The sequence below is a fragment of the Anaerosporomusa subterranea genome (assembly GCF_001611555.1).
Classification (GTDB): Bacteria; Bacillota; Negativicutes; order Sporomusales; family Acetonemataceae; genus Anaerosporomusa; species Anaerosporomusa subterranea.
The window spans coordinates 1-115,343 of record NZ_LSGP01000026.1; the positions used below are offsets into that span (position 1 = coordinate 1).

The 115,343-nt window shown below is 46.8% G+C and carries 115 protein-coding genes, 3 pseudogenes, 3 riboswitches and 1 other annotated feature (1 of these 122 running past the window's edge); of the genes and pseudogenes, 99 read left to right on the plus strand and 19 right to left on the minus strand.

Annotated elements, in window-relative coordinates:
• Positions 1 to 951: 951 nt before the first annotated feature.
• Positions 952 to 1,170, plus strand: a binding site (T-box leader).
• 125 nt (positions 1,171 to 1,295) lie between these two features.
• Positions 1,296 to 4,397, plus strand: a complete 3,102-nt coding sequence (gene ileS, locus AXX12_RS16785; protein WP_066245258.1) for an isoleucine--tRNA ligase — start codon at positions 1,296 to 1,298, stop codon at positions 4,395 to 4,397.
• 628 nt (positions 4,398 to 5,025) lie between these two features.
• Here ileS and AXX12_RS16795 read toward each other — a convergent pair.
• The 6 genes from AXX12_RS16795 to AXX12_RS16820 are packed head-to-tail and all read right to left on the minus strand — an operon-like array spanning position 5,026 to position 10,819.
• Complete coding sequence (locus AXX12_RS16795) at positions 5,026 to 6,318, minus strand: TolC family protein (protein WP_066245263.1); 1,293 nt, start codon at positions 6,316 to 6,318, stop codon at positions 5,026 to 5,028.
• A gap of 13 nt (positions 6,319 to 6,331) precedes the next feature.
• Positions 6,332 to 7,456, minus strand: a complete 1,125-nt coding sequence (locus AXX12_RS16800) for an ABC transporter permease (RefSeq protein WP_066245264.1) — start codon at positions 7,454 to 7,456, stop codon at positions 6,332 to 6,334.
• A complete protein-coding gene (locus AXX12_RS16805) occupies positions 7,453 to 8,358 on the minus strand; it encodes an ABC transporter ATP-binding protein (protein ID WP_066245265.1) in 906 nt (301 codons plus the stop codon). Before AXX12_RS16805 ends, AXX12_RS16800 begins: the two co-directional genes overlap by 4 nt.
• A gap of 1 nt (position 8,359) precedes the next feature.
• Positions 8,360 to 9,259, minus strand: a complete 900-nt coding sequence (locus tag AXX12_RS16810; protein ID WP_066245267.1) for an ABC transporter ATP-binding protein — start codon at positions 9,257 to 9,259, stop codon at positions 8,360 to 8,362.
• Entirely contained in the window at positions 9,256 to 10,233 is a 978-nt protein-coding gene (locus AXX12_RS16815) for an HlyD family secretion protein (RefSeq protein ID WP_231881938.1), read from the minus strand. The genes AXX12_RS16810 and AXX12_RS16815 overlap by 4 nt, the downstream gene beginning before the upstream one ends.
• Entirely contained in the window at positions 10,223 to 10,819 is a 597-nt protein-coding gene (locus tag AXX12_RS16820) for a TetR/AcrR family transcriptional regulator (RefSeq protein ID WP_066245269.1), read from the minus strand. The genes AXX12_RS16815 and AXX12_RS16820 overlap by 11 nt, the downstream gene beginning before the upstream one ends.
• Positions 10,820 to 11,197: 378 nt before the next feature.
• On the opposite strand from AXX12_RS16820, the gene AXX12_RS16825 reads away from it, so the two are divergent.
• The 41 genes and pseudogenes from AXX12_RS16825 (at position 11,198) to AXX12_RS17030 (ending at position 47,766) form a co-directional block, all read left to right on the plus strand.
• Entirely contained in the window at positions 11,198 to 11,818 is a 621-nt protein-coding gene (locus AXX12_RS16825) for a hypothetical protein (RefSeq protein WP_066245271.1), read from the plus strand.
• Between the two features lie 76 nt (positions 11,819 to 11,894).
• Positions 11,895 to 12,164 carry a metal-sensitive transcriptional regulator gene (locus tag AXX12_RS16830; RefSeq protein ID WP_066245273.1) on the plus strand — a complete coding sequence of 90 codons (270 nt, stop codon included), beginning with the start codon at positions 11,895 to 11,897 and terminating at the stop codon, positions 12,162 to 12,164.
• A gap of 94 nt (positions 12,165 to 12,258) precedes the next feature.
• Positions 12,259 to 12,462: a CopZ family metallochaperone gene (locus tag AXX12_RS16835; RefSeq protein WP_066245275.1), complete on the plus strand. Its 204-nt coding sequence runs from the start codon at positions 12,259 to 12,261 to the stop codon at positions 12,460 to 12,462.
• A 422-nt stretch (positions 12,463 to 12,884) separates the two neighbouring features.
• Entirely contained in the window at positions 12,885 to 13,304 is a 420-nt protein-coding gene (locus AXX12_RS16840; protein WP_231881939.1) for an EamA family transporter, read from the plus strand.
• Positions 13,305 to 13,471: 167 nt separating this feature from the next.
• On the plus strand, positions 13,472 to 13,714 hold the full coding sequence (locus AXX12_RS16845) for a heavy-metal-associated domain-containing protein (RefSeq protein WP_082816948.1): 243 nt from the start codon (positions 13,472 to 13,474) through the stop codon (positions 13,712 to 13,714).
• A 39-nt stretch (positions 13,715 to 13,753) separates the two neighbouring features.
• Positions 13,754 to 16,192, plus strand: a complete 2,439-nt coding sequence (locus AXX12_RS16850) for a heavy metal translocating P-type ATPase (RefSeq protein WP_461781737.1) — start codon at positions 13,754 to 13,756, stop codon at positions 16,190 to 16,192.
• A 218-nt stretch (positions 16,193 to 16,410) separates the two neighbouring features.
• Positions 16,411 to 17,565: a ParB/RepB/Spo0J family partition protein gene (locus tag AXX12_RS16855; RefSeq protein ID WP_074431395.1), complete on the plus strand. Its 1,155-nt coding sequence runs from the start codon at positions 16,411 to 16,413 to the stop codon at positions 17,563 to 17,565.
• A gap of 316 nt (positions 17,566 to 17,881) precedes the next feature.
• Positions 17,882 to 18,961, plus strand: a complete 1,080-nt coding sequence (rsgA, locus tag AXX12_RS16860) for a ribosome small subunit-dependent GTPase A (protein WP_066245277.1) — start codon at positions 17,882 to 17,884, stop codon at positions 18,959 to 18,961.
• Positions 18,962 to 19,100: 139 nt separating this feature from the next.
• Positions 19,101 to 19,376, plus strand: coding sequence for a CD3324 family protein (locus tag AXX12_RS16865; RefSeq protein ID WP_066245278.1), 276 nt, complete (start codon positions 19,101 to 19,103; stop codon positions 19,374 to 19,376).
• A gap of 133 nt (positions 19,377 to 19,509) precedes the next feature.
• Positions 19,510 to 20,235 carry an SAM-dependent methyltransferase gene (locus tag AXX12_RS16870; protein WP_066245280.1) on the plus strand — a complete coding sequence of 242 codons (726 nt, stop codon included), beginning with the start codon at positions 19,510 to 19,512 and terminating at the stop codon, positions 20,233 to 20,235.
• Positions 20,236 to 20,459: 224 nt separating this feature from the next.
• Positions 20,460 to 21,094, plus strand: a pseudogene (locus AXX12_RS16875) (recombinase family protein); the annotation flags it as partial.
• A gap of 388 nt (positions 21,095 to 21,482) precedes the next feature.
• Positions 21,483 to 22,652 carry an ABC transporter substrate-binding protein gene (locus AXX12_RS16880; RefSeq protein WP_197470776.1) on the plus strand — a complete coding sequence of 390 codons (1,170 nt, stop codon included), beginning with the start codon at positions 21,483 to 21,485 and terminating at the stop codon, positions 22,650 to 22,652.
• A gap of 11 nt (positions 22,653 to 22,663) precedes the next feature.
• Complete coding sequence (locus tag AXX12_RS16885) at positions 22,664 to 23,536, plus strand: branched-chain amino acid ABC transporter permease (RefSeq protein WP_066245286.1); 873 nt, start codon at positions 22,664 to 22,666, stop codon at positions 23,534 to 23,536.
• Between the two features lies 1 nt (position 23,537).
• Positions 23,538 to 24,551: a branched-chain amino acid ABC transporter permease gene (locus tag AXX12_RS16890; protein WP_066245288.1), complete on the plus strand. Its 1,014-nt coding sequence runs from the start codon at positions 23,538 to 23,540 to the stop codon at positions 24,549 to 24,551.
• Positions 24,529 to 25,299 (plus strand): ABC transporter ATP-binding protein, encoded by a 771-nt coding sequence (locus AXX12_RS16895; protein WP_066245290.1) that lies wholly within the window; start codon positions 24,529 to 24,531, stop codon positions 25,297 to 25,299. Before AXX12_RS16890 ends, AXX12_RS16895 begins: the two co-directional genes overlap by 23 nt.
• Complete coding sequence (locus tag AXX12_RS16900; protein WP_066245292.1) at positions 25,293 to 25,997, plus strand: ABC transporter ATP-binding protein; 705 nt, start codon at positions 25,293 to 25,295, stop codon at positions 25,995 to 25,997. The genes AXX12_RS16895 and AXX12_RS16900 overlap by 7 nt, the downstream gene beginning before the upstream one ends.
• Entirely contained in the window at positions 25,997 to 26,824 is an 828-nt protein-coding gene (locus AXX12_RS16905; protein ID WP_066245294.1) for a 4Fe-4S binding protein, read from the plus strand. The genes AXX12_RS16900 and AXX12_RS16905 overlap by 1 nt, the downstream gene beginning before the upstream one ends.
• Positions 26,817 to 27,626 carry a creatininase family protein gene (locus AXX12_RS16910; RefSeq protein ID WP_066245296.1) on the plus strand — a complete coding sequence of 270 codons (810 nt, stop codon included), beginning with the start codon at positions 26,817 to 26,819 and terminating at the stop codon, positions 27,624 to 27,626. The genes AXX12_RS16905 and AXX12_RS16910 overlap by 8 nt, the downstream gene beginning before the upstream one ends.
• Complete coding sequence (locus tag AXX12_RS16915) at positions 27,601 to 29,322, plus strand: FAD-binding protein (protein WP_066245298.1); 1,722 nt, start codon at positions 27,601 to 27,603, stop codon at positions 29,320 to 29,322. The genes AXX12_RS16910 and AXX12_RS16915 overlap by 26 nt, the downstream gene beginning before the upstream one ends.
• Positions 29,300 to 29,974, plus strand: coding sequence for a succinate dehydrogenase/fumarate reductase iron-sulfur subunit (locus AXX12_RS16920; RefSeq protein WP_197470777.1), 675 nt, complete (start codon positions 29,300 to 29,302; stop codon positions 29,972 to 29,974). The genes AXX12_RS16915 and AXX12_RS16920 overlap by 23 nt, the downstream gene beginning before the upstream one ends.
• A gap of 174 nt (positions 29,975 to 30,148) precedes the next feature.
• Positions 30,149 to 30,383: pseudogene (locus AXX12_RS16925) on the plus strand (hypothetical protein); the annotation flags it as partial.
• Positions 30,384 to 30,512: 129 nt separating this feature from the next.
• Positions 30,513 to 30,704: a hypothetical protein gene (locus AXX12_RS16930; RefSeq protein ID WP_066245305.1), complete on the plus strand. Its 192-nt coding sequence runs from the start codon at positions 30,513 to 30,515 to the stop codon at positions 30,702 to 30,704.
• 94 nt (positions 30,705 to 30,798) lie between these two features.
• The gene (locus AXX12_RS16935) at positions 30,799 to 31,077 is read left to right on the plus strand and encodes a hypothetical protein (protein ID WP_066245307.1); all 279 of its coding nucleotides are present in this window, start codon (positions 30,799 to 30,801) and stop codon (positions 31,075 to 31,077) included.
• 1 nt (position 31,078) lies between these two features.
• The gene (locus AXX12_RS16940; RefSeq protein ID WP_066245310.1) at positions 31,079 to 31,522 is read left to right on the plus strand and encodes a hypothetical protein; all 444 of its coding nucleotides are present in this window, start codon (positions 31,079 to 31,081) and stop codon (positions 31,520 to 31,522) included.
• 418 nt (positions 31,523 to 31,940) lie between these two features.
• Positions 31,941 to 32,177: an SHOCT domain-containing protein gene (locus AXX12_RS16945; RefSeq protein ID WP_066245312.1), complete on the plus strand. Its 237-nt coding sequence runs from the start codon at positions 31,941 to 31,943 to the stop codon at positions 32,175 to 32,177.
• A 53-nt stretch (positions 32,178 to 32,230) separates the two neighbouring features.
• Positions 32,231 to 32,929: a TVP38/TMEM64 family protein gene (locus AXX12_RS16950; protein ID WP_066245314.1), complete on the plus strand. Its 699-nt coding sequence runs from the start codon at positions 32,231 to 32,233 to the stop codon at positions 32,927 to 32,929.
• Between the two features lie 36 nt (positions 32,930 to 32,965).
• Positions 32,966 to 33,661 (plus strand): response regulator transcription factor, encoded by a 696-nt coding sequence (locus AXX12_RS16955; RefSeq protein WP_066245317.1) that lies wholly within the window; start codon positions 32,966 to 32,968, stop codon positions 33,659 to 33,661.
• Positions 33,658 to 34,776, plus strand: a complete 1,119-nt coding sequence (locus AXX12_RS16960; RefSeq protein WP_066245319.1) for a sensor histidine kinase — start codon at positions 33,658 to 33,660, stop codon at positions 34,774 to 34,776. Before AXX12_RS16955 ends, AXX12_RS16960 begins: the two co-directional genes overlap by 4 nt.
• A gap of 22 nt (positions 34,777 to 34,798) precedes the next feature.
• Positions 34,799 to 35,404: a class I SAM-dependent methyltransferase gene (locus AXX12_RS16965; protein WP_066245321.1), complete on the plus strand. Its 606-nt coding sequence runs from the start codon at positions 34,799 to 34,801 to the stop codon at positions 35,402 to 35,404.
• Between the two features lie 738 nt (positions 35,405 to 36,142).
• Positions 36,143 to 36,349, plus strand: a complete 207-nt coding sequence (locus AXX12_RS16975; RefSeq protein WP_066245325.1) for a hypothetical protein — start codon at positions 36,143 to 36,145, stop codon at positions 36,347 to 36,349.
• A 287-nt stretch (positions 36,350 to 36,636) separates the two neighbouring features.
• Positions 36,637 to 37,944, plus strand: a complete 1,308-nt coding sequence (locus AXX12_RS16980) for a dicarboxylate/amino acid:cation symporter (RefSeq protein ID WP_066245327.1) — start codon at positions 36,637 to 36,639, stop codon at positions 37,942 to 37,944.
• A 393-nt stretch (positions 37,945 to 38,337) separates the two neighbouring features.
• Complete coding sequence (locus AXX12_RS16985) at positions 38,338 to 38,958, plus strand: methyltransferase family protein (protein WP_066245329.1); 621 nt, start codon at positions 38,338 to 38,340, stop codon at positions 38,956 to 38,958.
• Positions 38,959 to 38,969: 11 nt separating this feature from the next.
• Positions 38,970 to 39,094: riboswitch (cyclic di-AMP (ydaO/yuaA leader) on the plus strand.
• Between the two features lie 2 nt (positions 39,095 to 39,096).
• Positions 39,097 to 39,783, plus strand: coding sequence for a C40 family peptidase (locus tag AXX12_RS16990; RefSeq protein ID WP_231881940.1), 687 nt, complete (start codon positions 39,097 to 39,099; stop codon positions 39,781 to 39,783).
• Positions 39,784 to 39,889: 106 nt separating this feature from the next.
• Positions 39,890 to 40,081 (plus strand): hypothetical protein, encoded by a 192-nt coding sequence (locus AXX12_RS16995; RefSeq protein ID WP_066245331.1) that lies wholly within the window; start codon positions 39,890 to 39,892, stop codon positions 40,079 to 40,081.
• 48 nt (positions 40,082 to 40,129) lie between these two features.
• Positions 40,130 to 40,312, plus strand: a complete 183-nt coding sequence (locus AXX12_RS17000) for a hypothetical protein (RefSeq protein ID WP_066245333.1) — start codon at positions 40,130 to 40,132, stop codon at positions 40,310 to 40,312.
• A gap of 381 nt (positions 40,313 to 40,693) precedes the next feature.
• Positions 40,694 to 42,037, plus strand: a complete 1,344-nt coding sequence (locus tag AXX12_RS17005; RefSeq protein WP_156478711.1) for a TolC family protein — start codon at positions 40,694 to 40,696, stop codon at positions 42,035 to 42,037.
• A 5-nt stretch (positions 42,038 to 42,042) separates the two neighbouring features.
• Positions 42,043 to 43,314 (plus strand): efflux RND transporter periplasmic adaptor subunit, encoded by a 1,272-nt coding sequence (locus tag AXX12_RS17010; protein ID WP_066245337.1) that lies wholly within the window; start codon positions 42,043 to 42,045, stop codon positions 43,312 to 43,314.
• A 12-nt stretch (positions 43,315 to 43,326) separates the two neighbouring features.
• On the plus strand, positions 43,327 to 46,509 hold the full coding sequence (locus AXX12_RS17015) for an efflux RND transporter permease subunit (RefSeq protein WP_066245339.1): 3,183 nt from the start codon (positions 43,327 to 43,329) through the stop codon (positions 46,507 to 46,509).
• Between the two features lie 60 nt (positions 46,510 to 46,569).
• Positions 46,570 to 47,013 carry a hypothetical protein gene (locus tag AXX12_RS17020; RefSeq protein ID WP_066245341.1) on the plus strand — a complete coding sequence of 148 codons (444 nt, stop codon included), beginning with the start codon at positions 46,570 to 46,572 and terminating at the stop codon, positions 47,011 to 47,013.
• Between the two features lie 241 nt (positions 47,014 to 47,254).
• Positions 47,255 to 47,440 (plus strand): DUF2933 domain-containing protein, encoded by a 186-nt coding sequence (locus tag AXX12_RS17025; protein WP_066245710.1) that lies wholly within the window; start codon positions 47,255 to 47,257, stop codon positions 47,438 to 47,440.
• Between the two features lie 89 nt (positions 47,441 to 47,529).
• Positions 47,530 to 47,766, plus strand: a complete 237-nt coding sequence (locus AXX12_RS17030) for a hypothetical protein (RefSeq protein ID WP_066245343.1) — start codon at positions 47,530 to 47,532, stop codon at positions 47,764 to 47,766.
• A 223-nt stretch (positions 47,767 to 47,989) separates the two neighbouring features.
• On the opposite strand, the gene AXX12_RS17035 is transcribed toward AXX12_RS17030, so the two are convergent.
• Positions 47,990 to 48,319: a small basic family protein gene (locus AXX12_RS17035; protein WP_066245345.1), complete on the minus strand. Its 330-nt coding sequence runs from the start codon at positions 48,317 to 48,319 to the stop codon at positions 47,990 to 47,992.
• On the minus strand, positions 48,319 to 48,996 hold the full coding sequence (locus AXX12_RS17040) for a DUF881 domain-containing protein (protein WP_231881941.1): 678 nt from the start codon (positions 48,994 to 48,996) through the stop codon (positions 48,319 to 48,321). Before AXX12_RS17040 ends, AXX12_RS17035 begins: the two co-directional genes overlap by 1 nt.
• A gap of 345 nt (positions 48,997 to 49,341) precedes the next feature.
• Between AXX12_RS17040 and AXX12_RS17045 the strand changes: the two genes are divergently transcribed.
• Positions 49,342 to 50,028 carry a TMEM165/GDT1 family protein gene (locus tag AXX12_RS17045; protein WP_066245349.1) on the plus strand — a complete coding sequence of 229 codons (687 nt, stop codon included), beginning with the start codon at positions 49,342 to 49,344 and terminating at the stop codon, positions 50,026 to 50,028.
• 544 nt (positions 50,029 to 50,572) lie between these two features.
• Here AXX12_RS17045 and AXX12_RS17050 read toward each other — a convergent pair.
• The gene (locus AXX12_RS17050) at positions 50,573 to 51,052 is read right to left on the minus strand and encodes a hypothetical protein (RefSeq protein ID WP_066245351.1); all 480 of its coding nucleotides are present in this window, start codon (positions 51,050 to 51,052) and stop codon (positions 50,573 to 50,575) included.
• 320 nt (positions 51,053 to 51,372) lie between these two features.
• Between AXX12_RS17050 and AXX12_RS17055 the strand changes: the two genes are divergently transcribed.
• The 3 genes from AXX12_RS17055 to AXX12_RS17070 all read left to right on the plus strand — a co-directional run bounded on the left by AXX12_RS17055 (position 51,373) and on the right by AXX12_RS17070 (position 54,442).
• Positions 51,373 to 53,055, plus strand: coding sequence for an ABC1 kinase family protein (locus tag AXX12_RS17055; RefSeq protein WP_066245353.1), 1,683 nt, complete (start codon positions 51,373 to 51,375; stop codon positions 53,053 to 53,055).
• A gap of 291 nt (positions 53,056 to 53,346) precedes the next feature.
• On the plus strand, positions 53,347 to 53,652 hold the full coding sequence (locus tag AXX12_RS17065) for a DUF2680 domain-containing protein (RefSeq protein WP_066245358.1): 306 nt from the start codon (positions 53,347 to 53,349) through the stop codon (positions 53,650 to 53,652).
• Positions 53,653 to 53,806: 154 nt separating this feature from the next.
• On the plus strand, positions 53,807 to 54,442 hold the full coding sequence (locus AXX12_RS17070) for a methyl-accepting chemotaxis protein (RefSeq protein WP_066245360.1): 636 nt from the start codon (positions 53,807 to 53,809) through the stop codon (positions 54,440 to 54,442).
• Between the two features lie 312 nt (positions 54,443 to 54,754).
• On the opposite strand, the gene AXX12_RS17075 is transcribed toward AXX12_RS17070, so the two are convergent.
• The 3 genes and pseudogenes from AXX12_RS17075 to AXX12_RS20255 all read right to left on the minus strand — a co-directional run bounded on the left by AXX12_RS17075 (position 54,755) and on the right by AXX12_RS20255 (position 55,951).
• Positions 54,755 to 55,321: a multicopper oxidase family protein gene (locus AXX12_RS17075; RefSeq protein WP_066245362.1), complete on the minus strand. Its 567-nt coding sequence runs from the start codon at positions 55,319 to 55,321 to the stop codon at positions 54,755 to 54,757.
• A gap of 53 nt (positions 55,322 to 55,374) precedes the next feature.
• Positions 55,375 to 55,575 (minus strand): annotated as a pseudogene (locus AXX12_RS17080) (cupredoxin domain-containing protein); the annotation flags it as partial.
• Between the two features lie 112 nt (positions 55,576 to 55,687).
• A complete protein-coding gene (locus AXX12_RS20255; protein ID WP_082816953.1) occupies positions 55,688 to 55,951 on the minus strand; it encodes a multicopper oxidase domain-containing protein in 264 nt (87 codons plus the stop codon).
• Positions 55,952 to 56,043: 92 nt separating this feature from the next.
• On the opposite strand from AXX12_RS20255, the gene lgt reads away from it, so the two are divergent.
• The 5 genes from lgt (at position 56,044) to AXX12_RS17105 (ending at position 59,778) form a co-directional block, all read left to right on the plus strand.
• A complete protein-coding gene (gene lgt / locus AXX12_RS17085; protein ID WP_066245366.1) occupies positions 56,044 to 56,832 on the plus strand; it encodes a prolipoprotein diacylglyceryl transferase in 789 nt (262 codons plus the stop codon).
• Between the two features lie 175 nt (positions 56,833 to 57,007).
• Complete coding sequence (locus tag AXX12_RS17090; protein ID WP_066245367.1) at positions 57,008 to 57,379, plus strand: hypothetical protein; 372 nt, start codon at positions 57,008 to 57,010, stop codon at positions 57,377 to 57,379.
• Positions 57,380 to 57,616: 237 nt separating this feature from the next.
• Positions 57,617 to 58,201, plus strand: coding sequence for a TetR/AcrR family transcriptional regulator (locus AXX12_RS17095; protein ID WP_074431397.1), 585 nt, complete (start codon positions 57,617 to 57,619; stop codon positions 58,199 to 58,201).
• 94 nt (positions 58,202 to 58,295) lie between these two features.
• Complete coding sequence (locus AXX12_RS17100) at positions 58,296 to 59,435, plus strand: acyl-CoA dehydrogenase (protein WP_066245369.1); 1,140 nt, start codon at positions 58,296 to 58,298, stop codon at positions 59,433 to 59,435.
• A 133-nt stretch (positions 59,436 to 59,568) separates the two neighbouring features.
• Complete coding sequence (locus AXX12_RS17105; RefSeq protein WP_066245371.1) at positions 59,569 to 59,778, plus strand: DUF1657 domain-containing protein; 210 nt, start codon at positions 59,569 to 59,571, stop codon at positions 59,776 to 59,778.
• Between the two features lie 137 nt (positions 59,779 to 59,915).
• Here the strand turns inward: AXX12_RS17105 and AXX12_RS17110 are convergent, their stop codons facing one another.
• On the minus strand, positions 59,916 to 61,916 hold the full coding sequence (locus tag AXX12_RS17110) for an alpha/beta hydrolase family protein (protein ID WP_066245372.1): 2,001 nt from the start codon (positions 61,914 to 61,916) through the stop codon (positions 59,916 to 59,918).
• Between the two features lie 335 nt (positions 61,917 to 62,251).
• Between AXX12_RS17110 and pdxK the strand changes: the two genes are divergently transcribed.
• From pdxK to AXX12_RS17215, 21 genes are all read left to right on the plus strand, one after another.
• Entirely contained in the window at positions 62,252 to 63,061 is an 810-nt protein-coding gene (gene pdxK, locus AXX12_RS17115) for a pyridoxine/pyridoxal/pyridoxamine kinase (protein WP_066245374.1), read from the plus strand.
• Between the two features lie 224 nt (positions 63,062 to 63,285).
• Complete coding sequence (locus AXX12_RS17120; RefSeq protein WP_066245376.1) at positions 63,286 to 65,205, plus strand: sigma 54-interacting transcriptional regulator; 1,920 nt, start codon at positions 63,286 to 63,288, stop codon at positions 65,203 to 65,205.
• Between the two features lie 274 nt (positions 65,206 to 65,479).
• Complete coding sequence (locus tag AXX12_RS17125; RefSeq protein ID WP_066245378.1) at positions 65,480 to 66,223, plus strand: 4Fe-4S binding protein; 744 nt, start codon at positions 65,480 to 65,482, stop codon at positions 66,221 to 66,223.
• On the plus strand, positions 66,220 to 66,861 hold the full coding sequence (locus AXX12_RS17130) for a hypothetical protein (protein WP_066245380.1): 642 nt from the start codon (positions 66,220 to 66,222) through the stop codon (positions 66,859 to 66,861). Before AXX12_RS17125 ends, AXX12_RS17130 begins: the two co-directional genes overlap by 4 nt.
• Before the next feature lie 34 nt (positions 66,862 to 66,895).
• Positions 66,896 to 67,447 (plus strand): 4Fe-4S dicluster domain-containing protein, encoded by a 552-nt coding sequence (locus tag AXX12_RS17135; RefSeq protein WP_066245382.1) that lies wholly within the window; start codon positions 66,896 to 66,898, stop codon positions 67,445 to 67,447.
• Position 67,448: 1 nt separating this feature from the next.
• The gene (locus AXX12_RS17140; RefSeq protein ID WP_066245385.1) at positions 67,449 to 68,885 is read left to right on the plus strand and encodes an anaerobic carbon-monoxide dehydrogenase catalytic subunit; all 1,437 of its coding nucleotides are present in this window, start codon (positions 67,449 to 67,451) and stop codon (positions 68,883 to 68,885) included.
• A gap of 16 nt (positions 68,886 to 68,901) precedes the next feature.
• Positions 68,902 to 70,119 carry an NAD(P)/FAD-dependent oxidoreductase gene (locus AXX12_RS17145; protein ID WP_066245387.1) on the plus strand — a complete coding sequence of 406 codons (1,218 nt, stop codon included), beginning with the start codon at positions 68,902 to 68,904 and terminating at the stop codon, positions 70,117 to 70,119.
• Positions 70,120 to 70,265: 146 nt separating this feature from the next.
• Positions 70,266 to 70,484: a hypothetical protein gene (locus AXX12_RS19490; protein WP_066245390.1), complete on the plus strand. Its 219-nt coding sequence runs from the start codon at positions 70,266 to 70,268 to the stop codon at positions 70,482 to 70,484.
• A 523-nt stretch (positions 70,485 to 71,007) separates the two neighbouring features.
• Positions 71,008 to 71,673 (plus strand): amino acid ABC transporter permease, encoded by a 666-nt coding sequence (locus AXX12_RS17155; protein ID WP_066245391.1) that lies wholly within the window; start codon positions 71,008 to 71,010, stop codon positions 71,671 to 71,673.
• Entirely contained in the window at positions 71,654 to 72,331 is a 678-nt protein-coding gene (locus AXX12_RS17160; RefSeq protein WP_066245394.1) for an amino acid ABC transporter permease, read from the plus strand. The genes AXX12_RS17155 and AXX12_RS17160 overlap by 20 nt, the downstream gene beginning before the upstream one ends.
• A 198-nt stretch (positions 72,332 to 72,529) precedes the next feature.
• Positions 72,530 to 73,216: an amino acid ABC transporter ATP-binding protein gene (locus AXX12_RS17165; protein ID WP_269448417.1), complete on the plus strand. Its 687-nt coding sequence runs from the start codon at positions 72,530 to 72,532 to the stop codon at positions 73,214 to 73,216.
• 20 nt (positions 73,217 to 73,236) lie between these two features.
• Entirely contained in the window at positions 73,237 to 74,109 is an 873-nt protein-coding gene (locus AXX12_RS17170; protein WP_066245396.1) for a cysteine ABC transporter substrate-binding protein, read from the plus strand.
• A gap of 75 nt (positions 74,110 to 74,184) precedes the next feature.
• Positions 74,185 to 75,078 (plus strand): cysteine ABC transporter substrate-binding protein, encoded by an 894-nt coding sequence (locus AXX12_RS17175; protein ID WP_066245399.1) that lies wholly within the window; start codon positions 74,185 to 74,187, stop codon positions 75,076 to 75,078.
• Positions 75,079 to 75,321: 243 nt separating this feature from the next.
• Positions 75,322 to 76,149 carry a transporter substrate-binding domain-containing protein gene (locus tag AXX12_RS17180; RefSeq protein ID WP_066245401.1) on the plus strand — a complete coding sequence of 276 codons (828 nt, stop codon included), beginning with the start codon at positions 75,322 to 75,324 and terminating at the stop codon, positions 76,147 to 76,149.
• An 18-nt stretch (positions 76,150 to 76,167) separates the two neighbouring features.
• Positions 76,168 to 76,857, plus strand: coding sequence for an amino acid ABC transporter permease (locus tag AXX12_RS17185; RefSeq protein WP_066245403.1), 690 nt, complete (start codon positions 76,168 to 76,170; stop codon positions 76,855 to 76,857).
• Between the two features lie 27 nt (positions 76,858 to 76,884).
• Entirely contained in the window at positions 76,885 to 78,093 is a 1,209-nt protein-coding gene (locus AXX12_RS17190) for a M20 metallopeptidase family protein (protein ID WP_066245404.1), read from the plus strand.
• A complete protein-coding gene (locus tag AXX12_RS17195) occupies positions 78,090 to 78,806 on the plus strand; it encodes an amino acid ABC transporter permease (RefSeq protein WP_066245408.1) in 717 nt (238 codons plus the stop codon). The genes AXX12_RS17190 and AXX12_RS17195 overlap by 4 nt, the downstream gene beginning before the upstream one ends.
• Entirely contained in the window at positions 78,803 to 79,558 is a 756-nt protein-coding gene (locus AXX12_RS17200) for an amino acid ABC transporter ATP-binding protein (protein ID WP_066245410.1), read from the plus strand. The genes AXX12_RS17195 and AXX12_RS17200 overlap by 4 nt, the downstream gene beginning before the upstream one ends.
• A 110-nt stretch (positions 79,559 to 79,668) precedes the next feature.
• Positions 79,669 to 80,346: a DUF1847 domain-containing protein gene (locus AXX12_RS17205; protein WP_082816958.1), complete on the plus strand. Its 678-nt coding sequence runs from the start codon at positions 79,669 to 79,671 to the stop codon at positions 80,344 to 80,346.
• Between the two features lie 12 nt (positions 80,347 to 80,358).
• The gene (locus tag AXX12_RS17210) at positions 80,359 to 81,561 is read left to right on the plus strand and encodes a MalY/PatB family protein (RefSeq protein WP_066245412.1); all 1,203 of its coding nucleotides are present in this window, start codon (positions 80,359 to 80,361) and stop codon (positions 81,559 to 81,561) included.
• A gap of 143 nt (positions 81,562 to 81,704) precedes the next feature.
• The gene (locus AXX12_RS17215; RefSeq protein ID WP_066245414.1) at positions 81,705 to 81,998 is read left to right on the plus strand and encodes a DUF2325 domain-containing protein; all 294 of its coding nucleotides are present in this window, start codon (positions 81,705 to 81,707) and stop codon (positions 81,996 to 81,998) included.
• Positions 81,999 to 82,089: 91 nt separating this feature from the next.
• Here the strand turns inward: AXX12_RS17215 and AXX12_RS17220 are convergent, their stop codons facing one another.
• Both AXX12_RS17220 and metA read right to left on the minus strand, forming a co-directional pair.
• Positions 82,090 to 82,557: an ACT domain-containing protein gene (locus tag AXX12_RS17220; protein WP_066245416.1), complete on the minus strand. Its 468-nt coding sequence runs from the start codon at positions 82,555 to 82,557 to the stop codon at positions 82,090 to 82,092.
• A 15-nt stretch (positions 82,558 to 82,572) separates the two neighbouring features.
• Positions 82,573 to 83,490, minus strand: coding sequence for a homoserine O-acetyltransferase MetA (metA, locus tag AXX12_RS17225; protein ID WP_066245418.1), 918 nt, complete (start codon positions 83,488 to 83,490; stop codon positions 82,573 to 82,575).
• A gap of 70 nt (positions 83,491 to 83,560) precedes the next feature.
• Positions 83,561 to 83,662, minus strand: a riboswitch (SAM riboswitch).
• Positions 83,663 to 83,897: 235 nt separating this feature from the next.
• Between metA and AXX12_RS17230 the strand changes: the two genes are divergently transcribed.
• Together AXX12_RS17230 and AXX12_RS17235 are read left to right on the plus strand one after the other, a co-directional pair.
• A complete protein-coding gene (locus AXX12_RS17230; protein ID WP_066245420.1) occupies positions 83,898 to 85,103 on the plus strand; it encodes a threonine synthase in 1,206 nt (401 codons plus the stop codon).
• A gap of 20 nt (positions 85,104 to 85,123) precedes the next feature.
• The gene (locus AXX12_RS17235) at positions 85,124 to 86,722 is read left to right on the plus strand and encodes a nitrite/sulfite reductase (RefSeq protein WP_066245422.1); all 1,599 of its coding nucleotides are present in this window, start codon (positions 85,124 to 85,126) and stop codon (positions 86,720 to 86,722) included.
• Between the two features lie 97 nt (positions 86,723 to 86,819).
• Here the strand turns inward: AXX12_RS17235 and bioB (AXX12_RS17240) are convergent, their stop codons facing one another.
• Positions 86,820 to 87,812 (minus strand): biotin synthase BioB, encoded by a 993-nt coding sequence (gene bioB, locus AXX12_RS17240; RefSeq protein WP_066245424.1) that lies wholly within the window; start codon positions 87,810 to 87,812, stop codon positions 86,820 to 86,822.
• 38 nt (positions 87,813 to 87,850) lie between these two features.
• Positions 87,851 to 88,831 (minus strand): biotin synthase BioB, encoded by a 981-nt coding sequence (gene bioB / locus AXX12_RS17245; protein ID WP_066245426.1) that lies wholly within the window; start codon positions 88,829 to 88,831, stop codon positions 87,851 to 87,853.
• A gap of 279 nt (positions 88,832 to 89,110) precedes the next feature.
• A riboswitch (SAM riboswitch) is annotated at positions 89,111 to 89,212 on the plus strand.
• 76 nt (positions 89,213 to 89,288) lie between these two features.
• Here bioB (AXX12_RS17245) and AXX12_RS17250 point away from each other — a divergent pair.
• From AXX12_RS17250 to AXX12_RS17310, 14 genes are all read left to right on the plus strand, one after another.
• Positions 89,289 to 89,675, plus strand: a complete 387-nt coding sequence (locus AXX12_RS17250; protein ID WP_066245428.1) for a YezD family protein — start codon at positions 89,289 to 89,291, stop codon at positions 89,673 to 89,675.
• 90 nt (positions 89,676 to 89,765) lie between these two features.
• Complete coding sequence (locus AXX12_RS17255) at positions 89,766 to 91,052, plus strand: homocysteine synthase (protein WP_066245430.1); 1,287 nt, start codon at positions 89,766 to 89,768, stop codon at positions 91,050 to 91,052.
• Between the two features lie 96 nt (positions 91,053 to 91,148).
• Positions 91,149 to 91,319 (plus strand): hypothetical protein, encoded by a 171-nt coding sequence (locus tag AXX12_RS19495; protein ID WP_156478713.1) that lies wholly within the window; start codon positions 91,149 to 91,151, stop codon positions 91,317 to 91,319.
• Positions 91,320 to 91,337: 18 nt separating this feature from the next.
• Entirely contained in the window at positions 91,338 to 92,474 is a 1,137-nt protein-coding gene (locus AXX12_RS17260) for a trans-sulfuration enzyme family protein (protein ID WP_066245432.1), read from the plus strand.
• A gap of 225 nt (positions 92,475 to 92,699) precedes the next feature.
• Complete coding sequence (locus tag AXX12_RS17265) at positions 92,700 to 93,917, plus strand: amidohydrolase family protein (protein WP_082816972.1); 1,218 nt, start codon at positions 92,700 to 92,702, stop codon at positions 93,915 to 93,917.
• Positions 93,918 to 93,947: 30 nt separating this feature from the next.
• Complete coding sequence (locus AXX12_RS17270; RefSeq protein ID WP_066245436.1) at positions 93,948 to 94,883, plus strand: methylenetetrahydrofolate reductase; 936 nt, start codon at positions 93,948 to 93,950, stop codon at positions 94,881 to 94,883.
• 224 nt (positions 94,884 to 95,107) lie between these two features.
• Complete coding sequence (locus AXX12_RS17275; RefSeq protein WP_082816959.1) at positions 95,108 to 95,386, plus strand: metal-sensitive transcriptional regulator; 279 nt, start codon at positions 95,108 to 95,110, stop codon at positions 95,384 to 95,386.
• Between the two features lie 42 nt (positions 95,387 to 95,428).
• Entirely contained in the window at positions 95,429 to 96,070 is a 642-nt protein-coding gene (locus AXX12_RS17280; protein ID WP_066245440.1) for a 4Fe-4S binding protein, read from the plus strand.
• Positions 96,071 to 96,091: 21 nt separating this feature from the next.
• Positions 96,092 to 97,777 (plus strand): FAD-dependent oxidoreductase, encoded by a 1,686-nt coding sequence (locus AXX12_RS17285; RefSeq protein WP_066245442.1) that lies wholly within the window; start codon positions 96,092 to 96,094, stop codon positions 97,775 to 97,777.
• A gap of 106 nt (positions 97,778 to 97,883) precedes the next feature.
• Positions 97,884 to 98,399 carry a YeeE/YedE thiosulfate transporter family protein gene (locus AXX12_RS17290; RefSeq protein ID WP_066245444.1) on the plus strand — a complete coding sequence of 172 codons (516 nt, stop codon included), beginning with the start codon at positions 97,884 to 97,886 and terminating at the stop codon, positions 98,397 to 98,399.
• Positions 98,399 to 98,923, plus strand: coding sequence for a DUF6691 family protein (locus AXX12_RS17295; protein WP_066245446.1), 525 nt, complete (start codon positions 98,399 to 98,401; stop codon positions 98,921 to 98,923). The genes AXX12_RS17290 and AXX12_RS17295 overlap by 1 nt, the downstream gene beginning before the upstream one ends.
• A gap of 404 nt (positions 98,924 to 99,327) precedes the next feature.
• On the plus strand, positions 99,328 to 100,557 hold the full coding sequence (gene gltS / locus AXX12_RS17300; protein ID WP_066245448.1) for a sodium/glutamate symporter: 1,230 nt from the start codon (positions 99,328 to 99,330) through the stop codon (positions 100,555 to 100,557).
• Between the two features lie 31 nt (positions 100,558 to 100,588).
• On the plus strand, positions 100,589 to 101,485 hold the full coding sequence (ftcD, locus tag AXX12_RS17305) for a glutamate formimidoyltransferase (RefSeq protein ID WP_066245450.1): 897 nt from the start codon (positions 100,589 to 100,591) through the stop codon (positions 101,483 to 101,485).
• A 9-nt stretch (positions 101,486 to 101,494) separates the two neighbouring features.
• Positions 101,495 to 102,121: a cyclodeaminase/cyclohydrolase family protein gene (locus AXX12_RS17310; protein WP_066245451.1), complete on the plus strand. Its 627-nt coding sequence runs from the start codon at positions 101,495 to 101,497 to the stop codon at positions 102,119 to 102,121.
• 85 nt (positions 102,122 to 102,206) lie between these two features.
• Here AXX12_RS17310 and pdxT read toward each other — a convergent pair whose 3' ends face one another.
• Both pdxT and pdxS read right to left on the minus strand, forming a co-directional pair.
• Positions 102,207 to 102,794, minus strand: coding sequence for a pyridoxal 5'-phosphate synthase glutaminase subunit PdxT (gene pdxT, locus AXX12_RS17315; RefSeq protein ID WP_066245453.1), 588 nt, complete (start codon positions 102,792 to 102,794; stop codon positions 102,207 to 102,209).
• A 1-nt stretch (position 102,795) separates the two neighbouring features.
• Entirely contained in the window at positions 102,796 to 103,674 is an 879-nt protein-coding gene (pdxS, locus tag AXX12_RS17320; RefSeq protein WP_066245455.1) for a pyridoxal 5'-phosphate synthase lyase subunit PdxS, read from the minus strand.
• A 114-nt stretch (positions 103,675 to 103,788) separates the two neighbouring features.
• On the opposite strand from pdxS, the gene pdxR reads away from it, so the two are divergent.
• From pdxR to AXX12_RS17375, 11 genes are all read left to right on the plus strand, one after another.
• Complete coding sequence (gene pdxR, locus AXX12_RS17325; protein WP_066245458.1) at positions 103,789 to 105,252, plus strand: MocR-like pyridoxine biosynthesis transcription factor PdxR; 1,464 nt, start codon at positions 103,789 to 103,791, stop codon at positions 105,250 to 105,252.
• A 341-nt stretch (positions 105,253 to 105,593) separates the two neighbouring features.
• Entirely contained in the window at positions 105,594 to 105,812 is a 219-nt protein-coding gene (locus tag AXX12_RS17330; protein WP_066245461.1) for an HD domain-containing protein, read from the plus strand.
• A 143-nt stretch (positions 105,813 to 105,955) separates the two neighbouring features.
• Positions 105,956 to 106,780, plus strand: a complete 825-nt coding sequence (locus AXX12_RS17335; RefSeq protein WP_066245463.1) for a radical SAM protein — start codon at positions 105,956 to 105,958, stop codon at positions 106,778 to 106,780.
• 423 nt (positions 106,781 to 107,203) lie between these two features.
• A complete protein-coding gene (locus tag AXX12_RS17340; RefSeq protein WP_066245464.1) occupies positions 107,204 to 108,289 on the plus strand; it encodes a sulfate ABC transporter substrate-binding protein in 1,086 nt (361 codons plus the stop codon).
• Between the two features lie 17 nt (positions 108,290 to 108,306).
• Positions 108,307 to 109,152, plus strand: a complete 846-nt coding sequence (gene cysT / locus AXX12_RS17345; RefSeq protein ID WP_066245466.1) for a sulfate ABC transporter permease subunit CysT — start codon at positions 108,307 to 108,309, stop codon at positions 109,150 to 109,152.
• A gap of 11 nt (positions 109,153 to 109,163) precedes the next feature.
• The gene (gene cysW, locus AXX12_RS17350; RefSeq protein WP_066245468.1) at positions 109,164 to 110,054 is read left to right on the plus strand and encodes a sulfate ABC transporter permease subunit CysW; all 891 of its coding nucleotides are present in this window, start codon (positions 109,164 to 109,166) and stop codon (positions 110,052 to 110,054) included.
• Between the two features lie 16 nt (positions 110,055 to 110,070).
• Positions 110,071 to 111,141, plus strand: coding sequence for a sulfate/molybdate ABC transporter ATP-binding protein (locus AXX12_RS17355; RefSeq protein ID WP_066245470.1), 1,071 nt, complete (start codon positions 110,071 to 110,073; stop codon positions 111,139 to 111,141).
• Between the two features lie 364 nt (positions 111,142 to 111,505).
• Positions 111,506 to 113,197 carry an adenylyl-sulfate reductase subunit alpha gene (locus AXX12_RS17360; protein WP_066245472.1) on the plus strand — a complete coding sequence of 564 codons (1,692 nt, stop codon included), beginning with the start codon at positions 111,506 to 111,508 and terminating at the stop codon, positions 113,195 to 113,197.
• Positions 113,178 to 113,492: a 4Fe-4S dicluster domain-containing protein gene (locus tag AXX12_RS17365; protein ID WP_066245474.1), complete on the plus strand. Its 315-nt coding sequence runs from the start codon at positions 113,178 to 113,180 to the stop codon at positions 113,490 to 113,492. The genes AXX12_RS17360 and AXX12_RS17365 overlap by 20 nt, the downstream gene beginning before the upstream one ends.
• 12 nt (positions 113,493 to 113,504) lie before the next feature.
• Positions 113,505 to 114,305, plus strand: a complete 801-nt coding sequence (cysD, locus tag AXX12_RS17370) for a sulfate adenylyltransferase subunit CysD (RefSeq protein WP_066245475.1) — start codon at positions 113,505 to 113,507, stop codon at positions 114,303 to 114,305.
• Between the two features lie 39 nt (positions 114,306 to 114,344).
• Positions 114,345 to 115,343: the 5' portion of a sulfate adenylyltransferase subunit 1 gene (locus AXX12_RS17375; protein WP_066245477.1), read on the plus strand. 726 nt of this gene lie beyond the right edge of the window; the window shows 999 of its 1,725 coding nt (coding positions 1–999); the start codon lies at positions 114,345 to 114,347; its stop codon lies beyond the right edge, outside the window.

Sequence of the window (115,343 nt, forward strand, 5' to 3'; positions counted from 1 at the left end):
AGGATAGGTAGTCGCAGGTTTGCAAAAGCACTCGCTGGAAAGCGAGTGCTTTTTGTTTTTCTACTTTCTTTTACCACTTAGTTCATTATGGTGGCAGTGAGTTCGTCAGCAGTCCGAATACGGCGGTTCCGAAGGTGCAATCAGTATTCAGCTATTTGTGGAGCTAAGGCTTCTTTTCAGAACGCGCCCTTATACGCTGAAAGTACTTGGCTGGTGACGGCCTGGGAGGATAAGTAGTTGCCGGTTACTAAATGACCTACTGATGAAGTAGGTCATATTACTTTTTGTTTCTTTAGAGATAAGTTTAAGCGGTGGCAGTAGGTTAATTGGCACTCCGAACGCGTCGAAGGTGCAATCAGTATTCAGCTATTTGTGGAGCTAAGGCTTCTTTTTAGAACGTTTGGCTGGTGACGGCCTGGGAGGATAGGTAGTCGCAGGTTTACTGAAAAGCACCCACTGGAAAGTGGGTGCTAAGTCTTCTGGCCTTTTTCTTGTACGCCCAGCATGTGCTTACTAATTGGTGAAAGTCCAATACGGGGGTTGCTAGTGCTAACCGTTAGCCTAAGACAAGAGTGTCCGCCGTGAGGTGGAATCTGAAGGAAGCCGGCGGCAAAGATCCAGTCTGAGGAACACGCACCACATATAAGGCATAAGTCTGCGGGCGAGTTTGCAATACAAAACGAAGCCCTATCTTGTAATGCTCATAAAAAAAGTCCGTACCACATCAAAGTGGTGCGGACTCTCTTTTTTTGTTTGATATGTTCTTTGGCAGGACGGAAGCTAAAGACTCCAAGTGAATAAAGCAATGGAGTTAGCTAAAGGATTGCATGACCGGTTTCAGCAGCGGCACTCGTGTGATGTTTATCAATAACATTAGGCGAACCGAGGAAAGTACATTGACACGGTTAACAGCAAGGTATATACTTCTAGTAATATTTAAACAGAATTACCCTAAAGGCTGTGAACAGGAAGAGTATCCATGATTTCCATCCGTACAGAGAGCAGGAGGTGCTGAGAACCTGCCGGAACGATCTGGAGAAAATCGCCTGAGAGCCGATGGCTGAAGCAAGGAGTAAGCCAATCCGTAATCCTGCGTTAAAGGATAAGGTATTAAGATGTACCTGATAACATGGTAAAGGTGGTATAACGGAGCTAAGCTTCGTCCTGACAGGGGCGAAGCTTTTTTGTTTTTAAGATCCCATCAACTATACTGCATTGGCAAACGACACAGGGGTCGGTATCTTCTAATTCTTAACAAAATGGGGAACTATAGGATATGGAAAGGGGTTTCATCAATGTACAAAAAGGTTGAAGCAAAAAATAACTTTGTGGAAATGGAAAAGTCCATATTAGCGTTATGGCAGGAAAAGGACATCATCAAGCTCAGCCTGGCCATGAATGAGGGAAAGGAATATTTTACGTTCTATGACGGTCCTCCCACTGCCAATGGTGCGCCGCATATTGGTCATGTTGTTACCCGGGTAATCAAGGATCTGATTCCGCGCTATAAGGTGATGAAGGGATACCGGGTTTTGCGCAAGGCCGGCTGGGACACCCACGGGCTGCCGGTTGAACTGGAAGTGGAAAAAGCGCTGGGGATATCGGGTAAGCCGGCAATTGAGCAGTATGGCGTAGACGCGTTTGTGAAGAAATGCAAAGACAGCGTATTTACCTATGCCAACCAGTGGAAGGAAATGTCTGAGCGGGTGGCTTTCTGGATTGACATGGAGCATCCGTATGTCACCTATCATAACGACTATATTGAATCGGTATGGTGGTCGCTGAAACAGCTATGGGATAAAGACCTGCTGTATAAAGGGCATAAGATCGTTCCTTACTGTCCGCGCTGCGGCACAGCCCTGTCCTCGCATGAAGTGGCCCAGGGCTATAAAGATGTGAAAGACAACTCGGCTTATGTCAAATTCAAGCTGAAAGATGAAAATGCCTGTATTCTGGTGTGGACGACCACTCCCTGGACGCTGCCCAGCAATGTAGCGCTGGCGATCAATAAGAAATATGATTATGTAGAAGTGCGCAATCAGGGTGAACATCTCATTCTTGCCAAGGAACTTGTTACCCGGCTGGAGGGTGAGTATGAGTTCGTCAAAACCTTTAAGGGGGCAGAACTGCTCAACAAGGAATATGAGCCCTTATTCCGCTTTGTCACGCCCGAAAAAAAAGCCTATTATATCATTCATGGCGACTTTGTCACTCTCAGTGACGGTACCGGCGTGGTTCATATTGCTCCGGCTTATGGTGAAGATGATAACAAGGCAGGGCAGCAATATGATCTGCCGTTGGTCAATCTGGTGGATGCCCAGGGCAAGTTTGTGGAAGAAGTCACTCCGTGGAAAGGTACTTTTGTTAAAAATGCCGATGAAAAAATCATCGAAACCCTGAAAAAAGAGGCCAGCCTGTATAAGACGGAAAAATATCTTCATTCCTATCCGTTCTGCTGGCGTTGTGATACCCCACTGTTGTATTATCCCCGCAACTCCTGGTTTATTAGAATGTCTTCCCTGCGGGAAGATCTCTTGCGTAATAATGAAGCCATTCAATGGTATCCCGATAACGTCAAGAAAGGCCGGTTCGGCAATTTCCTGGAAAACGTGATTGACTGGAGTTTAAGCCGCGAGCGGTACTGGGGGACGCCGCTGCCCATCTGGGAATGTGACTGCGGCCATCGCGAATGCATCGGTAGTATTGCCGAGCTCAGGGAAAAAGGCATCGCCGTTCCCGACGACATTGAGCTTCATAAACCGTATATTGATCAGATAGAGCTTGCCTGCCCGGATTGCGGTAAGGCTATGCAGCGGGTCAGCGAGGTTATTGACTGCTGGTATGATTCCGGCTCCATGCCTTTTGCTCAGCATCATTACCCATTTGAAAACAAAGAATTGTTTGAGAAAAACTTTCCCGCCCAGTTTATATCGGAGGCGGTGGACCAGACGCGGGGCTGGTTTTATACTTTGCTTGCCATCTCTACCGCACTGTTTGGCAAAAGCTCTTTTGAAAACTGCGTAGTACTTGGTCATGTGCTTGATAAAAATGGTCTTAAGATGTCAAAACACAAGGGAAATGTCTTAAATCCGTTTGTTATCCTGGAAAATGAAGGGGCCGATGCGCTGCGCTGGTACTTCTATACAGCCAGCGCGCCCTGGCTGCCATCCAGGTTTTACGAAGACGCCGTGATTGAAGCCCAGCGCAAGTTTTTGAATACCTTATGGAATGTGTACTCCTTTTACGTGCTGTATGCACAGATTGACCGCTTTGATCCGGTTAACCATCAAGGCAGGCCAAGCAGTCATATCATGGACAAATGGATACTATCCAAGCTGCAAACGCTAATCAACAAGGTTGACGGCTACCTGGACAGTTATAAAATAACCGGGGCGGCCGAGTTGATCGAAAAATTTACCGACGAGCTTTCCAACTGGTATGTCAGGAGAAACCGGACACGATACTGGGGAACCGCTATGACAGATGATAAGATTGACGCGTATCGTACTCTCCACACGGTACTGAAAAATCTGGTCATTGTGGCAGCGCCGTTTGTACCGTTTATCACCGAGGAAATTTATCAGAACCTGGTGGTGCGGCTGGACCCTGCGGCGCCGGACAGTGTTCATCTTTGCCAATGGCCTGATTACGATGAGAAACTGGTGGATAAACAACTCGAAGCCGAAATGGAGCTGACTTATCAGATCTGCGGGCTGGGGCGGAGTGCGCGCAACCTGGCCAATATAAAAAACAGGCAGCCTCTTGCCAAAATGCTGCTGAGCACGAAGGATTTGCCAGACTATTATATCGACATCATCAAGGAAGAACTGAATATAAAAGAAGTTATAACGAGTGCCAATATGGCTGAGTATGTAGATTATACCGTCAAGCCCAATTCGCAGGTGCTTGGCAAAACGCATGGGCGTCTGATACCCGGCATTCGCACGGCTATCGCTGCAATGAACCAGATGGACGTGGCGCTGAAAACGGCGGCCGGTCAGAGTATTATGATTGAGGTAGACGGTACCCTTATTCAACTTGACAGTTCCAACCTGCTAATTACGATGAACGGACGGGAAGGCTTCACCTTTGCCGGGGAAGGTGAAGTCGGGGTTGTACTTGATACCCATATTACGGATGACCTCCGCAGGGAAGGCTATGCCAGGGAAGTCATCAGCAAACTGCAAAATATGCGCAAAGACAGTTTCTTTGAAGTCATGGATAAGATCAAGATCTATATGGCGGGCAACCTGCTTCTTGAAGAGGTCGTTATAACATACAAGGACTATATTATGAGTGAAACGCTGGCAGTAGACCTTGTATTTAATCAACCCAGGGAGTATACGGACGTGAACATTAATGGCGAAAGGCTGAAGCTGGCGGTCGAAAAGCTGTAGGCTTTGTGAAAAGAACAGGAAAATGGTGAAAGAGTACGATCGGGTGGTAATCTATGGTCGGCTGTTCGCTGCTTGCGGCGTTTCCGCTTTGCTGCACTCTCCTCATCCGCTCCCGTTCGGCCACCGCTGCGCTTAGAGCCATATCCTGCCGGGTGCCCGTTCGTCAGCCTGGCAGGGGAGCAAACCCGGACGCTCCTTGTCACTCGCGCCCCGGCCTGCCGGAAAATCGGGGTAACGCCGGCGGGACGCCCGACTGGCCCGGCCGAAACACCACCGGCCGGCCCAGTCGGGCGTCCCGCCGGCCGCAAGGAACGAAAACCAGGCCCGAAACCCATGGCACGGCGGGCAACTAAACCGATCCACCGGGCCACCTGCCGCCACTCGCCTGACCGGGTGATAACAGCCGTTCGTTCCCTGTCGCGGCCGCGCCCGTCCTTTAACGTCGAGATCGGTAGGTTCCGCGTCAAAAGGAAAACCAGCAGGAAGAAATTCAAGGAAGCTAAGCGTCTTCGCTGAATGGCTCTACCACAACATGCTCACTGAGATAGGAAGCTTAATCAAGTAATAAAGGCTAAGCTTGTAGGTAAGACCATTAATGTTGCAGCGTGTGCAAAACAAGCCTATCTCCTTAATTGACCGCTACGCCCATGGCCCTGTCAAGCTGGGCCCGGCTGACTTTATGATCATATAAAGCCTGGACATGGTTCGTCTTTGCCTGCGTCAGGGCCAGCTGCGCGTCAATGACATCCAGATTGGTGCCGACTCCCGAGTGATAGCGGACCTGAGCGATTTGGTAGTCTTCTTCCGCCTTCCCGACTGCCACTTTACTTGTTACGATCCGCTTTTCCGCTTCTTTCAAGTTGAGATAGGCTTGGCGGACTTCCAATTCCACGCTGTCCCTGGTATTGCGCTCTTGCGCGGATGCTGCGGCGACTGCGGCATCCGCTTGTTTGACTTTCGATTTGGTCAGACCGGAATCGAAAATGCTATAGTTAGCCGTAATGCCTATTGACCAGTTGTGATTGTGCAATCCCGGAAAGTCTTCGTCATTCCAGCCGGTAGCGGCTGTTGCCGTTACGGACGGCCGGTAGCCGCTCGCCGCGATGTTGACGCTTTGTCCGGCAGCCGTTACGCTTGCTTTGGCTTGCCCTACCTCCGGACGGTGTTTGAGAGCATATTCCACACATTCAGCCAGCACGACGGCAGCCGTTTCATAGCGCAATACTTCCTTTACCACGATTTCGGTGTCGAGAGACAAGCCGAGAACATGATTCAGAGAAGCAAGCGCCAACTGGTGATTGTTCTCTGCCCTGATCAGGTTCTGCTCGGCATCGGCTAGTTCTACTTCTGAGCGCAGGACATCGGTCTTGGCGACCGTACCGGCCTGATGCTGCATTTTTACATTGGCGAGATGCGCCGCCAGCCGGTCAACCGACTCCCGGTTGAGTTCCATCAGATTGCGGGTCTGCAGCAGTTTAAAGTATGCTGTTGTGGCATCCAGCCGGACCTGTTGTTGAGCTTTCTTCACACCTAGGTCCGTAATCTTTAGGTTTACTTTTGCCTGATCGATCAGTCCCTCGGTTTTTCCGCCTGTATAGAGGGGGTAAACCAGGGATATTTTATTGTCAAAATTCGTATTTACTCCAGCATTACTCTTGCTCGGATCAGGCCGGGCGCGGGTCGCCGCATGGCTAAACCCGGCGGAAACCGATTGGCCGGTTTTCGCTTCTTCTACGCCCCAACGGGATTTTTCCCGTTCTTGCTCCGCCACAGTGATGGCTGGGTTATTTTTTAGGGCCAAAGAGACGCTGTCAGTCACAGACAGCTCCAATGGTGCGGCGCTTCCCGCCGCCGCGGCCGCCAGCAGCGCTCCGAAAACACAGCAAGTTACCGAACTCTTCATTCTATGCAGTTCAGTCATACAGGCCGCCTCCTTAGGCAATTTTCTTCTGGAATTTGATGACACTGATTGTTAGCGCCACCAGAATATATACAGTCAGGGCCATCACTTGCGACCACAGGAAGTTGATGCCGATTCCCTTCAACATAATGCCGCGCAGAATCTCTAGATAATACGTGATCGGCAGCAGGTACCCCAGGTGATAAAAGAACGCCGGCATGGCTTCCCGGGGAAACATGAAGCCTGACAGCAGCGTACTGGGCAGAAAAACGAAGAACGCCATCTGCATCGCCTGCATCTGAGTTTTTGCTACAGTAGAAATTAATGCCCCCAACGACAGGGAGGCGACGATAAAGAAGGTGGTAAGCCCATAAAGCAGGCCGATACTGCCGCGCAGCGGGACATCGAAGGCCAGAGCTCCCACTAGCAGCGCCAGAGTCGCTTGTACATAGCCGACGAAGATGTAGGGGATAATCTTGCCCAACATGAGTTCATGCGATTTCATCGGGGTGACGATAAGCTGTTCCAGCGTGCCGCGTTCCCGCTCGCGGACGATAGCCATAGAGGTAATCATCACCATTGTCATGGTTAAGATGATGCCCAAAATGCCTGGCACCATATAGAATGCCGACACGAAGTCCGGATTGTACCAGGGGCGGATGCGGATATCTACAGGCGGAGCGACTTGTTTACCGGTTACCCCCTGCAAACGTTTGACCAGAATCTCCTGGGATTTGATTTGCCCAATCATCTGGGCGGACGCAATCGCGGACGACGCGGCCATGGAATCTGAAGCGTCGACAATCACCTGCACGGTCGCACTGCGGCCATGTTTAAGGTTTTCGGCGTAATCCGGCGGGATGATGATGCCGACCTTGGTCTTGCCTCGCTCAATCGAATCGGTGACTTCCTGAAAATCTTTGGCGGCATATTTGATGTCGAAGTATTCACTTGCCGTCAAAGCGCCCAGAAGGTCCCGGCTGTCCTGCTGCAGCGATTGGTCAAACACAATTGTCGAGAGATGCTTGACATCGGTGTTGATGGCAAAGCCAAACAGCAGGAGCTGAATGATTGGCAGCATCACCATCATCCCGAAGGTCAGACGGTCGCGCCGCATTTGAATAAATTCCTTGGTCAGGAGGGCCCATAAACGCCTCATAAGACCAGCTCCTTGCGTTGTGATTTGACGTAGTAGACAAATACGTCTTCTAAAGACGGCGCTATGACGTTATAGTCATATTCACCGTAAGCGGCCTGTTGCTCGGGCGTAACCAGAACATGGACGGTGGTGCCGTAGGGATACATGTCGAGGTAGCCCATTTGGCGCGCCGCCAGGTCTTCAAATAATTCCATCGGCCTTTCCGCGGGTATTTCGAGCAATAGGCCAGGCAGACCTTGTTTCAAGTTGTCTGGCCTATCATCGGCAATCAGATTGCCTTCATAGATGAAGCCGATTGAGTCGCAGTGCTCCGCTTCGTCCATAAAGTGTGTGGTCACCATAATCGTGGTCCCGACCGCCGCCATCTGGTAAATGATGTCCCAGAACAAGCGGCGCGATTTTGGGTCGACTCCGCCGGTCGGCTCATCCAGGAACAGGATGGGAGGCTTGTGTAAAATGGAGCAGCCCAGCGCCAACCGTTGTTTCCAGCCACCGGACAAATTGGCCGTTATCTCGCGACGATGGTCTTCTAAGCCTGCCATCAGCAGCATTTCTTCAATTCGTTCCGCCTTTTCCGCCGCCGTAAGACTGTACAGCCCAGCGTAAAAAGTGAGGTTCTCCAGCACCGTCAGATCATCATACAGGCTGAATTTTTGCGACATATAGCCGATCTTGGTTTTGATCTCATCCCCCTGGGTGGCGAGGTCAAGGCCCAAAATGCGTCCGCCGCCGGCAGTCGGCGTGAGAATCCCGCACAACATGCGGATGGTGGTGGATTTGCCCGACCCGTTGGGGCCAAGAAACCCGTAGATATTTCCCTGTTTAATTTTTAGGCTGACATTGTTCACAGCAACAAAACTACCGAATACCCGCGTTAAATCAAACGTTTCAACTGCATACACCTTACGCCACCTCACTTGCCAGATTGACGAAAACGTCTTCCAGGGTGGGCGGTATTTCCCGCAGCGCCAGAACCGGAATGCGAGCGGTCGCCAGCGCGGACTGTACTAGCGGGATGGCGACTGCTGCGTCCGCTACCACCAAATGATACTTATCTCCAAACGCGTTCACTTCATGGACCGGACAGCCCGAAAGCGCTTGTTTCACCTGTCTGTCGGCCGCCTGCAGCTCCAGCAGCTGATAGGGATAGGATTGTTTCAAGCCTTGCGGCGAATCGCAGGCCACGATCCGGCCGTGATGCATGAAGGCCACCCGGGTGCACAGCTCTGCTTCGTCCATATAGGGAGTGGACACAAAAATGGTCATGCCTTCCTTGTTCAGCCGGTACAGCATCTGCCAAAATTCGCGCCGCGATACCGGATCGACCCCGGTCGTTGGCTCGTCGAGGAAAAAGACTTTGGGTTTATGCATAAGACCGGCGGCTAAAGCGAGTTTCTGTTTCATGCCGCCGGACAGATTGTCGGCCAGACGGTCCTTAAACGGCAGCAGTTTAGTAAAAGTCAGAATCTCATTGCCGAGTTCTTCCACTCGCTTTCGGGAGGCTCCATACAACGCCCCGATTACCCGGATATTCTCCATCACGGTCAAATCGCCGTATAGACTGAATTTCTGCGGTACATAACCGATATCGCCCTTCACTGCTTCCGGGCGGGTGCTGCCGAGCAGCCGGACCGTACCCGAGTCTGGCGACAGGATGCCGGTAATCATCCGGATGGCCGTGGTTTTTCCCGCCCCATCGGGACCGACCAGACCGAAAATCTCGCCTGACCGCACCGACAGGGAAACGCGATCAACCGCGGTAATAGCGCCAAAGCGGCGAACGGCGTTTTCAAAGACAATCATTGTATTACCACGTCCGCCGGCATCCCGGGTTTTAATATCCCGTCCGCATTTTCGATTTTGACTTTGACGGCGAATACCAGATTGGCGCGTTCGCGCTGCGTGATGCTCTGCCGGGGCGTAAACTCGGCGGTCTGGCTGATTTCCTTGATTTCGCCGCGAAATACTTTGTCCGGGAAGGAATCGACCTTCACATCGGCTGGCTGGCCAACTTTGATCAGGCCCAAATGAGTGGACGGAACGTAGATCTTCACCCAGCAGTCGTTCATATAACCAACGGTAACCAAAGCGGAACCGGGATTAATGTACTCGCCGTTTTCAAAGTTTTTGGTCAGCACCAGTCCGCTGACCGGACTGGCGACCACAGTGTCCTGCACCAGAGCTTTACTTGCGGCCAGCACGGCTTTACTGCGTTCGACCTCCAGACGCTGCGCCTCAATCGCTTTGGGACGGTTTCCGGCATCGCTCAGGCTTAGGCGTTGTTCAAGCGCCTGCATCGAGTTATAAGCCACATCTGTTGCGGAACGGGCTGTATCCAGCTGCTGCTGCGATACGGCGCCCTGTTTATGCAGCGTTTGATACCGTTCATAATCAACCTGTGCTTTTTGGTATACGGAACGTGTCGCGTCCAGATTGGCGACAATCTCCCGCCGCTCCTGGGAGCGCGGCCCTTCTTCCAGGTCGTTTAACTGGGCCACGGCCCGGGCCAGCGCCGCCTCATCGCGCAAAACCTGTGCTTCGAGGTCTGACCGGGAAATGCGGGCGACAACCTGGCCGGCCTTAACCGTGTCGCCGGCTTGCAGGTTGAATTCGGAGATATAGCCGTTGACTTTCGGCATAATGTCCGCTCGGGTGACTTCAACCGTGCCGGTGGCGGTAATCCCCGCCTCCGCCGGCCGCAGAAATTTATACCCGACTGCCGCCGCCAGCAGACTTACTGCCACAAGGGCCACAACCGCCTTTTTATTAATCGCCATGTTTGGTCACCCCATTCAAATAAATCTTCAAGGCATCTTCGAAGTATTGCGCGTCATGCTCTCCCTCCGCCGGCAGGAAATAGCGGCGGAGCGGCCGGGAGATGAAATAGAAGTTCATCATGCCGGCAATCGCGAGCACTGCGTGCGCCGGATTCAGGTCCGCCCGGAACTGGCCGCGGGTAATACCTTCATTGATCGTCTGATGCAGAAACTCATAGATTTTCCGCACCTCTTTCTGAATAGCCTCGAACGCCGGCGTCGGATTGGCGAACTCGCTATACAGAAAGCGGATGATGTACGGGTTTTGCGTATGCGCTGTCAATACTCCCTGGGCATAGGCCTCAATTCGCTCGACTGGCGACAAATGGCGCTCCCTGACACTTGCTATGACTGAATCGACCGACGCGAACTGCTTTTCCAGCACCGCGGCGTACAGACCCTCTTTGCCGCCGAAGTAGTATGAAATCAAGGAGCTGTTCGTTTCCGCCGCCTGTGAGAGTTCGCGGATCGACACGGCGGCGAATCCTTTCTGTGCAAATAAACGCGTTCCGGCAGCCAATAATTTTTCCTGCGCATCCATTTCCATGTTACACCTCGCTAGTTAATGTAAATCACTCGATTGATTAATTTAATCGTTTGATTAAAAAGTAACATACTAATTCAGTTTCAGCAAGCAATATTTTCTAGTTTTGGCGTCCGAAATGTACTTGGGATATCTTTTTTCTCATGGGACATATCATCATCAGCGGAGCATTGAACTCTAGTCACTACAAGAGCACACCTGTTGAAGTCGATGAATATTTCATTCCATTAAGACAATATCCATGACCAATTTTGTAGCAGCAAGTCCTGGACAGTTTATGTAGTAGATATGTGACATCGTGTGTCTATCTTTGTGATTAGCTAAGGTAATATGTTCTTGATAAGCGGGAAAGATATTGCAGAAGAGAGGAGCAATGGCAACTTGAAAAAAGTACTAACATTGTTACTGATCGCATCTTTATTCGTCTTGCCAGGCTGCTACAAGCGTCCAGCGTCCCCACCTCCCCAGGAAAAGGCGATTAACGATGTTCGTATTTATTTTCCTGCCGAGCAAAGCCTTACCTGGATATATGAGGGATCTGGCAATGAGTACGCTGCTTTTACGCGTAAAGTCATATACAAGGAAGATAGCAGAGTGCAGTTAGCACAAGACAACGGCGGTACGCGCCTCGGCATGGTTCTGCAAGTGCTGCCTGAGGCAGTATCAGTAAACTATGTTAGAGAGGAATTTTACACAGATACGAAACTGTTCAGCGAAGCGGCAAACCGTAGCGAGATTTTACTAAAAGCGCCGCTCAAAGCCGGGGCAGTGTGGGAAACCGGTCGGGAACGCCGGGAAGTTATCAGTATTGATGAGACGGTGCAGGTACCAGCAGGTACTTATAGCAATGTGGTAAAGGTAAAGGTCACCAGTCTGACGGCCAATACCGCTAGTGAGAACGTTGAATACTACGCTCCTAACGTCGGACTCGTATTGCGGCAGTTCATTACTGGCAGTGACAAAATCGAATCCCAACTTAAGACGTTGAAACGAACGGATTGACTGAATAATGATATTGGTGTATGATTAATATACTGTACAGGGGTATTGTATAGCATCGGACAGAGGGGGGAAGCGTGTGTTAGTCGACAAGGAGAAAAGCGAACTGAAACAACGTTTGAAAAAAGTGTCCGGCCAGATCAACGGCATTGATAAAATGCTTGATGAGGGACGGTATTGTGTGGATATCCTGCAGCAGATCTTGGCAGCACGGGCCGCACTCAATAAGGTCGGGCTCATGATCCTGGAGAGCCACACACGAAGCTGCGTAGTGAATGCTATCAAGGAAGATCGTACTGAGCAAGGCATTGATGAGTTGATGAATGTCATAAAACAATTTAATAAATAGTCGGCCGGAGACGTTAACCGCAGAGTGCGCAGAGTATGTGGAGGGTGACCAGAGGGTTAGGTAACTCATTTCTTTTCTAAAGGAGGTGAATGTAATGAGTCAAGAAGTTGTCTTAAAAATCGAAGGCATGACTTGCAACCACTGCAAAATGGCTGTTGAGAAAGCGCTCAAAGCAGTCCCGGGCGTTACAGGCGCAGTCGTTGATCTCGAGAAGAAGCAAGCAACAGTCACCGGTTCAGCCAAGCGCGATGAGCTGGTGAAGGCTGTAGAAGAAGCTGATTATACGGTTGTTCAGTAAAGAAGTGACGCAATAAGAAAAGCTGCTGTGAAGCTAAACATTTCCATTAATGAGTTGACTGAGAACTAGGGGGCCCAAAATGAACCAAACTGGCAGAAAACTAGTTCTGCCAGTTTTCCTTTTATGTCAGGTTTTTTTAATAACCTGGCACCGGATTGGGTAGGTAAATTTTTAAAAACAACGAACTATAAAATGTATTCCTCTAAGTAATATCTTGCAACTTTAATGCCAACTAGCATGTCAAATTTCTTGACACTTTTAGAGGGATAATATGAAGTGGCTTACTATCGCGCGTCGGTCACGTTAAATTGTATGGTCTTGGCTCAAACAAAAGCATCAGTGGGCACTACGGCAAATTCACGGGGTATTCGGAAGAGAAGTTGTTGATCAATTCCAAATGAGAGGAAGGAGGATGATGCAAGTTGAACGACTATTTATTCGCAGGTATAGCGATGGTGTTTTGGGGTATTGCCCCGGTTCTGGGGAAATTAGGATTAGGTGATCTCCAACCATTGGCGGCATTGACCATTCGCAGTATGATTATTAGTGTACTATTGATAACATTGGTCACTATTAAGGGGCAATGGGGATTAGTTGCCGGAGCTTCTACAAAAGATATTGCGTTTATTGGTTTGGAGGGGATTTGCGCCGCACTACTAGGCCAATTAGCTTATTATTATGCATTAAAATTCGGTGAGGTAAGCCGCGTATCTCCTATTGTCTCAGCATTTCCTCTTGTTGCTCTTGTGTTAGGTATAATCATCCTGGGAGAAAAGGTAACGATTTATAAAATCATTGCCGGATTATTAATCGTCTCGGGGATAGTTCTTATGCGGTATTAGCGGTTCGCTTTTTCTCGTATGAATATTAATCAATAGAACGGTTTAGCTGTGAAGACAGCTTTTCTTATTGCGATTTTCGTATAGAAAAGTATTGACTAGATGAAAATATTGTCGTATACTCAAACTATACTATACGGGGGTATAGTAACGAGAAGGGGCGATTGACTATGAAAACAGATACCCAAATGACAAATACTCTGAGAATAGACGGAATGAAGTGGTATAACTGTGCTGGGCGAGTGGAGAAGACAGTAAGTTTGTTAGCTGGAGTAGATAAGGTAGCGGTTGATTTGGCTGCAAAGACTGCAATCTTAACGTATAATACGGCGCAAATTGATCTTTCAAGTATCGTGGCCGCAATTGAAAATTTAGGACATGGCTATAAAGTGATCAATAATGAGAGTGAGTAATGCTAGGATATATGATATATCCTAAGCAAAAGGGGTGTGATGATTGTGTCAGCAGATATAAAAAATAAAGATATGCATTCAGCTAACCTGAAAATTTCCGGAATGACCTGCGCCGCCTGCGCCAACCGGATCGAAAAGGGACTGGGTAAATTGGCAGGTGTAGACAAAGCGGCAGTAAACTTTGCCTCAGAGAAGGCTAGTGTTACTTATGATCCTACGCAGGTCAGTTTGCAAGATATTGCAAAAAAAATAGAAGATATCGGCTATAAAATTGTTACCGATAAGGCTGAATTCAAGCTTTCCGGTATGAGCTGTGCTGCCTGTGCGACTCGAATTGAAAAAGGCCTGAAGGGGCTGCCTGGTGTATACAGCGCCGTTGTCAATTTTGCGGCGGAAAAAGCTGTGATTGAATATAATGCGCATGAATTGACTATCGGTCAGATTCAAGAAAAGGTGAAAAAGCTGGGCTATGAGGCCCATAATATTGCTGACGCTAGCGACATCGACCGGGAAAAGAAGGTGCGTGAGGAAGAGATTCGTGGACAACGGTTTCGCTTTATTCTATCGGCCGTTCTTTCTTTGCCGTTACTGTTAGCTATGATACTGCACTCTCTTGGCATTATGGGGAGAATTGGCGATTTCTTGATGAATCCCTATGTGCAATTTATACTGGCCACGCCAGTACAATTTTGGGCCGGATGGCCGTTTTACCGCGGGGCGTATGCCGCGTTACGGAACGGCAGCGCGAATATGGATGTCCTGGTAGCGTTAGGGACATCTGCCGCCTATTTCTTCAGCATTGCCAATATGTTGACAGGTGATCCACATTTATATTTTGAGACATCGGCTATTCTGATCACTCTCATCATCCTCGGCAAACTGTTGGAAGCAACAGCAAAAGGCCGAACGTCTGAAGCCCTAAAAGCGCTGATGGGTCTGCAGGCCAAGACAGCTCGCGTGGTACGCGATGGTGAGGAAGTCGATATCCCTGTTGAATCTGTGATGGTCGGTGATGTCATTGCCGTCCGGCCTGGCGAAAAAGTGCCTGTAGACGGTGTAATTATCGAAGGAACTTCAACTCTAGATGAGTCGATGTTAACTGGTGAAAGTATTCCGGTGGATAAAAAAGTAGGCGATGAAGTCGTCGGTGCGACGATAAATAAACTAGGCGCCTTTAAATTCCAGGCCACAAAAGTCGGCAAAGATACCGCACTGGCTCAAATAGTCCGCATTGTTGAAGAAGCGCAGGGCTCGAAAGCTCCTATTCAGCGGTTTGCTGATGTCGTTTCAGGCTACTTTGTGCCAATCGTTGTCGCCATTGCGGTTTTAACTTTTGCCGGCTGGTACTTTATCTTCGACCCAGGTAATTTTACCCGTGCATTGATTAATTTTACGGCAGTTATGGTCATTGCTTGCCCATGCGCACTTGGGTTGGCTACGCCGACTTCGATTATGGTCGGAACCGGCAAAGGTGCCGAGTACGGTATTCTGATAAAAGGCGCCGAACATCTCGAGAATGCCCATCGTTTGACAACCATTGTTCTTGATAAGACAGGGACGATTACCAAGGGGCAGCCGGAACTTACGGATATCGTTACCTTATCGACATTATCCGATCGGGAGATTTTACAACTGGCGACACGGGCAGAGAAAAACTCTGAACATCCGTTGGCGCAAGCAATTGTAAAATATGGGCAACAGCAAGGCATGTCGCTTGAAGATCCAGAGGCGTTTACAGCCATTCCCGGTCACGGTGTCGAAGCTGTCATTGATGGCAAAAAGCTGCTGGTTGGTACACGCAAATTGGTGCGGGAGAACAATATCGAGATCGAAGCCGCAATTAGCGAGGTTGAACGACTGGAACAGCAAGGCAAAACCGTCATGATCCTCGCTGTCGAACAAGAAATCGCTGGCTTGATTGCTGTTGCCGATACGGTAAAAGAGAATTCTGCTCAAGCAGTCGCAGAATTGCAGAAGCTGGGTATTGAAGTATGGATGATCACCGGCGATAATGAACGCGCGGCTAAAGCGATTGCTGGCAGCGTTGGCATTACTAGTGTCTTGGCAGAGGTACTGCCTGAGCATAAAGCCGAAAAGGTAGAAGCTCTCAAACGCGAAGGAAAGGTCGTAGCCATGGTGGGTGATGGCATCAATGATGCGCCGGCGCTGGCTACAGCTGATGTCGGGTTTGCCATTGGCACCGGAACCGATGTGGCGATTGAAGCGGCTGATATCACGCTGATGCGTGGTGATCTGAACGGTATTGTCGCAGCCATTAAGCTTAGCAAGGCAACCATGCGTAATATTAAACAGAACCTGTTCTGGGCGCTGGTCTATAACACAGTGGGTATTCCGATTGCTGCCGCCGGCTACTTGTCGCCGATGATTGCGGGCGCAGCTATGGCGTTTAGCTCGGTTTCCGTAGTACTCAATGCACTGCGTCTAAAGCGGTTCGTCCCGATTCAGCAGCAGAAATAGCAGCTGTAACATCATTGGCTAAACATCGGTTGACATCGGTACAGGATATAAAAAACTGAAACGGACTGCCAACCTGACATAAGCGCCGCCCTTTAAGGACAAAGGGGCGGCGTTTTTGCGTGGCGGCGAAAGAGAGGGGGAATGCCCCACTACTGCGGGTCTGATTAAACAATCAGGCCCTTTTTTCATGCCCATAATTAAGAAGGAGGTAAAAGCACATGGCGGCAAATGAGCCAAACAAACCGGATAATGTAATCAATATTGATCCGGTCAATAAAACAGCGGCGGAGGAAAAAGCCGCGTCCGATCAGCCCGTGCAGGCTGGCGGCGAGGCCCCTGCCCCAGAAAAGACAGCCGAGCCAGATAAAGCGGCCACGCCCCCAGCCCCGGAGGATAAAGCCCCGGAGCCCGCGAAACAGGCGCGGCGCGGCAGGCCCCCAAAGGCTGAAAAAACGCCCGCCGAGCAGGATGACCGCCCCCCGTGGGAGAAGCCGCTTTCCGAACTGGAACCCCAAAAGAAACAGCGCAAGCCCCGTACACCCAAAGAAAAGGCTTCGGCAAAAGAGGAGGCCCCCGCCCCGGAGCCCGAACAGCCGCCTGTTCCCCGCGACGCTACCCGTAACGGTGAAAAGGAAGAGATTGTATATCTTAATATTTCCGAGCTTTACGCCTTTAAGGATCACCCGTTCGGCGTTCGGGATGACGCTGAAATGAAGGCGCTGGTGGAGAGTGTCAAAAACGGCGGCGTAAATCAGCCCGCCCTTGTGCGCCCCCGTGAGGGCGGCGGTTATGAGATCATAGCCGGGCACAGGCGGCAAAAGGCCAGCGAGATGGCGGGATATGCCAACATGCCCTGTATTGTCCGTAACATGACGGACGACGAGGCCATCCTCGCCATGACCGACGATAACCTGCGCCAGCGTTCGGAGATACTGCCGAGCGAAAAGGCGCAATCCCTCAAAATGCAGGTGGAGGCCATCAAGCATCAGGGGGCGCGGGACGCTTCTGGACAAAATGTCCAGAACAAGGACGCGGGAAAGTGGTCGATTGATATTGTTGGTGAGCGCAACAATATCACCGGGAAACAGGTACAGCGGTATATTCGTCTGACCGAGCTTGTTCCTGATCTAACTAAAGCGATGGACGAAAAAAGGCTCGGCTTCACTTCCGCAGTGGAGCTTTCGTTCATCAAACGTAAAAATCAAAATATGATCGCCGTTTCGCTGGTATCCGGTGAGGAACTCAATAAATATTTTGGCAAGGACAAAACCCCGCAGCAGATGAAGGAGCAGATCATCAAGCTGCTGGACGATTGGAGCGGCAAACAGAAAGAGCTTGCCCCGCCCGTAAAGAAAACCGAAAAAGAAAAGTAAGCACTTCGGGACATTTTGTCCAGAAGCGGCGGGTTTGGGGCAAGGCCCCGACAAGCGTTTCATGGGTATGTATATACACATGAATTGCTTGCCGCTTCGCGGAAAGCCGGAGTAACCGCAATATTCGCAAACGTTTTTCTTTCCAGCGTTTTTGTGGTAAAATGCTGATGAAACATAAAATTTATGTTAAAGGAGATACAGGTTTATGTTCAAATATGGTATATCGGAGATTGTAGCAAGCCGGGAGGTTTGTGTAAATTAGACGATACAAAAACCTCCCATAAGTTATAACTATAACTTTCAGGAGGATAAAAAATTGAATAGAATAGATATGAAAAAATTAGGGTTCACCGATAGGTTTGCGGCTGAATCTACTTTATATAATGGTCTTTATGTTGGGCGTGTTTTTTCTCAATCGAAAGATTTATATAAGGTAATGTGCGAAAACGGTGAAATGATGGCCGAGGTGTCCGGTAAATTTCGTTTTGAAGCGAAAACGCTATCTGATTTTCCGGCGGTAGGCGATTTTGTCATGCTTGACCGGGATGTAAGCGCAGACGGGAACGCCATTATTCATCATGTGCTTTCAAGAAAAAGCGTCTTTATCAGAAAGGCGGCAGGAACATCAAACGACGAGCAGGTTGTGGCGAGTAATATCGACACGGTTTTCATATGTATGTCGCTGAATAACGACTTTAATCTGCGTAGGTTGGAGCGTTACCTGTCCATCGCTTGGGATAGTGGAGCGGTTCCCGTTATCGTTTTGACTAAATCGGATTTATCTGACGATGTGGAACAAAAACTCCATGAAGTGGATACTGTCGCCGTTGGCGCCGATGTTCTTGTTACCACGGCCATGCATGAGGACGGCTATTTCCAGATAATGCGGTATATTAAAGACGGCCAAACAATCGCGTTTATCGGTTCATCAGGCGTTGGCAAGTCTACTCTTATCAATCGCTTAATTGGAGAAGATAAGCTGGATACCAAAGGACTTAGAAATGACGATAAAGGGAAGCACACGACCACAAGGCGCGAGCTTATTTTGCTAAAAAATGGCGGCATAGTCATTGACACGCCGGGAATGAGAGAGCTTGGCCTGGAAAGTGCTAATCTGTCTAAAACCTTTGCAGATATTGACGAGCTTGCGTTTATGTGTAAATTCCATGATTGTAAGCACGCCAGCGAACCGGGTTGTGCGGTGCAAAAAGCGATTTGCGACGGTACTCTTTCCGTCGAAAGGCTTTTAAGCTATCAAAAACTAAAGAAAGAGGCAAAATACGAGGGTCTTAATTTCAAGCAAATTGAAACTACGAAGCTGAATGAAATGTTTAGCGGTGTAGGTGGTATGAAGAACGCCCGAAGGTTTGCAAAAGGTAAAAGTCGGGAAAGGTAAAATCTTTAAGAAAGGAGATTGGCTTATCATCCTATATTATTTGGAGTCGGTGTTATGCGGAGCAAAGGCTATCGCATAACAAACATGCTGTGAGATAGCCTTTGCTCAATCCTAAAACTACAATTTTAGGAGGAGCATAATGGGCTACAAGAACGCAGTTAGTGTATTTCCCGCCGATTTGTTAGAAGCAATACAACAGTATATTGACGGTGAATATATTTATATCCCACGAAAGGCAGAGAATAAAAAACGGTGGGGGAAAGTAAAAAACAGCAGGCAATATATTCAGGAACGCAACGAGATAATTTTTTCCCAGTATCAAGACGGTATTTCGGTTGAGGATATTGCAAGCTGTAATTACTTATCACCCAAAACAATCTACAAAATATTGGTTGATATGAAAAGTCAATGCTAAAGTGAGAGCGACATGGTGATTTTGCCGTGTCGCTTTTTTGTTTCTGAATTATCTTGTAGGGTGCATTGTAATAATATAACTACTATAATTGATTTATAGCAGCAAGATAAAGGATTAACGGAGGAAGAATATTATGTACACATTTACAAATCAATTTATTTCCAGTCAGAATAACATGGAATTTTTGAAAGCTACCATGATGGGGCCTAATGCCATGCGAGTAGCAGAGGAATTAGCGTCATGCCTAAACGTCAATGAGAATATGCGTATACTTGACCTCGGTTGTGGGTGCGGTCTTTCCACGCTCTTGCTGACACAAAAATACGGCGCAAAAGTTTTCGCCGCCGACTTGTGGATTTCACCGACTGAAAACTATGAGCGTTTCAAATCTATCGGGATTGACGATAAAGCCGTTCCGATTTCAGTAGACGCGACCAAAGGATTGCCTTTCGCAAACGGATATTTTGACCTGTTGTTTACTGTGGACGCTTACCATTATTTCGGTGATACGGCGGAAATGCTCCCGTCGCTCATTCCTTTTGTGAAAAAGGGCGGCTATATCGCCGTGGCTATTCCCGGCTTAAAATACGAATTTGGGAAAAATGTTCCCGATGATATGCAGCCGTTTTGGAATAGCGAGATGGAAAGAACCCTGCACTCTCTTGATTGGTGGAAAGATTTGTGGAAGAGGGCCGAGGGCATTGAAATGGTGGACAGCTGCGAAATGGCCTGTTGCAGACAGGCGTGGAAAGAATGGCAGACCGGTTATCATCCCATTGTCGCTGAGGACATCAAAATGATGGAGGCTGAGGGCGGAAAGTATTTTAATCTTGTTCAGTTGATTGCTAAAGTCATTTGAATGGCGACCACATAATAAGAATCCTGCCGCTTGACGGTCAACAAAAAAACAGTGCGGCGGCGGGTCATTCTCCATGCCTAACTGACTGACCTCTGGACATTTTGTCCAGAAGCGGCAGAACGGCAAAAAAAGCGGACGGTTTAATCACCGTCTGCTTTTTTTGCCCCCTTTTCACGTTGCAAAGCCCGGATATACGCCCATGCTGTTTCCATGAAAACCGGCCGGAACTGATACGCGATATTGAAAAGGGCCTGATTTCAAAGGTTGTCGTTTACAAGCTGGACAGGATCAGCCGTTCCATTCTGGACTTTGCGAATATGATGGAGTTATTCCAAAAATACAACGTCGAGTTTGTATCGTCCACGGAAAAGTTTGACACAAGCGCTGTCATAGGCGGGTGGATAACATCGAAAGCTGTGAGGGTTGCGGTACGCTCCGAACAGATGAGTTTGAACAATCCATCTATACGCAAATGGTAATTAAAATGGCTGAGTTTCAAACTTTAACCGGCGGCGATCCCGCGAAAGCCAATCCAAAGCTGACCGCGCTGAATGTGCAGCTTGCACAGGCCGAGGCCGAGATTGAAAAGCTGATAAACGGCTTGATGGGCGCGAACACCGTTTTGTTGTCCTACGCCAACGGCAAAATCGAGGAACTGGATGCGAAGCGGCAAACGATTATGAAGGAGATAGCCGATTTAAGCGCCGAGGCCGTTTCCCCGGATAGGATAGCCCGGATTTCCGAGCTTCTGGATAACTGGGACAATATCAGCTTTGAGGACAGGCGGGAGGTTGCCGACGGTATGATTTCCCAAATCAAGGCCACAAACGAGGATTTAGACATCGTTTGGAAAATCTGATTTTTTTACGTCATCTTTGTACCGTTGTTAACCGATGTAATAGTCAGTTGATAGTTTTTATATTGACCCACTGGTAATGTTGTTGACAGCAGAAAATTGATGTAGTATAGTTTGTTTAACATAACATTACGTTGCTGATCAGATAACTGAAGGCAAGACGAATCTTTCGTCTTGCCTTCAGTTATTTTTTTGTTGAAGAAACTGATCAAATCGCTATTACATTTAAAAGGGAGTTGATTAACGGGAGTAATAGTCGGAAAAATGGCAAGAACCGATTTAACAAAAGGGGGTAATGACGGGAAGTCTTCTGCAAATCTTGATTCACAGTGCTGCTATTATATTCTACATACGAAATAAGCGGATAAGTATTTGAATAGGAGAGATGATTATGCCAAACACAAAATTAAAGTTATCTTTTGTAGTTTCTATACTGGCACTATTGCTGATCTTTGTGACTGGATGCAGCAAGCAAGAAACCAAGGCGGAGAAAAAAGGCGAGGAGGATTTTTACATCGGTGTTAGTGCTCCCTTCACTGGTGACAATGCCGAATATGGGGCGCAGTGGAAACGCGGCTTTGAAATTGCACTGGAGGAGATAAACTCCAAAGGCGGCATCAAGGGGAAACAACTCAAATTGATTTTTGAGGATAGCCAAAGCGACCCTAAACAGGCGGTAAATATAGCACAGAAATTTACTAAAGATAATAGGATCTTGGCGACACTCGGAGATTTTACAACTCCGGCGACATGGGCAGCTTCGCCGGTTTATCAGAGTGCAGGGCTGGTTCAGTTGGCCGTTACGCCATCGCATGTTGAACTTACCAAACCCGGCGACTATATTTTTCAGTTGAATGCAACCGATTATGACAGGTCAAGATGGTTGGTTGAAGTTGCAGTAAACCGTTTCCATCCAAAGAAAGTGGCATTGCTATATTTGAACAATGACTATGGCAAGGGTGGCAGGGACAATATTAAAGATTTGTTCGCTAAGAAAAATGTTGAAATAGTTGCCTCTGAGACGTATTTGGGAACAGATAAAGACTTTAAGGCACAGATTACAAATATTAAAGCTGCCAATCCCGACTTGATCGCGCTTGTTTCCTACTATACTGATGCCGCGGCCATTGCGAAACAAACGCGTGATCTGGGAATTAACGTACCGTTTGTTGCTTTGCCGTCAGTCCACAATCCTTCGTTGTTAAGTCTGGGCGGCAGTTCTGTGGAAGGCCTGACAACCCTAGCTCTGTTTAACTTGGAGAAACCTTCTCCTGTTCTGAAAAATTTCATTGAAAAACATAAGGCGAAATTTGGCGGGAAAGATGTTGATAGTTTCACCGTGCTTGCGTATGATGCAGTGAAGCTTTTGGCTAATGCTATTGAACAGAGTGACGGAAGCAGAAAATCCATACGTGATGCACTGGCTAAAACCAAGGATTTCCCGGGTGCATCCCAAGAAAAAATAACATATAGCGATAAGCGTCAGTTGGAAAATGTCGTGTTATATCCAATCATTGTTAAAGACGGTAAATTTGTACCGGTGCCGGCGCTGACGAACTAATGAGGTGCTAAATGATTTTACAGCAGTTAGTAAACGGATTGGCCCTTGGCAGTATGTATGCGCTGCTTGCCGTAGGTTTTTCGCTGATATGCGGAATCATGCGCATGATCACCTTCGCTCATGGTGAGGTATTCATGATCGGCGCATATGCGGGCCTGTTATCGGTATTTCTTTGGGGTAATAATTTATTGATCGGCTTTCTGATCGCTGTTTTGGTGGCCGCGGCGCTTGGCTTACTTACCGAGCGCCTGGCTTTCAGGCCATTTATTGGCGGTTCTGACCTGACACCAGCGTTAATTACGATTGGCCTGTCGATTATGCTGCAGGATATTGTCTTACTGGCGGTAGGGGCGGATACCAAACCGTTCCCGGTAAAATTGGATATTTTTCGCTTAAATATTGGCGATACGGTTATTTCCGGACTAGACATTTTGGTGTTGAGCGCATCGATACTTCTTATCGGATTATTGCATTTGTTTATTTACCACACCCGTTGGGGACTGGCCCTGCAGGCCACGGCGCAAAACAGGGATGCTGTCAGTCTGATGGGCATTCGCCCGACTTTGATTATGGCTATGGCATTTGCTATTGCATCTGCTCTTGCGGGAGCAGCCGGTATTTTGGTTGGAGTATATTACAATGCTTTCTATCCGAGAATGGGTGTAATCATGTCGTTAAAAGCCCTGTCAGCGGCAACTCTCGGCGGAATCGGCAATCCATCCGGGGCCATACTTGGCGGGCTGCTTCTGGGCATACTGGAAAGCTTGGCTGTGGCCATAGTATCGACCAGCTACAAAGATGTTATTGCCTTTGCCATCCTTATTGCTGTGCTGTTGATTCGGCCTCAAGGCTTATTAGGTAAAGCACAGGGGGATAGAGCATGAAATGAACTCACATAAATTATTAATAGGACTTAGCGCATTTCTTGGGGCGGGCGCAATGCTTTTAATCCCTGAGTTGATTGACGATGAGTATGTTTACCATCTGCTTGTTATGGCAAATATATATGTTCTTCTTGCCGTAAGCCTGAATCTGTTAATTGGCTATACAGGGCTGTTTTCACTGGGCCACGCGGCTTTTTACGGTATAGGGGCATATACATCGGCTTTGCTGGCTACAAAGCTTGGCGTTCCTTTTGCACTGGCGCTGCCAGCCAGCGGGGTTGTAACTGCAATTTTTGGTGTCGCCGTCGGTTTCCCGGCGCTACGGCTGCAGGGCATTTTTCTAGCCATTGGCACACTTGGCTTTAATGAAATTATTCGCTTGGTGATGATCAATACTGATTCTATAGGCGGCTCATCGGGTATAGCGGGGATTCCCAAGCCTTCTCTATTCGGTTACAGTATTGCAAGCTCAGAGACGTATTACCTTTTTTCCAGTCTGCTGGTTATTTTCGTATTGATTGTCTTAAGGCGTTTGTTGAATGGCCGCCCAGGGCGGGCACTGATTGCGATTCGTGACAACGAAATGGCGGCAAAGGCGATGGGTATCAATGTTACCCGCTATAAAATTGCTATTTTTGGCATATCGTCATTTTTAGCGGGAGTTTCCGGTAGCTTATTCGCTTATTATATCACCTATGTCAGCCCTGATAATTTTACAACTGCGGAATCTTTTGCGATTGTGGCTATGGTAGCTCTTGGAGGAATGGGGAATCTGTTCGGCTCTGTTGTAGGAGCAGTAGTGCTTAGTATCATACCCGAGATGTTCAGATTCCTTGGGGAATTCAGGAGTATCATTTATGGCTTGACCCTTATACTGATTATGTATCTGCTGCCGCAAGGAATATTGGGGTGGTGCCCTGCAGTAATCAAAAAGCTTGCGCGTGCTGACACTCATGTACGTTTCGCGGAATCCGCAGGGGAGGTGAAGTCCAATGGCGCTGATTCAGGCAAATAATATCAGTAAACAGTTTGGCGGCATCGCTGCTTTGAAAAGTATCAACATAGAAGTTGAGCAGGGAGAAATAAGAGGATTGATTGGTCCAAACGGGGCTGGTAAAACAACGTTCTTTAACGTTCTTGCCGGTAATTACACGCCAACCGCGGGGACGCTGCTTTTTGCCGGTTCTGATATAGGCAAGCTGTCGATTCATGAGCGGGTTTCGTTGGGAATCGTACGGACCTTCCAGAATATTAGACTTTTTTCTTCTATGACGGTATTGGATAATGTAAAAATGGGATACCATGCCAGAACCTCCTCCGGCTGGTTGGCGACAGCTATAGGGCGCCGATGGGTATTTGACGAGGAAAAGCGGCTTAAGGAGAATGCAATTTCCCTACTTGAGCGGTTTGGCATTGAACGAATAGCGGATGAACAAGTTGGCAATTTATCATACGGACATCAGCGCAGAGTTGAGATCGCCCGTGCCATGGCGGCAAAGCCTAAACTCTTGCTTCTGGATGAACCGGCTGCGGGAATGAACGATACGGAAGGCCAGGAATTAGTCAGGCATATACGCGACATTAGGGATCAAGGTGTAACGATTATTATCGTGGAACATGATATGCGGGTCGTAATGTCCGTCTCAGACCACATTTCCGTTTTGGCGCATGGCGAGATTATTGCAGAAGGCGAACCTGAAGCTATACAAGGCAATCAGCGTGTCAACGAGGAGTATCTGGGAAAGGGGAGCGCAGCATGCTGAAAATCGCTAATCTTAAGGCCAGCTACGGAAAAATCCGGGCGGTGCACGAAGTAAGCTTAGAGGTAGGGCAGGGTGAACTTGTTACATTGATTGGCGCGAATGGAGCCGGAAAATCAACTACACTCAAGAGCATAGTGGGACTGGTTCAAGAACGGGAAGGCGAAATTTTTTTTAAAGGCAAAAACATTTCCCAAATCGCCCCGCATAAAGCGTTGGATGCAGGGATAGCTCTTGTTCCTGAAGGCCGTTGGATTTTTCCTGACATTACTGTGGAAGAAAATTTGCGATTGGGCGCTTTCTACCAGTCGAAAAATAAAGTCCAAGAACTTTTAGCAGAGCAGTATGCATTATTTCCTATCCTACGAGAAAGAAGAAATCAGAAAGGTGGGACGCTGAGCGGCGGTGAACAGCAAATGTTAGCCATTGGCCGCGCTCTGATGTCTCAGCCGGAACTCTTGCTGCTTGACGAGCCATCTTTGGGATTGGCACCTATCTTAGTTAATACAGTTTTTCAACTCATTAAGCAAATTAATCAACGCGGTATAGCCGTGCTGTTGGTGGAGCAGAATTCCACTATGGCCCTTGGTATAGCTGATCGCGGTTATGTACTGGAATTAGGGCGAATCGTTTTAGCTGGCGCTAGTACAGAACTGTTAGATAACAAAAGGGTTCAATCGGCATATTTGGGGATAGCGTGATGAACAAGAGCATAGACAGAGAAACTATTATTGCAGAGGCTAAGCAGTTTGGTGCGGAGCTTGTTGGCATAGCACCTGTATCAAGATGGAAAGAATATGGAGACCTCGCGACTGAATACCATCCAGATCGTGTTTGGCCGGCGGCTAAATCCGTAATTGCCATAGGCATGCCGGTATGGCTGCCGATTGTTGATACTGCGCCATCAAATCTTGGACGCGAGTTATACGATACGGTGAATCTACTTTTGGATCAGGTGGCGTATAAGCTTGCTGCGTATTTGAATCGAAACGGATGTCCAGCCATTAGCATCCCGCGAGATGGCTATGGTGATGTTGAAATGCTGCTAACAAAGCCGATTGCCGCTTTTTCTCACGTATGGGCGGCGAAATACGCTGGTTTGGGAACAATCGGCTGGAACCATACTTTGCTTACACCGCAGTACGGGCCCCGTATCAGGCTGGTTTCCGTATTGAGCGGAGTGGAACTGGAACCGGATGCGGTACATAGCGATGATTTTTGTTCCCGCTGTATGCTGTGCAAAAAAAATTGCCCTGTTGGCGCTATTTCAGGCAATGAAAAGTATGCTCACCTTGATCGAATTGCCTGTGCCCGCAATGGGGTTACGCTGAGACAAACATGCCGTAATCCCTGTAATCGATGTATAAAAGTCTGCCCAATAGGAGCGGATAGAAAGCTTTATGACAGCGTGAATGTCAGTAAATATTTTGATGTCTCAAAGGTAGACAAAGCGCAATTCGCCAGTTGGAAGCATATACGAAGCCATGGCGGGCGCCGAATAGAAGGAGAGGACAAAGAATATGAGTGAACTTCGTTCAGTTTGGTTACAGGAGCTGACCTGGGAAGATGTTGCAGATTACCTGCAAGAACAGGATATCATTCTGTTTCCTATCGGCAGTACAGAACAGCATGGGCCTGCCGGTCCGCTCGGAGTTGACAGCTATGCCGCAATCAGCGTGGCGGAAGACACGGCAAGAAAAACTCAGGTACTGGTGGCACCACCGCTTTGGTATGGTGATTCGCCGCATCATTTAGGGTTCCCGGGTACAATTTCCTTGACAACGGAAACTCTGGTAGCCGTTGCGAAAGATGTGATCAGAAGTTTAGCTAAGCACGGATTTAAGAAAATCATTCTTCTTAACGGACATAAAGGTACAAATTTGGCAGCTCTTACCACCGCATGCAGAGGGTTGCATGAATATGAACTGCCGGATGTTTTTCTGGCGTTGGCGGATCCGTTATTTCTTGCAAAAGGCATTTCTCATATTAAAGAGTCGGTTGAGCATCATGCTGGTGAATTGGAAATATCACATGTCTGGTACAAATATCCTTCATTAATTAAAGCAGCTAAGCTCCCTGATACGCAAGTAGATGTTAGAACGATTATGTCTGATTTTGTGCATAATGACTTATTTGGCAAAGGCGGGGACAGTATCGAAGTATTTTGGAATAGCGCCGAACAACGTAAGTTTGCACCATCCGGCTCTTTCTCTGACTCTAGCAAAGCATCGCCTGAGAAGGGAAAAATCTATCATGAGTACATGGTAGACAATCTGAGTAGATTTGTGGAGTGGTTGAAAAAATATGACGGAATTATCGGCAACGATTGAAAGCCTAGTCACCGATGTGCTTGTTGTCGGAGGCGGAGCGGCGGCAGCAATGGCTGCATATGAAGCAAAAAAGCATAATGTGGGTGTCATGATTGTTTCAAAGGGCATACCGCAACATTCCGGGTCGACGGTTATGGCACCTGGGGCTATTGCAGGCGTCGGTTCATGGGCAGTGCCGGGAGATAGTCAACAGGTTCATTTTGAGGATACGATAAGAGGCGGATATGGCCTCAACGACAGAAGCCTTGTTGAAATTCTAGTAAGAGAAAGCCCTAAGCTCATCTTGGAGTTGGAGAAGCTTGGCGCCTTATGGCAGCGGGATGAAAGCGGGAAAAACTATGCGTTGCGAATTGACGGGGGCCACTCTTTTCCTCGCTGCCCTTTTATTGAGGACCGTACCGGCAGGGAAATGCTGCGAACATTATTTGGGCAAGTATCCAAAATGGGGATTCCTGTATACGCGAATATTGTGGTAATAAAGATACTCATTTTTAATGGCCGGGCAACCGGTGCTGTGGGGATGGATATTAGAACCGGCGGCTTGGTTGTCATTCGTGCGAAGGCAGTTATTTTGGCGACTGGTGGAGCCGGTAATGTGTATTCAAACACAAGCAATCCGACGGATATTACAGGTGATGGCTTTGCGTTGGCTTTAGATGCCGGCGCCGAGTTAATGGATATGGAATTTGTCCAATTTTTCCCTTTAGGCTTCGTGCGGCCGGCATCTTTGCGAGGTACGCTTGGCGCACTCCTTTATTATGTACATTTACGTAATAATAAAGGCGAAAGATTTATGAGTAAATATGATGCAGAACATCTCGAATTATCTACTCGTGACAGGGTTGCCCGCGCAATGGTAAAAGAAGTTGCCGAAGGATCAGGTGGACCGAACGGCGGCGTTTATGCCGATATGACCTATCATCCGGCAGGATATTTGGCAAAGATGCAACCGGCGTTAGTAAAAACGTACTTAAAAATAGGGATTAATCCAGAGAAAGAATGGCTGGAAGTAGCTCCTACTTGTCACTTTATTATGGGTGGTTTGCGAGTGAATTCAGACTGGCGGACGAAAATACCCGGATTATATGCAATCGGAGAATGTGCCGCTGGTGTACATGGCGCAAACAGACTCAGCCAGAATGCTTTAGCAGAAGTTCTCGTCAGCGGATCTGTGGCGGGACGGGTCGCAGCTACCTCAGAAGCAGAACAATCCCTACTGCCGATCGATTCAGACGCAGTGCGGAACGTAGAGACGATGATCAAATCTTTCTTTTCAACCAAGAAGAGTGACAGTCCAAATCAGTTACGCAGCAAGCTTCAGACCGTAATGTGGGATAATGCTGGCGTTGTACGTTCAGCCAAACGTCTGAATAAGGCTTTAAATGAAATAGAGAACATCAAGTTGTTACTTGCTCAACAAAAGTGTACACTAGCTTCTTGCAAATATAATCAGGAATTAGTCCAAGGGATTGAAAATTATTTCCTCGCCACTACCGCTGAAGCAATCATTCATTCCGCTTTGCATCGGGAAGAAAGTCGTGGGGGACATTTCCGGGAGGATTTTCCCGACAGAGATGACGTTAATTGGATTAAACATGTAATTATCAAGAGACCCCAGGGTGGTGCGATGGAGGTATCCTTTACGCAAGGCTTAAATGATCAGGGAGAATGTGATGATGGTACAGGGAAAAGTTAATATCTTCCGATTCGATCGAGAACATGATATAAAACCGCGTTATGAAAAGTTCGATTTTCCGTTTGAAAGCGGCATGACGATATTAGATGTGCTCATATATGTCAGAGATCATTGTGATAATACATTGAGCTTTAGCTACTGCTGCCGTAACCGGCATTGCGGTCTTTGCGGCGTTGTTGCCAATGGGGTTCCGTGTTTAGCCTGTCACGAAGCTGCAGAGCAAGAACTTACAATTGAGCCGTTGGACAAACAGACTGTTGTACGGGATTTGATTATTGACCAAAGTGTTTATAATTCGCGGGTCGAGAAGCTTAGGTTGTTTCTGTGCCGAGAGAACATTGATGGCGTAGTGCTGCCAGAATATATCAATGTAGAAGATTTTGAACAGATCAAGGTTGCGAGTCGCTGTGTGGAGTGTAAATGTTGCGATGCTGCTTGCCCATTGAATCGAGCGGACAGTCATTTCCTTGGGCCATCAGGATTTGTTCTTCTGGCCAGGCATTTTTTTGATCCTAGAGATGAACTGGATCGTAATTATTTGCTGAAAAACGGCCAAATTGAACAGTGTGTTCACTGTGGGCGCTGCAGCAATGTTTGTCCGCACAATGTTGATCCGGAAGGCGTTATAAGCAGGCTGCAGGAGTGCCGATAGAACTTTAACTTTCGATGCTATCGGATCGACCGTATCGGAAAGGTATGCCGATTCAATTTGCGCTAGAAGAAATTCATTGCGGTTCTGGCAAGCAAATTGACCCTGTGTAATAGTGCAGGCTGAAAAAGTCTTTTTACATAAGCAGTCAAATTGCCACGGGGGCGAGAGGTGCGAATGGGAACAGTTAATGTTGGATTTGCTATTTGGACAGGTACTGATGTGGCGATTGAAGCGGCTGATATTACGCTCATGCACGGTGATCTGAATCTACAACTCAGTGGGGTATTCCGATTGCTGCCGCAGGCTACTTGTGCCGATGATTGCGGGCGCCGCTATGGCATTCAGCTCGGTTTCGGTAGTGCTTAATGCATTGCGTCTAAAACGGTTTGTTCCTATTCAGCATAAGTAACCAAGAAGAGACTAGAAAAGCTGTCATGTTGGTAGCTTTTCTAGTCTCTTCTCAACAAAAGCAGATATTCTTCATCAGTTTTTCAATACTTCCTGTTATAGTAAAGGTAGAAAAAAGGAGGGCTAGTAAATGGAGTGGCAAGATATTCTACAGTATGGTCTTCTTATCGGCGCGATGTTTTTGATGATGCGATTCGGGGGATGCTGCGGCGGGCATAGCCATGGCTCAGACAAATCGAATGAACATAAATCTGGGTGCTGTGGCGGGAGCCAAACTAACAAAGAAACAGAGACCACCAGAAAAGACCCTGTGAAAGGCTGAGTAAGGAGATATTTTAGGCGTAGAGAGCGTAGGCAATGGTGACACGCTCTTTGTCTGTCATAGGCAATACTATTTCCGCAATGGAGGAATTGGAATGTCAGAACGAATGAACTTGCAAGATGTGCTTAGAGATTATGGTGTTCCGCTGGCGACACTCAATGTCACGGCTTCGATGAGTGATTGCCAGGAGCTTCGGGAACGTCTGATGGATATCCGTAGCCTGAATCAGGGGAAAGAGCAAGGCTACTTGGAAGTCGCCTGCACTATCTACATTGATGTCCATGACATTGACCGCTACCTATCAGGAGAACTGCCGAATCTGGCCGAAATATATACTTTCCCCGAAGACGTAAAGACCTATAAGGAGGAGTAAGGTGAAAAAACTGTTGTTACTAACATTCGTTTTCGTATTTGCTGTCAATGCTATCGGCTTTGCTGCTGTTGGTGGTTCAAAGCCCAGGATGTCGTCGCCGTCGAGGCCTTCCACAACCCAGACCGCGCCGCCCCCTGCCAGCAGTTACAAACCATCCGCGCCTGCCAGTAGCTATACCGAAAAGGCTCCGGCAGCCAAGGCCGCAACGCCGCAGTCGGCGCAGCAGACCACAAGCGGCGGATTTATGAGAAATATCGGTTTGCTTGGCGGCGGTATGCTGCTGGGCGGTTTGCTAGGTAATATGTTCGGTTTCGGCCAAACGGACATGTTTGCTAACCTAATGGGCATCTTATTCAATATCCTAATTCTGGCTGCAGTTTTTATGGCCGGACGATATGTCTGGAATAAGATGACGAACCGCGACTGCAGAAGTGAGAGAAAATGAGTTAACTATTGCGCATCAAAAACTATAGAGAATATAGGAGGAAAACGAGATAGAAAACTTGATTATGGAGGCATACCAGAAAGCCAAGACGAAAGACTTTTTTTCAATTACAACGATATTGGAGAGGTGTCATAGCCGCTTCGGTTAATATAGAATAATATTAGCCTAGTCCAGTCCTAGGCTAATATTATGTAACTCTATTGTTTTATGCATAGAGTATTTATTATATAGACCTGACTTAGAAATGGAGCGTGAGCTGTTTCGCCCCATTTCTGTTTTTTGGATAAAACGATAGTATCTTAAGGGGCGATAATATTTTCTTTATTTCTACAAAATCGCATAAGTTGTCTACAAAATATTCATGATATATTCATAGTTTGATTATATAATGGAATATAAAGGGGGATGAGCATAATTGATGAGCATCGGTTATAACGGATTTTGGGGCTGGTTAAGTATGGGTTTAGGCATAGTCATTCATGTTGCTTTTGCCGCGATGGTCGTACTGTCAGCCATTTGGCTATATAAAAAGGTGATGTCTGGATCAACAAGAGAAAGAAAATCCGAAACTGCGCTTGATATTCTCCAGCAGCGATTGGCAAAAGGCGAAATCAGTGTTGAAGAGTACCGCACAATGCGACAGGAACTGGAGTAAAGATAAGCCCTCCGATGAGAGGGCTTGATCTATACAGTAATGGGGTTGATAGGATGAGACATAGTCGCTGGATTAAGTTTGGATCGCTATTTGCGCTTCTCGTTAGTATTGGAATATTTCATTTAGCTTTGCCCGAGGTATCGACTCGGCTATGGTCATTAATCGTTGGCGGTGACGTAGCAGCACTAGTTGATTTCCTACGGTCATTCGGCGCTTGGGCGATGGTCATCAGTGTGGTGATTGATGTAATCATTAATGCCACAGGCGTCTTACCATCTATTGTGATTTCTACGGCAAATGGCATTCTTTTCGGTATTGTTCCGGGAATTTTGATATCTTGGATAGCGGAATGCATGGGTGTAACCATCAGTTTTCTGCTTATGCGCGGTCTGTTTCGCGATGAAGCAAAGAAGTTAGTTGATAAAAGTTCGATGTTAAAAAAAGTGGACGAGCTTAGTGGACGCAATGGATTCAGGGTAATGCTTTTGGCTCGGATGGTACCGTACTTTCCCTCTGGCATCATCACCGCTTTAGGAGCTCTCAGCAGCATCAGTTTAAAAGACTACATTTTCGCCAATTTAATTGGGAAACTCCCATCAACTGCCTTGGAAGTAGTGATTGGATACGATATAGTCAATTATCAGGAAAATTCGGGTTGGTTGTCGGTAATTGCCATTCTTCTTGCTAGCGCATATGGCATTAATGCTTGGTTAAACAACAGAAGAAAACGGCGTAGTCAAGAAGAGAATTGATTAGATGCCAGTAATGTATAGGTTGGAGGGGTGGATATGAGTAAGCTTACAGTAGTACTCGTCGACGATGACGAAAAGATCGCTAAATTATTACGAGCGTACTTTGAAACGGAAGGCTTTGCCGTACTGGTTGCCCGTGATGGCTACACTGCTCTCGATACGATTCAGAGCCAGAATCCGGATCTAGTTGTTTTAGACCTAATGCTGCCAGGAATCGATGGCTATGAAGTCTGCCGGCGAGTCAGAAAAGAGTCGGATGTGCCAATCATCATGCTTACAGCCCGTGATGAGGAAACTGATCGTCTAATTGGCTTGGAAATCGGAGCAGACGATTATGTCTCTAAACCTTTTAGTCCTAGAGAAGTCGTCGCTCGTGCCAAGGTGATATTGCGACGGGTTCACAAAGTTCCGGCAAAGCCGGAACCAATCAAGACAGGCTCACTGATCATTGATCCGGAACAATTTGAGGTGCGACACAATGGGGTTGTTTTAGAGCTAACTCCGACTGAGTTCAAACTGTTAGAGCTATTTGCCACAAATCCTGGACGCGTCTTCAGTCGATTTCAGATTGTTGAGCGGATACAAGGCGGGGCTTTTGAAGGATACGAGAGAACAATCGATGCGCATATAAAGAATTTGAGAAAGAAGCTGGGAGACAACCCTAAAGCCCCGAGTCTGATTCTTACTGTTTATGGTATCGGCTATAAATTCAAAAGTGGAGAACTACAATGAGCATAACGTATCGTTATAGCCTACTCATGTCTCTGTTGATTACGATTACTGTTCTTATGCTGACCTATTTTGCGAATTACCAAATGGAGACTCACTTCCGAGAGTATTTAGTTGAACGGCAAATATACATCAGTCAGAATCCAGATGGAATCACAACAATTGACATGGTGATGGGGCCGATTGAGTTAACGATGCTGTCCTCGGTGCATCAGTCGTTGCTTTGGATTGGAATAGGGATGATTATAGTAGGACTTGCCGCCAGTTACGTTTTGGCAAGGGATATCACTGTACCCTTGCGTAAACTTAATCTTGGAGCCCAGGCAGTGGCTTCAGGGCAGTACGATTATCAAGTTCCTGTTGTAACCAATGATGAAGTCGGGCAATTGGCAGGAGCGTTTAATCAGATGTCCAAGTCTCTGGCAGAAAACCAGGTACTTCGTCAAAAACTATTTGTAGATATCGCCCATGAAATGAAGACTCCATTAGCAATCATACAAGGTAATCTCGAAGGCATTTTAGACGGAGTGATTGAGGCGAATCCTGATCAGATTAAGTCTCTACTTGAAGAAACGGTGCATCTAAATCGGATCATTGTTGATCTTAGAGATTTGTCTTTAGCAGAGGCTGGACAATTAGTATTGGAAAAAACGCCAACAGATATTAACACCTTAATCTCCCGTAGCGTCCAAATGCTTCAGCCTTTGGCAGAAGATAAACAAGTGGCTCTTAAGCAAATGCTGGGGGCTGTCCCTGAATTGCAGGTTGATGCAGGCCGAATGATACAGGTGATTTACAATCTGCTGACTAATGCAATCCGTTACACACCTGAGAATGGTTTAGTCACTATATCTAGTTCACAGGTCTCTGAAAAAGGAGCGGACTGGGTTAGAATTCAGGTTCAGGATACCGGAATTGGCATGAAGGCAGAGGATTTGTCGTTCGTCTTTAATCATTTTTACCGGGCAGACGCTTCACGTGACCGAAAGAGCGGTGGTGCTGGATTAGGACTGGCCATTGTAAAACAGTTAGTTGAGCGGCATCAAGGCTACGTAACTGTATCAAGCGTACTTGGGCAAGGGAGTTTGTTTGAAGTTTATTTGCCTCACAAATCCTAATACAAAATATCTTTAGGAGTGAATGTCGGTGGATGCTACTGAAATAATCAGACGTAGGTATAATCGTACCGCATTGTTCTATGACTGGATGGATCAGATGATTTCTCCTACCCTCCGGGAAAAAGTGATTTCTCTGGCGAGTGGCAAGGCCCTTGAAATTGGGGTCGGGACTGGGAAAAATCTTAAATATTATTCACCTGATTGTGACGTGATTGGCATTGATTTTAGTCCAGGTATGCTACAGCAAGCACGTAAAAAAATGACCAGTGCAAAGGCGTCGGTACAACTGCTGGAGATGGATGCGCAAAACCTGCAATTCGCTGACAACACTTTTGATACTGTGACTGCCACTTGCGTCTTTTGCTCTGTCCCTGATCCAGTTCGGGGACTATTAGAGGCTAAGCGGGTGTGTAAACCAGATGGTAAAATTATTTTACTTGAACATGTACGCAGTGACAACCCGGTTCTGGGGTGGCTGATGGATGCTATTAATCCGGTTAGTTTGCATTTAGTCGGTTCAAATATCAATCGTAGGACAGTAGACAACATCTTGGAGGCGGGCCTTACTATCGAGCAGGACATAAACGTATCTGCTAACATCTTAAAATTGATTATTGCACGGCCTTGATCACAAGGCATGATAGTTTTCCCCCAATGGCAAAGACCTCTCGTGCTTAACCCGAGAGGTCTTTGCCATTGGCTTGCGGATGTAAAAACTTTGCTTTGGAATCGTATATGTATGCGTTATTATCGCCGCCACCATAATTCGGGGTACTGCGAATAATCTGGTATTCCTTTGTGATAACACCATCCACTTTAGTGTAAACGATATCATCTGCAGTCCATCCTTCAATCGGCTGCCGACAACTTGCTTAGTGTAGAGCGTAGGATTGCGGTCGATAGAAGTATATACCGGACCGCTTTCACTACCGCCTGCGCTTACAATAGTTTTAGTTTGGGCTTGATCAAGTCTGTATCGAGCAGAAGTGAATTTGCTGAAGTAACTCCCGTGATCATAACGAGGGCTGACATAACACTTAAAGTAACCAATGTCTTTTTCATGGATGCACCGCAGGGGCTTTTACTGCACCATGGACACTTGTAAATAACCATCTCTTCATGATTGTAGTATACCGACTTAAGGTGAAAGCGTAATGAATAATTTGCGAAGATCGTATGCTATTTCAGTTTCTTGGTCAAAGTGCAGAACGAAATGGAGCAATCATCACCTTTACGCCCATATATTTATTTCAATCGATCAATTATGAAAATAGAGCAAGTTTTTCACAAGAAATTCATCAGATATTCAGAGGTTTTTTGTATGATGTAGGAAGAAATTACTAGAAAATAAGGGGGAATAGATACTGTGAAAAAGTTAGCTCTAGTTGCTACCTTGGCCTTCGTTTTAACTGGCTTTGCATCGACGGTATTTGCCGGTGAGGGCAATTACATCCAGGAGAAAATAATTCGAGATACTGAGAAACGTATTGTCGAAAAGGAAAAGGAGGCAGGGAAGAACCAAGTCCAGGCATCTGATTGTTGCGAAATTTCTCCCCAAAAAGAGAACAAATAGTTTTGTACTCCGTATACTGAACTGAGGATTGGCTTTGGGTCAATTCTTCGTTCTTGAATTATTACAGAAAAGGTTCCATTGACATGTGCGTTTACATACGATAAAGTAACTTAGCCAATTTAATTTAATGACTGATTGGACGTCCAAAGGTCAAGACATTCCTCTACGAGGGACGTCTTGACCTTTTTGTTTGCGTGGGAGAGGAAGTGAGATTTATGTGTTGTATCATGCAGAGGACGGGGAAAGATGATTAAGCGATTAGTTATGTATTAGAAAGGAGCTTATTTATGAATTTTGGAATGATTGTTTCCGCCATTGTCATAGCAATACTATACGGATTAGCCGTTAAAAGAGTAGGTTTTGGCACTCGGGTGTTTATTGGCATGATTGCGGGTGTTACTGTTGGAATACTGTTCAAAGAGCAGTCCGCCAATATAGGCACTATTGGACAGGTTTATATTAACCTTATTAAGATGCTCGTTATGCCGTTGGTGGCAGCTTCTATTATATCCAGCATCACCACTTTGTCTGACCCAGGGAAGTTGAAACAGATAGGCTTAAAAACGGTATCCCTATTTTTGGTAACTACTGCAATAGCCGCCAGCATTGGCTTAGGCGTTGCTTTACTACTCGATCCTGGATCTGGCGTGCAGTTTACAGCCAATGCTTCATTTAAGGCACGTGAAGTTCCGGCCTTCAGCAAGGTACTCTTAGACTTGGTGCCTGCCAATCCGGTAGCGGAAATGGCCAATGGCAAAGTCATACCAGTTATTGTTTTTGCATTATTTTTCGCTGTTGCAATTATTATCGAGAGTGCCAAGTCACCGGAGAGTATGAGACCGGTTAAAGAATTTATTAATTCCTTTACCAAGGTGATGTTCCGGGTTACTGGACTGGTTGTCCGTTTTACGCCCTACGGTGTGTTTGGTTTGATGGTAACTATGTCTGGCAAATATGGGTTAGCCACATTATTACCTTTGGGGAAAGTGATTGTAGCGGTGTATATTGCCTGCGCCGTTCATATGCTAATTACCTATGGCAGTTTAGTTGCCTTTGTAGTCAAGGTTAATCCTCTCCAGTTTCTGCGAAAAATTTATCCGGTGCTAGCGGTAGCATTCACGACGCGCAGTAGTTATGCCACCTTGCCAGTGAATTTAGAGGTCATTACTAAACGATTAAAGGTATCAGGGAAAGTAGCCAGCTTTGTGGCCCCCTTAGGTGCTACAATGAATATGAATGGTTGCGGTGGTTTATGGCCAGCTATTGTAGCGGTTTTTGTAGCTCGTGTTTTTGGTATCGAACTAACAATTGCTGATTATTTTCTGATTGTTGCCTCTGCTACAATAGCCTCGATCGGAACGGCAGGTATTCCGGGACCTGCGTCGATCTCTACGACGGTGGTACTAGCCAGTCTGGGGCTTCCTCTTGAAGGAATGGCCATTGTGCTTGGCATTGACCCGATTGTTGATATGGCCCGTACGGCTGTCAATGCATCAGGCACTACTGTAGCATCGTTGGTAATAGCTGATAATGCAGGTGAGTTTGATCGGTCGGCTTATGCCAGGTCAGAGGCTGAGGAACTGGATATTGCATAGAAATAGATAAGGCGGAAATATCAGAGTTGTTGTTTATCCTGTTGCCCAAACGAGAGTTCGATATAGTGACACAACAAAGCAGCCCTTTTAGTAGGGCTGCTTTGCTATGTGCCTGCCGGCTTTCTTGGCATATCTCGAATAATTCTTGAACTACATATCAGGAGAACTGTTGATTTTAATGCAATGACGGAAAAAATTCATGACTTATTCACATCATATTCATCAGATATTAATACTTGTTTGTTAAAGTATACATGGGTGGTTAACACCACCTCCTCAGTAGTAAATGACCTAGTAGCACTTTTACTAGGTCCCTTTTTTACAATAGCTTGGTTGTCTGAATAGATAGATGACAGCCAATTGATATAACACGATGAATAAGGAGTGGCTGTCATGTGGGGTTATGGCCTTTGGGGCGCTGTAGTGGTTAATTCGTTAATCTTTATTATTTTTGCACTGAGTTTTACCCGGCCGCGCAACGTTCGGGATTGGCGATCCTTTGGAGCGTTTTCCGCGTTTATCATCACGTTATTCACGGAAATGTATGGGTTTCCGCTCACGATCTATCTTCTCTCCGGTTGGTTGGGAACACATTTTCCAGAACTAAACTTTTCTCATGGTGGCGGACATTTATGGTACACCCTCTTAGGGATGACAGGTGATCCCCACACCAGTTGGATTCACACCGTTAGTGAAGTGTTCATTACAGGCGGGCTAATCTTCTTAGGGTTCACTTGGCGCTATTTGCACAAAGCACAACAGAATAATTCAGTTGCGATGACAGGGCCATACAAATATGTTAGGCATCCTCAGTATGTTGCGTTTATCGCGATGATGCTAGGATTCTTAATTCAATGGCCGACGATACTGACAGTATTAATGTTCCCCGTACTGGTTCGTATGTATCTATGGCTTTCCAAGCGGGAAGAACAAGAAGCCATTGAACAGTTCGGTGATGAGTATATCGAGTACGCGGCGAGGACGCCACGCTTTATCCCTTGGCTTAAGCCATAATCGTTTCCAAAATCTTAACAATGCCGAATCCGAAAGGTACGGGGGAACCAACATTGGGGTGAAGCATGGAACCATGCGGGGTCAGCCTTTGGCCCTAACCCGACAGCTAACCTCGAAGGCAGAGAAAGGCGGATTCAATTGAAAGTCCTTTTTAGAGCAAGTTGGATACTGGTTTATTTTGCGCTGACGATTCAGCTAGGAAGCTTGGCGGTCGCAAGCGCCGCCAGCTTGAAACCTGGTGACTCGGGTTCAGAGGTTCGAATTCTGCAAGAACAACTACAGAAAATGCAGTATGAGATTAGTGAGGTTGATGGTGTTTACGGAATCCAAACCCAACAGGCAGTCGAGCAGTACCAAATGTCAGTTGGTTTAGAGGTAGATGATATCGTTGGGGCTGAGACCTGGGAAGCGCTGCGTGCCTCCCGTGCTGGTGTAAACCGAAGTTTTAGTCGCAGGTTAAACGCAAACGGGATCCTTTCATTTGCTAAGCGTTTCATTGGAGTACCCTATCTGTGGGGTGGAAACTCTCCTGCGGGCTTTGATTGTTCAGGCTTTACTCAATATGTGTTCCGTGCCAGTGGAATTTCGCTACCACGGACTGCCGATGTCCAATTTCAAGTAGGAATTCCTATACGTTATGATCAGCTAAAGTCGGGCGATCTCGTGTTTTTCAGTACCTATGAGCCCGGGCCATCTCACAATGGAATTTATCTTGGTGATGGCAATTTTATCAGTGCCACATCAAGTAGGGGTATAGCAATTGATCGTATGAGCAGTCCTTACTGGAGCTCACGGTATGTGGGGGCCAGGAGGGTTATCGGGTAAACGAATTCGGTTAAAAAGAAAATGATTATACTCTTCCAAAATTCATTAGTTATTCACTTTTCCCTGTTATAATGAGCCATATTCTCTATCAGGAGGTGAATGCGAGATGAACATGGGCGGAGTAGCTGGTGGTGCAGGCATGTCTGGTATGGCAGGTTGCAGTGGCAGTCAGCACAGTCAGATGGCAAGCGGCGCTATGAATAAAGATAGCGAAAACAGAAAGACAACCCTAGCCAGCAAGGGAACCCCTAAAAACCTTGAACCAAATCTGGGCGGGGAAATCGATATTGCTGTATAGAGTACATAGAGTTAAAACTTAAATATATTCTCTTAGGGAGGTTTGTTTATGAAGATGTTCACTAAATTCGTTTTTGCTAGTCTTATGGTTGCATTCGTTCTTGGTACGGTCGTAAGTCCGGTAATGACGCCGGCATTCGCCGCAGCACAGAGTACTGATCAACCTGCTGACCAAGAACAGCAAAAACCACCAGCAGATAATGGCTCTGCTCATTCCGGCCACCATGGCTAGCAGTTTAAAGACAGCCGAACAAGCCCCCTCGTCGGATGGATGTTCGGCTGTTTTCTTTAACATAGCTAGACCAGAGATGCCGTCTATTGTTCGATCAATACAGGTTAGAAGATCTAAGTTCCTTATACTCTCCTAAATCAGTACTTTTTTGAAAAAAAACCTATATTCACGCAATCTTCATAATTCATTCATAAGAAACCTATATTCTTTCGCTATACTGACTATAGATTAAAAACTAGGAGGGGTCCAATAATGATGGGGCTGCTTTTGATAGTGAATGTGGCTGCACTGTTCTTTTTCGTTAAGCGGGTTATTGCCATTCAAGAGTGAGGGCGAATGCGAACACTGTGAGAACACGACATACTGTAATGGAGGCTGAATATGCAAAACAGAGGATTAATTTTAACGTTAACGGTAATTACCATACTTTTTAATGCGACAGGTCTTTCGCTGGCGGCGCAGGCGCCGCTTTCGCTAGATGAAGTTCTGGCAGCAGCTCTAAAGACCAACCCGGCGATTACCGAGGCCCAAAAACGCTGGGAGGAGAAGCAGAACCGCGTCCCCTTGGCGCGTGCTCTGCCGAATCCCAAGCTAGGTATCATGAAAGACGATATTCCGACCAATTCTTTCAATCCGTTAGACGGAATGATGACTGAATACACGCTAAGCCAGGAATTCATGAATCCCGGCAAACTCGATGCCATGGGCAAGATGGCCGAGAGTGACGCTGCGATGAGCGCGGCTGAATATGAGGCGAAGAAGCTCGACATCTCTACACAGGTTAAACAGGCGTACTACGATTATCTGTATAATTCCCAGGCCGTTCAAATCATGCAAGAGAACCAACAGCTCATGAAACAACTAGTAGATTTAGCACAAATAAACTACTCAACCGGCATGGTTGCCCTTCAGGACACCTTGAAGGCACAGACAGAAGTATCCAAAATGGATGTGGAGATTGCTAGCATGGGAGCGATGGCATCTGCCGCCAGCGGCAAAGTCAATACACTGATGGGGCGTTCAGCCAACGCACCGCTCAGTGTAAAAGAAGTTTTCCGAACCACCGCACCAACTCAGACGTTTGATACTCTCAGTAAACAATCACTTTCAGGGCCAGCCGTTCGCGGTATGGAACAACAGGTCGAAATGGCGAAAAACGGTGTAGATCTGGCGAAACGACTAAGCAATCCAGATTTTGAACTGAGTCTCGGCCGTAAATCGTACAAATCAATGACTACGGCCGGCCCAGCCGACCCCAGCATGGGGGGGATGCCGGGCCCTGATGTCACTACTAGACAACCCAGCACCTGGAGCATCGGAGTGATGGCGATGATTCCGCTCTGGGGCGACAAAAACCAAGCGGAAGTGAAGTCCGCGAACTCCAATCTGGAGGCGTCTCAAGCAGCGTTGCAAAACATGAAGAATATGCAGGCAATGGACATTCAGATGGCTCTGTCCGATGCGCAGGCTTACTGGCGTCAAATCGAGCTGTATCAAAAAGTCGTGATTCCGCAATCTGAGGCGACATATCAGGCCGCTATTGTCGGCTATGGCAGTGGCAAAGTGGATATGATGGATATGCTCGAAGGGGTTAATACCCTACGAAACGCCAAACTCGCTCTTTATAAAGCAAAAGTCGAATACGAAAAAGCAATGGCTAACTTAGAAAAAGCCGTCGGTAAGGCCCCTGAAGCGCCCAAATTGGAAATGGCAAATAAGGAGTAGATACGATGCTTGAGAAGGAACGGGCAAGAAAACTGATCATCGCCGGTGTCGCTGTAACTGTACTCGCGGCAGGGGGCTACGGTACCTATAAATACATGAATCCTAAACAAGCACCAACGGCGAGCCATAGCTCCCATCAAACTGGCGCCCCGTCAGCAATTGTCGGCGACAAGGTGACACTAGATGCAAAAGCCAGGCAGTTGGCTGGGGTTCAAACAGCCAAAGTAGAAAAGAAAGCCCTGACAAAAAACATCCGGACAACTGGCAAGGTTGCCGTCAATGAAACAGGCAAAGCGTACCTTACATCAAGAATCATGGGTCGAATCGATGAACTCTATGTCAACGCAGACGGAGCTTACGTAGCTCCGGGGCAAGCTTTGGCCGCTGTTTATAGCACTGACTACATTGCCGCGCAGGAAGAATATATTCTTGCTCTAGAGACGGTACAAAAACTGAAAAATATCAGTCCAGAAATGAATCAGACCAATGCCAAACTCCTGCAGGCAGCGAGAAGAAAGCTCGACCTTCTCGGTGTGTCATCTGGGGAAATCGAGCATCTAGAGCACACGCGTCAATCAAATAGGCAAATGATCATTCGGGCTCAGTTCGGAGGGACTGTCACTGAAAAGCTAGCTGTTGCGGGCGCATATGTCATGGCAGGGGAAAAACTGTTTGGCGTGACAGATTTGTCTACCGTTTGGCTGTATGCCGACGTGTATGAGAGAGATATTGCTAGTATTCAACTGGGGCAAGAAGTAGCAGTAACCACGCCAGCCTATCCCGGACAGACCTTTTCTGGTATGATCAGCTTCATTTCTCCCATCATCGATGATGCTACCCGTACAACCAAAGTCCGGGTAGAACTTAGTAATCCAGATGGAAAACTAAAACCGAATATGTTCGCCAGTGCTGCCATCAAATCGTCACTTAATGAGAGTCTGGTCATTCCTACCTCTAGCCTTATCGACACAGGTCTTAGAAAAATTGTCTTCATCGCTCAAGACGAGTCGACGTTTGTAAAACGCGACGTTGTCATTGGTCAGGAGTCTAACGGATTTATTCAGGTACTATCAGGACTTAACTCGGGCGATGTGGTCGTAACAAAGGCAGCTTTCTTGATCGACTCGCAGACCCAGCTTGGAGCCTATGGCAGCCACGCTGGTCATGGAAGTGGTAAATCCGGAGGGGGTACCCCGCAACAGACAGTTCCGGCCAACGCGCCACAGTCTGCGCCACCCGCTCAGACCAATGTAAACAGCGGCCATAGCGGTCACTAGGGGGCGTGAACGATGATTAATAAAATAGTAGAATTATCGCTGCGTAATAGAGCAGTTGTCATCGCACTGACTGTCTTCATCATCGCCTACGGCGCTTTTGTCTTAAAAGACATGCCCATAGACGCATTTCCAGATTTAAGCGAAAATCAGGTGCTGGTCTATGCCGACTGGATGGGACGTGGACCGCAGGAAGTCCAAGATCAAATCACGTATCCTTTGGAAACCGCTCTGAGAGGGTTGCCGAAGGTGAAAGAAATTCGATCACAGTCTGGATTTGGAATGTCACTAGTAACTGTCATTTTTGAAGATGGGGTTGACCCCTACTTTGCGCGACAGGTGGTCAATGAAAAGACGCAGCAGGCATTGCCGAATCTGCCGCAAGGCGTAGTACCGACCCTTGGACCTGTCAGCACGCCGATGGGCCAGGTCTTCATGTATACCCTTGAAAGTGACAGTCACAACCTCGCTGAACTCCGTACAACCCAAGATTTCTTTTTAAAACAGCAGCTTAGCTCTGTTACCGGGGTGGCGGAAGTTGCCAGTATCGGCGGCTATGTCCTGCAATACCAAGTCAATCTTGATCCGAACTTACTCAGAGCCTACAACGTTGGCATCGGTCAGGTATATAGCGCCATCGCTAGCAACAATGCCAATGTGGGCGCTAAAGTGGTGGAGCAAAATGGCCAAGAGTTTGTCATCCGTGGTTTAGGCTTAGTTGAATCGCTTGAAGACATCAATAACATCGTCATTACGCAAAACAACAATATACCGGTCTCTGTTAAGGATGTCGCCCGTGTTGAGCTGGGGCCGGATGCCCGTCGAGGTGTCCTAACCAAGTTTGGCAATGAAGCGGCCGGCGGCATCGTGATCCAGCAAGCGAATGAAAACACGCTCCAGGTGATTGACCGCGTCAAGGAGAAGATCACCGAGATACAGCCGTCATTGCCGGAGGGGATGAAAATCGTACCCTTCTATGATCAGACCGGTGTGGTAAAACGGGCTGTTAGTACCTTAACTGAGGCTCTCACGGAAGAGTTCCTCGTGGTTTTCTTAGTCGTGCTGCTATTTATGGGCAACTTACGTGCAAGTATTATCGTTACGAGCGCGATACCCATCGGCATCCTGATCGCCTTTATTTTAATGAAAGGCATTAACCTCTCGGCAAACCTGATGTCATTAGGTGGTATTGCCATCGGTATCGGGGTTATGACAGATGCTGCCATTGTCATGGTCGAGAACATTTATCGGCATTTGGCGGAAAATCAAGGCCGGCGCAGTGTTATTGACGTAGCCTTAGAAGCGTCAAAAGAGGTAGCGGGACCGCTTTTCTTCTCACTGAGCGTTGTTATCGTGACATTTTTCCCCGTCTTTGCGCTGACTGGGACAGAGGGGAAAATGTACAATCCGATGGCATGGACCAAAACCTTCGCTTTAGCGGGTTCGCTCATCTTAGCAGTTACTCTGATTCCGGTTTTATGTACTGTATTGCTGCGGGGCAAGATCAAAGAAGAACAAACCTGGGTTGTTAAGAAGCTGAATCAGACCTACTTGCCCATCTTGCAAACAGCCATTAAGCACCGCAAACTGACGATGGGCTTCGCTCTTGTGATGATGCTTGTCAGCTTTTCGCTGGTGCCATTCATCGGCACAGAGTTTATGCCTAGACTGGAAGAAGGCAGTATCCTCGTCATGCCGACCATGCTGCCATCGGTTTCATTAACAGAGGCAACTGAGGCGGCGAAAAAGATGGATCTGCTCATCATGGAAATTCCGGAAGTGGCAATGTCTGTCGGTAAGGTGGGGCGCGCCAAATCAGCCATGGACCCGGCGCCAATCAGCATGATTGAGACGATTGTTACATTAAAACCGAAAGATCAGTGGCGACCTGGCTATACGCAAACAGATATTGAACTAGATATGATGGGCAAATTAGCTAATCTGCCTGGATTAAATCTGGCGTTTACCCAGCCAATCGCAGGCAGACTAGCCATGCTGACGACCGGGATCAGAACTGAACTGGGCGTCAAGATATTCGGCGACGATATTAATGTTATACAGCAAAAGGCACTAGAAGTTGAAAAAGTATTATCCACCGTTCCCGGTGTTAGTGACTTACTCGCTGAACGCATTCTGGGGGCGCCATATCTGGAAATGAATATTGATCGTGCAAAGGTTGCTCGCTATGGGTTAAGTATCAGTGACGTAGAAGACGCCATTGAGCTAACTGTTGGCGGCAGGTCTGCGACGACCACCATCGAGGGGAAAAAGCGGGTCGACATCCTGGTGCGCTTTAATCGGGATAGCCGCGAAAATATCGATGCGATGAAGAATATCCTTATCCCCATTGCTGGCGCTGGCGGAGTTAAAGCAGCGGCCGGTGGGGGCGGCGGAATGGGTGGCGGCATGGGAGGCGGCGCTGCTGCATTTGGTGCCGTGAGTCCTGGGGCTTATGTGCCGCTCGGCGAGGTAGCGGAGTTTAGAGTTGTTGACGGCCCGTCCATGATCAGTAGCGAAAACGGAATGTATCGGGCTCTCGTACAGCTGAATACCCGAGATCGCGATATTGGAAGCGTTGTCGAAGAAGCAAACAAGCTGATTAATGAGCAAGTGGAATTTCCACCGGGATTTTACTATAAGTGGGCTGGTCAATATGAAAACCAGGAACGCGCCAAAGCCCGACTGGCCATCGTTATTCCGGCCGTGATCTTGATGACATTCATGCTGCTGTTTATGTCGTTTAGCACAGTGAAAGGCGCGGTCATGATTCTGTTGAATGTTCCCTTCTCGCTAGTTGGCGGCATTGCATCAGTTTTCCTAACCAACACAAACTTCAATGTAGCGGTGGCTGTAGGGTTTATTGCCTTGTTTGGCATTGCAGTGCAAGATGGTGTTATGATGCTGGATCGTATAACCGAATTGTCTAAGGAAAAGCCTATCAAGGAAGCCGTTATTGACGGAGCTATGGATCGTTTCCGACCGGTTATCATGACCTGCACAGTAGCCGGGATCGGCCTGTTCCCGCTGCTCTTCTCGTCAGGCGCCGGCGCTGAAGTGCAAAGACCGATGGCTCTTGTTATTGTTGGTGGCTTAGTATCCTCGACGTTCTTGACACTGATCTTGCTGCCATGTATTTATTACGCGTGGCATAATAAAGTGCCAACAGCGCCGTCGGATAGCAAAACAGTAAGTAATTAAGCGTTTCTACTCAAACAAAGGTAAACAAATAATAAACGAAATATAAGGGAGATGGATGTAATGCGTAACAAAAAATTGATCCTGCTATCTTTGGTCGCGATTTTGGTGCTGGCTGTAGCCACTGGGTGTGGTTCCAGCGACAAGCAGACGTCTAAGTCTGCCCCCTCAACGGCTGCTAAGTCTGCCAGTTCGATGCCGAAGGAAGATGTTCAGCCAATCGCGCAAGACTTAGAGCGTAAGCTAAAGGATACTGGGACGATGGTGAAAGAAGGTAAATGGGCGGAAGCGAAGCTTATCGCGGCCGAAGCGCTGAAAACGAATGACCGTCTGATCGTCCACGTTACCGATGCCCGGATGAAAGACTCTTTGCAGAAGAGTGTAACCGATGTGAACGGCGCCGTAAATGCTTCTCTTGCAGATCAAAAGTCTGCTGAGGCTAAAATCGCTACCGCTCTTGAAGCTCTTAAACAGGTGAGTGTTCAGTTGCAGGGTCATAATCATTAAGTAAAACAGTGCGACCGGGGGATTCCCCGGTCCTCCTCTCGGAGGAAATATGGATCAACACACAAAACCTGAAAATGAACAACCGATATATACAAAGACCCAGCAGATGATACTATCCGCATTGAGGCTGACCGTATGGGATTGTGTCATGCCTTCATGCATATTACACAGGCATAGATAGGGGATTGAAATGGAAGAGAAAAAAACGCCCTCCTGCCATGGCAATTCTGGTGGAAGCAGCATGAAACACATGGTAATGATGCTGGTTTGCTGCTTGGTACCATTAGGTCTGGCATTTCTCCTTAAAGGATTAGGCTATTCCACAATAGCTGGTTATATGATGCTATTGCTGTGCCCACTGATGCACATTGTGATGATGAAAATGATGACTAAAAAGGATGAGACAAAGGAGGAGAAGGCGATGTAAAGATTAAGAGAGTCTTCGCAGTCTGTCGTTACAATTAAGTCATCAGAGGTAGAGCTAGCTTAGATAAATATAATGAAAAGAGGGATAACATGAAGAAGACAATTGCCACATTCGTTCTGGGTGGACTGCTTACAGCAGGCGCCTTTGGTCTCGTATACGAACTGCCCATTACCAGCGCTGCTGAAAAAGTAGCGCCAGGTATGACGCGTGAGGTGGGCCCAAAGGCAGCTGGGGAAACGTCGACACAATGCATTGAGACGACAACTCCTGACGGAAAGTCGAAGACAGTTGATCCAAAGACGGTGGAGGCAACTCATTGTAACTAGAATACGATGAGGCCGTGTGAAAAAGATAAGGCGCAAGCTATCTTGTAAGCTTATAAAAAAAGTCCGTACCACATCAAAGTGGTGCGGACTTTTTTGTATCGGTTGCACTTATGCTGTCGCAATCACGGCGAGATAGCAGGCTTAGTATTAGGCGATAAAAATGGGCTGTCCTACTGATAGAGGGCGGCCCATTTTTTGTTTCCGTAAAATTGTTTCGTGAAGTTCACTTGCTAAGAAGATTCCGTCGTATGATCGCGATGTTTTGAAACACGCGCAATCCGAAAGCTAACAGCGCAACATAATACAAATCAATTCCAATTCGTTCTCCGATGTAAACCATTCCAGAAGCTAGCAATGCATTAGTGAAGAAGCCAGTGATAAATACTGTATTATCAAAGTTCCCTTCGATTCCTGACCGCATACCACCAAATACGGAATCTAACGAGGCCAGTAGCGCTACAGATGTATACTTCGCGTATGCAATAGGCACTTGGATTTCGAATAAAAGTCCAATAATAAATCCGACCACAACACCGGCAACCGGCAATAACATTATAGTGTACCTTCCTTTACGGGTTTTGCGTAGTTAAACCGTTGTGGGCCTTTGTACATCGGGATTTCTACGTTCTGTTGCTTGGTAACTGCAATCTGGATACCCCATATTTGGCGGGTTTCAATTACTCCGCCCCGAATCTTTAATGCATTTTCCAGCATCGCTGGGTCACCTGTGGCCTTAATTTCAATTGGTGAAGAGATAGCAATATTGTTGACGACAATCGCCGGACCTGCGTTTCGGACCTCTGTCGTCGAGATGACTCTCTGTCCGTTTATGCTGATGGCTTCTGCGCCGGCCGCTTTTAACTCGTTCAATACGAGCAAAATATCGCTGTCACGGATTAAATACAACTCGGAGTTTTTTCCAGGGCCAGACTTGACGCCACGGTCATCCATGGTAACTTGAATTCCCGCCCCTGTTATACGAGTGAAGCCGGCTTTTGCTTTAATCTGTTCCGCATCAGCGGAAGAGGTTACGCCGCTGCGTAATTTATGAACCTCATTTTGCAATGTCGTTCGTTCCTGGTCAACCTGAGCCAAACGTCGCGTCAAGTCTTCCGCCCGCTGAGACTGTAGGGGGAGATTCCCATCAGTGGTACGAAACTGAATAGCAAGCATAAGACCGAGAATAATGCAAACAAGTGTTAGTGCGATTTGCCCTTTTCGTAGTTTCATCAAGATTCTCCTTCAGAATGAGTGTACCTAGTTATTATACAAGACAAAACGAAAAAAGGGTATATGGTGTATTTTGGTCTGCTAAAAAAAGGAATAAACAGTTGACAAACTCTGTTATTACGGTATAATAAAGATACTTCTAAAGGGGAGTAGCTTATTGGTAGGGTCAACATACTGGTGGAGACACCTGGCCTTATCGTTGGAATAACCAACTAGCGAGACCTTTAGCCACGGCAGTAGTGTGCCTGGCTAATCGTCTCGCTTTTTTATTTTGTCATGAGCGAAGCGATTGCATGCCAGTGGTGCACAGGACTTGCTGGATATAAACAAAAGGGGGATTATTCAATGGTAGCGTTTATCACTTCTTTGGCGTTTGTAGTCTTGGCGGAAATGGGAGATAAGACTCAACTTCTAGCAATGGCCTTTGCGACCCGCTTTCGCTGGCAGACGGTTATGTGGGGCGTTTTTGTCGCAACCGTCCTAAACCACCTATTCGCAGTCATAGTTGGCAATTACATCACTCAGTTTATGCCTATGAGTTACGTTCAAATTGCGGCAGCAGCTTCCTTTATCGTATTTGGACTTTGGACAATCCGTGGCGATGAACTAGCTGGAGAGGAAAAGGCTAACCACCGCAGCCCATTTTGGACTGTCGCCATCGCATTCTTCATTGCGGAAATGGGCGATAAAACCCAATTGGCGACAATAGCATTAGCGGCTCAGTTTAATACGGTCCTTCCGGTCTGGATGGGGACAACTGCAGGTATGATGGTTGCAGACGGTATCGGTATAATTGTTGGCATCGTACTTGGGAAGCGCATCCCCGAACGAACAGTTAAATGGGTCGCAGCCTTGATTTTTATTGCATTTGGCTTGATTGGTCTATATGAGTATCTGCCTAAAGAATATATCACCACTCCAGCAATTATCGGAGCGCTAGCTGCTACCGGAATTGCGATTTATCTGGTTTCCCGCATGGGACAAGGAAAAGAATCAGAAGACGAAGCTTCTGCAAATACAGAAGAGGCATGATAGATAGACAACCTAAGTTTAACCTCGGAACGGCAAAAGCCTGGTTTCCGGGGTCTTTATTTACTAAAATGTAGTCAGCAGTTTTCGCTCTGCATAATAGAGGCTGTTAGAAAACGCCCATCTGCGTTGTACCTGCAAGGGGCATGCCGCCAACTCTATAGCGCTAAAGCGCCAAGAGTTGCGCAATCACGACTGCGTTTGCTTGCTTGCGTACCTTTTGTACGCGGTGATGCTAACAAACCAGTCAGTAACAATTGCTGTTACGTCGCATAAATAACAACGTAGCGCAAGCCTCGCTGTTCCTAGTGATGCTACTACGCTTATGTACCACAGCGATGTTTGTAGTCGCATATGCAACAACATCTGGGCATTTTCTAACAGCCTCCCTTTTTTATGGTTGCGTGTTTTTTGAAACACGCTTTAATAGGCTATCACAGTAATCTTTTTCTAGTGAGTAGTGGAACACAACCCCCGCTTCCAAGTCGAACGGCTTAAAAGCGGGGGTTGTTTTGCCTGAGATATGTATGTCTGGCATTTGCATTTTCTATTGATTAAGCGCTTCCCTGGCAATAGGAGCCAAGCGGGGATCTTTAACCATGGATTTAAAGGTGGCTTTCATGGCAGGATCAGCCATGATGTCCGTCATAGCTTGGCGCATAGCTGGATCAGACATCATCTTGACCATTGATCCTCGGGTTTCGGGTTTGCTCATCATTTGCGCCATGTTCTTCTGCATGGCGGGGTCTTGCATCATATCTGTCATCGCGGTCTGCATTTGTGGTGAACCCATCGCATTAATCATAGTTTGGCGGTTTTCGGGGGCGGACATAGCGTTTTGCATGGCCTCGGGGTTATTGTTCATCATGGTTGACGGATCGCCTTGACCCATCATATCTATTTGCGGCGATGGTGTTACTGGTGATTGATCAGGCTTTTTCTGTGGCTCGGTGCAGCCAGTAATGAGCAACGCAATGAGGAATATAGTAATGATGGGGATAGAGTAATACAGCTTTTTTGCTTTCATAGCGGCCTCCTGAGTACGCATTTATTGAGCTAGAGTAGCCCAACAATAATAGCTTTTCAGGTTTTGCTTCAGTTATACTTGCTGATAGGGAATTCACTTCTGAGGTCTTGCTGTCTTTAGACTAATAACTTCCTACTGTTGGGTATGGTCAGCCGGTAGCTGCGGGGTAGAGGCCACGTGCTTCAATACCAGAAGTCCTTTGCATCCCGTTGCGAATAGTGAGATTTGTTACAATTTTTAACTTAGTGACTATCGTGTTTTCAAAATGCAACATATAAGGTTATAATGAACATATATAACTGTCTGATGGAGGTGTGGAAATGGCTCTATGGCATAGAGACGATGCGGTGCGAGCGAGAGCCCGTCATATTGCGAGTGTGTTTGTCAGGTATGGGTTTGGTTTTTTAGTAAAAGATTTAGGGTTGCGGCGGTTTTTTACCTTCGATTCCTGGAGTAGAGCCTCTGCGCTGGAAAAAACACTTCAAAGTGAGGAGTTCCGGCGTCTGGTTCAAACGCTACCAGCGATGCTGGAAGAGTTGGGGCCGACTTTTATTAAGCTTGGCCAATTTTTTAGCAGTCGGCCGGATATTGTGCCGCTATTTGTGACCGATGCCTTACAACGTCTGCAGGAGCAAGTGACTCCGGTACCGTTTGAGCGCATACAAGAAGTAATCTCGGAAAACTTGCCGGATTACAAAGAATGGTTTGTATCTATTGAGCCGGAGCCGCTGGGGGTCGCATCCATTGCTCAGGCTCATATGGCCATCTTACAGGATGGGCGTAAAGTCGTGATTAAAGTCCGGAAACCGGAGGTTATCAATCAGATTGAACTCGATTTAATGGTGTTGCAAAAAATCGTTGGATTTTTAGCTGACCAGCCCGAAGTGTATAAATTGCTGGATATAGAAAATAGTTTCGCAATTTTTTCTCATTCGCTTCGCAAGGAAATTGATTTTGCCGTAGAAGCCGGCAATATCCAGATGTTCAGCCGCTTGCTGGGTGGCGAAGGGTTAGCTCGTGTGCCGCAGGTAGAGTGGCGTCTCAGCAACGAGAACATCTTAACGATGGAGTTTATAGAGGGAATTAGTATTGAGGAGGCGGCAATAAAACAAGACCTGACGGTTCGTAGGGAACTGGCGCGTAAGTTTCTGGAAAGTTTTCTGCGTCAGGTTTTACTGCACGGTGTCTTTCATGGTGACCCGCATTCCGGTAATATTCGCCTAACCCCAACAGGAGAAATAGTCTATCTCGATTTTGGCATTGTTGGGCGTACTGATCCGCGAATGACTGAACGATTAGTAGAGAATTTTACCGCGATACAAAATACCGATGTAGAAGCACTGATGAACGTGGCGCTGGAAATGGGAGAATCCTCAGGTAATACGAACTGGCAAAACTATTATGAGGATATGGCTGAATTGCTTTTTGTATCTCAAGGCATGGCTCAGGGAAAAGTAGAGATGGGCAAAATGATTTTTGGGATGATGCAGATTTCGCAAAGGCACGGCATCCGTATGCCGGAGCGACTGTTGCTATTGGGTAAAGCATTTGCCATTGCTGAAGGAAATGCGCGTAAGATTGACCCGGAGGTTAATTTTCTAGATATATCACGGCCGATCATCGAAGAATTTCTACATAAAAATATTCTACCACAGCCCAGTGAAACAGTATTACTGGCGAATGCTCTTGATGTTAAGAAAAAGCTACGGATTCTGTTCTCCGAACTCCCGGCCTTTATTTCCGGTGTTACTCGCGGGGATAAGAAAATACCGTTGTCCATTAGTGGCATGGATTTTATCGGGGAGAAATTGGACAAATCCATAAACCGGATTGCCTACAGTTTGATAATTGCCAGTATGCTCCTCACTTCAGCGATCATGATGCATTCTGGGATAGGGCCGATCCAGCATCAAATTCACTTCACCGGATATTGGCTGTTGTTTGTAGCCTTGGGGGCGACGGTATATTTGTTTTTTCGCATTTTTCGCCAGATGAAAAAATAGACTTACTATCTGCCACTGGCCCCATTCTAGCTTAATTAAGGCGGGCGAGACACAAACAGAGTAAAAAATGATAGGAATGAAAAAGATTGCGAAAGCAATCTTTTTTTTACGGCTAAGGAAAATGTCACAAAAGCCTCATAACTTCTTCATAAGATATTCAAATGCTATACAGTATACTACAAATGAAAGGAGCGATAGAATAGTAGGAAAGCGCAAAAATAGGCTAGTCAGCAAAGCAGTAGCTATGATGGGCTGAAATAAAAATTACAAATAAATGTGGAGGAAAAGATCATGAAAAAAAGTTGGATTTTTGGGATTGCCGCATTAGTAGTGGTGATGGGGGCATCGTTCGCCTTGGCAGCAACACCGGCTCCCCAATCGATGATGGGGCAAGGCATGGATATGACCCAAATGGGCGAGTTTCATCAGCAAATGGTCGAACAACACGTCAAAGATGGCGTCTTGACGCCTGAACAGGCAAAAAGTATGAATGACCACATGACGCAAATGGGTTCGATGATGAACAGCGGCATAATGGGTGGGAACGGATCGAGCATGATGGGCCAAGGTATGATGAAAGCTGCCCCCCAACAATAACCAACATAAGAGTTAGTGCAGGAGGCCATCTAAAAAGCATCTTGCTTTTTAGATGGCCCCTTTTCTTAGTTTTTTGTCGCCAGTCAGTTGAAATGACGGCGACTTTTCATTTTTTCTTGCACAAGGTGGCATTCTCCAACATACTGATTGTCATGTGGTAGCAGAGGAAGTACGTAAACTGGCCGAGCAATCAGAAGCGGTGGCAAAGAAAATTGCCGCTATGATCGGCGAAATCCAGGAGGATACCGTGCGGGCTGTAGCGGCTATGCAGAACGGCACGCGCGAGGTTAAGACTGGTACCAAAGTAGTGAATAACGCTGGGCAGGCGTTTGGTGAAATCGCATCTTTCGTTGAAAAAGTATCCGAGCAGGTTAGCGAGATTGCATTAGCGATTGAGAAAATTGCCGTTAACAGCGGGCACGTCGTTGCTTCTATGCGGGAAATTGATCGTGTAAGCAAGCATACTACCGCCGAGACCCAGACAATTTCGGCAGCCACTGAAGAACAGTCGGCCTCAATGGAGGAGATGGCAGCATCTAGTCAGCGGCTAGCACAAATGGCACTGGACTGGAAGGCGCTGTTAAACAATTTAAGGTATAAACAAAAGAGCTGCCCAATAACGCAGCTCTTTTGTTCTATAATATGGAATGGGTTCTTCCTGTTCAAATTATCTTTTCCAATGCATAACCTTCGAGCTTCTTTGTTTGCATATACTCTTGAAGTTTTGCTTCTAGTTGCTGATATAACCTGTCGCTTTCGTCAAAGCGCTTTGTTTGGTCTAACTGGTTAATGCTTTGAACCAAGTGGCGAATTTCATCTATTATGGCGTTATCGGTGTCCTGATGTTGAGCGAAGTTCACAGCGTTTCACTCCCTTGTATTATGTTTGGCCCCAGAATAGTTTCGTTTTATCTATATCATAAAGTACAGATATGAATATATAATGAAAGGTTTATAGAGATGTTATGAAATTTTTTGTGAGAAAGCGCAGTCTGGTGTGAAGTGATTCGCGAGTTGACGCCTGGTTTATGATCCAAAGAAAAGAAACGAGATATTCGAACCTCGTCGGCTTCGAATATCTCGTTTCTTACTTGTGATTCCCTTTATTTAGCTACAACAGTAGTCATCATACCACCATCTTCGTGGTCAAGGATGTGGCAGTGAAGCATCCATGTGCCAGGGTTATTCATTGTAAAGGCAATATCGACATACTCGCCGGCAGGTACATTAACGGTATCTTTCCACATTTCTCGTTCAGGTGCTTTGCCGTTTAGGGATACAATCTGGAATTCAGTGCCGTGAATGTGGATAGGGTGGTCCATTTTCTCAGCCGTGCTTACGTCATTATTAATAATCCGAACTTTAACAATTTGTCCAAGCTTGACCTGTAACGCAGCAACATCAGGGTACGACTTGCCGTTAATGGTCCAACGCATGCCGCCCTGCATCTGTGTTTCATTGGTTACAATTGGAGCCGGTGCTCCGTGTCCCGCATGTCCGCCCGCTGGAGCGGCAGGCGTAGAGATAACACTATGAGACGCCATGTCCATTACTGAATTTAGGTCAAGCGTAAAGTCAGGTATCCGGTTCTCAATGCCGGCAAACCCTTTCGGTTGAGGTGCGACAAAAGGTGATGTTGCAGAGGCAACTTCCCCTTGTTGGTATTGCATAGGAATTTTAATGCCTAGTTCACTTCGGTCGCTCTCTATTGTATAGGCTAGGCCTACTTCGCCACTGCCGCCACTTCAGCGTCAAGCCGTTCGCCAGGCGATAAGGTTAGCACATCCGTCTCGTACGGCTGTGACAAAGGATGGCCGTCGGTATGGGTAACGCGGAAACGGTGCCCGGATATTTTGATAGTATGAACAGCCGCAGTCGATGCGTTAATAAAACGAAGCTTGTGCAATTCGCCTTTCTTCATGACTAAGGTTGAATTGCTGAACCAGACTTCCGTTCACTGTCTCGATATTCCCAAGCGCTCCATAGCACCTCTGGCTGTACCTTTGAGGCGATTGCCGTTTGTGTCAAGGTACCAGTCATCTAACACCATAGATATGGTCGTCGCTGTATTTATCGTCTTCCGGAGCCTTGACGATAATTGGAGCATATAAACCATTGTCAACCTGGTCAAGTACAGGCCGATAGTGAGAATGGTACCAATATGTTCCCGATTCGCTCACTATAAATGAGTAGGAGTACTTTTCACCGGGTTTGATAGTTTTACCTGGTCCATCCTGGTCGTTAGGTATTACAAGACCGTGCCAGTGAATGTAGACGGCCCCTTCCTTTTTAAATAGCAGAGGTTATTCAAAGTTTATTCATAAGATCATCACATTGTCTTGGTAAAATCAAGTCAGAAGGTTGAGACATCCACATAACAAGGAGGAACGGTATGTATCCGATACTATTTAGTATAAACGGATTTGAGGTTCGCGCCTGGGGTCTGCTGGTAGGCCTCGGTATTCTTGCCGGACTATGGTTAGCAACCCGGCTGGCGAAGAACAGTGAATTTAGCGAAGAGATGCTGCAGGAATATCTGATATACGGAGTGATGGTGGGTTTCATCGGCGCCCGGCTATGGGAGGTAATGTTTTCATGGCAGCAATATGTAGATAACCCACTGCACGCACTAATGTTTTGGGATGGTGGTCTATCTATTCAGGGGGCAGTAGCTGCTAATGCACTATTAGCATGGTGGTATTTCACCCGTAAAGGGCTTTCCTTTTGGCGATTTGCCGATATTGCCGCCCCGGCCCTTATTTTAGGTCAAGCCATAGGCCGTATTGGCTGTTTTTTCAATGGCGATGCGTATGGCAAACCAACCGATGCCTGGTATGGTGTAATCTATCATCCAGGTACACCTGCCTATCAGGCTTGGGGACCGGCGCCGTTGGTACCGGCTGAATTAATGGAAGCAGGTCTGGATTTGGTTATTCTTGCCGTATTACTGCGTATATTCCGTCGCAAACAATTCGACGGTCAAGTTGCGTTAGCTTATTTTGTGTTGTACTCACTGGCTCGGTTTGGCTTGGAGTTCTTACGGACTGACAGTCTGATGATCGGCGGTATAAAGGCAGCGCAATTAACTGCACTGTTGACGGCACTAGTAGCGGCGGGCTGGTGGATGTGGCGAAGCAGAAAACCGTTAACACCGAAAGCAAAACGTGCGCGGCGTAAATGATGCTTTCGAAGTCGAAGCGGGCCTGAAGATGATGAGAAAATGGCTAATAGGTGTAGTCGTTGCCATGTAAAACAACATCAGTCAATCACAATATATTCATTGTTTATTCATATTGGCTTGATATACTTGAGACATGGGAAATAGCAACAATAAAGATAGAAGGAAGAGGGACACTATGAAAAAGACAATTGCCACGTTTGTTCTGGGTGGCTTTATTACTGCAGGCGCTTTTGGCCTAGCCTATGGACTTCCGATTACCAGCGCTGCTGAAAAAACTGCTCCCGCCATGATACAGATGGATCCAAAAGCAACGGCGGATATGATGAAACAGTGCACTGAGATGATGAAAAATCCCGAGATGCAAAAGATGATGCAAACAATGATGCCGGAAGGAGATTCTAAGGCAGCAGATCCGAAGGCAACGGCGGATATGATGAAACAGTGCGCCGAGATGATGAAAAATCCAGAAATGCAGACGATGATGAATCCGGCGCAAACTAATTCTTCGCCAGCGGAAGAAACGAACCATTTGTCGCATCATCAATAACAGTATAGAAGAGCACGGGCACAAAAACGCCCATCTACGTTGTTGACCCCGCGAACCCATTGCTAGCGTACCCTATAGTACGCGTCACTGCTGGGCCCGCGGGGCCGCCTAGTATCTGGACCTTTCTGAACGCCCTGAAAAATAGGTTTATCGACAGTATGGCGGGTATAAAAACGCCGGTGTTCTTCTATTCTAAAATAATTTGACTTTTCTAGACGACTGGTCTATTATTTAAATATGGATAAAAATACAAGACAGAAACTGATTAAAGCAGGCGCTAAAGCAATGTTGGCCAAGAGCTATCATGCTGTGGGAATACAAGAAATTTTGGCAGCAGTAGATGTTCCTAAAGGGTCTTTTTATCATTATTTTGATTCTAAAGAGTCTTTTGGGGTTGCCATTATCGAGTATTATGGTGAACAGCTTGCTAATGCCATTAGGAAAAAAGTAACTGACTCTAATTATTCTCCTAGACAAAGAATTGTAGAATACTTCTTAGCAATTCGTGATTATTATGCGTTAAACGGCTGCGGTCATGGCTGCTTAGTGGCAAAATTGGCGACCGAGGTTGCTGATCCCAGTGCCTGCATGCGAGACGCTCTCAAACGAGAATTTGATAAATGGACCGAGTTATTTGCAGCTTGTATAAAGGAAGGCCAGGTGAAAGGCGAAATCAATTCTGATCATAGCGCCGACGCTATGGCAGAGTTTTTATATACCTCCTGGGAAGGGGCCCTTGTGCGAATGCAGGTAAATAACGATTTGAGTCCGATTAATCATTTTATTGATTTTGCGATCGACAGAATTATACCGAAACCCTAGAATATGGTGAACTCTAGGTTCACCATATTCAAACAGCTGTTGTAGACGACTGGTCTACTATAGAATGAGCAAGAAAAGATTAAGGGGGAGAGTCATGAATTTTGTATTAGGCGCCGAACAAGAAGAAATCCGCAGAATGGTACGTGATTTTGCTGCTAAGGAAGTTGCACCAAGTGCTGCAGAGCGAGATGAGAAAGAGCTTTTTCCGAGAGAAATTTTTGACAAGATGGGGGAACTTGGCATATTAGGGTTGCCTTATCCTGAAGAATATGGCGGAGCGGGAAGCGACTTTCTGAGTTATGCTATCGCAGTAGAAGAGATTTCTCGCGTCTGCGGATCTACGGGTATCGGCCTATCTGTTCATGTATCACTCTGTGCGTGGCCTATTTTCAAGTATGGTACAGAAGATCAAAAGCAGAAATACCTGCGTCCGCTGGTTGAAGGCTGTAAATTAGGTGCATTTGGATTAACTGAGCCAAATGCCGGGACAGATGCGGCTGCGGGGTCCACTATCGCAGTAAGAGATGGCGATAGCTACATCCTTAACGGAACCAAGGTTTTTAGCACCAATGGCGGAGAAGCCGAAATAGAGGTTATATTTGCTGCAACTGACAAAGCGGCAGGCTTAAAGGGCATGAGTGCTTTTATTGTGGAAAAGGGTACTCATGGACTTCATTTCGGTAAGAAAGAGACTAAAATGGGTATCCGTTCGTCTGTGCAACGCGAGGTCATTATGGAGGACTGCCGTGTGCCTGCCGCTAATTTGCTTGGTAAAGAAGGCGAAGGTTTCAAGATTGCAATGACCACATTGGATGGCGGCCGGATTGGAGTGGCGGCGCAAGCATTAGGCTTAGCGCAAGGTGCGCTGGATGAGGCGATTAAGTATTCTAAGCAACGGGTCCAATTTGGGAAACCGATTGCCACATTCCAAGGTGTAAACTTCATGCTAGCCGACATGGCCACAAAAGTCGAAGCAGCCAGATTTCTGGTATATCGCGCAGCGTTTAATAAGTCTAATCATCTTCCATATGCGAAAGAGGCAGCAATGGCGAAACTGTTTGCTTCAGACGTGGCTATGGAAGTAACCACAGATGCAGTTCAGGTCTTTGGGGGCTATGGCTATAGCCGTGAGTATCCTGTAGAACGTATGATGCGGGATGCAAAGATTACCCAGATCTATGAAGGTACAAACCAAGCGCAACGCATGGTTATCGCTGCCAATATTCTTAAATAATTATTGGCGTCACTTCTCAAAATTTAGAAATACTGCTAAACATGCAATCTCCTATTTATTCCACTTATAAAGTGATATGTACTGTAAACAATAGTAGCGTATCAATAAATATTCAATTCGTAGGAGGTTGCATATGACTGTAAAGAAAGACTTGGAAAAGGCTGTCGCTGCTGCTGAAGCGGCGAAAGGTACGTACGCCGCATTTTCCGCATCTACTGACGATCAAGGTGCTCAAACCATGTTCGACCAAATGACGCAGGATATGGATCGCCATATTGCACAGCTCAACAGCCGGCTAAGCTCTACTGCGGAAAACAAGCTAAGTAACCAACAAAATTCATAAAGCAGAAGAAAATACTGCCGACATTTTTGTCGGCAGTATTTTCTTCAAGCAATAACCGCTCGTTGTGTCGCTCGTGCGCATTGCGGGGCTTGTGCTAACGTACTCCGTATTTTCCACGAGATGCGCTAGCAGTTTACTTATTTCAGATACTTGTTAAACCATTCTGTAATTTCTTTCAGTCGTCTCAATCTGTGCTTCGGTTTTCCGCTTCTGCTAAGATCATGGTTCTCACCTTTAAACAGGCACAGGCGGGATTCCACTCCATGGAACTTCAGTGCGGTAAACATCTGCAGTCCCTCAGCCAACCAGCAGCGGTAGTCTTCCTCAGAGTGGAGGAAGAGGGTTGGGGTTTTTACCTGATCCGCATAGTTGAGCGGTGAATGTTGCCATAGCTTTTCTTGATTATTCCAGGGAGTGGCGGCGATTTGATCCTCAACAAAATAGTAGCCGATATCAGTTGTACAGAATTTAGATATCCAATTGGAGATGCTGCGCTCTGAGACGGCAGCCTTAAACCGATCCGTGTGACAAATTATCCAGTTGGTCATATAACCGCCATATGATCCGCCTGTAACACCGACTCGCTTTGGATCAATAAAGCTGTATTTTTTCATAACCGCATTGGTGAATTTCATGATATCGTCATAATCAATGGTTCCATACTTACCGCGAATATCGGCAAAAGCATTGCCTTTACCATCACTTCCTCGCGGATTACAGAAGAAAATAACATATCCCTCGCTTGCCCAATACTGCATATCATGGAAGAAAGCCGCGCCATAGACTGTCTTAGGCCCTCCATGTATAGCAAGAATAGCAGGGTACTTTTTAGCTGCATCAAAATTAATCGGCTTGATTACCCAGCCATCGATGCTTACGCCTGCTTCGGTTTCCACACTGATTTGTTCCGGGCTTGCTACCTGTCTCTCTGTCTGTATCCATTCGTTCATGTTAGTAGCCTGCTGTTCAACAGAGTTTTCGTGCTTGAATATCTCCTGTAGCTTATTGACCTTCATGCCGACGTAAAGGATATTGCCAGAGCTGATGCTAATGGCATCAACTGAGCCATTACCTGTTGTTAGTTTCTCGATTTTTCCACTGCGGCTAATCCTGTTAATAAAGGAATTGTCTCCTTCTGTGCTGACAAAGTATAAATAGTCTTGGTCTACTTGCTCAATATCTGAACTGCCATACCTACAGTCCGAACCAACCGAGTTTGTGACTGAAGTATCGAGCGTTGGCGTGATGCAATGCGACGCTGGCGAAGCTAAGTTCCTGATGAAAAAAAGTGCATTTTCGTTAATCCCATAGGATTTCATATTCGAGCCTGTATAAATGATGACATCATCGGCAAGAAAGTGTGCACTATCGTGGCGTATTCTCGCTGGTTCGCATAGCTGATTAATTTCGTTTGTTGTTACATCATAAATTAGGATATCATTTGCCAGAGACATCTTATCAGTAAATCGGTTTGCGACAATAACGGCTTTGGTTTTTGTCTGGTTAAGGTTAAAAGCCTCGACCGCGGTATGCTCATCTGTGACTGGTTCAACTTTGCCAGACTGTACGTGGTATAAATACAGCCTTTGCCGTTTCCTGCTGGTAAAGCCATCGCCGTTAGCCCAGAAGGGAATCTCTTCGATGACTTCGTAATCCTGTTCCTCCTTGCGGGTGTTTAATTCTTCAGATTTTTCTTCGTCTGTTAAGGCAGCGAGGTCTCGCTGCTTTGCATCATAGTCAGAAACAAAGAGATACGTGTTTTCATTTAACACTTTGAGCGAGTTTACCTGCCTAGGAATTCGCAAAACTTTTGCCGCTTCGCCGCCGTGAATGTTAATTTTATAGTACTGGGTGAACGATTCACCGCCATCCTTTGCTTTCTGGTCTTGTGAATCCCGAATATCTGGGAATAGAATGTTTTCATTATCGAGCCAAATAAAGCTTTTTTCCGAGTCAAAGGCTGTTAACTGAAAATAACGCTCGGTAGCAATCTCCAGTAACCACAGATTAGAGCGATAACAATTTGTTTCCATATTGATTTGATGTGCAACAAAGCAAGCATGCTTACCATCTGGGGAATGCTTAAGGCCAGACAAAAATGTATATCTGCTAAAATCATCAATTTTCATTGTTTCCATGATGGGGCCTCCCGATAACTGAAAAATACCTACCCACTACATTCAACAGCTTTTCTGTATTCTCCTACTGGATAAGTTTTACCGTTTTATTTGTTTTGATAGTTCTTGAAGCAGAATATAGTTTAACCGATGCTGTATTAAGCCTACCATGTCTCATAACCGTTGAAGGAGTCAAAGAAGACTCGAGGTTCCGCTTTTGTGTAACATAGTATAGTAATATTTCACGTGGCTATTGCAATAATCGAATTCAGCAGGGTAGACAACCAAGTAATTTGGTTGGTACAATTGTGGAAAGCTAATAGAGGATGGTTATTTAATTTGGGAGGATAGTACATATGATAAAAGCATTGACAATAGCCGGCTCAGATACTAGTGGCGGCGCCGGCATGCAGGCAGACTTAAAAACGTTTCAAGAATATGGTGTGTATGGGATGAGCGCTCTCACTGTTCTAGTGGCGCAAAATCCTCATAACAATTGGTCTCACGAGGTTTTTCCTTTGTCTCTCGATGTTGTGGCGGCACAGTTGGAAACCGTGCTAACCGGAATTAGGGTTGACGCTGTCAAAACAGGCATGCTTCCTACCGCTGAAATTATCTCTCTAGCTGCGCAGAAGATTAAGCAGTCTGGAATCCGGAACATCGTAATTGATCCTGTTATGGTTTGCAAAGGAACCGATGAGGTGGTCAATCCACAGGCTGCAACGTGTATCCGCGAAAAGCTAGCGCCTATTGCGACCATAATCACCCCCAATCTATTTGAGGCAAAACAATTGAGTGGTGTGAAGCAAATTAGTTCAGTAGCTGATATGCAAGAAGCGGCAAAGCGCATTCACAGTCTAGGCCCCCAGTATGTCCTGATTAAGGGCGGGGCAAAGCTCGGTTTGTCTAACGCTGTTGATATTCTTTATGATGGCAAGAGTTTTGAACTCTTAGAATCGCCGAAGCTTGATACCTCATATACCCATGGCGCCGGCTGCACCTACGCCGCTGCAATTACGGCCGGATTAGCAAAAGGGGAATCCGTTCTCGGGGCTGTGAATAAAGCAAAACGATTTGTGACGGCAGCGATTGAGCATGGATTTCCGCTCAATAGTTTCGTAGGCGCTGTAAATCATTGCGCTATCAGATTGTCAAGTAGTCATTGAATCTGTTAAGAAAAGCTGCCCACTTTGGCAGCTTTTTTTGCATTCTCCATCTGGATGCGTAGCGTGTGCTTTTATCGTTGGATAGAAACGGAGGATTAATCGTCAGTATGGTAGAATCAAGAAGTCATGTGAGCTTCAGCCCGGGCTTGCGTCCGGATTGTTATAGTCACAAGGCGCCGGGACAAGCGAACGGTGCTTTCTAAACTTTTGAGGCGGGAGAACATATGGGGAAAATAACTTTCTTCGTTCCGTACCTCGCATTAGGTGAGTTAGTCAAAACAATCTTCGCAGAAATGGATGACGGTTCTTGGCAGCTTGATGTCGTGCTGGTCACCGGAGTCCGGGAAATCGGCTGCGACTGGGATCAGGCTTCTGACATTTGTGTCGCTCGTGGCGTAACGGCGGCGGCCTTAAAGCGTCTGAATTCAGATATGCCGGTAGTTGATCTGCAGGTGACGGGCTATGATATTATGCGGGCGGTGCGCGAGTGTCAGCGACTATATCCAGAGGATCGAATCGCCATTGCCGGTTCTCATGACATGATCTACGGCGCTATGGGCCTCGAGGAGATTCTTGGAATCGAACAGACTGTCATTGAAGTTCAAACAGAAGAAGATGCTGAACCTAGTATTGCTAAATTGAAACAGTTAGGCATTGGTGTTGTAGCCGGGGGCGTCATGTCAACACAGATAGCAGAAAGACTAGGAATGCACGCCGTCTTTATTCAAACCGGCAGAGAAGCCATTTATCAGGCTTTTCGCGAGGCTAAGCGGATGGCTCAGGTGCGGCGGCAAGAGCAAGAACGCGGCGAGCAATTTCGGGCAATACTGGAGTACTCCACTGACGGCATTATTGCAGTCGATGATGCTGGCAAGATAAATCTCATCAATGCGGCTGCCCTCAAGCTGACAGAAGCTCACGCTAATGTGCTAGGTTACCCGTCCGGTCAAATCTTTCCTCACCTTGGCCTGAGCCGGGTACTGCAGTCAGGACGACCTGAACTTGGCGGTATTGAAACCCTTAACAGTCACCAGGTCGCCGTGAACCGGGTACCTGTTCTTATTAACGATCAAATTGTGGGTGCTGTGGCTACTTTTCAGCCGGCGACTGTCATTCAGGAATTGGAGGGCAAGATACGGCAAAAGATTTACGCCCGCGGACTTGTGGCCAAATTGACCTTTAAAGATGTTCTCGGCGATAGTCCAGCAATTAAAAAGGCGATTGCGGTTGCACACAAATTTAGTCGGGTCGACTCCAATGTGTTAATCGTCGGCGAGTCTGGAACCGGGAAAGAGGTATTTACACAAAGTATCCATAATGCGTCTTGCCGGGCCAAGGGGCCGTTCGTGGCGGTTAACTGCGCTGCTTTGCCGGAAAGTCTGCTGGAGAGCGAGCTGTTTGGTTATGCAGAGGGTGCGTTCACCGGAGCGGTGCGTGGTGGAAAGGTGGGCTTATTTGAGCTGGCGCATGGCGGAACCATTTTCCTTGATGAAGTGTCGGAGATTTCACCCGGCCTACAGGGCCGTCTGCTGCGCGTGCTTCAGGAACGCGAAATCATGCGCCTCGGAGACAGCAAGGTCATTCCGATCGATGTCAGGGTAATTGCTGCGACAAACCGCGACCTAAATGGCATGATGCGGCAAAAGTTGTTTCGGGAAGATCTGTACTACCGGGTTGACGTACTGCGCCTGACGCTACCGCCACTGCGGGATCGTCAGGAAGATATTAGTCCCTTGATTTGCCACTTTCTGAAGCTATACTATCCCCATCCTGACAGGCCCTTTCGTCAGATAAGCAAGGAGGCCATTACGGTATTGTTGGAGTACACTTGGCCGGGAAATGTACGGGAATTGCGTAACATCGCTGAGCGCTTGGCGGTGCTAAACAACACGGGCGTTATCCGGCCAGAGGATCTATACGAAGTACTGCCCCGGAAAGCAAGCAACGTCAAGACCGCTCAGTCTTCCCTGTTAACAATGGACCTATGCAAAAACAGCAGAAAGAAAGAGATTTTGCTGCAGACGTTGGAGGCAACTGACTATCACTATGGTAAAACGGCGGCTTCGCTAGGAATAAGCAGGACTACCTTGTGGCGGCGTATTAAACAACTTGGCATCGAGGTAGCTGATAGTGGAAAAATTTAGCTAACCTAGTGAAACAAGATGAAATAGTATGAAATAAATTAAAACAGTATGAAATAATTCGAAACAAAAAGAGTCGCCAGAAACATACGGGGCGGCACATGATAATAATGTGAATAATCTAACAATATAGATAAAATCGGGGAGCGCACCTGATTTTATTTTTTTTGTTCAAATTGTTTTTGGTGTCGGCATGGTATTTGCAAAAGGTTTATCATAGTCAACGAGCATCGTTGAAAATCGCTAAAATGAAACACAACCAGAAAGGAGTGGAATCGTGAAAGTTGACGAAAGTAAATGCTTAGGCTGCGGTCGCTGCCGTGCCTACTGTACAATGGGAGCCATCAGCTTTACCCGTGACGCACGGGGCAGAGTGTGCGCACAGGTTGATCAGCACGAATGCGTAGACTGCGGTGTATGCTTCCGGGCAGAGGTTTGTCCGGGTGAAGCCCTCTATGAGCCTAAGCCGGAGTGGCCGCGTTCTGTGCGGAGCACCTTCAGCAATCCCTTGGTGGAACACAAGGAAACGAGGATTCCCGGTCGCGGCACAGAGGAGATGAAAACCAATGATGTGACAGGACGGTTCAAATGGGGCGAGGCAGGCATGGCTGTGGAGATGGGCCGTCCGGGTACAGGCGCTAGGTTTACCGATATTGAAAAGGTAGCCATGGCTCTTTCCTCGTTGGGCGACATACACTTTGAACCCAAGAATCCGCTAACAGGTCTGATGGCAGACAAAAATACCGGTAAGATGAACCCGGAAGTCATGGACGAGAAAGTGTTATCAGCCATCATTGAGATGACAGTCCCGCTCGATAGGGTGCAGGACGTTATCGGAGCAGTCCGGAAAGTGGCGCAAGAACTATCTACCGTCTGTAGTTTCGACTTAACTTGCAAGGTTCACCCTGGTGATACCGTGCCCGCTTTTGACTTAGCCCGGAAAGCAGGGGTCAGCCCAACTATCAATGGCAAGACCAACGTCGGATTAGGCAAGCCCTTTTTTGAGGAGGTAAAGCAATGAGTCATACATTGCATCGGCGGGGGACTGCCGAGAACCTAAAAAATGACTTTGTCATTTTCGCTATGTCGGCAAAGGGGATCAATGAGATTGATTCTAACGTTAAACTGAGGCGCTTCCTCGAAATCGTCCGCGAATTTAACCCCGTCAACTTTGGCGATATGAAAACAGGCAATTACTTCATTACCTCAGAAGAGACGATTATCGCTAGTGCTAAGGACACATCTATCGTGCACGGTGTTTTTGATAATCGCGAGGCATTCATCAAGGCGCTCAAGGCGATAAAAGACGCCGACCTCGGCGTATCTGTCATCGTTTCCGGTCTGCTTGATGACACGCATGAATGCTGCCGGCAGGCAGGCATTAACAGACATACGTGCGAAGCCTCGTTGGGCGTTTGGGGCAAAACCGAGCGATTGCCGGATGAGGATATTCTTCGGGTAAGCACTATGTGCGGTCATGGCATGGTGCCATTCAGCTTAGTGAAGAAAGTGATTGAGGATATTAAGGAAGGCCGCCGAACTATCAACGAAGCGGCACAGGAGCTGGCAAAGCCTTGCCAGTGCGGAGTATTCAATCCCGGACGGGCTGCGGCTCTGCTGGAAGAGATCATGTGCCTTTGGGGGATTCGAGTTGCCTGACGGTGAACAGCCTACGAGGAATGGAGGAAAGAGTATGAAACGCGTGTGGATTGACAGCCAGAAATGTTTGGGTTGCAAGACCTGTGAGCTGCAGTGCGCTGTCGAGCGGAACTCAGTGACGAAAACCCTTGCGGCAGCTGTATTGGAGATGCCGAGACCAGTTGCGCGAGTCGGAGTATACGGACCGACCGGCTCGAGCTTCCCAATCCAATGCCGACACTGTCAGGATGCTGCCTGTTTGAAGGCATGCCCGTCTGGAGCTATGCAGCGGGATGTCGAGACGGGAATCACGTTTATCGATCAATCCAAATGCCGGGCCTGCTGGATGTGCGTAATGTCCTGCCCGTTTGGCGTGGTGACGCCGCTGAAAGATTTCAAGGTGGCGCAGAAGTGCGATGCTTGCATGCATATGGAAGAGCCGGCCTGTGTCGCGTCATGTCCGACCAAAGCGCTGATCTATGGTGACGAAAACGATTACGAAAAGGTTCGGCTAAGCAGGAAACAGATGCTGGCTGTCCATGTCAGAAGTGCGGCAGAATCGGGCATTGGTGTTATCGGTCTAGATTACGTGCGGGGGGATGACTAGAATGAAAGAAATACGTAAAAAGTCTGCTGACGCAGCCGTTAATAAGCTAATCGTCAAAGCGCATCGCAGTCAGACTGATTTAGCATGGGACCGTGCAGATGCCATGCAACCACAATGCGGCTTCGGGAGAATAGGAATCTGCTGCACCGACTGCTATGAGGGACCATGCCGAGTGAATCCATTTGATGAAAACGAACAATACAGTATTTGCGGCCGCAATCAGCAGGATTTGACGGCAGGATTTTTCCTGAAGAAGGCTGTCAGCGGGGCTGCAGCGCTAGTCAACCTGGCAGAAGAATTTGGTGCTGTTACCGAAAAGGTGGTTTTAAAATCGGTTCTTCAGAACAGTGACACGATGGTTGCGCCAACTGATTATACCAAACGCTATGCTGAAATCGGCGATACGGTTGTTCAGGCGTTATCAGCGATCAACGGCATCAAGGGAAGAGAACAGTCATCGGTAACCGCTGCCAACCTTGGAGTTTTGCAGGCCAATTCCATCAATATATTGCTACACGGCCATATCCCACCGAGAGTGACGTCGCTGTTGACGGCGGCAGCGATGAAACAGTCAGACCCTGTCAATTTGATTGGAATGTGTGGTGGCGAAGCCAGCGGAAGCACCCCTCTTCCTGTTGTTACAAACTATGACTCGCAAGAAACTCCGCTACTTTCAGGCGCGGTCGACCTGCTCGTAGTTGGCGACCAATGCGTCATGCCTGCTGTGATTACTTTGGCAGGGAGAATGGGTGTCGCTGTCGTCGGCGCGTCAACGCTAACTGATAGTGAGGCGGCCGACCAAGCACTGCTAAAGGCTGCTGCGGGATTTACTCGCAGAGCAGGTAAAGTGGTGGATATTCCAGACTATAAGATAGAAATGGCAGTTAGTGGCCATGCAAGCTTTGCACCCACTTTGACTGCTCTTGCTAAAGGCTACGCAAAAGGCGTCGTGAATGGTATTGTTTATCTAGGTGGCTGCGGCAGCATTGTCAATACCCAGGATGCTGCCATTGTGAAGCTTGCTAAGAATCTTAGCGAAGATGGCTATTTTGTGGTTACCGCCGGCTGTGCTGGGGTTGCACTGGCTAAAGCCAATATGTGCCAAGCAGGGGCCTCGGAAGTTTGGAAGGCGGTATTGCCTGAAGAAGTCTCACCAGTACTGTATGTCGGCTCTTGTCATGATGCCGGCGAGTTTCTATTAATCGCCCGCGCGGCAGCGGATCAGGGTTTGCCCGTATTTGCCATTATGCCTGAGATTACTCACAGTAAGCCACTGGCCACGGCTATCGGCTTTTTAGCGCAGGGAATAACAACCTATGTGGAGATTAGCGAAGCGGCCTATGTCCCGGCGATCACACTGCAAGGCCAGTTGCTCCCCCTGTCAGAATGGGGGCATTTGCCGCAGGCTCTGGCTGAAACAGCAGCCGCCGCGAAATAGAAACGGAGGCGATCGGATGTATATCATTATAGGCCAGGGGGCAGCAGGCGCAGCTGCGGCTAATGAACTGCGCCATCTGAATCCTGCCGTCCCAATAACGGTCGTTACCGAAGAAGTGGATTATTTTTATAGTCGTATTGATTTGCCTGATATTATTGCTGGGAAATACGATGAATCAGATTCAGTTTTACAATCCGCTGAACAGTTCAATTCAGCCCGTATTACTTGTAAAATGGGACAAAGAGTAGTCTCAATTGACCCAAAACACAAGGACATTGAATTGGCGTCAGGTGAAAGGATCGCTTATAACAAACTGTTATTGGCTACCGGGTCAACTCCGGTTATCCCCCCGGTCGAAGGCGCGAATGCGACCGGAATCCATGCCGTATGGACTCTTCAACAGGCAAGGAACATTATCGCCGCCGCAAATAGTGCAAAATCAGCAGTCGTTGTTGGTGCTGGCTTGATTGGGATGAAGACAGCGCTAGCACTGGCAGTGCGTGGCTTATCAGTTACCGTGGTGGAGAAGCTGCCTAGAATCTTGCCGCGCCAGCTTGATGAGTTAGCCTCTGGACTGATCGCAACTCAAGTGCAAGAAAAGGGTGTAAAACTTGCACTAGGAACCAGCGTTGAGCGTATCGAACAGACGCCTGATGGTAAAGTTTGCGGGATACGAGTCGACGGACAGAATCTTGCCTGCGATCTTGTGATTATGGCGGTTGGCGTCAGAGCCAATGTCGAACTGGCTCGAACGGCAGGGATTAACGTGGAACGAGGAATCGTCGTTAACGAGTTCATGCAGACTTCAGAAGAGAGCATTTTTGCCGCCGGTGATGTGGCCGAAGTTGTTGATACTCTCTCAGGTCTGCCGGTTGTTCCGGCAATTTGGCCGGAAGCTGTAGAACAGGGGCTAATCGCTGCTCGTAATATGGCGGGAGTCAAAGCAATCCGTATCGACGGGGCTGCTCTAAACTCGGTGGAAATAGCGGGAATGCCCATTGTTTCGATAGGGGATATCGAGGGTAACGCTAATGATGATGTCATCACCTTTCACAAAGGAAGCTGTTATCGCAAAGTAGTTATGCGGGATAGAGTCGTGCGCGGCGTGTTGTGTGTAGGCGACATCCGCCATGCCGGAGTGCTGGGCAATCTTGTACTGCGTCAAACAGAGGTTGAATACTCAGAACGAATCGCACAGCCGACGTTTAGTTTTGCTGATTTCATGGCTATGTAAGTCGGTAAAACGGAGTCATAGACGGAGCGATCCCGGAAAGTTGTACTTCCGGGATCGCTCTAAATATGCGGCCTGATTTAATTGAGTCGTGGGGGTTAGGTCGGGAAACAGGGGCGCGGAAAACATGTTCTCCGAGGAAAACAAAATTGACGCGGGAAGCAGAACTGACGTGGGAAGCAGAACTGACGTGGGAAGCAGAACTGACGTGGGAAGCAGAACTGACGCGGGAAACAGAATTGACGCGGGAAGCAGAACTGACGCGGGAAGCAGAACTGACGCGGGAAGCAGAATCCGAATCCGAATCCGGCTCCAATAATTACTTGCCGGTCATCGCTCCTGCTGGCTTCGTCATCCCAGTCAATTAGTTCAGGATCATCCCAATTGTCCGGACGATATTTTCTACTCACGAAGCAGCCTCCTTTACTAATTGGGGATATTCCCCTGAAACATAATATGATTTCTCGCGTTATAAGTTGCCATAATATTTAATACATAATCAAGGCGCTAAGCGATTTAGGTCGAATAGGCCCGCCGCCCAGCAGCGACGCGTACTAGAGAGTAGCTAGCAATGGGGCGGCGGGCCTATTGCGCAACTCTCGGCTCTTTGGCGCTCTTCGTGCTCTCGTCCATCATAGCCTTCGCGACACCTGAACGTCCTTTTCAATGGAGTTGGCGGCATACCTCTTGCGGGTGCCAACCCAGATGGGCGTTTATCAACGGTCTGTAATTTCTCTTCTTGACACCCGCCACATGGTCGTGTATACTCTACAAATGGAACTACATACAGTGTGCTGATCAGAGATACTGAAGGCCAAATTTTCCTCTCGGGGAAGACTTGGTCTTTTTTGTTTGCATTGCTAGTTCACTCGATTAAGGAGAGTTAGAACCATGAATATTAACTGGGAATTTGTTTTGACCAGTTTGCCATTATATGAAAAGGCGGCATGGCTTACGCTAAAGCTTGCACTTTGGGGGATACTGTCGTCTTTACTGCTCGGCTTATTTTGTAGTGTGATCCTCTACTCTAAGGTCAAGGGATTGGATCGAGTGGTTCGAGGCTATATCGAGCTTTCTCGCAATACGCCGTTGCTCATTCAATTATTCTTTTTATACTACGGCCTTCCCAAAATAGGAATTACCCTTAGCGAGCAAGTTTGTGCAATCATTGGGTTGACTTTTTTAGGCGGTAGCTATATGGCGGAAGCCTTCCGCGGCGGCATCGAATCGGTGAGTAAGTCCCAAATTGAATCAGGACTTAGTATCGGGTTGTCCAAGATGCAGCTAGTCCGGCATGTCATCCTACCGCAAGCATTTTCTGTAACTCTGCCATCATTAGGCGCAAACTGTATTTTCTTACTAAAAGAAACTTCTATTGTTGGAGCAATTGCGCTACCAGACCTGATGCATGTAACGCAAGATCTAATCGGTATGTATTATCAAACGTTTGAGTCCTTGCTAATGCTGGTGGTTGCTTATCTCATCCTGATTTTGCCATTATCTCTCTTTTTAAGCTGGCTAGAAAGGAGGGTGCGGTATGCTGAATTCGGGAATTGACGTGCTTCGTGAAGGACTTAACGCAGAACGATTGCTAGGCGGTTTATTGATTACCGCACAGATTGCCTTTGTCTCGGTGATTATTAGTTCTATTCTGGGGATCATCGTTGGTTTAGTTCGGACCTCTAAGGTCAGGGTGGTGAGGTTTATCTTCCGGCTCTATCTGGAAGCATTCCGTATAATCCCCATTCTGGTATGGCTATTCCTCATTTACTTTGGTGTTACCAATGTATTTGACATCCATCTGGCTGGTGAAGTGGTAGCGATCCTGATCTTTAGTTTGTGGGGCGCTGCTGAAATGGGCGATATTGTAAGGGGAGCGCTGGAGTCTTTACCCAGACACCAAATTGAATCAGGCAAGGCGCTGGGGCTTAGTTTTTGGCAGCTATACCGGTTCATACTCATACCTCAGGCCGTACGCCGCTTGTTGCCAGGCGCGATCAACTTGTCAACCCGGATGGTCAAGACCACTTCTCTGGTTGTTATGATTGGGGTCATCGATGTCGTTAAAGTCGGTCAACAAATTATTGAACGATCAGTTCTGAAAGCGCCTGCTGCTTCTTTTTGGGTCTATGGGCTGATCTTCATTCTCTATTTTATTATTTGTTATCCTCTTTCCATATTGGCAAAAAGACTTGAAACGAAATGGGAGAGGTAGGGAGGCGTTGTGGTTACTATGACAGATAAATGTAGACTTGATTCAGATGGAGTTTTAACTCCGTCTGAAGCTTTAGTCGAATTTACTTCGAGCTACAGCCAGTTAATCCCCGACCTAAGAGGGCGGGGTCTTACGGGCTGTGCGAAGGACAAACAGGTATTGCTTGAAATACAGGGATTGCATAAACGCTTTGGCGAGATGTCGGTTTTAGAAGACATTACTCTTACTGTCGAAAAAGGTGAGGTAGTTGTTGTCTTAGGTCCATCAGGCTGCGGAAAAAGCACACTGCTGCGATGTCTCAATGGTCTTGAACCAATTCAAGGTGGGGATATTCGCTTTGCAGGCAAGAGCCTTACCGATAAGAATGTGAATTGGCAGGAAGTTCGTCAGCAAATCGGCATGGTATTCCAGAACTATGAACTATTTCCCCACATGACTGTTATGGAAAACATCTTGCTGGGCCCACTGCAAGTACAAAAGAGACAAAAAGAGGAAGTGCTGAAGCAGGTTCAAGAGTTGCTCGATAGAGTGGGCCTGCTTGATCGTAAGGACTCCTATCCGCGCCAACTTTCTGGCGGACAGAAGCAACGCATTGCTATTGTGAGAGCCTTGTGTATGAATCCACAAATGATGCTCTTTGACGAGGTGACTGCTTCCCTCGACCCGGAAATGGTACGAGAGGTATTGGATGTCATCGTAGGGCTTGCTAAACAGGGAATGACAATGATGATTGTGACGCACGAAATGGGCTTTGCAAAGGCAGTTGCCGACCGGATCGTCTTTATCGATTCGGGCAAAATATGTGAGATTGCCGAACCTGATGAGTTCTTTATACGGCCCCAAACAGAACGTGCTCAGCAATTTTTGAATATATTTCAGTACTAAAAGATCAATGAAGGGAAGATGTGAACTTGAAAAAAGGTTTAGCGCTATTATTCAGTGTATTATTATTAGCCGGGGTGTTAGCGGGCTGCGGTTCCAATTCAACTACGAAACAGGAAACTGCAAAACCAGCTAACCAGAGCACGCTCGATGAAATAAAGAAACGCGGCACTATTAAAATCGGTGTATTCAGCGACAAACCTCCTTTTGGATTTGTCGATGCCAATGGAAAAAACCAAGGCTTTGACGTGTATATTGCTAAGCGATTTGCCAAAGACCTTCTAGGCGATGAATCTAAGGTGGAATTTGTATTGGTTGAGGCAGCTAGTCGTGTTGAGTATTTACTGTCAAATAAAGTTGATATTATTTTAGCCAACTTTACTGTAACAGATGAAAGAAAGCAGAAAGTGGATTTTGCCAATCCGTACATGAAAGTTGCGCTTGGTATCGTATCCCCGTCAGGAGCACCGATTACTTCGGTTGATCAATTAAAAGGCAAAAAGCTAATTGTTAACAAAGGAACAACTGCGGAACTATATTTCACAAAGAATCACCCAGACATTGAGCTACTGAAGTATGATCACAATACCGAAGCCTTTGCGGCTCTAAAGGACAAACGCGGCGTTGCCTTAGCTCATGACAATACGTTATTGTTTGCTTGGGCAAAGGAAAATGCAGGCTTTAACGTTGGGGTGCAAAGCCTGGGTAGCCTGGACACGATAGCACCTGCCGTCAAAAAAGGCAATAAAGAACTTCTTGACTGGATTAATCAAGAGTTGGAGACCTTAGGCAAAGAAAAGTTTATTCATAAAGCCTATGATGCAACCTTAAAGCCTGCGTATAGTGAATCTATCGATCCGGAATCGATTGTCGTCGAAGGCGGAAAACTAAAATAAAGTTAATTGCATCAAGAATAGCTGATCAGAAATACTGAAGGCTGTGAGGAATACTAGAAAGAAGGAAGTGTATTTATGAAAAACAGCAAAAAGTTTCTGGCAGTAGTCCTTAGTGTAGTGATGGTAATAGTACTAGGGGTATTAGCCGGTTGCAGTTCAAACGCGAGCACTAAAACTGATAAAAAAGAGTCGGTTTCTCAATCAGCGAATAAAAGTTCTGTTGAGGAAATTAAAAAACGCGGAACTGTAAAAATCGGTATTTTTGGTGACAAACCTCCCTTCGGCTTTGTTGACGCTAATGGCAAGAATCAGGGATATGATGTGTATATTGCCAAACGATTTGCTAAAGATCTGTTGGGGGATGAATCCAAAGTAGAGTTCGTACTGCTTGAACCTGCCAGCAGAGTAGAGTATTTGCAAACCAATAAGGTTGACATCATTTTAGCCAACTTTACTGTTACCGAAGAAAGAAAGCAAAAAGTTGATTTTGCCAACCCTTATATGAAAGTTTCTCTCGGCATAGTTTCACCAACCAATGCACCAATTACCTCGGTTGATCAATTAAAGGGCAAAAAGCTTATTGTAATTAAGGGCACAACCGCTGAAACGTATTTCACCAAAAATCATCCTGATGTGGAACTGTTGAAATTCGATCAAATCACACAAGCATTTGAAGCGTTAAAAGACAAACGCGGCGTTGCGTTATCTCAGGATAATACCTTATTGTTTGCTTGGGCAAGAACAAATGCAGGCTTTACTGTCGGGGTTCCGACGTTAGGAAGCCTGGACACGATAGCACCTGCCGTCAAGAAAGGCAACAAAGAACTTCTTGACTGGATTAACCAAGAGCTGGAGACCTTAGGCAAAGAAAAGTTTATTCATAAGGCCTATGATGCGACTTTAAAACCTGTGTATGGTGATTCCGTCAATCCGGAAGATATCGTCGTCGAAGGTGGAAAACTAAAATAATACTAAGTCCTTTTCTGGCTGATCAGAACCCTGAAGGCTGGAGTGAACTTTCACCCCAGCCTTTTGCTGTACGCCCAGGGCGTCATCTCTTGGGTGAAAGTCCTAACGGGGGCTGGCGAGTGCCTACCGTTAGCTAAGGGTAAGGGTGTCCGCCACGAGGCGGAATCTAAAGGAAGCTGGAGGCAAACGTACAGTGTCTGTGAAAATGAAATGACCAAAACAAAGTGAGGGAGAATGAGTAAAATGACAACAAGAAAATGGCTTTCTGCAGTGGTGGCGATTTCTCTATTTACCGGTCTGGCATTAACAGTTGGTTGCGGCTCGAGCAACAAAGCGTCCAAAACGGAAGGGAATGCAAAGACCTACTATGTAGCGACCAGGGGGACGTTCAAGCCCTTTACCTATATGGATGACAAGGGTCAGTTGACCGGTTATGATATTGAAATTCTCAAAGAGGTGCAAAAGCGCAATAAGGATATCAAGTTTGATTTTAAGACGATGAGCATTGAAAGCGCATTTGTTGCTCTGACTTCCAATCAAGTCGATATCATCGCTAACCAAATGGGGAGAAATGAAGAACGTGCCGCAAAATATGCCTTTACCAAAGAAATCAATAACTACACGATTACGAAAATCACAACCCGGGGCGACCGTAACGATATCAGTACATTAGATGATTTGCGAGGCAAAACGATGGTGTTGACGCCAACCAGCGAGGTGGCAAGAGTAGTAAAAAAATATAACGAGACGGCTGAACCGAAAATAAACTTGATCTACACCGATAAAGGCTCTGCCGAGTCGCTGAACTTGGTATCGACAGGGCGCGCAGACGCCAGCGCCGACTATGAAGTGGCAGTCAAGGAGGCCAAGAAAACACTGGGACTTGACGTGAAATCAGTCGGTAAAGTCATTTCCAGCGTGCCTACCTATTTCATTTTGCGTAAAGACGCTGACGGGCAGCAATTAGCGGATAAGATTGATGCGACGGTAAAAGAAATGAAAGCCGACGGTACACTGAAAAAACTGTCAGAACAATTTTTAGGGGCAGATTATACAGTCATTCCTAAGTAGCCGGAAGGGGGATATGTTGTGGGCAGCTATTTTGATTTCGGCTATATGCTGCGTTCCTTCCCCATTGTTTTGTCTTATGTAGATACGACATTGATCATTACAGTTGTGGGTATAGCCATTGGTTTTTTTATCGGCACGATTGCTGCATTAATCAGAATTGGCAAAGTTACAGTGCTTGGCAAAGCCGTTGCTGTTTATATTTCCTTTATCCGCGGAACGCCGTTTCTAGTCCAACTGTTTTTGGCTTACTTTGGTTTACCTGAGCTGATGCAGAAAGTCGGTTATCAGGGCGTCCGTGAAATACCGCCATTGTTTTATGTGTTTATTGTCTTTTCCCTGCATGTCGGCGCCTATAGCGCGGAAATCTTGCGCAGTGCGATTCTGGCGGTTGATAAGGGGCAGCTGGAAGCCGCTTATTCTGTGGGAATGGGACCGGTACCGGCTCATACTCGCATCATTTTGCCACAGGCGTTCAGCATTGCTGTTCCGGCACTTTGCAACACGGTCATTTCGACGATCAAGGAAACGTCGCTGGTTTTTAATGTCGGTGTTGTCGATATGATGCGCAAAGCGGACCTGCTGGGGGCTAACAGCCATCGCAGTTTGGAACTGTATCTTGATGTGGCGATTGTTTATATCTTTTTGGTACTGTTGGTCAGCAAGGCGGCAGCGCTGCTGGAGAGCAAGCGGGTAACCATTATTAACTAAATTCTTGATGATGAGTGGTGTGTTTAGATGAGCGACTTACAGGCGATGATCAAGGCGGCGACGGAGGCGATCTATGATGAACTGGTTTCCTTTCGCCATACGATCCATGCTAATCCTGAACTGAGCAACCAGGAATATGAAACGGCCGCCTTGGTGGAAAAGGCACTTGCAGCTTGGGACATTGAGCATACGCGGGTACCCGGCAGTACAGCGGTCATCGCGATGGTCAAGGGGGCACTTGACGGGAACAATAGTATCGGCATTCGCGCTGACATGGATGCGTTGCCGATCCAAGAAGATACCAGGATCAACTATGCGTCCAAGCGCGACGGCGTTATGCATGCCTGTGGGCACGATATCCACACGGTTAATTTATTGGGAACTGCCTATGTCTTGACAAAATTGAAAGAGCACTTTGCCGGTACCATCAAGCTGGTTTTCCAGCCAGCGGAGGAGATAGGCGGCGGTGCACAGGAGATTCTTGACTTTGGAGTGCTGGAGAATCCGACTGTGACTGCTTTTTTGGCGGCGCATGTTTCCGAGGATATTCCCGTTGGCCAGGTGCAAGTCAAGGCGGAAGAAGTTATGCTGGCTGCCAGTCAATTTACCATATATCTGACCGGGCGCGGCGGGCATGCTTCCGCGCCGCACCAAACAGAGGATATCATTTTGGCGGCGGCGAAGCTGATTGTGGAATTGCAGACGATTCCGGGCCGCAGGATTAATCATCTTGAGCCAGCGGTGATTACGGTCGGCAGCATTCACGGCGGCGAACGAGGCAATATCATTCCTAAAGAAGTGACGATTATAGGAACAATTAGAACGCAAAACAGCGCATTGCGTGAGGAAATTCACGAACATATCACGACCATCTTAGGTGCGCAGGAAATTATTACAGGTGTCAAGGGAACTGCTGCATTTCGGCTTGGCTCAGGCGCTGTTTACAATGATCCGGCCCTAACCGATATTTTTATTGAGGCGGCGGCTAGCTCCGTCGGACGAAAGAATGTGTTGATTGCCAAGTTTCCGAATAACGGTTCGGAAAACTTTTATCGCTTTGCCAAAGCTGTGCCGTCCGTCTTTTTCCGTTTGGGCGTCAACGACGATCCGAAACAGCAGGTTGAACCGGCGCACAGCCCTAAATTCAAGGCAGCGGATGAAGCCTTGAAAACCGGCGTGCAGGTGACGGCCGCCACGGCTATTGCCTTTTTACGGAAAGGAAGACCGTTTGTATGAGTAATGTCATTGAGTTTTCGTTTATGCTGGAGACTTTTTTTAGTTTGCTAAAGTATGTGCCGGTCACGTTGTTCCTCGCCATCGTTAGCATGTTATTGGCTAGTGTACTTGGCTTGACCTGCGCCGTAGTGTTGCTGCGCAACCTGCCTGGTCTCAGACAACTGGTCCGTATTTATTTGCTGATGGGCAGGGCTATTCCGACGATGGTTATGCTATATATTGTTTATTTTGGATTGCCGGTACTGCTTATGGCGTTTACCAAGGAAACCGGCATCGATACCGGCTACCAACATGTGCCGGCTATGGCGTTCGCTATTTTAGGACTTACTTTACATACAGGGGCTTATCTGGCGGAAATCTTTCGTGCAGCCCTGCTGGCTGTCGATAAAGGACAAATGGAAGCCGCGCTGTCAATCGGCATGACCTGGTTTGAGGGCTTTTATCGCATTGTTTTCCGCCAGGCTGCCGTAGTAGCCATGCCGATGGTGGCCAATCAATTTTTGGGATTGATTAAAAGCACGTCCATTGTTTTTACGATCACAGTCATTGAACTGTTAGGCGGGGCGAAAATAGCCAGTGCTGAGCATTACCGCTATTTAGAAACGTATTTGGTGGTAGCGTCCATGTATTGGGGCATGAGTCTTGTTTTTGAAAGACTCTTTTTAGCCGCCGAGCGCAAAGTCGGCTTTTTTCGGAAAGGAGCCAGTATATGATCGAATTTAGAGATATTCATAAGGCGTTTGGCAGGAATGAAGTATTAAAAGGAATTAGTTGCACCATCCCGACAGGATCTGTTACTGTAATATTGGGACCGAGCGGGTCGGGAAAAACGACGCTGCTGCGGTCGGTCAACTTCTTGGAAAAAGCTGACCGCGGGGAAATTATTTTAGACGACCTGCATATCAATGTGGAAACGGCGTCAAAAGCGGATATTCACGCCATCCGTCAGCGAACTGCCATGGTGTTTCAAATGTATAACTTATTCAAAAACAAAACGGCTTTACAAAACATTACAGAAGGCCTGACGGTGGTGAAAAAACTGTCGAAGGCGCAAGCCCGGGAAAAAGCAATACATTATTTGGATAAAGTTGGTCTTGCGCACAAATCCGATGCCTATCCCCATGAATTATCAGGGGGTCAACAGCAACGTATCGGCATCGCACGCGCCCTGGCCTTAAACCCCGACGTCATTTTATTCGATGAACCGACTTCGTCATTAGACCCGGAATTGGTAGGGGAAGTGCTTGAGGTAATGAAAAAAGTAGCGCAGGAAGTCAATGCTACTTTAGTTGTAGTAACGCACGAAATTGGCTTTGCCCGTGATGTGGCTGACAACATTATATTTATGGATAGCGGCGTCATTGTTGAGCAGGGGCCGCCGATGGAAATTTTAAGCAGGCCGCAAAAAGAGCGAACCAAGCAATTTTTATCGCGCTATATCTCCTTTACCGAATATAACATTTAAATGCCGCCAATCTACTTGCCGATCAACGCAAAGAGGAAACACCAGACAGTTTACTAAACAGGTATTTGCAGAGATTACTACTACTTCATATGGAAAATGGAGGAATTTTTATGAGCATTAAAAAGTCTTTAGAACAATTATCCTGCACCGATTGCAATGTGTATAACTGCCGCACCCGGAGCAGTCAGTTCCCTGGATTTTGCCTGACTACGAAAGATAATGCGGAACACGAGATTACTAAGGATATTGAAGAAATCAAGCAGCAGTTACAGGGTGATGACGAGGATGCAGTGATCGCCAGGGCATCAGCTCAGGTAGAGGGGCTGTTTTATGGCAAATTAACCCGTGTTGAAGAAATTATTGAATTTGCCAAACGCATCGGCGCTAAGAAAATTGGCATCGCCACTTGTGCCGGACTGATTGAGGAAGCTAAAATTTTCGCTGATATTTTGACTGCCAAAGGCTTCGAGTATTATAGCGTCATCTGCAAAGTCGGCTCAGTCGACAAGACAGATATTGGCGTGCTGGAAGAACACAAGATTCGGCCAGGAAGCCACGAATCCATGTGTAATCCGATACTGCAGGCCCGTATTCTTAACTACCACAAAACCGATCTGAACGTGGTTGTCGGGCTATGCGTCGGACATGATTCTCTGTTTATAAAATATTCCGATGCCTTGGTTACCACACTTGTTACCAAAGACAGAATGACAGGTCATAATCCAGTGGCAGCCTTGTATACGGCTCATTCATATTACAAACGCCTACTACAAAGTGAAACGAAGTGAGGAAAATACATTATGGCAGACTTCGATGCAAATTTTGACTTTAATCAGATAATTCCTCGTAAAGGCACGGGCAGCCGTAAGTGGGATGCGGTAGACACCGTCTTTGGCAGTGCTGATGTGTTGCCTCTTTGGATCGCTGATATGGACTTTGCTTCACCGGAAGCTGTAACAAGAAAGCTGATTGAGCGGGCCAGCCACCCGATCTATGCCTATAACACCCAGGAGGCGTCGCTTTATCAAGCATTTATCAACTGGGTTAAGCGGCGGCATAACTGGGAAATTGAGCAAGACTGGATTTTACTCGCGCCTGGCGTAGTTCCCTCAATCGTTCTTTCGATTCTGGCACTATCCGAGCCTGGCGACGGTGTTATTATCCAGCCGCCGGTCTATCCGCCCTTTTTTGACTCGATAAAAGACAATCAGCGCGAAATTGTTGAAAATCCTCTTATCGAGAACAATGGCCGATATGAGATCGATTATGACGATTTAGAACAAAAGCTGGCAGACCCTAAAAATAAGCTGCTGTTGTTCTGCAGTCCGCATAATCCGGTCGGCCGTGTATGGACTAGGGCAGAGCTGAGTAAAGTATATGAGTTATGCCAAAAGTATAATGTAGACGTACTGTCTGATGAAATACACAGTGACCTGGTCTACAGTGAACACAAGCATACAGTGTTTGCTTCACTGGGTACACCTGTATGCAAGCAAAGCGTTACCTTTATGGCAGCCAGTAAAACCTTTAATGTCGCGGGTCTTAATCTCTCGTTTATTGTGGTACCTTGCAAGCGTAGGCGTGCTTTGATCAAGGCTGAAATTAACAGACTGCATCTAAACCGCAACAACCTTTTCGGCGTACTTGCCTCTGAAACCGCTTATGCAGAGGGTGATGCATGGCTGGATGGATTGCTCGAGTATCTTGAAAAAAATGCAGATACTCTAGTTGACTTTACGGAGAAACGATTGCCTAAAGTCAAAGTAGTTAAACCAGAGGGTACTTATTTAGCTTGGCTGGATTTTAGAGCATACTTCTCGAATGCAAAGGAACTGGATGACTTTCTTGTACAAAAAGCTAAGGTTGGCTTAAACTCTGGTAAAACATTTGGCCGTCAAGGTGAAGGTTTTGCCCGGATTAATCTTGCTACTCAACGCAGTGTTTTACTTGAGGCGTTAGTCAGAATTGAGAAAGCGCTTGAAGCTGTGTCCGACACGTTATAATTTTCTTATCGGCTGATCAGATTGCTGAAGGCTGGAGTGATACTTCACTCCAGCCTTCATGCTTTTTTGAAAGTGATCCATATGAGAGTGAATAACTTAATGCGTCTTGTCGATTTCTTCTACAAATGGCGGGAGGTGTTGTGATGAGAATTTTGATTGTTGGTGCTGATTATTTGGGCGAGATTGCCGACCGATTATCCGCTATGGGAATAACGGAAATTCAGCACATCAGCGGGCGGAAAGCAGTTTCAGGGAGAAAGTCACAGATTTCCTGTGCGGTAGAGTTAGTTTTGGTATTAGTTGATAGGCTCAATCACAATACGATGCGGCAGGCAAAGCTGACTGCAAAATCGAAATCGATCCCCATAATTTTTGCCAAACGATCATGGTGTTCTATTGAGCAAAAATTACAAAGATTTTTTCTCGATGCATCGTAAACGAATTATCTAAATCTTCCCTCCTGAAAAGCGGGTTTGAACGAAGAACGTTTTACCGTATTCTTCGTCAAATCCGCTTTTTCATATAATCTCAAAATAAGTGCAGTGCAGCATGAATAGTGTTTCTTGCTGCAGGTAAATGCGCTTGCTCCACCAAAACCGACACGGAGGATTGGGAAGTAGTTAAGTGGAGGATCGCAACGTTCAAGGAACTTAGCGTTTCAATAATTTTCCCAGTGATCTGCGGCACATCACTGACCTGCACGCCGGAAATATTGACTTCCGCGCAATCATTAATGGCATTAATGCGGTATTCAGATTGGCTAAATAGGTCCATAACAGCGCCTGCCATTAAACAGGGTACGGAAAAGACTATTTGTGTTATATGAACAGTAATCAGCTGTAAAGTAATTTGTTTGTCTGATATCATCCGGAAAATATCCCGGATTTCTTCGCCATTCAGAGGCCGTTTGGACACCAGTTTTATTTGGCTAATCTCGGATTGGCAGGATATTATTGGCGCAGCCCCGTCGATAATCTTAACGGCTCTGATCTTCAATTTAACACTCCTTTGTTACAGCTTAGACAAATCGAAGGGGGTTTCTTGATAAACATAATAATTGAGCCAGTTCGAAAATAGCAGGTTGGCAGCGCCGCGCCAAAGAACGACTGGTGTTTCTGAAGGATCATCATTAGGGTAGTAATTGTATGGTATCTGAATTGGCAAACCCTGTGCCACGTCACGGTCATATTCAGTTTTTAGCGTGAAAGGATCATATTCTGAATGGCCGGTAATGAAAAATCGCCTATTGTTCATATCAGCGACAGTGCCAATACCCGAAATGGAGGATTCTGAAAGTATACATAATTGTGAAACTTTTTCAATGTCGCTGCGGCGGATTTCTGTATGTCTGGAGTGTGGAACATAGAAAATATCATCAAAGCCACGGAATAGTTTGTCATGTTTTGGGCAGAGCCGTTTGTGCGGGAAGACGCCAAACATTTTTTGCGGAAGATCATACTTGGGAATTCCGTAATGGTAGTATAATCCTGCCTGAGCTCCCCAGCAAATATGGAGAGTCGAGAATACATGCGTCTTGCTCCATTCCATAATGGCGCAAAGTTCATCCCAATACGCTACCTGTTCAAAAGGAATTTGTTCGACAGGCGCTCCGGTAATAATCATGCCATCATATCTGCGCGATTTTACATCATTAAAGGTTTCGTAAAATTTAATCAGATGCTCCGGTGATGTGTTAGTAGGCTCATAGGTAGCGGTATACATAAAATCAATATCTACCTGCAGGGGTGTATTTCCTAACAGACGTAGGAGTTGGGTTTCTGTGACGATTTTTGTCGGCATAAGATTTAACAGTAATATTTTAAGGGGACGTATATCTTGAGTGTACGCGCGGTTGTCATACATCACAAAAACATTCTCACTTTCGAGAACATTGGTGGCAGGCAGGTTGTTCGGAATTTTAATTGGCATGTGGTGCCTCCTCTTTCTGATTAAAATAAAAACCCCTTCCACGAGGAAAGGGGTTTTCTATTCCGCTCTCCTCTCATCTGTCAGAACAATGTTCTGCTGGAATTAGCACCACTGCATTGCTGCCGGTTGCCGGGTGTCATCGGGCCAGTCCCTCGACCACTCTAGATAAGAGTAATTGATATGTAATTAAATTGAATAGTAGCATATAGTATAGTATACTGTCAATAATAATAATTTAACATCCCCTTGACACCTGCCAAGTGTTTGTGTATACTCTAAGAGAACTTCATACTGTGTGCTGATCAGAAATACTGAAGGCCAAATCATTCCCCTATGGGATGATTTGGCCTTGTTTGTGTTATGGTAGATCAGGAGATTTTAAAGAAAATCAAAGGGAGAGATTAGACATGTATGTGTCTCATTTAGAGTGCTCCAAATGCGGTTTGCATTTGGAACCCCACAAAATCGCCCAACTTTGTCCGACTTGTGGAGCGCCGCTATTAGTGAGGTATGATTTAGCCAAAGTTAAAGCGTCATTTTCCAAAGATGCATTGGCCAGACGCAAGCATAACCTGTGGCGTTACCGCGAACTGTTGCCATTTCAGGACGAAACAAGTATCATATCATTAGGAGAAGTCATGACTCCGTTGATTCCTTTGGAGAAACTAGCTCGTTCCCTGGGAGCAACCGGGCTGTATCTGAAGGATGAAGGATTAAATCCCGGCGGTACTTTCAAGTCCCGTGGCGCGGCGATGGGGGTGACTTGCGCTGCAGAGCTTGGCGTAAAAGCAATTGCCATGCCGACCAATGGCAATGCCGGTGCGGCTTGGTCTATCTATTGCGCGAAGGCGGGGATCGATGCCTATATTGTGATGCCTGTTGAAGCGCCGTCGATTACCAGAAGTGAGTGTGCCATCGCCGGGGCGAAGCTGTATTTGGTTAATGGACTAATCAGCGATGCCGGCAAGATTATCGCACGAGCGGTAAGTAAGAACAAATGGACAGATGCATCTACCCTTAAAGAGCCGTATCGGATTGAAGGCAAAAAGACCATGGGTCTGGAAATAGCTGAACAGCTTGGTTGGGAAGTTCCTGATGTCATCCTTTATCCTACCGGCGGGGGTGTCGGTATTATCGGTATTTACAAAGCCTTGTTGGAATTACGCGAGATTGGTTGGATAGGCGATAAAATGCCCCGATTGGTCGCTGTCCAGTCCGAAGGCTGTGCGCCAATCGTCAAGGCGTGGGAAGAAAAACAGGCAGCATCTGAATTTTGGCCGGATTCCTCCACTATCGCGTTTGGAATCAATGTGCCGAAAGCGCTTGGCGATTTTTTGGTTCTTGATGCGGTCAAGCAAACCGGCGGTTGCACAATCGCCGTATCTGACGAAGAGGTTTTACATGACCAAGCGGAACTGGCCAGGACAGAAGGCTTATTTATCTGCCCTGAGGGAGCTGCTACTCTTTCAGCCTATAAACGGCTATTGAATAGCGGCTGGATAAAATCCGGAGAAAAGACAGTTTTGCTCAATACGGGCAGCGGATTGAAATACCCCAATACAGTTAGAGTAGATGTTCCTGTATTGGAGCCGTCTGAAGATATCCCTGGATAACAGACAGGAGGATTTAATTTATGGAACCAGTTTGGGCTCAAGATCGTTCAAAGTTAAATAAAGTTGAACTGATTAAATTGGAAAAAGACGGCCTTGATATCATCAATGATATTGAGCGCTTTGCAAAGCTTGGTTTTGCAGCAATTGAGGAAAAAGACTTCGATCTCTTAAAATGGTTGGGGCTGTATATTTCTCGGCCGAAAGAAGATGGGTTTTTCTTGCTGCGCGTAAAAATTCCCGGCGGAGTGCTCACTTCTTTGCAGGCCCGCACGTTAGGCAAGATAGCCCGTGATTATGGCCGCAATTTACTGGATATCTCGACAAGGCATGCGATTCAGTTCCATTGGATCCGTGTAGAATATTTACCAGATATCTTTGCGAGACTTGCTTTAGTCGGACTTAGTTGCATTGAATCTGCTGGCGACTGCCCGCGCACGATCGTTGGCAATCCACTGGCGGGATATGATCAGGAAGAAGTCATCGATGCCAGCCCGATCCTAAAAGAAGTGTCAGACTTCTTCCATAACAACAGAGAGTTTTCTAACTTGCCGCGCAAGTTTAAGATATCGATTTCGGGAAGTATTCATAACCCGGCAAGCGCTGAGATTCATGATCTATCATTTACCCCGGCAGAGAAACAAGTTAATGGGGAAACGGTCATCGGCTTTCATGTGAAAGTCGGCGGGGGATTATCGGCAGCGCCTTATATGGCGCAGGATCTCGATTTATTTGTGCTTCCCAGTGAAGTACTTAGTGTGGCAAAGGCGGTAGCAACTATTTTCCGCGACTTCGGTTACCGTGAAAAACGTAACCACGCTCGGTTGAAGTTTCTACTGCAGGACTGGGGTGTAGAGAAGTTCCAGGAAGAACTAATTAATCGAACCGGCCCGCTAGCTAGTCGTGGTAAAGATTTAACTGTTGACTGGAATGCCGGTTGTTCATATGGCTTGCATCAACAGGTTCAATCAGGCTTGAATTATTTGGGTTTGTCGATTCCGTTAGGACGTTTCTATGCCGACGAAATAGAGGAGCTTGCAACCATCGCCGAAACGTATGGTGACGGTTCGATTCGCACCACGAATTCCCAAGACCTTATCTTGCCCAATATTCCTGACGCAAAGACAGAAGCAGTACTTTCTGAAAAAGTGCTAACCCGGCTCACCCCATTTCCTAAGCCATTCACAGCGCATGCTATTAGCTGTACTGGCACTCAATTCTGCCCGCTAGGTGTTGCTGAAACGAAGCAGCGTGCGGCAAAGATTCTGGAGTACCTTGATCAGCATGTCGAGTTGGACACTCCCATCGTAGTGCATTTCAGCGGCTGCGTGAACTCCTGCGGCCAGAACCAAATTGCCGATATCGGTCTTCAAGGCACAGTGGCAAAAGTAGGCGACCAGATCGTCGAGGCTTTCACATTTTCGATTGGTGGCAGACTGGGGCCTCAGGCAAGTTTTGGAATCAAGCTAAAGGGTTCTGTGCCAGCTGATCGTGTAGCGAAGGCGGTAGAAAGTCTGGTTAACGCTTTTAAGGCCCACAGAGCGCCCGGAGAATCCTTTAGTGATGTTGTGAAGCGTATTGGTACGGATGCGTTCCAGTTGGCGCTGGACAAGTTCATATAAACAGAACACTAAATGGCTGTCTTGAAACTATGTTTCAAGACAGCCATTTATCATCCTTTCCGCTCACCTTTCATAGCTTACAGTCAAGCAAATTTTTCTAGCTTGACTGAAGCGGAGTAAGTCCTAGCCCGCGTACGGTTTTTAGATCGTCCGCCGCTTGGCGACCGTGGGTGGTGAGGTAATTTCCCATCAGCATTCCATTAATCCCTGCAAGGAATCCTAGAGGAGTAAGTTCTCCTAGGTTGTGTTCCCGGCCACCCGCGTAGCGGATAATCTTCGTCGGCAGGATGAGGCGGAAAATAGCGAAGGTTTGCAAGATCTCCATCGGATTCAAGCGAGGCTGATCTTCGAGGGCGGTGCCTTCGATTGCATTCAATACATTGATGGGAATAGAGTCGACGTCAAGTTCTTTGAGTTCGAAGGCTAATTCGATTCTCTGCCTCCATGATTCGCCCATGCCGATGATGCAGCCGGAACAGGCTTGCAAACCAGCAGCCTTGATTCGTTTGATCGTCTGTACACGTTCGTCGTAGGTGTGTGTGGTGCATATTTCTTGAAAATAGCTTCTGCTTGTTTCAAGATTGTGGTGGTAGCGAGTAATGCCAGCCGCCTTTAATTCTTTCACATGACTTGTCTCAAGCGTCCCGAGAGAGCAACAGCGATTAAGCGATGTCTCACGGCCAATACGCTCGATTGCGGACAGAATCTTCGGAAAGTCAGGGTCGCTTTTCATGCCGCAGCCGGCGGTTACAATGCAAAATCGGTAGGCCCCTTCGATCTCAGCCTTTTTGGCTGCAGCTACAATCTCTTCTTCACTCATTAGGGAATAAACAGTTAATTTCACTTCCTTGTGATGAGCTGATTGGGCGCAGAACTTGCAATTTTCGGAGCAATTGCCGGAACGGGCATTGACAATTTCGCAAGTATCGACTTCTTTACCTGTAAACTCATCTCGTACCTTATTGGCAATACCTAAAAGAATCGGGATATCGTTCTCCTTGATCTGGGTTAGGGCCAGTGCTTCGTCGAACGTGACAGCGCCGCCGTTTAACACTTTGTTTCCAATTTCGCAAAGGAATGTAAGACTCATTTTAATACCTCCTAAAGTTGATTGCTTTTTCTCCGGTTTTATTCCGGTGTCATGCCGGCGTCTTTTGCCATGACGAAATCCATGGCAGCATCTCGACCGGTGAAGGTAAGATAATTGCCGACTATCAGTCCATTCGCTCCCGCAAGAAGTGCGGCGCCCTGCATGTCTCGGAGATTGATCTCGCGGCCTCCGGCGGGGCGGATCACTTTATCCGGTAAAATGAACCGGAATAGGGCGAATGTCAAAATTATCTCAAGTGGGTTTGGTGGGCAGACCTTTTCAAGGGCGGTGCCGCGGATGGGATTGAGTATGTTGAGGGGAATGGAGCGGACGTCATGCTCTTTTAATGTGAAAGCCATAGAAATACGGTCTTGCCATGATTCTCCCATGCCGATAATTCCACCTGTACATAATTCCATACCAGCGGCTTTAGCGGCTCGAAGTGTCGCGACCCGTTCGCTGAATGGGTGGGTCGAGCAGATGCTCGGATAAAAGCGCTCGCTTGTTTCGATGTTGTGGGCGTAACGTTTCACACCAACGCTTGCCAGGGCCTGTGCTTGCTGAAGGGTTATTGTTCCAAGGTTGGCGCAAACGCTCAGTCGTGTTTTCTTTTGTATCACCTGTATTGCTTCGATGATACTGGAAAAAGTGGGGCTAGACTCCATTCCCTTGCCGCTGGTTACAATGCTTACGCGTTTGGCACCAAGTGCTTCTGCGTCTCTGGCTTTCTCCAATAGCTGGCTTGCATCCAGCAAGTCGTAAGAAGAGATGTTTGTATTGTGGAAAACAGATTGTGCGCAAAACTTGCAGTCTTCGGTACACAGACCTGATCGTGCGTTAATGACTCCGCACATATCGATCCGATTTCCTGCAAAATGCTCCCTAATCTTGTTGGCGTAAGCTGCGACCAGCATAATGTCATGCTGGGGGATTCCGATTAATGTTAACGCTTCGTCATATGTAACAGAATGGCCGCGTAGCACTTTTTCTCCTAAATGGACAACGAAAGAATCTGTCATAGAAAGCCTCCAATGGTAAACGTTCATTAGTGATTAGGTTAACAAAAAACAGAAAAGAATGGTTAACCACAAAAAATAATGAGGTTAACTAATGCCAGTATAATACAAGTTGATTTTCTTGTAAATATAAAGTTGTCGACATACAAAGTTGTTGACACACCAAGGTATAAAACAATATTGGCGTTAAGGAAGTACCTGCGATAATATATTTATCGCAGGTATTGACAAGTGTTATATCAAGATGCTAATATGTAAAGCAATTGAATAACTAGTATATAACTCTTATCAAGAGTGGTCGAGGGACTGGCCCGATGACACCCGGCAACCGGCAGCAATGCAGTGGTGCTAAATCCAGCAGAACGTTGTTCTGGAAGATAAGAGGGAAGTGGAATAAGAACCTCTTTCCTCGGAAAGGGGTTCTTCGTTTTTTAAAGTATCATAGAAGGGAGAAATCAAGATGCCAATTAAACCTACTTGCGTCTCCCAAGATGCATTGACCATTATTGTCGACTCGATCCGGTCCGTTTCTCATGGCACAGTCGCGTTAATCGTACAGGATGGGCGTTTGTTGCAGATCGAGAGGACTGATAAGATTCGTTTGGATTCTTTTAGAAAGTCCAATCCTGGTGTAAATCGGTCTGCCGATATCGGGCGAATTGCCCATGAGAATATTCTGGATGACCGGCAAATCGCGCGTCTCCGCTGCAGAGTTGCTGAGCAACTGAAGGATTTAGCTTTCGGGCAAATTATCCTGATTATCAAAGATAATCTGTTGGTTCAAATAGAAAGGATTGAGAAACAGCGATTGGCGGGATTGGAGGGGATATATGGGGACGGTATTTAGGCGCTCAACCACTGGAATGGCCGATCAGAAAACTGAAGGCTAGAGGAGACTCATGGTTGCCACTTACTAAAAACATGGAGGATGATTATTATGGCATTACCTGAAACTTTACGTTTTGATTCTCTAGCTGTCCATGCAGGGCAGAAGCCTGACCCCACTACTGGCTCACGGGCTGTTCCAATCTATCAAACAACCGCATATAATTTCCGCGACAGCGAGCACGCGGCAAATTTGTTTGCACTCGCTGAGCCTGGCAATATTTATACCCGGATCATGAATCCGACAACCGATGTATTTGAAAAACGCGTTGCTGCTCTTGAGGGCGGGGTTGGTGCGCTGGCCTTTGCGTCCGGACATGCGGCGATCAGCGCGGCCATCTTTAATATCGCTAAGGCGGGTGATGAGATTGTCAGTTCAACCACTCTTTATGGCGGAACTTACAACATGTTTACTTACACCCTGCCGCAACTGGGTATCAAGGTGAAACTGGTTGACTCCAGCGATCCCGAGAATTTCCGCAAAGCGATCACAGAAAAAACCAAAGCTGTATATGCGGAAGTGATCGGTAATCCAAAGATTGATGTTCTTGATATCGAAAAAGTGGCTAACATTGCCCATGAAAACGGCATTCCGTTGATTGTTGACAGTACCTTTGCCACTCCGTACCTCTGCCGGCCGATTGAGTTTGGCGCTGATATCGTTATCCACTCGGCGACAAAATTCATCGGCGGTCATGGCACCTCCATGGGTGGTATCGTAGTCGACGGTGGCAAGTTTAACTGGGCAAACGGCAAGTTCCCTCTGCTCAGCGAACCAGACCCCAGCTACCACGACCTGCGTTACACTGAAGCAGTTGGGCCATTAGCCTTTATCATTCGTTTGCGTACACAAGTTTTGCGTGATCTCGGAGCCTGCCTGAGTCCGTTCAATAGCTTCCAATTCCTAATCGGCCTGGAGACGTTGCATCTCCGGTTACAGCGCCACACTGAAAATGCTCAGAAAATCGCCGAATACCTGGCAGGTCACGAGCAGGTAACCTGGGTAAGCTATCCGGGATTAGCTAATCATCCTGATCATAAGCTGGCCCAGAAGTACTTGCCGAAAGGCGCAGGCGCCATCTTAACCTTTGGCATCAAAGGCGGCCTCGAAGCAGGCAGAACCTTTATCAATTCCTTGAAATTGTTCTCGCTGCTTGCCAATGTTGGTGACGCGAAGTCGCTGGTTATTCATCCCGCCAGTACGACCCATTCGCAACTGACTCCGGAACAAAGAGAGGCCGCAGGCGCTCCGGATAATTTAGTCCGCTTGTCTTTAGGGATTGAAGACGCAGCAGATTTGATCGATGATCTGGAACAGGCGCTTTGGAAAACGAAATAAAACGCAATAGCAGCGCAAAATACCCGTACAGATGTTTAAGGCTGGGTATGGCTTGGCATACTCCAGCCTTAGAGCTTCTGCAGTGAGGAGTCGCATATGCAGCAGAGTAGTGGTGCAGCAGGCCAGCAAACATGCGGGAAGGAAGATTTACCTGTGGCTAAGTTAGATAATACACAACATGGCGACGAAATCATCATCATCATCAGAAATGGCGTTGTCGTGAAATTTGAGCAGCGGAAGATCAATTTAGAAAACGGGAATGTTTAGCTGGGAGGAATACTACATATGAAGATCAATACTCAGTTGGTTCATGTCGGCGTTGGCTCAGATGCTAAAACCGGCGCAATCACTACACCCATTTATCAATCGGCAACATTCCGACACCCTGCATTAGGCCAGAGTACAGGCTTTGATTATTCCCGCACACAGAATCCGACGCGCAAGGTACTGGAGGAAGCGATCGCCGTACTAGAGGGCGGTAGTGACGGATTTGCCTTCGCCTCAGGGATGGCTGCCATTACTGCAGTACTGATGCTGTTTAAGACAGATGATCATATTGTAGTGGTTGAGGATTGCTACGGCGGGACGTATCGGATACTTGATAAGGTGTTTACTAACTTTGGGCTGAAAGTCAGCTTCGTTGATGCAACCTGCCTGGATGAAATTGAAAACTCGCTTACGCCATCGACACGATGTATACTTATAGAAACACCGACAAATCCATTAATGAAAATTGTCGATATCCGCGCGATTGTGAAAATGGCTAAGAAGAAAGATATATACGTCGTTGTTGATAATACGTTCTTGACACCGTATCTGCAGCGGCCGCTTGAGCTTGGCGCTGATCTTGTGGTACACAGCGCGACAAAATATCTTGCCGGACATAATGATGTTATCTGCGGCTTGGTCGTGAGCCGCAACAAACAGCTAGGTGAACGTATCCGGTTTATTCAGAACTCAACAGGCGGGATACTAGGGCCTAATGACAGTTGGCTGCTGATTCGCGGCATGAAAACATTGGCTTTGCGCATGGACAAGCACTGCCAAAATGCACAGGCGTTGGCAGAGTGGCTTCAAAAGCAAGAACAGGTTGAGACAGTATACTATCCCGGGTTGCCACAGCATCCGGGCAAGCATATTCAAGAGCAACAGGCAACAGGATATGGGGGGATGTTATCTTTTACTGTGCGCGACTCGAGGTTGGCGCCACATATTTTGAAGCGAGTGAAGCTACTGCAATTTGCGGAAAGCCTGGGAGGAGTGGAATCATTAATCACATTCCCCGCTGTTCAGACGCACGCAGATATTCCGCCTGAGGTGCGGAATCGGCTGGGAATCACGGACTGCTTGCTGCGAGTATCAGTAGGGATTGAAGACATTGACGATATTATTGCTGATTTTGAGCAGGCATTTGCCGATTAGTAGATTAATTTAATTGATGATACCCGCGATAGTGTTTGGCGTTGGATGATCATGGTGGTAATAGGTGGTGAAAACATGTTAGATGTTGTGATTGCGAATGGTATTCTGGTTGATCCAGAGAAACTTGTTCGATATCCGGCTAATATCGGTATAGTTGACGGCAAGATTGCGACTATTACCCAGAATAATCTTCACGGTGTTCAAGAATTCGACGCTTCCGGCAGGATAGTCTGCCCTGGGTTCATCGATATTCATGGGCATGTCGATTTAGACGAGTATTGTGGCGAACTTTCGCTGCGACAGGGGATTACGACAACTGTAGGTGGTAATTGTGGAGCGAGTCCGTTAGATATAGATGCCTTTTTTACGCTACAGGAGAAGAATGGCTTTATCATCAACCAGGCTGAATTTATCGGGCATTCAATCCACTTGAGAAACTCGGTAGGCGCTATTGACCCTCTCAAGCCAGCTACTCCTGAGCAATTATCGCGCATGGAATATTTGGTGGAAAAGGGATTTGAAGATGGTGCGTGCGGACTGTCGTTAGGATTGGGCTACGCACCAGGAAGTTCAAATGAGGAAGTCCTTCGCTTGAGCAGAATTGCTGCCAGATATGGGCGAATTGTCGCTGTAGACACACGGATGCTCACAGGTACTGACATGTATTCGCTTGTCGAAGCAATTTCTATTGCGCGGCAAACCGGGGCTCGCATTCAAATATCACATCTTGTGTATCAGTATGGAACGGGCGTTGTCGATGAGGCGCTGGCTGTCATCAACAGAGCCCGGTCTGACGGCATGGACATACGATTTGACAGTGGGATGTATACGCCATGGGCTACGCATATCGGCGCCGCTCTCTTTAATGAGGACTATATGGAGACGAACGGTTGGGATCTGAAGGACATTTTGGTTGTTACCGGCCAGTATAATGGAAAACGCTTGAACCAGGAGATCTACCGCGAGCTTCGCGACAGCGCTCCGCATACGGCGGTCGTAGTTTTTACCGGCATTGAAGAGGAAATCTATTTGGCGTTAAATCATCCATTTGCGATGCCCTCCACCGATACCGGCGCATATGCCCCTGGTGAGGGTCATCCGCAAATCGCGGGGAGTTTCCCGCGCTATTTTAAAAAGATGGTTACCGAGCGATATCAATTAAATTTGATGGAAGCAGTCCGCAAGGCAACCTTATTGCCAGCTGAAACTCTGGGACTGGATTGTAAGGGACGGCTGCGGGAGGGCATGGACGCAGATGTAGTGGTATTCGATATTCATACTATCGCTGATAAGGCGGATTTTGGACTGCCTGATGCTCCGCCAGTTGGAATTGACTACGTCTTTGTCAATGGCCGGCTAGCAATTGATCGTGGCAATTTAGTAGACACTCACGCCGGGAAAGCGGTTCGATGTATAAAGCCGATGTATGATTATCAAATTTAAACTGTTTATAAACTATGTGGGAGAATATTGATGCTGAAACAAAAGATACTCAATAAGGCGGCCGGAATCCTGACATACGGATTAACTCCGCCGAAATCAAACAATACACCAGAGAAGATTAGCGAGATTGCGGGAAAACAGATTGAACGCATCCGCGATTTACCGCTTGATGGTCTGCTAATTTATGATATTCAAGATGAAGCGGATCGAATTGGCGACGAAAGGCCTTTCCCTTTCTTGCATACCGTTGATTCGGCTGTTTATGCGAATGACTATTTGCGAGAACTACAGATGCCAAAGATTATATATCGCTGTGTGGGCAAATATAGCAAACCTGAGTTGGCTGAATGGATTACCGGGAAGAGTAGACAGGATAAGTATTCGGTGTTCGTCGGTGCATCGGCTAAACAGCAACAGGTCAATATCGGGCTGCCTGAAGCCTATCAAATGCGGTCAGAACTAAATCCGAACCTGCTTTTGGGCGGAGTTTTAATCCCAGAGCGGCATAGCAAATATCACGATGAGCATTTGCGCATGATCGATAAAATGGATAAAGGCTGCCAGTATTTTATTTCGCAAGCGGTTTATAATGTCGAAACAACTAAAAATGTTCTATCCGACTATTACTACCATTGCCAGAACCATCATATCGACATGGTGCCGATACTGATAAATCTCACTCCCTGCGGCTCGATTAAAACCTTAGAATTCATGAAGTGGTTAGGGGTCAATATTCCGAAATGGCTAGAGAATGATTTGATGAATTCTCAAGATATATTGGATCAATCCATTATGCTTTCCAAACAGATATTTGAAGAATTGCTCGACTTTGCAGTAGGGAAAGGCATACCGATTGGCTGTAGTGTAGAGAGCGTTTCCACCCGGAAAGTTGAAATTGAGGCATCCATACAAATGGTGCAAGACATACAAGGTCTGTTTGCGCGTCATCTCGTTGCTCGAATCTGAATTTGATGCTTCAGGCGGAAGCGTCTGCCCTGGAGTAGTGTGCCATTCAGGGAAAATGGTTTGCTGTGACCTGTGATAAAGTAAGACTTGAATTAGGTGGAGTCATTCCGCTAATTCAAGTCTTATCTTGTTTTTTGGGGTTGATTTTGCGTAAGTAATGATTTATATTAAAACTATACCCCCTACCCATGGGGGTGGGATATGGATAAGATTAAGGAGTATGAATGATGACTAAAGAACAGTTGAAAAAAAGTGTGCTTCAGCGATTGGGTACGATTAAAGGTCATGTTGCCGGTATTGAAAAAATGGTGGAAGAAAATAAGAATTGCGAAGATATTCTGTTCCAATTAAGTGCAATAACCGGTGCTGTGAATAAACTAAGCGCCCATATCCTTGAACAATACGCAGAAGCTTGTTTGGAAGATGTTCATATCGATGATACCAATGCGCGTCAGCGCATCGAGAACTTAACGAAAACCATGATTACTATGCTGAAAAAATAAGTCGGAAGCTAGTTTCCGTTCTAAAATTTGAGAGGAGAAGATATGAGGAGTACGATACAACCCTATTTGTTCTGGGTATTAATGGGTTTCCTAGCAGTAGGCATTGTTTACCCAGTGATTGGTTTGGCTGCAATCCTATGTATGTTGGCTCCAGTCATAATGGCTCCCTTCAAAGGTAGATATTGGTGTGGGAATTTTTGTCCCCGCGGCAGTTTTTATGATCACGTTATTGCAAAAATATCTACCAAGAAACCAATACCGGCGGTTTTTCGCAGTACCGGCTTCCGCGTATTGATGGTTCTGTTCATTATGGGTGTTTTTGGAGTGCAAATGTACTCTGCATGGGGTGATTGGTCCGCTATGGGAGCGGTGTTTGTACGGATTATCCTGATTACAACCATTGTTGGCATTGTACTGGGAGTAATGTTTCATCAGCGTACCTGGTGCTCCTTCTGCCCGATGGGCACGATGGCAAGCTGGGTCAGTGCTAAAAGAAGGCCCATGCCGTTACAGGTAGAAAACTCCTGTGTGAATTGTAAACTTTGTACTGCTGCATGTCCGCTGCAACTATCCCCTTATGCGGAAAAAGGAAGCGCAGAAGGATTCACACATAGCGATTGCCTGAAGTGCAGCCGTTGTATAGAGAAATGTCCCAAGAAAGCGTTGTCTTTTAAGCGGGTTTGAATAATTGGGGGAGGGATTTTTATGAAAAAAATTCTAGTGATCGGTGGAGTGGCAGCTGGATTAAAAGCTGCCGCTAAAGCACGCCGCTGTGATTCGCAGGCAAGCATTACCGTATTGGAAAGAGGGAAAATCATTTCTTATGGTGCTTGCGGGATGCCTTATTATGTGGGAGGCGACGTTAATGACATTGACGATTTGATGAAGACACCGGTAGGTGTTTTACGCAGTCCAGGATATTTCAAAAATGCTAAAGACATTACTGTACTCACTCAAACGGAAGCAATGGCGATAGACCGGGATTCTAAGGTAGTAACGGTGAAAAACCTTGCTACCGGTGAAGACGATACGCTACCGTATGATAAACTCGTTATCGCTACCGGCGCTTCTGCTATCAAACCTTCGCTGCCGGGAGTAGAACTGGGTAATATTTATTCCCTTTGGCATCCTGATGATGCTAAAGCAATCCGTCAGGGAATAGAAGCCGGAAAGTTTAACCGTGCGATCATTATCGGTGCAGGGCTGGTCGGCATGGAAATGGCTGAGGCATTGACTAAGCAGCAGCTACAGGTAACCGTAGTTGAGATGAAAGATCAAGTATTTCCCGCTTTCCTTGATCCTGAAATAGCGGGAGTTGTCTCTAAATATGCGGCAGAGAAAGGTATTAATTTGCTGGCTGCGGAAAAAGTAGAAGCCTTTATCGGTGAGACGGAAGTAACAGCGGTTAAGACGGACAAACGCACCATCCCAGCCGATCTGGTGGTATTAGCGATTGGTGCAAGACCCAATGTGGAATTGGCTAGGGCAGCTGGACTGACTATTGGTACAACTGGCGCAATTTCGGTTGATGATGAAATGCGGACCAGTGATCCGGATATATACGCCGGCGGCGACTGTGTAGAAAATATCAACATAATGTCGGGACAGAAAGTGTTTGCTCCTATGGGATCTACGGCCAATAAACATGGCCGCGTAATCGGTGAAAACCTGTGCGGTGGTCATGTCAAATTTAAGGGTGTGTTAAACACAGTTATTGCCAAGGTACATAGCCTCACTGTCGGCAAGACTGGATTAAGTGAACGTGATGCGAAGCAACTGGGCTATGACTACATCACCGTTATGGTTGCCGGTCCTGATAAGCCGCATTATATGGGAGCAAAATCTATCACCATAAAATTAATCGCTGATGCCAATACCCGAAAAGTTCTCGGAATGCAGGCTGTCGGCGAAGGAGAGGTAGCCAAAAGGGTGGATGTTGCCGCAGCGGTGCTGACAATGGGAGGAACGATTGACGATTTATTTGACATCGACCTGTCATATGCGCCGCCGTATAATTCGCCTATAGACAATTTAGCGGTGGCCGCCAATGCGGTTATGAACAAACTGGCAGGTAAGTTTAATGGTATTTCACCCATAACAGCCAAGGAAAAGATGCAAACCGGTAAAGCCGTGTTCCTTGATGTGCGTACTCCCGATGAATGTAAGCAGATACGTCTGGCAGACTGTCCGAATATCAAATATATTCCTCTTGGGCAGCTACGCAGCAGGCTGGCAGAACTGAATAAAGCGGATGAAATTGTAGCGTTTTGCAAAATCAGCCTGCGGGGCTATGAGGCAGAAGGCTTTCTAGAAGGCGCCGGCTTTGAAAACGTCAAGGTTCTGGAAGGCGGCATTGTGTCCTGGCCGTTTGCTTGTGAAAAAGAAGAATGAAGAGCATTGTTAGGATAGCATAGAAGTTTTGTAACATTAAACAGTAATATGAATATCAGTATTATGATGAACTGGTTTTCATATGAAAAAGTTGGGAGGGAGTTATATGAAACAAGACAGAGGCTGGAGCCCTTATCTTGCCGGGGCACTCAGCGGCTTGGTGTCAATAGGCTCTGTTTGGTTTGTTGGTAAATACCTTGGTGCATCGACAACTTTTGTCCGTACGACCGGAATGCTGGAGAAGATCTTTTCTCCTGAACGGGTCGCAAGCATGCCTTACTTTATCAAGGAAGTACCAATGATTGACTGGCAATGGATGTTCGTTATAGGCGTTGCCCTCGGGGCATTCGTGGCAGCGAAGTCATCCGGCAGTTTTCGCTGGCAGGCAGTTCCTACTATGTGGCAGGAACAGTTTGGGCCACACATCACGCCAAGGGCAAAAATTGCCTTTATCGGTGGAATTGTGGCCATGTTCGGCGCGCGGCTTGCCGACGGCTGCCCTAGCGGGCATGGCTTAAGCGGTTCGCTGCAGCTTGCAGTCAGCGGATTTATTGCGCTAGCCAGTTTCTTCATCGGCGGCCTGATTTCGGCGAATTGGCTTTATAAAGGTGGTGGAAAGTAATGGATTTGATTTATGGTCTGATTACCGGTGTTTTGTTTGGCATCTTTCTGCAGAAGGGCCGTGTGCTGCGTTATGACAAGCAGATTGCAGCCCTGCGGCTGCAGGATATGACCATCGTCAAATTTATGCTGTCCCATGTCGCTGTAGCCATGGTCGGCGTTTATCTGCTCTATGATCTGGGATTGGTAAAGCTGTCCTTGAAGCCTACCATCCTAGGCGGGGTCATTATCGGCGGCTTACTGTTCGGCTTAGGCTGGGGATTGCTTGGCTACTGCCCGGGCACTTCCTTGGGAGCGTTGGGTGAAGGACGATGGGATTCTGTTTGGGGTATTTTAGGTATGCTGGTCGGGGCAGGGTTATATGCTGAAGCCTATCCATACTTAGAAAAGACTGTTCTTACTTGGGGTAATTACGGCAAAATTACTATTCCTCAAATTTTAGGCGTCAATCATTGGTTGATCATTGTACCGTTTTTACTAGGGACGGTTTTCTTGTTCCGATGGTTAGAGAAAAGAGGGCTGTAGGCAGTTGATCTGTTGCTGATTCGCGTGCGGAAAGACTTGGTAGCAGCTGTATATTATCGTAAAGTATAAGAACACCGGAGTATCCGACTCAGTCTGAGTCAGGTATTCCGGTTTTTAATTTTTAGCTTCTGTGCTTATCAGACTTGAAAATGCAGGCGTGGAGTTTTTTTACTCATTTTGCCTTTAAGCTATGGAACTCGTAATTCCAATGCTGAGGCCAAGCGATTTTGAAAACTTCACGCAGCATATCATCATGCTTAAAGGAACTGCATATGTCTTTCATAAGGGCAATTATGATATATGAACATATGTCATCAGAAAGGGGGCAAGAAATGATCTTCTTTATTTGATAAAAGCTAAAAAGGGATTCCCAAAATAAAAAAGTAGAGGAGTTAGTAGTCCATATGAAATTTGAAATTATTAAATCGGTATTGACCTTCACCTTTGATAATATCGGCACTATGACTTTGGCAGCCATACTGTTAATGGTCGGTTACTGGGTGAAAAAAAAGGTGCCACCGCTAGAAAAGTTTTGTATACCTGCTCCTGTCGTCGGTGGATTTATTTTTGTATTCATCAACTTTATGTTCTATTTAAGTGGCGCGGTAGCATTCAAATTTGATTCCACTTTCATGGGAGCCTTTATGCTTGCTTTCTTTACAACGGTCGGTTTAGGAGCAAGCCTCAAAGTTCTGCTGACAGGCGGCAAGCTGCTTCTCTTGTACTGGGTGGTTAATGTGGGTGTAACCATAATGCAAACGGGAATTGGCATCGGCTTAGGCCCAATGGTCGGTTTACATGCGGTCTATGGCATCATATCTGGACCGATCGCACTAGTTGGCGGACATGGCGGAGCCGCGGCGTACGGGCAGACGCTCGAGGGAATGGGCTTCCCCGGAGCAAGTCTAGTCGGCTTAGCGTCTGCAACCTTTGGACTCGTTGTAGCCAGTCTGATCGGCGGACCGCTCGGTAGGAGGCTGGTCGTCCAATACGATTTGAAACCAAACCTTGACGATAACTTCACTATCGATACCAGCGGTTATCAAGAAACCATAAAAGTGGAAATGGATTATGGCAATACTATGAAAAACATAACCGCCCTGCTTCTGTGCATGACTCTTGGATCTGTTATCGTTGGCTGGCTCGGCAAATTGATTAGCATGACAATCCCCACCTATGTCGGCGCGATGTTCTTTGCTGTTCTAGTTCGCAATCTCAACGAAAAATATCATTTTTACAAGTACAGCATGGAGTTTAACGATAAACTAGGAGATATCTGCTTGGGCATCTATCTTTCCATGGCCCTGGTTACCCTCAAACTTTGGGAACTGGCTGAACTGGCATTGCCTCTGATCATCGTATTATGTGTGCAAACGGTTGTTCTGGTCGTACTCACCTATATCGTGATATTTAGAATCCTTGGTAAAAACTATGATGCGGCAGTTATGTGTTCCGGATTAATCGGCCATGACATCGGTTCAACACCGACAGCGGTGGCGAATATGACCACCATTATGGAGAAATACGGTCCGTCGCGTAAAGCGTTGATTATCGTTCCTATTGTTGGTGCGTTTCTTATTGACGTTTTTTATCAACCGTTTGTCATCTGGTGCATCAACATATACGCAAAATAATGGGAGCTTATTGCTGTAAAGGAGAATCATCATGCTAAAACTAGTCGAATGTGTACCTAACTTTAGTGAAGGCCGCCGTCCTGAGGTCATAGATGCAATCGTCGGCGAGGCCCGGGCAGTCTCCGGCGTTAAGGTTCTTGACGTCAAGCCAGATGCCAGTCATAACCGGGTGGTTGTCACATTAGTGGGCGAACCCCAGGCAGTCAAAGCAGCTGCCTTCCACGCCTGCGCCAAAGCAGCTGAACTGATTGATATGGAACAACACCACGGCGAACATCCGCGCATTGGCGCGACGGATGTAATTCCTTTTGTTCCAATCAGCGAAGTCAGTATGGAAGAATGCGTAGAATTAGCTGAGCAATTAGGTGCGGAAATTGCTGAGAAGCTAAACATTCCTGTATATTTGTATGAGGCGGCTGCCAAATCTCCAGCCCGCAAGAATCTGCCAGATATCCGAAAAGGTCAATATGAGGGCTTGAAGCAGGAAATCGTCAAACCGGAGCGCCATCCCGACTTCGGGCCGGCAAAAATGCACCCGCGCGCAGGCGCTACGGTTGTTGGAGCCCGTCAGTTCCTTGTGGCGTATAATATCAATCTTGGTACGAGCGATGTCAAGATCGCCAAGAAGATTGCCAACTGCATCCGTGAAGCCAAAGGCGGATATAAGTATGTCAGGGCGTTGGGCGTCATGATCGAAGACCGTAATGTCGCCCAAGTCACCATCAACATGATTGATTATACAGGTACTCCTCTGTTTCGTGTGTTTGAGACGGTTAAGTCTGAAGCGGCCCGCTATGGCGTCAATATCATTGGCAGCGAATTGGTTGGTTTGACGCCAATGCAGGCGCTGCTTGATGTTGCGGAGTTCTATCTGCGGTTAGAGGGCTTTGACCGCAAGCAAGTGCTTGAAAATCGTCTGTTTGAATAGGGGGAGAATATGCTAGTCCAACAAACAGTAGCTGGTTTTATTGCCGAATTATCTTCTGACTCGCCGGCGCCAGGCGGCGGCAGCGTCGCTGCGCTTTCTGGTGCATTAGGAGCATCCTTGGTAGGCATGGTGTGTCGGCTGACGATAGGCAATGCAAAATACGCCGCAGCGGACGTGGCGATGCGCGGTGCGTTGGTCAAAGTGGATGAATTGAAGGATACACTGACCAGATTAATTGATAAAGATACTGCTGTTTTCAATCAAGTGATGGCTGCTTACCGTTTACCGAAAACAACAGATGCAGAAAAAACCAATCGTAGTGAAGTGATCCAGCTAGCTCTGAAAGAGGCTGCTGCATTGCCGCTATCTGTGGCTGAGCATTGCCTAGCCTTGCTTGAATTATCAAAACAGGCTTTAGTCAACGGCAATGCCAACGCGTCTAGTGACGCGGCTGTAGCTGGCGCAATGGCTCATGCCGGGTTGGCGGCTGCGTTATATAATGTAAGAATCAATGCGATGTCGATAAAGGATGAAGAATTTGCTGTCGCTCTGCAGAAGTCGGCCAAATCGCTGAAATCTCGTGCGGACAGCATGTACAAGGAATTAGAAGCCGCTGCCGATGTGAAAATCGGTTAAGTTTAAATAGAAAAGTTCATACTTCCCAAAACAGAAAAACCGGAGTAACCGACTCATCCGAGTCATGTACTCCGGTTTTTTTATATTATGCCGTCTGTGCTTTGCGGACTTTATCGGCGAAGTATTTGTGAAAAGTCAAATCAGACGTTAATTCAGGATGAAAAGCTGTTGCCAGCATGTTATCCTGTTCGACGGCCACAATTTTGTCATCAATTTTAGCTAGTATTTTTACATCTTGACCTACGCTCTCTACATACGGAGCTCTGATAAAAACCAGCGGAATAGGGGTGTTGGCTATATCCGGCAGTACCGTGTTGACTGAAAAACTGTCCAACTGACTGCCATAACCATTGCGTTGAACACAAATATTCATGACGCCCAAATGGTTGTCAGGCTGCCCACTGATGGATTTAGCCAGCAGAATCATACCGGCGCAGGTTCCCCAGACGGGTAGGCCTGCTTTTATTTTTGCGGTCAGCGGTTCCAAAAGGTCAAATTCACGCAACAGCTTGCCCATGGCGGTCGATTCACCGCCTGGGAGAATCAGGCCATCCACATCTTCCAATTCCATCGTGGTTTTAACCAGTATTCCCTTTACCTGCGGCAGACTCTGTAACCGATCCAAATGCTCTTTAATCGCTCCCTGCAGCGCCAGTACGCCGATTGTCAGCATGTTACCACCCTCTGTTAGCTAACCGGTCTTGTTCAATAATCTTGTCGATTTCGATGCCGACCATGGGTTCGCCCAAGTCTTCGGAGATATCAGCAAGCTTAGCGGGATCATTATAATAGGTAGTAGCTTGAACAATGGCTTTTGCACGCTTCTCTGGATTACCAGATTTGAATATGCCTGAGCCAACAAAGACGCCGTCACAGCCTAACTGCATCATCAGGGCAGCATCAGCCGGTGTGGCAATGCCACCGGCGGCGAAATTAACGACCGGCAGGTTGCCGTGTTCCCATACATATTCGATTAAATCAAACGGTGCTCCCATTTCTTTGGCAATGCTCATCAACTCTTCTTTGGGCGCTGCTTTGACTCGCCGCATATCGGCAGACATGGTACGCATATGGCGGACTGCTTCAACTACATTGCCGGTGCCGGCCTCGCCTTTGGTACGAATCATTGCGGCTCCCTCGCCGATTCGACGCAGCGCTTCACCGAGATTTCTGGCGCCGCAGACAAAGGGAATCTTAAATTCTTTTTTATTAATATGATACAGGTCGTCGGCAGGAGTTAGCACTTCGCTCTCATCAACATAGTCAATACCGATTGCCTCTAGGATTTGGGCTTCGACAAAATGACCAATACGGGCTTTGGCCATAACCGGGATGGAAACTGCCTGCTTAATCTCTCTGACCATTTTCGGGTCTGACATGCGCGCTACGCCGCCATCCTTGCGGATATCGGCAGGTACTCGCTCTAACGCCATAACCGCTACAGCGCCGGCTGCTTCAGCGATTTTTGCCTGTTGGGCATTGGTGACATCCATAATGACGCCGCCTTTTAACATTTGTGCTAGGTTCTTGTTTAGTTCATATCTGTTATCCATGATAACCCCTCGCTTTTCTCGTCTTATTCTGATACAATCAATTGTACCGATACAGTTTTGTACTGCCGGCAATAAATTTTTATTAGTTTAGCAAACAAAGGACGGCCTGACAAGATGAATGAGCAATTTTTTGATTTTGTATCGATACAGTTGAGTAAAGACAATAAAGATTCGCTATATGTTCAGCTGTATGGCGCGTTGCGAGAGCTAATTTTACAGGGAAAACTAAGTCATGGCTACCTTTTGCCGCCTGTTCGAAAGTTCGCAGCCTTTTTAACGGTTAATCCGGGCACAGTCGTTAATGCCTATAAGCTGCTAGAACAAAACGGCTATATTTTTTCCCGTGCCGGCAGTGGCAGCTATGTTGCTGAAATTCATGATCAAGTCCTTGCTGAAGCGGAGCAGACTGTTTTCGAAACAGACATGGAAGCCTTTGCTGAAACTCTTGCTGATAGCATAGCGCCAATTGCTAATGACTGCATTGATTTGGCTAGTATTACTCCTGATCCTGAAATGGTACCGATTGAAGATTTTAAAAGTGTGCTGATTGAAGTGATCGACAGGGATAAAGGATATGCCTTCACCTATCAAGAGGGGCAGGGCTACTATCCGCTTCGGGAGGCCATATCGCTTTATTTGAAACCCCAAGGGGTTAATTCTATACCCGAAAATATGCAGATCATTTCTGGAGCCCAGCAGGGGATTGATATTGTTGCTAAGGCGCTTTTACGTTATGGAGACTATGTGTTTACCGAAAGCCCTACATACCCTGGGGCAATTGCAGCTTTCCGTTCGCGGGGGGCCAAAATTATTGAAATTAGCATGGAAGAAGATGGTATTAATATTGCCGAGCTTGAACAAAAGTTGCGCAGTTTCCGGCCTAAATTGCTTTATGTCATGCCAAATATCCAGAACCCTACAGGCTGGTCCTATTCCCTGAATAAACGCAGCCGGCTAATGAGTCTGGCAAGATATTATGATGCGATTGTTTTGGAAGATGATTATATTAGTGAACTCAATTTTTCTAACAGTAGCCTGGCACCGTTAAAAGCCATTGACCGTGATGGGCGCGGGATTTATCTTAAAAGTTTTTCTAAACTGTTCATGCCTGGTTTGCGTTTGGCCTTTTTAGTAACTCCGCCGCATTTGGCAAATACGATTATGTCAGTTAAGCACCATTCTGATATTTCTACAGCAGGACTGACGCAACGCGCTTTTGATTTATATCTGCGTAAAGGCGTCTGGGACAAACACATCGCCAGTGTACGTAATCTCTATGCAGAACGTTACCAAGCGACTCTAGATGCGATTAGCCGGTATCTGCCGGAGGTCACTTGCCATAGCCCGCATGGCGGTCTGACATGCTGGCTGGAACTGCCTAAAGGATTGTCCGCCGAAAAGATTGTACAGCAGGCGAGAGATAAAAAAGTGTTGTTAACGGCAGGGACTGCTTTCTTTCCCCGTCGTCCCATTGACAGCTATTTGCGAATAAGCTTTGCTGTTGCTGATTGTGACAAGATAAAGCAGGGGATACAAACGCTTGGCGAGGTCATACAGGAGCAGATTTACCGGATTTGAAAAATAGATTTCCGAACGATTTAACTTCATTTTTTATAAATGAATCCAGCGCATGCGCATAAAGCCTCTTGACGGTGAAAGAAACTAGTACTATTATTTAAACTAAGTGAGATCTGAAACTAGTATATACGGCTAATCAGAAAACTGAAGGCCAAGGAAGCTACATGTTATGCTTCCTTGGCCTTTTCCGTATCCTGGAGAAGCTTTCATACTGTCGGGGAAATCCGGGACCGCACAAGATGCCTTTGCTTGAAGAAAAAATTTGAAAGAAGGAATCTTCATGACAGAGAAAAGGTTTGACCGACAAAGTGCATTTCTACTTTTACAAGAGTATGTAAAAAATGAAATTTAAGCATTCATTAACCGTTGAGGCGGTTATGCAACACTTTGCCCAATTGTTTAATGAACCAGACGAAGACAAATGGAGAGTAATTGTGTTATTGCATGATATCGATTTTGAAATATATCCCGCAAGGCAAGGCGGAGGAATGAGGCGTACCGAGAGTGCGCCGATTGACGACAACGCGGTATTGCGGAAAATATACCGCCAGAATATATAAGGATTAGAGTTGACACTGTACTAAGGCTGAGATAATGCCTTCATTGGGCTGAGAGGCGGAGAAAAATTAACAAGGGCTGATTAGCAAACTAAAGGCCGGAGACTGCTGGGTTTTTTGTTTATCAGAGTAAAGGAGGAATGAGAATGAAGCCGCATACTGCCCCTCGCTCAGAAACTCAATATAAACAATTTTTTCAGAAGTATCCCTACTTGCGTGAAGAAGTGAACCCTAATTGTGGGCGAATTGATCTGCCAGTGAGCCCGGTTTGCAACATTCAATGCCACTTCTGTAAGCGTGGCTTGAATAAAGAACAAAATCAGTCTAACAGCGTTATACTGAGACCTGACCAAGCCTTTAGGGTATTAGACGACGCATTGGCCTTGTGGCCGGAGATTATCACGGTCGGCATTGCCGGTCCGGGAGATACTCTGGCTAGCCCTCATGCTTTAGAAACGTTTCGCCTTGTACACTCTAAGTACCCCAAGTTAGGCAAATGCCTAAACACCAATGGTTTGCTGCTGCGCGAAAAGGCAGAGGCGTTGGCTGAAGCAGGAGTTAATATGATTAGCGTCAATATGAATGCCGTTAACGTCGGAATACTGGCGCAGATTTGTTCATATGTCTTACATGACAACAAGTATATGACTGGTGAAATAGCGGCTCGTTGGCTGATTCTTGCCCAAGTAGCGGGGATCCGTGCAACAGCTGATTTGGGAATGGCTGTGAAAATAAATACTGTATTAATTCCTGGCGTCAACGATCACCATATCAGTGAAGTGGCTAAAGTAGCTGCCCAGGTTGGTGCGCGATTCATGAATATTATGCCACTTGTTCCTCAACATAAGTTTAGTGATCGGCGTTCACCTACCGACCAAGAACTGAATGCAGCGAAAATGGCTGCGGAAAGATATCTGCCTTGCTGCTGTCATAGTTCAACGCCTGGTGGCATGTTAAAGACAAGCGGGTGATTTCTTTGTTGCTTACCCGGGTCATGTTGGAGAAACGCAGCATCGCTCATTCGTAATGTGAACGTCTACTGCACTACAAAAAGAGTAGATTATTCTGAGTTGTGAAAAAGGCATTGACAACGGGAAAAACACAGTCTATAATTCAACCATTAGGGTAATCGGTTTAGTCGACCAGATAACTGGAGATTAACCACACATGTGGTTAATCTCTTTTTTTTATCTATCAAATCTCGCTCCAGGGCGAGTCGTAGAATGAAGTATGGAAGATAGATTCGCTTTTTACAGTTCCGGAGCATAGTATATTATATATAAGCGATGTATAATCGAACGACAATGGTCGACCAGAAAACTGGAGACTAACCATGAAAAGTGGTTAGTCTCTTTGTTATTAAAAATTATCAAAAAAAGAGGAGGATGTTCGCTATGTCAATTTTATCAAATCGGCCGCAAAAATCCGGAATCAGGAGGTTTGGCCTGCTTATTATCGCGTTGTTGCTGCTTGCCTTCAGTTTGGCAGGTTGCGGCGCCAAACAAGAGGCGGCGGCAGACAAGGGAAAACCGGCTGCCAAGGAACCGGTTACATTGCTTAACGTTTCCTATGATCCTACCCGTGAGCTATACAAAGAATTCAATGATGCGTTTGCTAAGCAATGGAAGGAAAAGACTGGACAGACTGTTACGATAAAACAGTCGCATGGGGGCTCCGGAAAGCAGGCCCGTTCTGTGATCGAAGGTCTGGAGGCTGATGTTGTCACATTAGCCTTGTCTGATGATATTGATGAGCTTCATAAAGCAGGGCTGATTCCGGCAGACTGGCAGAAACGGCTAGCCAACAATTCCACTCCCTATACTTCTACGATCGTATTCTTAGTGCGCAAGGGCAATCCCAAGAATATCAAAGATTGGGATGACTTAATCAGACCTGACGTATCGGTAATTACTCCTAACCCTAAAACATCAGGCGGCGCACGCTGGAATCATCTTGCAGCCTGGGGCTATGCGCTGAAGCAGAATAACAATGATGAAGGCAAGGCCAAGGAGTTCCTGGCTAAAATCTATAAAAATGTTCCTGTGCTTGATACAGGCGCCCGGGGATCAACCACGACCTTTGTCGAGCGGGGTATCGGCGATGTATTGCTTGCCTGGGAAAATGAGGCGTTATTGGCTACCATCGAGCTTGGCAAGGATAAATTCGATATCGTTGCTCCATCTGTCAGCATTCTTGCTGAACCGCCGGTTAGCGTAGTTGATAAGGGTGTAGACAAAAAGGGAACGCGCGAAGTAGCTAATGCGTACCTTCAGTACCTCTATAGCGATCAGGGGCAAGAAATTGCTGCAAAGAACTTTTACCGTCCGCGCAATGAAACGATAGCTAAGAAGTATGCTAATCAATTTCCTAAGCTCTCTCTGTTTACAATCGATGAATTGCTGGGTGGCTGGGGCCAGGCTGGTAAAAAACATTTTGGCGATGGCGGTATCTTCGATCAGATTTATACGCCAAAAAAATAGCAAAGTAGGAATGGACTATGCTATCTAAATCGTTTGCAATCAAAAAGCACAGTATTTTGCCAGGCTTTGGGTTGACTATGGGATTCACGTTGCTGTACTTAGGAATACTCGTGCTGCTCCCGTTAGCGACGATATTTATCAAAACTGCAGGGATCGGCTGGGCCCAGTTGTGGAGTATAGCCACTGAGCCGAGGCTGGTTGCATCCTATAAATTGAGTTTTGGGGCGTCGCTTATTGCCGCTGGCATTAACGCAGTTTTCGGTCTGTTGGTAGCCTGGGTCTTAGTGCGTTATACCTTTCCGGGGAAACGGATTATCGACGGGTTGGTAGATCTTCCTTTTGCTCTGCCAACCGCCGTCGCCGGTATTACTCTAACGACTCTCTATGCGCAAAATGGCTGGCTTGGCAAGTACTTTGAACTGCTGGGCATTAAAATAGCCTTTAGCCCCATTGGCGTCGTAGTTGCGCTCACTTTTATTGGCTTGCCGTTTGTCGTAAGGATGGTCCAGCCTGTTTTGCAGACATTAGACAATGAAGTGGAAGAAGCGGCGGCTTGCCTGGGGGCAAATCGATTCCAGACGTTTACTAAGGTGATTTTTCCGGAATTGCTGCCGTCATTATTAACCGGCTTCGCATTAGCATTTGCCCGTGCCTTGGGGGAATATGGATCTGTTGTCTTCATTTCCGGAAATATGCCTATGCGTACCGAGATAACCCCTCTCCTGATCATGATCAAGCTCGAACAATATGATTATGCTGGCGCCAGTACAGTTGCAGCTGTTATGCTCATTGTTTCATTTGTTTTGCTGTTTCTGATTAACCTATTGCAATGGTGGAGCAGCAACCGGCGCACATTAAATTAGGAGGCGGTAGTATGGCAGGAAATATTGCTCTCAAGTCCGGATCAGCCCCTGTGCCTCGTTCTACAGCTATCGCCGAGCTGTCGCCCATTCGTTGGATATTAACCAGTATCGCCCTTGTTTTTCTTGGGCTGATGCTGGTTATCCCCCTTATCGCCGTTTACACTAAGGCTTTGGAGGGCGGGATAGCTCTATACTTTAAGGCGGTTCTCGAAACAGATGCACTGGCGGCGATTCAGCTTACTCTGTTAACCGTAGCTATTGCCGTACCGTTGAATACAATTTTTGGCTTAGCCGCAGCCTGGGCTATCGCTAAGTTTGAGTTTAAAGGAAAAAACTTCCTGATTACGCTTATTGATCTGCCGTTTGCGATTTCGCCGGTGATCGCTGGTTTGGTCTTTGTCTTTCTTTTCGGCAGACCGGGAATCTTTGGCGCTTGGGTAGAAGCGCATGGGATAAAAATTGTATTTTCCACACCTGGCATCATTTTGGCGACTGTATTTGTTACGTTTCCCTTTGTTGCCCGAGAACTGATACCTCTGATGCACTCCCAGGGTACGGCGGAGGAAGAGGCTGCCTTAACCTTGGGCGCAAATGGCTGGAAGACGTTCTGGCATGTAACTATCCCTAATGTCAAATGGGCATTGCTTTATGGGGTTATTCTCACAAGCGCCAGGGCAGTCGGCGAATTTGGCGCGGTATCGGTCGTTTCGGGGCATATACGCGGCTATACGAATACGTTGCCGCTGCACGTAGAAATCTTGTATAACGAATATCAGTTTGTTGCTGCCTTCGCGGTTGCTTCACTAATGACATTAATGGCAATTTTTACGTTGGTTGTTAAGAATTTCGTAGAGTGGAAAGTGCAGCAGGAAACGAAACGGCCAACAACCGATGCGCGTTGAGTAGGGAGGGTTAACCATGAGCATTGATATTGTTGATATCAATAAAAAATTTGGTGCATTTACCGCATTGAAAGATATAAATTTGACTGTTCCGACCGGAGAGCTGGTTGCTCTCTTAGGCCCCTCGGGATCAGGAAAAACTACTTTGCTGCGCATTATCGCCGGTTTAGAAACAGCAGATCAGGGATCTATTTTATTTAACGGCGAAGATACGGCTAGCCGGAATATTCAGCAGCGTCAAGTCGGCTTTGTATTCCAGCATTATGCACTATTTCGCCATATGAATGTCTTTGATAACATTGCATTTGGCTTGAATGTCCGTCCGCGTAAAGTTCGTCCGACCAAAAGCGAAATCGCCGACAAGGTAAACCACTTGCTCAGTTTAGTTAAATTAGAAGGACTGGCCTCCCGTTACCCAACACAGCTTTCCGGCGGACAGCGGCAAAGAGTTGCTCTGGCGCGGGCTTTGGCAGTAGAGCCTCAGGTACTGCTGCTCGATGAGCCCTTCGGGGCTCTGGACGCAAAGGTCCGTAAGGAGCTGCGGCGCTGGCTGAGGCAGCTCCACGATCAGCTTCGGGTCACCAGTGTCTTTGTTACTCATGATCAGGAAGAAGCACTGGATGTGGCTGACCGCATCGTCATCCTCAATCAAGGCGTTATCGAGCAGCTTGGTACACCGGAAGAAGTGTATGAGAACCCTAAAAATGCGTTTGTTTACGATTTTCTTGGCAATGTGAACCTATTTCATGGCCGTATTCATCAAGGCCGGGTGCGGATCGGCTCGATCGAGATCGATGCGCCTGAATATGCCAATACACTCGATACGCAGGCGATCAGTTATGTTCGTCCTTATAATATTGAAATTGTTCGTGCAACCAGCGAGCCAGACTTCATTCCGGCGCGGATTTTATTTATCCGCAGTGTCGGTCCGACGGTTCATCTGGAGCTAAAGCGGGAGGATACGGGGGAGTTAGTCGAAGCAGAGCTGAGCAAAGAGCATTACCACGAGCTTCGGCTAAAAAGCGGCGAAGCTGTGTTTGTTAAGCCCAAAGATTTGAAGATTTTTATCAATGATTATTGTATATAAGAAAAACCGTCGTTGCCTATGAGACCTTACAGCACGTGTATTGCTAAAACGGATTAGCATCGCTGCGTCGGTCCTTTTAGAGAACGGATGAGGACGGAGAACGTTAACCGCAGAGTACGTAGAGCAACACAGAGGGTACCCGCAGAGGGTGATACGGTTTCCTATAGAAAATACCATAACGCATTCGTTCCCTCTGTGTCCACTCTGCGACCTCTGTGTACTCTACGGTATCGTTCTTCTGTGAGCGGCGGCCCTTGTTTTATCTAGCTTTGCAGTCTCAAAAAACTTATACATTCCTTACTTCTAAAAAATTATGGTGCAAATGTTGGCATGATCTTTTCGTACAAAGGAGGTCTCTGGATCGGTGAACTTTGAAGCAAGAGTAGTGGAGACAGATATTCTCATTGTTGGCGGCGGAACTGCAGGCTGCTTTTCCGCCATCACGATTGCGGAAAACTCTGAAGCAAAGGTGCTTATTGCCGAAAAAGCTAACATTAAACGCAGCGGCTGTCTCGCGGCTGGGGTAAATGCTTTAAACGCCTATATCGTGCCAGGGCAAAGTCCGGAAACCTATTTGGAGTATGTGAGGAACGACTCGGAAGCTGTGATCAGGGAAGATCTGGTTTACACTATCGCCAAGCGGCTTAACAGCGTTACTCATAAGCTGGAAGCGCTTGGCCTTGTCATCCAAAAGGATGAAGCCGGCAATTATGTTTCCCGGGGAACCAGAAACATAAAAATCAATGGTGAAAATATAAAAACTATTTTATCTGACGCTGTTCGTCAGCACCCGGGTATCACAGTGATGAACAGGGTGAATATCTTTGACTATATTGTTCAGGATCAGAAGGTAATCGGCGCTTACGGGTTTTCACTGGACGAAAAGGTTCTTTACGTGATAACAGCCAAAGCGGTAATTTGCTCCACCGGTGGCGCCGCCGGGCTGTACCGGCCGAATAATCCGGGCTTTTCACGCCACAAAATGTGGTATTGTCCATTCAATACAGGCGCCGGTTACGCGATGGGCATAAGGGCTGGGGCAGAAATGACAACCTTTGAAATGCGATTTATTGCTTTGCGATGTAAGGACACGATAGCTCCTACCGGAACTATCGCGCAAGGCGTCGGGGCTAAACAAGTTAATAGCGCCGGCGAAGAGTACGAACGGAAATACGGAACACTTACCACCGCTAATCGGCTGTACTCAACAATTGAAGAAAACAAGCAAGGCCGGGGCCCCTGTTATCTAAAAACCGCAGGAATTACGACTAACGAGGAGAGAGAGCTTTACAAAGCATACCTGAATATGGCTCCCGCTCAAACGTTGCGGTGGCTGGAAAGTGAGAACGGGCCTGCCAGCAAAAATGTTGAGATTGAGGGTACTGAGCCGTATATTGTTGGCGGACATACGGCCAGCGGTTATTGGGTTGACACCAACCGGGGAACTACCCTCGCCGGGCTTTACGCCGCAGGCGATGTGGCAGGCGGCAGTCCCCAGAAATATGTTACCGGTTGTTTTGCGGAAGGAGAGATAGCCGCTTTTTCTGCATTGCACTATGTGGCGGGAAAATCAGCCATAGTACCGGATCACGCCGATATTAGCGCGAAGCTGGCGGATATTACCCATTTTTTTGCCGATGAGGCTGCTTTGTACAGCATTGAAGACATCGAAGAAGCGATGCAGAAGACGATGGATGTGTATGCGGGCGGTATTTCCACAGGCTATTCCTTTAATAAACAGAAATTGGAGTTAGCGGAGCGGCGCATCAAAGAATTGCTGGCAGTTGTCAGACATGTAAAAGCCAAGGATTTACATGAACTGATGCTGATTCACGAGGTAATAGACCGCCTCTATGTGTGCCAAGTACTGATCCGGCATCTCGAAGCAAGGCATGAGACACGATGGCACTGTTTCCAGGAAAATACCGATTATCCTGAACGGGATGATGAGCATTGGTTGAAGTATATCAACTCACAATTTAAAGCAGGGGAAGTCAAGATACTTCTGCGCGACTTGATAAAAAAGGATGAAGTCTATGAGCATCAAGATCGATAGACAAAAATGCAATGGTTGTGGCAAGTGTCGTGAAGTTTGTCCGGGTAACCTGTTATATAAAGACTGCAGCGGCAAAACCGAGATTCGATATCCTAAAGACTGTTGGGGCTGCACGTCCTGTGTGAAGGAGTGCGCTTTTAACGCAATTCGCTATTATCTGGGAGCCGATATTGGCGGAACGGGCGGTTTTTTATATACGCTCCAGGAAGAGAGTCTGCTGCATTGGATCATTATCGACCCAGAAGGCGGCAAAAAGGTTATCACGACCGATAAACGCCAGGCCAATGCATACTGAGGAGGGAAACAAGTGGATCATTTAGACAGTTTAGAAGCGCAAAGTATCTATATATTGAGGGAAGCCTATAAGAAATTTGGCAAGCTGGGGATGTTGTGGTCAATCGGCAAAGACTCAACCGTTTTGCTTTGGCTCGCAAAGAAAGCTTTTTTTGGCCATTGCCCTTTTCCATTCATTCATGTCGATACAACATACAAAATACCGGAAATGATTACATTTAGAGATGAAATGGTCAAAAAATATGATCTCGATTTAATTGTGCATAAAAATGAAGCTGCGTTACAGGCAGGGATGGGCCCGGAGCAAGGAAGATTAGTCTGCTGTAAGGCGTTAAAAACCGACGGGCTTCAGCAGGTGGTTACCCGCTACGAGTTTGAAGGCCTGATTCTAGGGATCAGAAGGGATGAAGAGGGCTCTCGCTCTAAAGAGCGGGTCTTTAGCGAACGAAATAAGGATTCTGAATGGGATTATACGAATCAGCCGCCAGAGTTATGGGATCAGTTTAAGACAGACTTTCCTAAAGGGAACCATATCAGGGTACACCCGATTCTGCATTGGAATGAAATTGATATCTGGTCATATATCGAAAGAGAAAATATTCCTGTCGTTGATTTATATTTTGCCAAAGAAGGTAAGCGGTATAGAAGTCTTGGCTGTGCTCCGTGCACCGGGAAAATTGATTCCAACGCAGTAACAATTGCAGAGATCATTGAGGAACTGAAAAACACGAAAGTGGGCGAGCGGGCAGGAAGAGCTCAGGATCAGGAAGACTCGTACGCCATGCAGAAACTTCGTAAGGATGGGTACATGTAACTCTCATAGTAGTATGAGAACGGGATGGAGGATTTTTTTATGCACATAGATAGAGAAACACTTAAGATAGTGGTTGTTGGCCATGTAGACCATGGAAAATCGACCGTAATTGGCAGGTTGCTCTATGATACCAAATCCTTGCCGGAGGGCACTGTAGACAGGGTAAAGAGGATCTCTAAGGAGAAAGGCAAGCCCTTTGAATACGCGTATTTGCTTGACGCGTTCGAGGAAGAACAAAAGCAGGGAATTACGATTGATACCACTCAACTGCAGTTCCACACCCAGCAGCGTGATTACGTGATTATTGATGCGCCCGGGCACAAGGAATTTCTCAAAAATATGATATCTGGCGCGGCTAGTGCGGAGGCCGCTCTGCTGATCATTGATGCCAATGAAGGGATACAGGAGCAATCGAGAAGGCATGGCTACATCTTATCGCTTCTGGGGATACAAAAGGTATACGTACTGGTCAACAAGATGGACTTGATCGGTTACTCCGAAGAAAGCTTTAATGAGATTAAACATACTATGAATGAATTTCTCAGTAACCTCCACGTTTTTCCGTTAAAGTATATACCTATCTCCGCCTTTCATGGCGAAAACATAACATCGCGGTCTGAAAAAATGCCTTGGTATAAAGGCGAGTCTTTGCTTACCGCCTTAGACTTGTTTGAAAAGGATAAAGGATTAGAAGGAAAGCCGTTACGATTCCCGATACAAGATGTCTACAAGTTCGATCACCGCAGAATTATAGCAGGAAGAATCGAGTCAGGCGCTCTACAGGTAGGGGATGAGATTCGGATTTTACCCAGCAACAAGGTAACCCGGATAAAAACTATCGAGCAATGGGTTGAAAAAGACAATCACCAAAGCGCAAGTGCCGGCATGTCTGTTGGCATCACGTTCGAGGATGAGTTTTTCAATCAAAGAGGCGAATTTATCGTTCATGCACACGATACGTCTTTGGTTACTGATATATTTAAGGCGAGTCTTTTTTGGATGGGAAAAGCTGAGCTGGTAAAGCATAAAGAATATAAA

Excerpts from the sequence above, each read along its gene's own strand:
- ileS (WP_066245258.1), top strand. The coding sequence starts at position 1,296 with ATGTACAAAAAGGTTGAAGCAAAAAATAACTTTGTGGAAATGGAAAAG.
- AXX12_RS16795 (WP_066245263.1), bottom strand. The coding sequence starts at position 6,318 with ATGACTGAACTGCATAGAATGAAGAGTTCGGTAACTTGCTGTGTTTTC.
- AXX12_RS16800 (WP_066245264.1), bottom strand. The coding sequence starts at position 7,456 with ATGAGGCGTTTATGGGCCCTCCTGACCAAGGAATTTATTCAAATGCGG.
- AXX12_RS16810 (WP_066245267.1), bottom strand. The coding sequence starts at position 9,259 with ATGATTGTCTTTGAAAACGCCGTTCGCCGCTTTGGCGCTATTACCGCG.
- AXX12_RS16815 (WP_231881938.1), bottom strand. The coding sequence starts at position 10,233 with ATGGCGATTAATAAAAAGGCGGTTGTGGCCCTTGTGGCAGTAAGTCTG.
- AXX12_RS16820 (WP_066245269.1), bottom strand. The coding sequence starts at position 10,819 with ATGGAAATGGATGCGCAGGAAAAATTATTGGCTGCCGGAACGCGTTTA.
- AXX12_RS16835 (WP_066245275.1), top strand. The coding sequence starts at position 12,259 with ATGAGTCAAGAAGTTGTCTTAAAAATCGAAGGCATGACTTGCAACCAC.
- AXX12_RS16845 (WP_082816948.1), top strand. The coding sequence starts at position 13,472 with ATGAAAACAGATACCCAAATGACAAATACTCTGAGAATAGACGGAATG.
- AXX12_RS16850 (WP_461781737.1), top strand. The coding sequence starts at position 13,754 with ATGATTGTGTCAGCAGATATAAAAAATAAAGATATGCATTCAGCTAAC.
- AXX12_RS16855 (WP_074431395.1), top strand. The coding sequence starts at position 16,411 with ATGGCGGCAAATGAGCCAAACAAACCGGATAATGTAATCAATATTGAT.
- AXX12_RS16865 (WP_066245278.1), top strand. The coding sequence starts at position 19,101 with ATGGGCTACAAGAACGCAGTTAGTGTATTTCCCGCCGATTTGTTAGAA.
- AXX12_RS16870 (WP_066245280.1), top strand. The coding sequence starts at position 19,510 with ATGTACACATTTACAAATCAATTTATTTCCAGTCAGAATAACATGGAA.
- AXX12_RS16880 (WP_197470776.1), top strand. The coding sequence starts at position 21,483 with ATGCCAAACACAAAATTAAAGTTATCTTTTGTAGTTTCTATACTGGCA.
- AXX12_RS16885 (WP_066245286.1), top strand. The coding sequence starts at position 22,664 with ATGATTTTACAGCAGTTAGTAAACGGATTGGCCCTTGGCAGTATGTAT.
- AXX12_RS16890 (WP_066245288.1), top strand. The coding sequence starts at position 23,538 with ATGAACTCACATAAATTATTAATAGGACTTAGCGCATTTCTTGGGGCG.
- AXX12_RS16895 (WP_066245290.1), top strand. The coding sequence starts at position 24,529 with ATGGCGCTGATTCAGGCAAATAATATCAGTAAACAGTTTGGCGGCATC.
- AXX12_RS16900 (WP_066245292.1), top strand. The coding sequence starts at position 25,293 with ATGCTGAAAATCGCTAATCTTAAGGCCAGCTACGGAAAAATCCGGGCG.
- AXX12_RS16905 (WP_066245294.1), top strand. The coding sequence starts at position 25,997 with ATGAACAAGAGCATAGACAGAGAAACTATTATTGCAGAGGCTAAGCAG.
- AXX12_RS16910 (WP_066245296.1), top strand. The coding sequence starts at position 26,817 with ATGAGTGAACTTCGTTCAGTTTGGTTACAGGAGCTGACCTGGGAAGAT.
- AXX12_RS16915 (WP_066245298.1), top strand. The coding sequence starts at position 27,601 with ATGACGGAATTATCGGCAACGATTGAAAGCCTAGTCACCGATGTGCTT.
- AXX12_RS16920 (WP_197470777.1), top strand. The coding sequence starts at position 29,300 with ATGATGGTACAGGGAAAAGTTAATATCTTCCGATTCGATCGAGAACAT.
- AXX12_RS16930 (WP_066245305.1), top strand. The coding sequence starts at position 30,513 with ATGGAGTGGCAAGATATTCTACAGTATGGTCTTCTTATCGGCGCGATG.
- AXX12_RS16935 (WP_066245307.1), top strand. The coding sequence starts at position 30,799 with ATGTCAGAACGAATGAACTTGCAAGATGTGCTTAGAGATTATGGTGTT.
- AXX12_RS16945 (WP_066245312.1), top strand. The coding sequence starts at position 31,941 with ATGAGCATCGGTTATAACGGATTTTGGGGCTGGTTAAGTATGGGTTTA.
- AXX12_RS16950 (WP_066245314.1), top strand. The coding sequence starts at position 32,231 with ATGAGACATAGTCGCTGGATTAAGTTTGGATCGCTATTTGCGCTTCTC.
- AXX12_RS16955 (WP_066245317.1), top strand. The coding sequence starts at position 32,966 with ATGAGTAAGCTTACAGTAGTACTCGTCGACGATGACGAAAAGATCGCT.
- AXX12_RS16960 (WP_066245319.1), top strand. The coding sequence starts at position 33,658 with ATGAGCATAACGTATCGTTATAGCCTACTCATGTCTCTGTTGATTACG.
- AXX12_RS16965 (WP_066245321.1), top strand. The coding sequence starts at position 34,799 with ATGTCGGTGGATGCTACTGAAATAATCAGACGTAGGTATAATCGTACC.
- AXX12_RS16980 (WP_066245327.1), top strand. The coding sequence starts at position 36,637 with ATGAATTTTGGAATGATTGTTTCCGCCATTGTCATAGCAATACTATAC.
- AXX12_RS16985 (WP_066245329.1), top strand. The coding sequence starts at position 38,338 with ATGTGGGGTTATGGCCTTTGGGGCGCTGTAGTGGTTAATTCGTTAATC.
- AXX12_RS16995 (WP_066245331.1), top strand. The coding sequence starts at position 39,890 with ATGAACATGGGCGGAGTAGCTGGTGGTGCAGGCATGTCTGGTATGGCA.
- AXX12_RS17000 (WP_066245333.1), top strand. The coding sequence starts at position 40,130 with ATGAAGATGTTCACTAAATTCGTTTTTGCTAGTCTTATGGTTGCATTC.
- AXX12_RS17005 (WP_156478711.1), top strand. The coding sequence starts at position 40,694 with ATGCAAAACAGAGGATTAATTTTAACGTTAACGGTAATTACCATACTT.
- AXX12_RS17010 (WP_066245337.1), top strand. The coding sequence starts at position 42,043 with ATGCTTGAGAAGGAACGGGCAAGAAAACTGATCATCGCCGGTGTCGCT.
- AXX12_RS17015 (WP_066245339.1), top strand. The coding sequence starts at position 43,327 with ATGATTAATAAAATAGTAGAATTATCGCTGCGTAATAGAGCAGTTGTC.
- AXX12_RS17020 (WP_066245341.1), top strand. The coding sequence starts at position 46,570 with ATGCGTAACAAAAAATTGATCCTGCTATCTTTGGTCGCGATTTTGGTG.
- AXX12_RS17025 (WP_066245710.1), top strand. The coding sequence starts at position 47,255 with ATGAAACACATGGTAATGATGCTGGTTTGCTGCTTGGTACCATTAGGT.
- AXX12_RS17030 (WP_066245343.1), top strand. The coding sequence starts at position 47,530 with ATGAAGAAGACAATTGCCACATTCGTTCTGGGTGGACTGCTTACAGCA.
- AXX12_RS17035 (WP_066245345.1), bottom strand. The coding sequence starts at position 48,319 with ATGTTATTGCCGGTTGCCGGTGTTGTGGTCGGATTTATTATTGGACTT.
- AXX12_RS17040 (WP_231881941.1), bottom strand. The coding sequence starts at position 48,996 with ATGAAACTACGAAAAGGGCAAATCGCACTAACACTTGTTTGCATTATT.
- AXX12_RS17045 (WP_066245349.1), top strand. The coding sequence starts at position 49,342 with ATGGTAGCGTTTATCACTTCTTTGGCGTTTGTAGTCTTGGCGGAAATG.
- AXX12_RS17050 (WP_066245351.1), bottom strand. The coding sequence starts at position 51,052 with ATGAAAGCAAAAAAGCTGTATTACTCTATCCCCATCATTACTATATTC.
- AXX12_RS17055 (WP_066245353.1), top strand. The coding sequence starts at position 51,373 with ATGGCTCTATGGCATAGAGACGATGCGGTGCGAGCGAGAGCCCGTCAT.
- AXX12_RS17065 (WP_066245358.1), top strand. The coding sequence starts at position 53,347 with ATGAAAAAAAGTTGGATTTTTGGGATTGCCGCATTAGTAGTGGTGATG.
- AXX12_RS17075 (WP_066245362.1), bottom strand. The coding sequence starts at position 55,321 with ATGCAATACCAACAAGGGGAAGTTGCCTCTGCAACATCACCTTTTGTC.
- lgt (WP_066245366.1), top strand. The coding sequence starts at position 56,044 with ATGTATCCGATACTATTTAGTATAAACGGATTTGAGGTTCGCGCCTGG.
- AXX12_RS17090 (WP_066245367.1), top strand. The coding sequence starts at position 57,008 with ATGAAAAAGACAATTGCCACGTTTGTTCTGGGTGGCTTTATTACTGCA.
- AXX12_RS17095 (WP_074431397.1), top strand. The coding sequence starts at position 57,617 with ATGGATAAAAATACAAGACAGAAACTGATTAAAGCAGGCGCTAAAGCA.
- AXX12_RS17100 (WP_066245369.1), top strand. The coding sequence starts at position 58,296 with ATGAATTTTGTATTAGGCGCCGAACAAGAAGAAATCCGCAGAATGGTA.
- AXX12_RS17105 (WP_066245371.1), top strand. The coding sequence starts at position 59,569 with ATGACTGTAAAGAAAGACTTGGAAAAGGCTGTCGCTGCTGCTGAAGCG.
- AXX12_RS17110 (WP_066245372.1), bottom strand. The coding sequence starts at position 61,916 with ATGGAAACAATGAAAATTGATGATTTTAGCAGATATACATTTTTGTCT.
- pdxK (WP_066245374.1), top strand. The coding sequence starts at position 62,252 with ATGATAAAAGCATTGACAATAGCCGGCTCAGATACTAGTGGCGGCGCC.
- AXX12_RS17120 (WP_066245376.1), top strand. The coding sequence starts at position 63,286 with ATGGGGAAAATAACTTTCTTCGTTCCGTACCTCGCATTAGGTGAGTTA.
- AXX12_RS17130 (WP_066245380.1), top strand. The coding sequence starts at position 66,220 with ATGAGTCATACATTGCATCGGCGGGGGACTGCCGAGAACCTAAAAAAT.
- AXX12_RS17135 (WP_066245382.1), top strand. The coding sequence starts at position 66,896 with ATGAAACGCGTGTGGATTGACAGCCAGAAATGTTTGGGTTGCAAGACC.
- AXX12_RS17140 (WP_066245385.1), top strand. The coding sequence starts at position 67,449 with ATGAAAGAAATACGTAAAAAGTCTGCTGACGCAGCCGTTAATAAGCTA.
- AXX12_RS17145 (WP_066245387.1), top strand. The coding sequence starts at position 68,902 with ATGTATATCATTATAGGCCAGGGGGCAGCAGGCGCAGCTGCGGCTAAT.
- AXX12_RS17155 (WP_066245391.1), top strand. The coding sequence starts at position 71,008 with ATGAATATTAACTGGGAATTTGTTTTGACCAGTTTGCCATTATATGAA.
- AXX12_RS17160 (WP_066245394.1), top strand. The coding sequence starts at position 71,654 with ATGCTGAATTCGGGAATTGACGTGCTTCGTGAAGGACTTAACGCAGAA.
- AXX12_RS17165 (WP_269448417.1), top strand. The coding sequence starts at position 72,530 with ATGTCGGTTTTAGAAGACATTACTCTTACTGTCGAAAAAGGTGAGGTA.
- AXX12_RS17175 (WP_066245399.1), top strand. The coding sequence starts at position 74,185 with ATGAAAAACAGCAAAAAGTTTCTGGCAGTAGTCCTTAGTGTAGTGATG.
- AXX12_RS17180 (WP_066245401.1), top strand. The coding sequence starts at position 75,322 with ATGACAACAAGAAAATGGCTTTCTGCAGTGGTGGCGATTTCTCTATTT.
- AXX12_RS17190 (WP_066245404.1), top strand. The coding sequence starts at position 76,885 with ATGAGCGACTTACAGGCGATGATCAAGGCGGCGACGGAGGCGATCTAT.
- AXX12_RS17195 (WP_066245408.1), top strand. The coding sequence starts at position 78,090 with ATGAGTAATGTCATTGAGTTTTCGTTTATGCTGGAGACTTTTTTTAGT.
- AXX12_RS17200 (WP_066245410.1), top strand. The coding sequence starts at position 78,803 with ATGATCGAATTTAGAGATATTCATAAGGCGTTTGGCAGGAATGAAGTA.
- AXX12_RS17205 (WP_082816958.1), top strand. The coding sequence starts at position 79,669 with ATGAGCATTAAAAAGTCTTTAGAACAATTATCCTGCACCGATTGCAAT.
- AXX12_RS17210 (WP_066245412.1), top strand. The coding sequence starts at position 80,359 with ATGGCAGACTTCGATGCAAATTTTGACTTTAATCAGATAATTCCTCGT.
- AXX12_RS17215 (WP_066245414.1), top strand. The coding sequence starts at position 81,705 with ATGAGAATTTTGATTGTTGGTGCTGATTATTTGGGCGAGATTGCCGAC.
- metA (WP_066245418.1), bottom strand. The coding sequence starts at position 83,490 with ATGCCAATTAAAATTCCGAACAACCTGCCTGCCACCAATGTTCTCGAA.
- AXX12_RS17230 (WP_066245420.1), top strand. The coding sequence starts at position 83,898 with ATGTATGTGTCTCATTTAGAGTGCTCCAAATGCGGTTTGCATTTGGAA.
- AXX12_RS17235 (WP_066245422.1), top strand. The coding sequence starts at position 85,124 with ATGGAACCAGTTTGGGCTCAAGATCGTTCAAAGTTAAATAAAGTTGAA.
- bioB (WP_066245424.1), bottom strand. The coding sequence starts at position 87,812 with ATGAGTCTTACATTCCTTTGCGAAATTGGAAACAAAGTGTTAAACGGC.
- bioB (WP_066245426.1), bottom strand. The coding sequence starts at position 88,831 with ATGACAGATTCTTTCGTTGTCCATTTAGGAGAAAAAGTGCTACGCGGC.
- AXX12_RS17250 (WP_066245428.1), top strand. The coding sequence starts at position 89,289 with ATGCCAATTAAACCTACTTGCGTCTCCCAAGATGCATTGACCATTATT.
- AXX12_RS17255 (WP_066245430.1), top strand. The coding sequence starts at position 89,766 with ATGGCATTACCTGAAACTTTACGTTTTGATTCTCTAGCTGTCCATGCA.
- AXX12_RS19495 (WP_156478713.1), top strand. The coding sequence starts at position 91,149 with ATGCAGCAGAGTAGTGGTGCAGCAGGCCAGCAAACATGCGGGAAGGAA.
- AXX12_RS17260 (WP_066245432.1), top strand. The coding sequence starts at position 91,338 with ATGAAGATCAATACTCAGTTGGTTCATGTCGGCGTTGGCTCAGATGCT.
- AXX12_RS17270 (WP_066245436.1), top strand. The coding sequence starts at position 93,948 with ATGCTGAAACAAAAGATACTCAATAAGGCGGCCGGAATCCTGACATAC.
- AXX12_RS17275 (WP_082816959.1), top strand. The coding sequence starts at position 95,108 with ATGATGACTAAAGAACAGTTGAAAAAAAGTGTGCTTCAGCGATTGGGT.
- AXX12_RS17280 (WP_066245440.1), top strand. The coding sequence starts at position 95,429 with ATGAGGAGTACGATACAACCCTATTTGTTCTGGGTATTAATGGGTTTC.
- AXX12_RS17285 (WP_066245442.1), top strand. The coding sequence starts at position 96,092 with ATGAAAAAAATTCTAGTGATCGGTGGAGTGGCAGCTGGATTAAAAGCT.
- AXX12_RS17290 (WP_066245444.1), top strand. The coding sequence starts at position 97,884 with ATGAAACAAGACAGAGGCTGGAGCCCTTATCTTGCCGGGGCACTCAGC.
- AXX12_RS17295 (WP_066245446.1), top strand. The coding sequence starts at position 98,399 with ATGGATTTGATTTATGGTCTGATTACCGGTGTTTTGTTTGGCATCTTT.
- gltS (WP_066245448.1), top strand. The coding sequence starts at position 99,328 with ATGAAATTTGAAATTATTAAATCGGTATTGACCTTCACCTTTGATAAT.
- ftcD (WP_066245450.1), top strand. The coding sequence starts at position 100,589 with ATGCTAAAACTAGTCGAATGTGTACCTAACTTTAGTGAAGGCCGCCGT.
- AXX12_RS17310 (WP_066245451.1), top strand. The coding sequence starts at position 101,495 with ATGCTAGTCCAACAAACAGTAGCTGGTTTTATTGCCGAATTATCTTCT.
- pdxT (WP_066245453.1), bottom strand. The coding sequence starts at position 102,794 with ATGCTGACAATCGGCGTACTGGCGCTGCAGGGAGCGATTAAAGAGCAT.
- pdxS (WP_066245455.1), bottom strand. The coding sequence starts at position 103,674 with ATGGATAACAGATATGAACTAAACAAGAACCTAGCACAAATGTTAAAA.
- pdxR (WP_066245458.1), top strand. The coding sequence starts at position 103,789 with ATGAATGAGCAATTTTTTGATTTTGTATCGATACAGTTGAGTAAAGAC.
- AXX12_RS17330 (WP_066245461.1), top strand. The coding sequence starts at position 105,594 with ATGAAATTTAAGCATTCATTAACCGTTGAGGCGGTTATGCAACACTTT.
- AXX12_RS17335 (WP_066245463.1), top strand. The coding sequence starts at position 105,956 with ATGAAGCCGCATACTGCCCCTCGCTCAGAAACTCAATATAAACAATTT.
- AXX12_RS17340 (WP_066245464.1), top strand. The coding sequence starts at position 107,204 with ATGTCAATTTTATCAAATCGGCCGCAAAAATCCGGAATCAGGAGGTTT.
- cysT (WP_066245466.1), top strand. The coding sequence starts at position 108,307 with ATGCTATCTAAATCGTTTGCAATCAAAAAGCACAGTATTTTGCCAGGC.
- cysW (WP_066245468.1), top strand. The coding sequence starts at position 109,164 with ATGGCAGGAAATATTGCTCTCAAGTCCGGATCAGCCCCTGTGCCTCGT.
- AXX12_RS17355 (WP_066245470.1), top strand. The coding sequence starts at position 110,071 with ATGAGCATTGATATTGTTGATATCAATAAAAAATTTGGTGCATTTACC.
- AXX12_RS17365 (WP_066245474.1), top strand. The coding sequence starts at position 113,178 with ATGAGCATCAAGATCGATAGACAAAAATGCAATGGTTGTGGCAAGTGT.